At 69.8% G+C, this 99,600-nt stretch carries 76 protein-coding genes and 1 pseudogene (1 of these 77 cut by a window edge); 27 read left to right on the top strand and 50 right to left on the bottom strand.

Translation table 11 applies throughout. From position 1 onward, the window contains the following. Positions 1-10: 10 nt before the first annotated feature. From nuoL to VFK57_19395, 11 genes are all read right to left on the bottom strand, one after another. Positions 11-2,053 (bottom strand): NADH-quinone oxidoreductase subunit L, encoded by a 2,043-nt coding sequence (gene nuoL, locus VFK57_19445; protein HET7697897.1) that lies wholly within the window; start codon positions 2,051-2,053, stop codon positions 11-13. Between the two features lie 118 nt (positions 2,054-2,171). Continuing rightward, on the bottom strand, positions 2,172-2,486 hold the full coding sequence (nuoK, locus tag VFK57_19440) for an NADH-quinone oxidoreductase subunit NuoK (GenBank protein ID HET7697896.1): 315 nt from the start codon (positions 2,484-2,486) through the stop codon (positions 2,172-2,174). Next, the gene (locus tag VFK57_19435) at positions 2,476-2,988 is read right to left on the bottom strand and encodes an NADH-quinone oxidoreductase subunit J (GenBank protein ID HET7697895.1); all 513 of its coding nucleotides are present in this window, start codon (positions 2,986-2,988) and stop codon (positions 2,476-2,478) included. The genes nuoK and VFK57_19435 overlap by 11 nt, the downstream gene beginning before the upstream one ends. A gap of 4 nt (positions 2,989-2,992) precedes the next feature. Further along, a complete protein-coding gene (gene nuoH, locus VFK57_19430; GenBank protein ID HET7697894.1) occupies positions 2,993-4,027 on the bottom strand; it encodes an NADH-quinone oxidoreductase subunit NuoH in 1,035 nt (344 codons plus the stop codon). Then, complete coding sequence (nuoF, locus tag VFK57_19425; GenBank protein HET7697893.1) at positions 4,027-5,328, bottom strand: NADH-quinone oxidoreductase subunit NuoF; 1,302 nt, start codon at positions 5,326-5,328, stop codon at positions 4,027-4,029. Before nuoF ends, nuoH begins: the two co-directional genes overlap by 1 nt. Beyond that, positions 5,329-5,931 carry an NADH-quinone oxidoreductase subunit NuoE gene (nuoE, locus tag VFK57_19420; GenBank protein HET7697892.1) on the bottom strand — a complete coding sequence of 201 codons (603 nt, stop codon included), beginning with the start codon at positions 5,929-5,931 and terminating at the stop codon, positions 5,329-5,331. Next, complete coding sequence (nuoD, locus tag VFK57_19415; protein ID HET7697891.1) at positions 5,928-7,115, bottom strand: NADH dehydrogenase (quinone) subunit D; 1,188 nt, start codon at positions 7,113-7,115, stop codon at positions 5,928-5,930. The genes nuoE and nuoD overlap by 4 nt, the downstream gene beginning before the upstream one ends. A gap of 74 nt (positions 7,116-7,189) precedes the next feature. Beyond that, the gene (locus tag VFK57_19410; GenBank protein ID HET7697890.1) at positions 7,190-7,765 is read right to left on the bottom strand and encodes an SIS domain-containing protein; all 576 of its coding nucleotides are present in this window, start codon (positions 7,763-7,765) and stop codon (positions 7,190-7,192) included. Beyond that, complete coding sequence (locus VFK57_19405; protein ID HET7697889.1) at positions 7,766-8,335, bottom strand: NADH-quinone oxidoreductase subunit C; 570 nt, start codon at positions 8,333-8,335, stop codon at positions 7,766-7,768. After that, entirely contained in the window at positions 8,332-8,844 is a 513-nt protein-coding gene (locus VFK57_19400; GenBank protein ID HET7697888.1) for an NADH-quinone oxidoreductase subunit B family protein, read from the bottom strand. The genes VFK57_19405 and VFK57_19400 overlap by 4 nt, the downstream gene beginning before the upstream one ends. After that, a complete protein-coding gene (locus tag VFK57_19395; protein ID HET7697887.1) occupies positions 8,841-9,179 on the bottom strand; it encodes an NADH-quinone oxidoreductase subunit A in 339 nt (112 codons plus the stop codon). Before VFK57_19395 ends, VFK57_19400 begins: the two co-directional genes overlap by 4 nt. A 107-nt stretch (positions 9,180-9,286) precedes the next feature. Between VFK57_19395 and VFK57_19390 the strand changes: the two genes are divergently transcribed. The 8 genes from VFK57_19390 to VFK57_19355 all read left to right on the top strand — a co-directional run bounded on the left by VFK57_19390 (position 9,287) and on the right by VFK57_19355 (position 17,345). Then, a complete protein-coding gene (locus tag VFK57_19390; protein ID HET7697886.1) occupies positions 9,287-10,639 on the top strand; it encodes a glycosyltransferase family 4 protein in 1,353 nt (450 codons plus the stop codon). Then, the gene (gene thiS, locus VFK57_19385; protein HET7697885.1) at positions 10,636-10,833 is read left to right on the top strand and encodes a sulfur carrier protein ThiS; all 198 of its coding nucleotides are present in this window, start codon (positions 10,636-10,638) and stop codon (positions 10,831-10,833) included. Before VFK57_19390 ends, thiS begins: the two co-directional genes overlap by 4 nt. A gap of 78 nt (positions 10,834-10,911) precedes the next feature. Continuing rightward, a complete protein-coding gene (locus VFK57_19380) occupies positions 10,912-11,694 on the top strand; it encodes a thiazole synthase (GenBank protein HET7697884.1) in 783 nt (260 codons plus the stop codon). Further along, positions 11,691-12,515: a DUF3108 domain-containing protein gene (locus VFK57_19375; protein HET7697883.1), complete on the top strand. Its 825-nt coding sequence runs from the start codon at positions 11,691-11,693 to the stop codon at positions 12,513-12,515. The genes VFK57_19380 and VFK57_19375 overlap by 4 nt, the downstream gene beginning before the upstream one ends. Beyond that, positions 12,512-13,951 carry a methionine biosynthesis protein MetW gene (locus VFK57_19370; protein HET7697882.1) on the top strand — a complete coding sequence of 480 codons (1,440 nt, stop codon included), beginning with the start codon at positions 12,512-12,514 and terminating at the stop codon, positions 13,949-13,951. Before VFK57_19375 ends, VFK57_19370 begins: the two co-directional genes overlap by 4 nt. A 6-nt stretch (positions 13,952-13,957) precedes the next feature. Next, positions 13,958-14,629, top strand: a complete 672-nt coding sequence (locus VFK57_19365) for a class I SAM-dependent methyltransferase (GenBank protein HET7697881.1) — start codon at positions 13,958-13,960, stop codon at positions 14,627-14,629. Then, positions 14,626-16,365 (top strand): hypothetical protein, encoded by a 1,740-nt coding sequence (locus VFK57_19360; GenBank protein ID HET7697880.1) that lies wholly within the window; start codon positions 14,626-14,628, stop codon positions 16,363-16,365. Before VFK57_19365 ends, VFK57_19360 begins: the two co-directional genes overlap by 4 nt. Before the next feature lie 35 nt (positions 16,366-16,400). Then, positions 16,401-17,345, top strand: a complete 945-nt coding sequence (locus tag VFK57_19355; GenBank protein ID HET7697879.1) for a glycosyltransferase family 2 protein — start codon at positions 16,401-16,403, stop codon at positions 17,343-17,345. A 140-nt stretch (positions 17,346-17,485) separates the two neighbouring features. Here VFK57_19355 and VFK57_19350 read toward each other — a convergent pair whose 3' ends face one another. Continuing rightward, on the bottom strand, positions 17,486-18,445 hold the full coding sequence (locus VFK57_19350) for a WxcM-like domain-containing protein (GenBank protein HET7697878.1): 960 nt from the start codon (positions 18,443-18,445) through the stop codon (positions 17,486-17,488). Positions 18,446-18,561: 116 nt separating this feature from the next. On the opposite strand from VFK57_19350, the gene VFK57_19345 reads away from it, so the two are divergent. From VFK57_19345 to VFK57_19335, 3 genes are read left to right on the top strand one after another with little or no spacing between them, the layout of a single operon-like run. After that, positions 18,562-20,118 carry a hypothetical protein gene (locus tag VFK57_19345; GenBank protein HET7697877.1) on the top strand — a complete coding sequence of 519 codons (1,557 nt, stop codon included), beginning with the start codon at positions 18,562-18,564 and terminating at the stop codon, positions 20,116-20,118. A 2-nt stretch (positions 20,119-20,120) separates the two neighbouring features. Then, the gene (locus tag VFK57_19340) at positions 20,121-20,876 is read left to right on the top strand and encodes a glycosyltransferase family 2 protein (GenBank protein HET7697876.1); all 756 of its coding nucleotides are present in this window, start codon (positions 20,121-20,123) and stop codon (positions 20,874-20,876) included. Continuing rightward, positions 20,873-22,477, top strand: a complete 1,605-nt coding sequence (locus VFK57_19335) for a glycosyltransferase family 39 protein (protein HET7697875.1) — start codon at positions 20,873-20,875, stop codon at positions 22,475-22,477. The genes VFK57_19340 and VFK57_19335 overlap by 4 nt, the downstream gene beginning before the upstream one ends. Here the strand turns inward: VFK57_19335 and VFK57_19330 are convergent. From VFK57_19330 to VFK57_19290, 9 genes are read right to left on the bottom strand one after another with little or no spacing between them, the layout of a single operon-like run. Further along, a complete protein-coding gene (locus tag VFK57_19330; protein HET7697874.1) occupies positions 22,474-23,187 on the bottom strand; it encodes a transaldolase in 714 nt (237 codons plus the stop codon). The genes VFK57_19335 and VFK57_19330 overlap by 4 nt on opposite strands. After that, positions 23,187-23,744, bottom strand: a complete 558-nt coding sequence (locus tag VFK57_19325; protein HET7697873.1) for an HAD family hydrolase — start codon at positions 23,742-23,744, stop codon at positions 23,187-23,189. The genes VFK57_19330 and VFK57_19325 overlap by 1 nt, the downstream gene beginning before the upstream one ends. Next, positions 23,690-24,322, bottom strand: a complete 633-nt coding sequence (locus VFK57_19320) for an SIS domain-containing protein (GenBank protein HET7697872.1) — start codon at positions 24,320-24,322, stop codon at positions 23,690-23,692. The genes VFK57_19325 and VFK57_19320 overlap by 55 nt, the downstream gene beginning before the upstream one ends. After that, positions 24,319-25,029: a nucleotidyltransferase family protein gene (locus VFK57_19315; GenBank protein ID HET7697871.1), complete on the bottom strand. Its 711-nt coding sequence runs from the start codon at positions 25,027-25,029 to the stop codon at positions 24,319-24,321. Before VFK57_19315 ends, VFK57_19320 begins: the two co-directional genes overlap by 4 nt. After that, positions 25,026-26,006, bottom strand: coding sequence for a hypothetical protein (locus VFK57_19310; GenBank protein HET7697870.1), 981 nt, complete (start codon positions 26,004-26,006; stop codon positions 25,026-25,028). The genes VFK57_19315 and VFK57_19310 overlap by 4 nt, the downstream gene beginning before the upstream one ends. Then, positions 26,003-26,992, bottom strand: coding sequence for a Gfo/Idh/MocA family oxidoreductase (locus VFK57_19305; GenBank protein HET7697869.1), 990 nt, complete (start codon positions 26,990-26,992; stop codon positions 26,003-26,005). Before VFK57_19305 ends, VFK57_19310 begins: the two co-directional genes overlap by 4 nt. Continuing rightward, entirely contained in the window at positions 26,977-27,852 is an 876-nt protein-coding gene (locus VFK57_19300; GenBank protein HET7697868.1) for an SDR family oxidoreductase, read from the bottom strand. Before VFK57_19300 ends, VFK57_19305 begins: the two co-directional genes overlap by 16 nt. Beyond that, positions 27,849-29,144 (bottom strand): nucleotide sugar dehydrogenase, encoded by a 1,296-nt coding sequence (locus tag VFK57_19295; GenBank protein ID HET7697867.1) that lies wholly within the window; start codon positions 29,142-29,144, stop codon positions 27,849-27,851. The genes VFK57_19300 and VFK57_19295 overlap by 4 nt, the downstream gene beginning before the upstream one ends. Then, positions 29,141-30,100 (bottom strand): NAD-dependent epimerase/dehydratase family protein, encoded by a 960-nt coding sequence (locus VFK57_19290; protein ID HET7697866.1) that lies wholly within the window; start codon positions 30,098-30,100, stop codon positions 29,141-29,143. Before VFK57_19290 ends, VFK57_19295 begins: the two co-directional genes overlap by 4 nt. 41 nt (positions 30,101-30,141) lie before the next feature. Between VFK57_19290 and VFK57_19285 the strand changes: the two genes are divergently transcribed. After that, entirely contained in the window at positions 30,142-31,080 is a 939-nt protein-coding gene (locus VFK57_19285; GenBank protein ID HET7697865.1) for a hypothetical protein, read from the top strand. Here VFK57_19285 and VFK57_19280 read toward each other — a convergent pair. After that, positions 31,050-32,585 (bottom strand): hypothetical protein, encoded by a 1,536-nt coding sequence (locus VFK57_19280; GenBank protein ID HET7697864.1) that lies wholly within the window; start codon positions 32,583-32,585, stop codon positions 31,050-31,052. The genes VFK57_19285 and VFK57_19280 overlap by 31 nt on opposite strands. A gap of 55 nt (positions 32,586-32,640) precedes the next feature. Here VFK57_19280 and VFK57_19275 point away from each other — a divergent pair, with 55 nt between their 5' ends. After that, the gene (locus VFK57_19275; GenBank protein ID HET7697863.1) at positions 32,641-34,467 is read left to right on the top strand and encodes a hypothetical protein; all 1,827 of its coding nucleotides are present in this window, start codon (positions 32,641-32,643) and stop codon (positions 34,465-34,467) included. 11 nt (positions 34,468-34,478) lie between these two features. On the opposite strand, the gene VFK57_19270 is transcribed toward VFK57_19275, so the two are convergent. Then, positions 34,479-35,558, bottom strand: coding sequence for a HEAT repeat domain-containing protein (locus VFK57_19270; GenBank protein HET7697862.1), 1,080 nt, complete (start codon positions 35,556-35,558; stop codon positions 34,479-34,481). A gap of 166 nt (positions 35,559-35,724) precedes the next feature. Here VFK57_19270 and VFK57_19265 point away from each other — a divergent pair, with 166 nt between their 5' ends. After that, positions 35,725-38,217, top strand: coding sequence for a VCBS repeat-containing protein (locus VFK57_19265; protein HET7697861.1), 2,493 nt, complete (start codon positions 35,725-35,727; stop codon positions 38,215-38,217). A gap of 10 nt (positions 38,218-38,227) precedes the next feature. On the opposite strand, the gene VFK57_19260 is transcribed toward VFK57_19265, so the two are convergent. Further along, positions 38,228-40,039, bottom strand: a complete 1,812-nt coding sequence (locus tag VFK57_19260) for a hypothetical protein (protein ID HET7697860.1) — start codon at positions 40,037-40,039, stop codon at positions 38,228-38,230. Positions 40,040-40,134: 95 nt separating this feature from the next. Here VFK57_19260 and VFK57_19255 point away from each other — a divergent pair, with 95 nt between their 5' ends. The 5 genes from VFK57_19255 to VFK57_19235 all read left to right on the top strand — a co-directional run bounded on the left by VFK57_19255 (position 40,135) and on the right by VFK57_19235 (position 49,329). Then, positions 40,135-42,729: an FG-GAP-like repeat-containing protein gene (locus VFK57_19255; GenBank protein HET7697859.1), complete on the top strand. Its 2,595-nt coding sequence runs from the start codon at positions 40,135-40,137 to the stop codon at positions 42,727-42,729. A gap of 131 nt (positions 42,730-42,860) precedes the next feature. Next, positions 42,861-45,317 (top strand): FG-GAP-like repeat-containing protein, encoded by a 2,457-nt coding sequence (locus VFK57_19250; protein HET7697858.1) that lies wholly within the window; start codon positions 42,861-42,863, stop codon positions 45,315-45,317. 194 nt (positions 45,318-45,511) lie between these two features. Then, positions 45,512-46,213: a hypothetical protein gene (locus VFK57_19245; GenBank protein ID HET7697857.1), complete on the top strand. Its 702-nt coding sequence runs from the start codon at positions 45,512-45,514 to the stop codon at positions 46,211-46,213. Continuing rightward, positions 46,213-47,859 carry an FG-GAP-like repeat-containing protein gene (locus tag VFK57_19240; protein ID HET7697856.1) on the top strand — a complete coding sequence of 549 codons (1,647 nt, stop codon included), beginning with the start codon at positions 46,213-46,215 and terminating at the stop codon, positions 47,857-47,859. The genes VFK57_19245 and VFK57_19240 overlap by 1 nt, the downstream gene beginning before the upstream one ends. A 156-nt stretch (positions 47,860-48,015) precedes the next feature. After that, positions 48,016-49,329 carry an FG-GAP-like repeat-containing protein gene (locus VFK57_19235; GenBank protein ID HET7697855.1) on the top strand — a complete coding sequence of 438 codons (1,314 nt, stop codon included), beginning with the start codon at positions 48,016-48,018 and terminating at the stop codon, positions 49,327-49,329. On the opposite strand, the gene VFK57_19230 is transcribed toward VFK57_19235, so the two are convergent. From VFK57_19230 to gmd, 5 genes are all read right to left on the bottom strand, one after another. After that, positions 49,326-51,680, bottom strand: a complete 2,355-nt coding sequence (locus VFK57_19230) for a hypothetical protein (protein HET7697854.1) — start codon at positions 51,678-51,680, stop codon at positions 49,326-49,328. The genes VFK57_19235 and VFK57_19230 overlap by 4 nt on opposite strands. Next, positions 51,677-52,810, bottom strand: coding sequence for a dTDP-4-amino-4,6-dideoxygalactose transaminase (gene rffA, locus VFK57_19225; protein ID HET7697853.1), 1,134 nt, complete (start codon positions 52,808-52,810; stop codon positions 51,677-51,679). Before rffA ends, VFK57_19230 begins: the two co-directional genes overlap by 4 nt. Then, on the bottom strand, positions 52,807-53,736 hold the full coding sequence (locus VFK57_19220) for a glycosyltransferase family 2 protein (protein ID HET7697852.1): 930 nt from the start codon (positions 53,734-53,736) through the stop codon (positions 52,807-52,809). Before VFK57_19220 ends, rffA begins: the two co-directional genes overlap by 4 nt. A gap of 88 nt (positions 53,737-53,824) precedes the next feature. Then, entirely contained in the window at positions 53,825-56,818 is a 2,994-nt protein-coding gene (locus VFK57_19215; protein ID HET7697851.1) for a VCBS repeat-containing protein, read from the bottom strand. Positions 56,819-56,947: 129 nt separating this feature from the next. Then, complete coding sequence (gene gmd / locus VFK57_19210) at positions 56,948-57,949, bottom strand: GDP-mannose 4,6-dehydratase (protein ID HET7697850.1); 1,002 nt, start codon at positions 57,947-57,949, stop codon at positions 56,948-56,950. A 60-nt stretch (positions 57,950-58,009) separates the two neighbouring features. Here gmd and VFK57_19205 point away from each other — a divergent pair, with 60 nt between their 5' ends. The 3 genes from VFK57_19205 to VFK57_19195 are packed head-to-tail and all read left to right on the top strand — an operon-like array spanning position 58,010 to position 62,329. Further along, positions 58,010-59,761, top strand: a complete 1,752-nt coding sequence (locus VFK57_19205) for an O-antigen ligase family protein (protein ID HET7697849.1) — start codon at positions 58,010-58,012, stop codon at positions 59,759-59,761. A gap of 14 nt (positions 59,762-59,775) precedes the next feature. Continuing rightward, entirely contained in the window at positions 59,776-60,624 is an 849-nt protein-coding gene (locus VFK57_19200; GenBank protein ID HET7697848.1) for an ABC transporter permease, read from the top strand. Next, complete coding sequence (locus tag VFK57_19195) at positions 60,617-62,329, top strand: ABC transporter ATP-binding protein (protein ID HET7697847.1); 1,713 nt, start codon at positions 60,617-60,619, stop codon at positions 62,327-62,329. The genes VFK57_19200 and VFK57_19195 overlap by 8 nt, the downstream gene beginning before the upstream one ends. On the opposite strand, the gene VFK57_19190 is transcribed toward VFK57_19195, so the two are convergent. Genes VFK57_19190 through VFK57_19155 form a run of 8 tightly spaced genes read right to left on the bottom strand, consistent with a single transcriptional unit; the run spans position 62,292 to position 78,500 of the window. Beyond that, the gene (locus VFK57_19190) at positions 62,292-64,244 is read right to left on the bottom strand and encodes an alginate lyase family protein (protein HET7697846.1); all 1,953 of its coding nucleotides are present in this window, start codon (positions 64,242-64,244) and stop codon (positions 62,292-62,294) included. The two genes, VFK57_19195 and VFK57_19190, sit on opposite strands and share 38 nt — an antisense overlap. After that, positions 64,228-66,840, bottom strand: a complete 2,613-nt coding sequence (locus VFK57_19185; protein ID HET7697845.1) for a methyltransferase domain-containing protein — start codon at positions 66,838-66,840, stop codon at positions 64,228-64,230. The genes VFK57_19190 and VFK57_19185 overlap by 17 nt, the downstream gene beginning before the upstream one ends. Then, complete coding sequence (locus VFK57_19180) at positions 66,837-69,470, bottom strand: bi-domain-containing oxidoreductase (protein ID HET7697844.1); 2,634 nt, start codon at positions 69,468-69,470, stop codon at positions 66,837-66,839. Before VFK57_19180 ends, VFK57_19185 begins: the two co-directional genes overlap by 4 nt. Continuing rightward, positions 69,467-71,131 (bottom strand): glycosyltransferase family 4 protein, encoded by a 1,665-nt coding sequence (locus VFK57_19175; GenBank protein ID HET7697843.1) that lies wholly within the window; start codon positions 71,129-71,131, stop codon positions 69,467-69,469. The genes VFK57_19180 and VFK57_19175 overlap by 4 nt, the downstream gene beginning before the upstream one ends. After that, on the bottom strand, positions 71,124-73,262 hold the full coding sequence (locus VFK57_19170) for a bi-domain-containing oxidoreductase (protein ID HET7697842.1): 2,139 nt from the start codon (positions 73,260-73,262) through the stop codon (positions 71,124-71,126). Before VFK57_19170 ends, VFK57_19175 begins: the two co-directional genes overlap by 8 nt. Continuing rightward, entirely contained in the window at positions 73,259-75,337 is a 2,079-nt protein-coding gene (locus VFK57_19165; GenBank protein ID HET7697841.1) for an alginate lyase family protein, read from the bottom strand. The genes VFK57_19170 and VFK57_19165 overlap by 4 nt, the downstream gene beginning before the upstream one ends. Continuing rightward, the gene (gene asnB / locus VFK57_19160; GenBank protein HET7697840.1) at positions 75,337-77,280 is read right to left on the bottom strand and encodes an asparagine synthase (glutamine-hydrolyzing); all 1,944 of its coding nucleotides are present in this window, start codon (positions 77,278-77,280) and stop codon (positions 75,337-75,339) included. The genes VFK57_19165 and asnB (VFK57_19160) overlap by 1 nt, the downstream gene beginning before the upstream one ends. Next, complete coding sequence (locus VFK57_19155; protein ID HET7697839.1) at positions 77,280-78,500, bottom strand: glycosyltransferase family 4 protein; 1,221 nt, start codon at positions 78,498-78,500, stop codon at positions 77,280-77,282. The genes asnB (VFK57_19160) and VFK57_19155 overlap by 1 nt, the downstream gene beginning before the upstream one ends. A 23-nt stretch (positions 78,501-78,523) precedes the next feature. Between VFK57_19155 and VFK57_19150 the strand changes: the two genes are divergently transcribed. Next, positions 78,524-79,327: a class I SAM-dependent methyltransferase gene (locus tag VFK57_19150; protein ID HET7697838.1), complete on the top strand. Its 804-nt coding sequence runs from the start codon at positions 78,524-78,526 to the stop codon at positions 79,325-79,327. A gap of 5 nt (positions 79,328-79,332) precedes the next feature. On the opposite strand, the gene asnB (VFK57_19145) is transcribed toward VFK57_19150, so the two are convergent. Together asnB (VFK57_19145) and VFK57_19140 are read right to left on the bottom strand one after the other, a co-directional pair. Then, entirely contained in the window at positions 79,333-81,327 is a 1,995-nt protein-coding gene (asnB, locus tag VFK57_19145; protein ID HET7697837.1) for an asparagine synthase (glutamine-hydrolyzing), read from the bottom strand. Between the two features lies 1 nt (position 81,328). After that, a complete protein-coding gene (locus tag VFK57_19140; GenBank protein ID HET7697836.1) occupies positions 81,329-83,182 on the bottom strand; it encodes a class I SAM-dependent methyltransferase in 1,854 nt (617 codons plus the stop codon). Between the two features lie 99 nt (positions 83,183-83,281). On the opposite strand from VFK57_19140, the gene VFK57_19135 reads away from it, so the two are divergent. Further along, complete coding sequence (locus tag VFK57_19135; protein ID HET7697835.1) at positions 83,282-84,394, top strand: NAD(P)/FAD-dependent oxidoreductase; 1,113 nt, start codon at positions 83,282-83,284, stop codon at positions 84,392-84,394. Here the strand turns inward: VFK57_19135 and rfbD are convergent. The 9 genes and pseudogenes from rfbD to VFK57_19090 all read right to left on the bottom strand — a co-directional run bounded on the left by rfbD (position 84,391) and on the right by VFK57_19090 (position 92,996). Further along, positions 84,391-85,254 carry a dTDP-4-dehydrorhamnose reductase gene (rfbD, locus tag VFK57_19130; protein HET7697834.1) on the bottom strand — a complete coding sequence of 288 codons (864 nt, stop codon included), beginning with the start codon at positions 85,252-85,254 and terminating at the stop codon, positions 84,391-84,393. The genes VFK57_19135 and rfbD overlap by 4 nt on opposite strands. After that, a complete protein-coding gene (locus VFK57_19125; protein ID HET7697833.1) occupies positions 85,239-86,357 on the bottom strand; it encodes a DegT/DnrJ/EryC1/StrS family aminotransferase in 1,119 nt (372 codons plus the stop codon). Before VFK57_19125 ends, rfbD begins: the two co-directional genes overlap by 16 nt. 15 nt (positions 86,358-86,372) lie before the next feature. Next, on the bottom strand, positions 86,373-86,912 hold the full coding sequence (locus VFK57_19120) for a hypothetical protein (GenBank protein ID HET7697832.1): 540 nt from the start codon (positions 86,910-86,912) through the stop codon (positions 86,373-86,375). A gap of 14 nt (positions 86,913-86,926) precedes the next feature. Continuing rightward, positions 86,927-87,400, bottom strand: coding sequence for an SsrA-binding protein SmpB (gene smpB / locus VFK57_19115; protein HET7697831.1), 474 nt, complete (start codon positions 87,398-87,400; stop codon positions 86,927-86,929). 5 nt (positions 87,401-87,405) lie between these two features. Next, positions 87,406-88,284: a 4-hydroxythreonine-4-phosphate dehydrogenase PdxA gene (gene pdxA, locus VFK57_19110; protein HET7697830.1), complete on the bottom strand. Its 879-nt coding sequence runs from the start codon at positions 88,282-88,284 to the stop codon at positions 87,406-87,408. A 115-nt stretch (positions 88,285-88,399) separates the two neighbouring features. Continuing rightward, positions 88,400-89,041, bottom strand: a pseudogene (gene ricT, locus VFK57_19105) (regulatory iron-sulfur-containing complex subunit RicT). Then, the gene (holB, locus tag VFK57_19100; protein HET7697829.1) at positions 89,041-90,078 is read right to left on the bottom strand and encodes a DNA polymerase III subunit delta'; all 1,038 of its coding nucleotides are present in this window, start codon (positions 90,076-90,078) and stop codon (positions 89,041-89,043) included. The pseudogene ricT and the gene holB overlap by 1 nt, the downstream one beginning before the upstream one ends. A gap of 24 nt (positions 90,079-90,102) precedes the next feature. Then, positions 90,103-92,487: a PBP1A family penicillin-binding protein gene (locus VFK57_19095; protein ID HET7697828.1), complete on the bottom strand. Its 2,385-nt coding sequence runs from the start codon at positions 92,485-92,487 to the stop codon at positions 90,103-90,105. A 50-nt stretch (positions 92,488-92,537) separates the two neighbouring features. Next, on the bottom strand, positions 92,538-92,996 hold the full coding sequence (locus tag VFK57_19090; GenBank protein HET7697827.1) for a sigma factor: 459 nt from the start codon (positions 92,994-92,996) through the stop codon (positions 92,538-92,540). Between the two features lie 76 nt (positions 92,997-93,072). Between VFK57_19090 and ilvD the strand changes: the two genes are divergently transcribed. Together ilvD and VFK57_19080 are read left to right on the top strand one after the other, a co-directional pair. After that, complete coding sequence (gene ilvD / locus VFK57_19085; protein ID HET7697826.1) at positions 93,073-94,755, top strand: dihydroxy-acid dehydratase; 1,683 nt, start codon at positions 93,073-93,075, stop codon at positions 94,753-94,755. 129 nt (positions 94,756-94,884) lie between these two features. After that, the gene (locus VFK57_19080) at positions 94,885-95,886 is read left to right on the top strand and encodes a RodZ domain-containing protein (protein HET7697825.1); all 1,002 of its coding nucleotides are present in this window, start codon (positions 94,885-94,887) and stop codon (positions 95,884-95,886) included. On the opposite strand, the gene VFK57_19075 is transcribed toward VFK57_19080, so the two are convergent. Beyond that, positions 95,849-96,778, bottom strand: a complete 930-nt coding sequence (locus tag VFK57_19075) for a LysR family transcriptional regulator (protein HET7697824.1) — start codon at positions 96,776-96,778, stop codon at positions 95,849-95,851. The two genes, VFK57_19080 and VFK57_19075, sit on opposite strands and share 38 nt — an antisense overlap. Before the next feature lie 70 nt (positions 96,779-96,848). Between VFK57_19075 and VFK57_19070 the strand changes: the two genes are divergently transcribed. Continuing rightward, positions 96,849-97,715, top strand: coding sequence for a hypothetical protein (locus tag VFK57_19070; GenBank protein HET7697823.1), 867 nt, complete (start codon positions 96,849-96,851; stop codon positions 97,713-97,715). A 118-nt stretch (positions 97,716-97,833) separates the two neighbouring features. Here the strand turns inward: VFK57_19070 and VFK57_19065 are convergent, their stop codons facing one another. Continuing rightward, positions 97,834-99,600: the 3' portion of a hypothetical protein gene (locus VFK57_19065; GenBank protein HET7697822.1), read on the bottom strand. Its footprint extends 159 nt past the window's final position; only the last 1,767 of its 1,926 coding nucleotides appear in the window; its start codon lies beyond the right edge, outside the window — the gene reads right to left on this strand; its stop codon occupies positions 97,834-97,836.

Here is a 99,600-nt window from a genome sequence, read left to right as displayed (position 1 = left end):
CGGTCATCGATCACCGCAGCAAATACCACCCCAGAATCAGCACCACCCCGAGGAACAGCGAGCCCGCATACGCGCGGATCGAGCCTGTCTGCAGGCGGCGGAGCGTCACGCTGCCGCCGCGAATCGTGCTGCCGACGCCATTCACCGCGCCGTCGATCAGCCCGGCGTCGGCGCCGCGCCACAACACCAGCGTCGAGGCATGCTTGATCGGCTGGACGATCAGCGCGTCGTAGATTTCGTCGACGTAGTATTTGTTCAACAGCAGGGTGTAGACCGGCGTGGCGCTCCGCGCGACGCCGGCGGCAGCCCGGCGATTCCTCAGCCAGAAGTACGACGCGATGCCGATGCCGGCGAGCGCGAGCCCGAACGAGAGCCCCATCAGCATCAGCTCGGTCGTCGTATCCGCGTGCGCGTCGCCGGGAGCCGTTGCCCCGTGCCCGGCCGCCGTGTCGGGCGCCGCGGGACGACCGGGCTCGACGACCTGGAACTCGTTGATCGGCGCGACGGCGTGCGCCTCGAACGCCGGCTCGAGAAACGCCTCGATCCGGTTGTGCCCGCCGAGCGCGTGCGGCACGCCGACGAACCCCGCGACGATGGAGCCGGCGGCGAGGACGATCAGCGCCAGCGCCATCGGCGCCGGCGCATCATGCAGGTGGTGGCCAGCAGCGTGGCCCGCAGCCGGCTCTTCCTCCTCGGGGTGCGCCGGCGCCGGCGCATCATGCCGGCGCTCGCCATGGAACGTCAGGAAGACGAGACGGAACATGTAGGTGGCGGTCAGGAACGCGGTCACCATGCCGATCGCCCAGAGGATCCGGTGGCCGCCGGCGAACGTCTTCCAGAGGATCTCGTCCTTGCTGAAGAACCCGGCGAGCGGGAAGATGCCGGCGATCGCCAGCGCGCCGATCAGGAACGTCCAGTAGGTGATCGGCAGCTGCTTCCGCAGGCCGCCCATGTTGCGGATGTCCTGCTCCCCCGCCAGCGCGTGGATCACGGCGCCGGAACCGAGGAACAGCAGCGCTTTGAAGAAGGCATGGGTGTAGAGATGGAAGATCCCGGCGGCGTAGGCGCCGACGCCCATCGCCAGGAACATGTAGCCGAGCTGCGACACCGTCGAGTAGGCGAGCACGCGCTTGATGTCGTTCTGCACCAGCCCGATCGTGCCGGCCATCAGCGCCGTGGCGACGCCGATGCCGGCGACCACGGCGAGCGTGATCGGCGCGTGCTGGAACAGCACGGCGTTGCGGCCGATCATGTAGACGCCGGCCGTCACCATCGTCGCCGCGTGAATCAGCGCCGACACCGGCGTCGGCCCTTCCATCGCGTCGGGCAGCCAGGTGTAGAGCGGGATCTGCGCCGACTTGCCGGTGGCGCCGAGGAACAGCAGCAGGGTCGCCACCGTCAGCACGCCCATCGAGGTCTCGACCGGGCGCGCCGCCGCGCCGGCGGCGACGATCTGGAAATCGAGCGAGCCGAACTGCGTGAAGACGAGCAGCGTGCCGAGGAGGAAGCCGAAATCGCCGATGCGGTTGACGACGAAGGCCTTCTTGCCGGCGTCGGCGGCGGACTTCTTCTTGTACCAGAAGCCGATCAGCAGGTACGAACAGAGGCCGACCCCTTCCCAGCCGACGAACATCACCGGGAAGGTCGATCCCAGGACGAGGATCAGCATGAACGAGGCGAACAGGTTCAGGTACGAGAAGTAGCGCGCGTACTCGCTGTCCGTCTCCTCGTGCATGTAGGCGGTCGAGTAGATGTGGATCAGCGCGCCGATGCCACTGATGACGAGAATCATCAGGGCGGACAGGTGATCGAGGCGGAACTGCAGCGGGACCTGCAGATCGCCGGACGCGAGCCAGCGATAGTAGGTCTCCTCGTGCCACGGCTGGCCGGCGTCCTGGACCAGCGACCAGACGCTGGCCGCCGAGACGGCGAACGAGCCGATGATGGCGAGGCAGGCGACACCGCCCGACACGGATTTCGGCAGCCGCTTTCCGAGGAAGGCGTTGACCAGGAACCCGAGCAGCGGCAGGAGCGGGATGAGCAGGAGCGTCACGATCTACGCTCCGGGCACAAAGGCCACAAAGAACACGAAGACCTCAAAGGCTCTTGGTGAGCTTCGTGATCTTTGTGGCCTTTGTGCCGGAGCGTGTGCCGTAAGCCGTTCAGCGTGTCTACCATTTCAGTGAAGTGAAAGCCTCCGGGCTCAAGGTTTCCTTGTGCCGGAAGAGCGAGATCACCAGGGCCAGGCCGACCGCCGCTTCCGCCGCCGCGACGGTCATCACGAAGAAGGTGATGATCTGTCCGTCGACGGTCCCGAGATAGCGGCCGACCGCGACGAACGTCAGGTTCACGGCGTTCAGCATGATCTCGATCGAGAGCAGGATCGTGATCAGGTTGCGGCGCAGGAACACGCCGGCGGTGCCGATGGCGAACAGCACGCCCGACAGGACGAGATAGTGGTTCAACGAGACTGCCTCAGCGCTCATGCCGCCCCTTTCCCGCGATCACGACCGCGCCGACCATCGCCACGAGGATCAGGATCGACGTCACTTCGAAGGCGAACGCGTGCGCGGTGAAGAGCTGCGCGCCGATCTCCGCCACCGAGCTGATCGACGACACCGCGCCGGGATCGGTGCTGAACGAGGTGATGCCGAGCCGCGACAGCCCCCACGCGACCTCGATGCCGAGCAGCAGCGACAGCGCCACGCCCAGGCGCATCGCCCGCGGCCCGATCGCCGACTTCGGCAGGTCGTCCTCGGTCTTCGCGTTCAGCAGCATGACCACGAACAGGAAGAGGACCATGATGGCGCCGGCGTAGATGATGATCTGCGTCACCGCGGTGAACGGCGCGTCGAGCAGGATGTAGAGCCCCGCCAGCGCGCCGAACGACACGATCAGCAGCATCACGCTGTGCATCGGGTTGCGCTGCCCGATCACGCCCAGCGACGCCAGCACGGCGATCGCGGCAAAGATATAGAAAGCGATCACGTCCTCATCCCAACCAGATCACGAACGCTGCCGTGGCGACCAGGTTCAGCACCGCCGCGGGCAGCAGCCACTTCCATCCGAACTCCATCAGCTGGTCGTAGCGGTAGCGCGGCAGCGTCCACCGCATCCAGACGTAGAAGAACAGGATCAGGAACACCTTGACCAGGAACCACACCCAGCCCAGCCAGTCGGGCAGGAACGGCCCCAGCCAGCCGCCGAGATACAGACTGGTCGCCACCGCGGAGACGGTGACCATGTTGATGTACTCGGCGAGGAAGAACAGCGCGAAGGACATGCTGCTGTATTCGGTGTGGTAGCCGGCGACGAGTTCCTGCTCCGCTTCCGGGAAATCGAAGGGGGCGCGGTTCGTCTCGGCGACGCCGGCGGTCAGGTAGATCAGGAACCCGAGCGGCTGCAGGACGATGTACCACTTCGGGATCACGTAGTACCAGTAGCCGGACTGGTTCATCACGATCTCGCGGAGCGAGAGCGATCCCGCCAGCATCACCACGGCGGCCAGCGACAGCCCGTAGGCCAGCTCGTAGCTGATCATCTGCGCCGCCGAGCGCAGCCCGCCGAGCAGCGCGTACTTGCTGTTCGAGCTCCAGCCGGCCAGCACGATGCCGTAGATGCCCATCGACGCGATCGCGAAGACGACCAGCACCGCCACGTTCACGTCGGTGACCTGCAGCCGCAGCGGCTCGTCGAGCAGCCCGAACAGCGTCGTCTCCGTCCCGAACGGGATGACGGAGAACGCCGCGAAGGCGGTGGCGGTGGAGATCACCGGCGCGATGAGGAACACCAGCGTGTCCGCCGCCGCCGGCTTCAGGTCTTCCTTGAACAGCAGCTTGATGACGTCGGCGAAGGGCTGCAGCAGCCCCTCGGGCCCGACCCGGTTGGGCCCCGGCCGGTCCTGGATGTAGGCGCAGACCTTGCGCTCCATCCACACCATGAACGCCGCCGACAGCACCAGCAGATTGAAGATGACGAAGATCAGGACGAAGTGGGCGATCAGCGTCGGCGTGATGAACGTGGGCATCAGTGCGCCGCCGCCACCGTGCCGCGCGCGCGCCAGTCGGCGCCGACGGTGCAGCGTCCTTCGCGGATGTGCGCCTCGTACTCGGCGCGGAAGTGCTTCAGCGTCGTCAGCGGCGGCGTCGCTTCGGCGTCACCGAACGCGCACAGCGTCTTGCCGGCGATGTTGTTGGCGACGCTGGTGAGCAGATCGAGATCGCGCAGCTCGCCGTCGCCGCGCTCGATCTTCGCCAGAATCTTGTAGAGCCAGTCGCCCCCCTCGCGGCACGGCGTGCACTTGCCGCACGACTCGTGCTTGTAGAAGTGCATCAGGTTCATCGCCGCCCACACCATGCACGTGGTCTCGTCCATGACGATGATGCCGGCGGAGCCGAGCATCGATCCCGCGTTGACGACGGCATCGAAGCTGGCCGGGATGTCGAGCTGGTCGGGGAGCAGGATCGGCACCGAGGAACCGCCCGGGATCACCGCCTTGAGCTGGTGGCCGCCGCGGATGCCGCCGGCGTGCCCGTAGATCAGGTCCTTCAGCGTGACGTGCATCGACGCTTCGTAGACGCCGGGCTTCTGCACGTGGCCGCTGACGCAATAGAGCTTCGGGCCGCCGTTCTTCTCCGGGCCGAGGCCGGCGAACCACTCCGCGCCGTTCAGCACGATCGGCGGCAGGTTGCAGAGGGTCTCGACGTTGTTCACCGCGGTGGGACAGTCGTAGAGGCCCGACACCGCGGGGAACGGCGGCTTGATCCGCGGCTGGGCGCGCTTCCCTTCGAGCGATTCGATCAGCGCCGTCTCTTCCCCCGCTTCGTAGGCGCCGGCGCCGCGGTGGATCACGATGTCGCAGTCCCAGCCGCTGCCCATGATGTTCTTCCCGGCGTAGCCTTCGGCGTAGGCCTTCTTCAGCTCCGCTTCCATGATCCGCTGCACGTGGTAGAACTCGCCGCGGATGTAGATGTAGGCGACCTTGGCGCGGATCGCCCAGCAGCCGATCAGGCAGCCCTCGAACAGCAGGTGCGGGTTGCGCTCCATCAGCACGTGGTCCTTGAACGTGCCGGGCTCGCTCTCGTCCGCATTGCAGCAGATGTATTTCGGCTTGTCGGTCTTCTGATCGACGAAGCCCCACTTCATGCCGGTGGGGAATCCCGCGCCGCCGCGGCCGCGCAGCCCCGACGCCTTGACCATGTCGATCAACGCGTTCGGCTCCATCGCCAGCGCCCTGCGCAGCCCCTCGTAGCCCTGATGCTTCTTCAGATAGAAGTCGAGCGCGTACGAGTGCGGCTCACGGATGTACTTGGTAAGAACAGGCTCCATCTATCTCTCGATGTGCAGGTGACAGCCCGTCAGCGCCGCTGCACCGCGTTGACGCAGATCGTCGACCAGCCTGGCGCAGCTCTCCGGCGTCGCCCGCTCGTGCCAGTGCTCGTTGTTGACCATCACCACCGGCGCCCGATCGCAGGCGCCCAGGCACTCGAACTCGAGCAGCGTGAACATGCCCGAGGCGTCGGTCTCGCCGACTTTCAGTCCGAGCTTCTCGCCGAGCGACTCGGTCACCCGCTCCGCCCCGGCCAGCGCGCACGACAGCGTGCGGCACACCTGCAGCACGTACTTGCCCACCGGCGCCTTGAAGAACATCACGTAGTAGCTGGCGACGTCCTCCACCTCCGCCGGCGTGATCCGCAGGAACTCCGCGACGTGCCGCAGCGCGCTCGCCGTCAGGTAGCCCTGCTGCTCCTGCACGAGATACAGCGCCGCCAGCACCGCCGACTTGCGCCGTTCCGGCGGATACTTCGCGCAGATCTCCTCGAGCTGCGCCGCGCGCTCCGGAGTGTAGTTGAACGGCTCCCCTTTGTGCAGCAGTACGCGGTCGGAGCGATGGTGCCCCTCGCCGTACGGCATGATCGGATGGAAACTCATCGATCGACATCCCCCATGACGACGTCGGTGGAGCCGATCACCGCGATGACGTCGGCGATCATGCCCCCTTCGATCATCCGCGGCAGCGCCTGGCAGGCGTAGAACGTCGCCGGCCGCATCTTGATCCGGTACGGACGATTCGCCCCGTCCGACACGATGTAGACGCCGTGCTCGCCGCGCGGCCCTTCGACCGGCACGTAGGCCTCGCCCGGCGGCACGGTGAAGCCCTGCGAGTAGATGAGGAAGTGCTGAATCAGCGCCTCCATCTCCGAGTAGACGCGGTCCTTCGGCGGCGGGACGATGCGGTAGTCCTGGATGTCGTACGGCCCGCGCGGAGAGATCCGCGCCAGCGCCTGCCGGGCGATCTTCACGCTCTCGCGCATCTCCGCGACGCGGACGAGATAGCGGTCGTAGACGTCCCCCTTGGTCGCCGTCGGCACCTTGAAGTCGTAGGTCTCGTAGCCGAGGTAGGGGAACGTCTTCCGCACGTCGTAGGGGATGCCGATGGCGCGCGCCATCGGACCGACCAGGCCGTACTGGACGTGATCCTCGGCCGACAGCTGGCCGACCCCCTGCGTGCGCTTCAGCCAGATCTCGTTCTTGGTGAGCAGCCCCTCGTACTCGTCCACCCTCGCCGGGAAGCCGTCGAGGAACGAGGTCACCGCCTCGTGGAACCCGAACGGCAGGTCCTCGCGCAAGCCGCCGATGCGGATGTAGCTCGGGAACATCCGGAAGCCGGCGAGCATCTCGTTGATGTCGAGAATCTTCTCGCGATCGGTCAGGCAGTACATCAGCACCGACACCGCGCCGACCTCCAGCGCGTGGGTGCCGAGGCTCACCAGGTGGCTGGCGATCCGCTGCAGCTCGGCGATCAGGATGCGGATGTCCTTCACCCGCGCCGGCATCTGATCCTCGACGCCGAGCAGCCGCTCGACCGAGAGAGAGAACGCCAGCGAGTTGGACTGCGCGCCGAGGTAGTCCATGCGCTCGACGAGCGGAATCACCTGCTGCCACTTCTTCTGCTCGGCGGTCTTCTCGATGCCGGTATGAAGGAAGCCGATCGTCGTGTCGGCCTTGATGATCGTCTCGCCGGAGAGCTGCACCACGATGTTCAGCACGCCGTGCGTGCTGGGGTGCTGCGGCCCCATGTTGACGGTCATCGTCTCGCTGCGGAGCTCAGGCATCTTCTCGGTACTGTCCTTCGCAACTGGCTGCGGCCGCTTCGTCGTCGCGGCCGATGCGCGCGGTCCCCGTCCCGTTACAGGTCACTCTCGATGACTTCGCACATCACATGCAGGATCGTCCGGTGGACTTCCTGCACCCGGGCCGTGTTCTGGTCCGGCACGTTCACGTGAATCTCCGCCGCCGCGCCGATCGCCCCGCCGTCGCGGCCGGTCAGCGCGATGGTCTTCAGCCCGCGCGACCGCGCCGCCAGCAGCGCCATCAGCACGTTGGGCGACTCGCCGCTGGTCGAAATCCCGAGCGCGATGTCCCCCGGCTGCCCCAGCGCCTCGATCTGCCGCACGAACACCTGCTTGTACGAGTAGTCGTTGGCGACACTCGTCAGGATGCTCGCGTCCACCGTCAGGGCGATCGCCGGCAGCGCCGCCCGCTCCCGCTGGAAGCGGCCGACCAGCTCCGACGAGACGTGCTGCGCGTCGGCGGCGCTCCCGCCGTTGCCGAACACCAGCAGCTTCCGTCCGCTCTTCAGCGCGTCGGCCATCGCCTGCGCCGCGACCAGCATCGGTCCCGTGTTCTGCCGCACCCGCTCGTGCAGCGCGGCGGCCGCAGCGAACACGGCGTCGGCGAGCCGCGCGTGGTCGCGGGCCGCCACTCAGCCTCCCCGCGCCCGGTCGCGATTCGCGCGCAGGTTGGCCGCGAACTGCTCCGGCGTCAGCTGCAGCGGCTCGTAGACCTTCGGCGTCATCTTGATCTGGACGGGATAGTCCTTCCGCGCCGGATGCCCCTCCCAGTCCTCGGGCATCAGAATCCGCCGCAGGTCGGGGTGGCCATCGAAATGGATCCCGAACAGGTCGTAGACCTCGCGCTCCCCCCAGTTCATCGACTTCCACACGCCCGAGATCGTCGGCAGGCGCGGATCGCCGCCGGGCACCCGGACCTTCATCCGCAGCCGCTTCGGCGTGTCGCCGAAGCCGGGCACCCCGAGCGAGACGAGATGCACCATGACCTCGAAGCGGGGCTCGCGCGGGAACAGGTCCACGCCGGTGATGTCGGCGGCGAAGGTGAACTGCAGCGCGGGCAGATCGCGCAGCGCGAAGGCGACCTCCGTCAGGTGCTCGCGCGCGACGTAGATCGCCGGCATCCCGTCCGCGGCGGCGTAGGGTTCGACCGCTCCGTCGGGCACCGAGCCGCGAAGGGCCTCGATGATCTCAGGCGTAGTCATCCGTTGATGATGAGCGGCTTCGGCACGCGGGAGGTCTCGCTCGAGAGTTCCGTCAGCTTCTGCTGATCGATCTTGCGCTGCAGCTGGACGATGCCGTAGATGAGCGATTCGGGACGCGGCGGGCAGCCGGGCACGAAGACGTCGACCGGCACGATCTGATCGACTCCCTGCACCAGCGCGTAATTGTCGAACACGCCGCCGATCGAGGCGCACGCCCCCATCGAGATCACGTACTTCGGCTCCGGCATCTGATCGTAGATGCGGCGCAGCACCGGCGCCATCTTGCGCGACAGCCGGCCGGCCACGATCATCAGATCGGACTGGCGCGGCGAGCCGCGGAAGACCTCGGCGCCGAAGCGGGCGATGTCGTAGCGCGACGTGCTCATCGCCATCATCTCGATGGCGCAGCAGGCCAGCCCGAACGTCACCGGCCAGATCGACGAGCGCCGCGCCCACTGCACCATCTTGGTGACAGTGGTGGTGAGGACGGGAATCTCGATCTCACTCATCGGCTTTCATGTCCCCAATCGAACACGCCCTTGCGCCAGACGTAGATGTAGCCGGCCAGCAGGATCGCGAAGAACAGGATCAGCTGGAGGAACCCGGTCCAGCGCAGCTCGCGCAGCGCCATCGCCCAGGGATACAGGAAGGCGATTTCGATGTCGAACAGCAGGAAGATCATGGCCACCAGGTAGAACTTGACCGGATGGCGCTCGCGCGCGTCGCCCACCGGCGGCATGCCGCACTCGTAGGGGGCGAGCTTCTCGGGCGTGGGGCGCCTCGGGCCGACCAGCCGGCCGAGGCCGATGTTGAACACGGCGAACCCGACGCCGAGCCCGATCATAATAAGGATAGGCAGCCAGGGAGGCATCATTTAACCGAGCGGCTTCGCATGGGCGCTTGTGAAGTTTTTCTCAATCGTTCAACCTTGGATGCTATCACAATCATTTCATGCGAATCGCGTGGTTCAGTCCCTTCCCGCCGGTGCGCACCGGCATCGCCGACTGCAGCGCCGAGCTGGTCGCGGCGCTCCGCGGCCGCGGTCACGACATCCACCCGTATCCGGCCGAGTCGGCGCACGATTTTCCCTGGACCCATCGCCGGCGTCCCTACGACCTCATCGTCTATCAGTTCGGCAACTCGTCGCACCACGACTACGAGTGGGCGTACGCGCTCCGCTACCCGGGACTGGTCGTCCTTCACGACACGTGCCTGCACCACGCGCGGGCCGCGTTCCTGCTGAGGGAGCGGCGCCCCGACGACTACCGTGCCGAGTTCGCCTGGAGCCATCCCGACGCGCCGCGCGACGCCGCCGAGCTGGCCGTCGCCGGGCTCGACTCGCGTCTCTTCTACGCGTGGCCGATGATCCGGGCGCTCACCGAATCCGCGCTGCTCGTCGCCACGCACGGGGCCGCGTCCGCAGTCCCGAGTCTCGCGTCCCGCAGGCCTGTCTCGATACGACTGGGGCACGGCGCCTTCGTGGCGCCGGACGCCGCGCGCGCCGCGCGGGCACGGGTGCGGGCGCGATATGGCATCGCCGACACCGACGTCCTCTTCGGCGTCTTCGGCGGCCTCACGCCGGAGAAGCGGCTCGTCCAGGTGCTCGGCGCGCTGCGCGCCGTCGTGCCGTACGCGGCGTCGGCCCGGCTGCTCCTGTCGGGGGCCCGCGCCGCGCACTTCGACCTCGACGCCGCCATCGAGGCGCACGGGCTCGCCGATCGCGTGCTCGTCACCGGCTACCTGCCGGAGCAGGACCTGACGGATCATCTCGCCGCGTGCGACGTGAGCCTGAATCTGCGCTGGCCGTCGGCCGGCGAGACTTCGGGCGCCTGGCTCCGTGCGCTCGCCGCCGGTGTGCCGACCATCATCACGGATCTGGCGCATCTCGCGGACGTGCCGTCGCTGGATCCACGCACCTGGGCAGTCCGGCCGTCCGCCGCGCGCGCTCCGCTCTCCGCCTCCCGCACCCCGCGCTCCGCGGCCGGCTCGCAGGGTCCGGTGACGGTCGCGATCGACATCCTCGACGAGGATCACTCGCTGCGGATGGCGATGCGGCGGCTCGCGCTCGACCCGAACCTGCGCGCCGAACTGGGATCGAACGGGCAGGCGTGGTGGCAGCGCGAGCACTCGCTCGCGGCGATGGTCGAGGACTACGAGACACTGTTCGGGATGCTCGGCGCGGGCGCCGGGCGGCAGGTCTCCGAGCCACGCGCGGCGGGTGACGTGCCCGCGCATCTGCGAGCCGCCGGCGACGGGAAACTGCGCGCCCTGCTGGAACCGTTCGGAGTCGCGTCGCCGATATGACCATCACGCTCAACGGGGATCCCTTCGAGACCGACGCGCCGACCATTGCTGACCTGCTGGCGCGCCTCGACATCGACCCGCGCCGGGTCGCCGTCGAGCGCAACTTCGTGGTCGTCAAGCGCGACGCGTACAGCGCGACGCCGATCGAGACCGGCGATCAAATCGAGATCGTGAATTTCGTCGGCGGCGGATGAGGAAATCTGGAAATTTGGAAGTTTGGAAATCTGGAAATTTGGAAATCCGGGAATTTGGAAATCCGGTAATCTGGGACCATGGATCGCTTTGAAATTGCCGGGCGGGAGTTCACCTCGAGGCTGCTGATCGGCACGGGCAAGTATCCGTCGCATCAGATCATGCAGGAAGCGCATGCGGCGTCGGGGGCCGAGGTCGTGACGGTGGCGGTGCGGCGCGTGAACATCACCGACCGCAGCAAGGAGTCGATGCTCGACTACATCGATCCCAAGCGCTACTTCCTGCTGCCCAACACCGCGGCGTGCTACACCGCCGAGGACGCGATTCGCACGGCGCGGCTGGGGCGCGAGGTCGGCCTGTCGCATTGGGTGAAGCTCGAGGTGATCGGCGACGAGAAGACGCTGTTTCCCGACAACGAGGCGCTGCTCGAAGCGACGCGGGTGCTCGTGAAGGAAGGCTTCGTCGTCCTCCCCTACACGAACGACGATCCGGTCATGTGCCGGAAGCTGGAAGACGCCGGGGCCGCCGCGGTGATGCCGCTGGGGGCGCCGATCGGGTCGGGGCTCGGCATCCAGAACCCCAACAACATCCGGATCATCAAGGAGCAGGCGGGCGTGCCGGTGATCGTCGATGCCGGCGTCGGCACCGCGTCCGACGCGACGTTCGCGATGGAACTGGGCGCCGACGCGGTGCTGATGAACACGGCGATCGCGCTCGCGCGGGATCCGGTGGCAATGGCCCGGGCGATGCGGCTCGGCGTCGAGGCGGGCCGGCTGGCGTTCCGCGCCGGCCGCATTCCGCGCAAGCCGTACGCGTCGGCCAGCAGCCCGATCGAGGGGACGATCGCCGCCAGCCGCGCGTGAGCGCTAAGGTATACTCACCCGACGTGCTCAAGCAGGACACGCTCGCGCGGCTGCGCTCGCTGGGCGCCGCCTGCGCAATCCTCGCCGCGATCGTCCTCGCCGTCCCCGCGTCCGCCTCGCAGCGCCCGTCCGCCGCTCCACGGCGCGAAAAGCCGGTCCCCTTCGCCGCAGGCGAGAAACTGAGCTACGAGGTGTCGTGGTCGTCCTACCTCACCGCCGGCGGCGCGACGATTCACGTCGCGGAGAAGAAGCCGTCGTACGGCTCGACGGCGTACTACATCGTCGCCGAAGGGCGGCCGACGCCGCTGCTCTCGAAGCTCTACTCGCTGTACTACAAGGCCGACACGCTGCTGGACGTCTACTCGCTCCTGCCGCAGCGCGGCTCGGTCTACAGCGAAGAGGGAAAGCGGCGCCGCATGAAGACGACGATGTTCGAGCATCCCGCGCGGCGCGCCGAATACCAGGTCGAGACCCGCAGCGTGGTGAAGAAGAGCGTCGGCATTTCGCCGGCGGCGCAGGATCCGCTCGGCGCGCTGTTCGTGCTGCGCTCGATCCCGCTCCAGGCCGGCGAGAAGATGACGATGCCGATCTGTGACGGCGGCCTCAGCTACAAGGTGCTGATCCAGGCCGGGGGCACCGAGACCGTCAGGACCAACGAGGGGGAGGTCGCGGCGCAGCGGCTGTCGATCACGCCGCCTCCCGAATCCGGCGCCAACGCGCTGTCAGTGTGGCTCTCGACCGACACGGCGCGGGTGCCGGTCAAGATGTCCGCCCAGCTTCCCGTCGGGGCGTTCGTCCTGACGCTGTCGTCGCGCCGGTGACCGAGCCGCACGAACCGCTCGAGGCCACGCTCCGCCGGCTGGCGCGGGAGCGCGACGAGGCGGACGCCCGCTACAACACCGCGCTCACGGCGCTCGATCAGGTCCCGCTGCGGACGCCGCGGCTGCCGGCGCCGCCGCCGCACTACGACGAGCAGCAGATCACGCCGCTCAATCAGGCGTGCGACGTGCTGGTCGCGCCGCCGGTGCGCGGCGGCCTGAAGGGGCGGCTGGCAGCGTTCGTCTGGCGGCTGGTCGCGCCCACTCTCGAGAGGCAGGCGGCGTTCAACTCCATCGTCGTCGATCACATCAACCGCAACGTGCGGGCGCACCGCGCCGCGCACGACGTGGCGGCGGGCACGGCCGACGCCGTGCACGCGCACATGGACGACCTGCAGGCGTTCCGCGCGCGCTTGATGCTGTACCTGCAGCAGATCACGCCGTTCGTCGACACCAAGGATCGCGACACCGGCGCCGGGGCGCTGACGGTGAACGCCGCCGTCAACGCGCTCGCGGACGACGTCGCGAAGCGGCAGGAATCCATGGCGGCGCAGCAGGCGCGGATCGAGGCGCGGCTCGCGGATCTCGCGGCGGTGCAGGATCAGATCCAAACGCTGGCTGGTGTCGCGCACCAGGCCGCGCTCGCGGCGAAACGGGAAATCGAGCGGCTGATGGCAGCTCCGGGCGATGCCGCGCGTGCGAGCGAACCGGGACCCGCGCCCTCGACGCCGGGTGTGCCGCAGGCGAGCCGCCAGCTCGATTCGTACAAGTACGTCGGGTTCGAGAACCAGTTCAGAGGCTCGCAGGAGACGATCCGCGCGCGGCTGGAAAGCTACCTGCCGTACTTCGCGAGCGCCAGCGACGTGCTCGACGTGGGCTGCGGGCGCGGGGAGTTCCTCGACCTGCTCGCGGATCGCGGCGTCACGGCGCGCGGGCTGGATCTCAATCACGAAATGGTGGAGGTCTGCCGCGCGCGCGGACTCGACGTGGCCGAAGGAGACGCCGTGTCGTACCTCGACGCGCTGCCCGATGCGTCGCTCGGCGGCCTGTTCGCCGCGCAGGTGGTCGAACACCTCCGGCCGGAATACCTGCTCAGGTTCCTCGAGCTGGCCCACCACAAGCTGCGGCCTGGGGCGCCGATCGTGCTCGAGACGCTGAATCCGGCGTGCTGGGTGGCGTTCTTCGAGAGCTACATCCGCGACATCACGCATGCCTGGCCGCTGCATCCCGAGACGCTGCGCTACCTGGTGCTGGCGAGCGGCTTCACGGCGGCGCGCATCGAGTACCGCTCGCCGGTGCCGCCGCAGGACAGGCTGCAGCCGATTGCGGCGCCCGACGCGGCGCCCGACCTGGTCGAAGCGTTCAACGGCAACGTCGAGAAGCTCAACGCGCGGATGTTCACGTTCATGGACTACGCGATCGTGGGCACCAACGCCTGACGGCGGATGTCGCTGGTCTCCTGGACGGGCCGCCGGCTGTCAGCGAAGCTGACGCGGATCACGCTCGATCGCTTCATCGCCGACCACGCCTCGACCCGCCTGACGCTCGACATCGGGGCGCAGAACGGCCCATATGCGGCGCTGTTTCCGCGGCGCGTCGGCCTCGACATCCAGCCCGGCGCGGGCGTGCGCATCATCGGCGACGCGCAGGCGCTGGGGATCCGCGACGGCGCCGTCGCGGTGGTGCTCTGCACGGAGGTCCTCGAACACCTGCCCGAGCCGCAGCGCGCGATCGACGAGATGTTCCGCGTTCTCGAACCCGGGGGGGAACTGCTGCTCACCACGCGGTTCCTCTTCCCGCTGCACGATACGCCTCACGATTACTTCCGCTACACGAAGTACGGATTGCGGCATCTGCTGCGCCGGTTCGAGATCGTCGAGCTTCGCGAAGAGACGGACTCGATCGGCGCCGTGGCCGTGCTGCTGCAGCGCCTCGGGATGCAGGCCGAAACGCTGCGCTGGACGCCGCTCCGCGCGCTCTGGCTGATCGCCGCCCGGGTGTTCCGCCGCTTCGGTTTCCTGATCACCGCGGAGTACGGGGACAGCCGGCGCCGCCGACGCGAGCGCGGCATCATGACCAGCGGCTATCACGTCGCCTGCCGGAAACCATCCGCATGAAGCCGGCGACGGCCGCTGCGATCGTCGCCGCCGCGACGGCCGCGATCTACTGGCCGGCGCTGCACGCGGGGTTCGTGGGGGACGACTTCATGATCCTGCATCGGCTGCGGGACCTCACGGGACCCGCGGACGTCAGTCGGTTCTTCCGCGGCGAGTTCTTCGAGTACTACCGGCCGATCGGCTTCCTGGCGCACGCGGCGGACTGGGCGGTCGCCGGCGCCGATCCGCGGCAGTTCCATCTCACCAACCTGCTGCTGCACGCCGCCAGCACGCTGATCGTGCTGCTCATCGGCGTCCGGCTGGCGCCCGGGACGCCGGCGGGATTCGCCGCCGCGCTGCTGTTCGCCCTTCACGCGTCCAACCACGAAGCCGTGGTGTGGGTCTCGGCGCGGTTCGATCTGCTCGCCACGTTCTTTTCACTGGCGGCGCTCTGGTGGATGGTCCGCGAAGGGGCCGCGCAAGCGGTCGTCCCGCCGCTGCTGTTTCTACTCGCGGTGCTCTCGAAAGAGTCCGCCGTGGCCCTGCCGGTCGCGGCCGCGTCGTACCTGGTCTTCCAGCGGCGCGCGGGGACGGCCGAAACCATCCGTCGCCTTGCGCCGTGGCTCGCGGCGTTGGCGGCGTATGCCGTCCTGCGATCGCTTGGCGGCGGCGTCTCGCCAATCGGCGGCGCCTCGCGGCTGCCCAAACTCGCCGCCTTCGCCTCGGCGCTGCTGCTGTTGCTGCTGCTGGCGGACGGGCGATGGCTGCGCGTCCGCGCCTGGCTGCGCGAGCGCCGCACCATCGCGGCGTGCGCGATGCTGCTCGCGGTCGGGCTTGCCGCCGGTGCCGCCGCTGCGAACGGCGGCGCGGGGCTCGCGGCCGACAAGCTGGCGGTCGCCGGGTTCGCGCTCTTTCATCTCGCCTCGCCGGTCCTCGACGTCTTCGATCGCACGCCGTTCTATCAGGACGCAGGAACGGCGATGTACTGGCTCGGCGGCGCCATCGCGCTCGCCGCGGTCGCCGCGCTCGCCTGGCGGACGCTGCTCGACGACGGGCGCGTGTGGTTTCTCGGCGGATTTCTGCTGGCAGCCCTGATTCCAATCTCCGCCCTCACCGAAGGCGCTCGCTACCTGTACCTGCCGTCCGCTGCGGTGTCGCTGCTCTGCGGCGTGCTGCTTGCCGACACCAGCGGCGCCCTGCGCAGGGGCGCGATCGCAGCCGTCGTGATCTTCGTCGCCGTGTCGGCGGGCCAGATCGCGTTGAAGGTCCGCGACTGGAACTGGGCCGGCAGGCTGACCGCGCAAGGATCGGCGCTCGTCGACGCCTCGCTCGCGCCGGCGTGCGGCGGCGATGTGATCTTTCTCACCGCGCCGGTCGCCATCCGCGGCGTGTACACGCACTTCTATTACGAGACCTTCGAGCTGCCGCGCGGATGCATGCCGGAGACGTTCCAGATCCTTGCCCGCGTCGTCCGGCAGGACGCTGCGATCGTGGCGCGGTGGACGGATGCGTCGTCGATCGAGATCACCGCGCCCGACTATCGCGGCAACCTCGTGTTCGCCGCCGACCTGCGGCATTTCGACCGGCCGTTGCGGGAGGCCGGGCCGATCGCCCTGACGACGCCGCTGGGTGATCTGCGCGGTGAACGGTCCGGCCGGGCGCTGCGGCTGACGCTCACGCTCGCCGCCGCCGTGCTCGACCGATCGCCCCGCATCTTCTATTACAGCGAGGGCCGCATTCTGGCGCTGGCGAAGTGACTATAATCGCCGCCGAGGTCAGCTCCACGTCTCCGATGCTTTCGCTGGTCATTCCCGTCTACAGGAACCAGGAGAATCTGCCGCGCCTGTTCGGCGAGCTGGAGGCGTTCGCGGCCAGGTTCGCGGCGCCGCTGGAAGTGGTGTTCGTGGTGGACGGATCGCCCGATGCGTCGCTGCGGATTCTGCAGGAACGGCTGCCGGCGTGGGGACTCCGCACGCAGCTCCTCGAGCTCAGTCGCAACTTCGGGTCGTTCGCGGCGATCGCCGCAGGTCTGCAGGCGGGCCGGGGCGAGCACTTTGCCGTCATCTCGGCGGACCTGCAGGAGCCGCTCGAGCTCGTCGCCGAGTTTCAGCGGGTGCTGGCCGGTGGAGATGCGGACGTCGTGTTCGGCCATCGGATCAGCCGTGCGGATCCGCGGACCTCGCACGTCATGTCGGAGAGCTTCTGGCGCGTCTACCGCCGTTACGTCGTGCCCGACATGCCGAAAGGCGGCGTCGACATGTTCGGCTGCACGCGCCAGGTGCGCGACCACCTCGTCGCCATGCGCGAGGTCAACACGAACCTGGTCGCGCTGCTGTTCTGGCTCGGGTTCCGCCGTGCCTTCGTTCCGTACGAGCGGCGCGCCCGCCTCGAGGGCAGGAGCGCGTGGACGTTCGGCCGCAAGCTGCGGTACGCGCTCGACAGCGTGTTCTCGTTCACCGACCTGCCGGCACGGCTGCTGCTGCTCCTCGGCGCCGCCGGCACCGGCCTCGCCATCGTGGCCGGGCTCACGGTGTTCATCGGATGGCTGGCGGGACGCATTCCGGTGCTCGGCTACACGCCGCTGATGCTCGTGATTACCTTCTTCGGCGGGCTGACCGCGCTGGGTCTGGGGATCACCGGGCAGTACCTCTGGCTGACGCTGCAGAACGCGCGGGCGCGCCCGAACTTCATCGTCAAGTCGGCCGCCTCGTTCAATCAGCCGTCCGCGCCTCGCTGACCAGCGACGTCCCCCCGGAAATGGGGACTGTCCCCTTTTCCGGGGCGGCGACAGGGACTTACGGCCGGTGAAGATGGAAAGTGGGCGGAATTCGACGGATCTGGCGTGCGCGCGACGCGGAAACGGGGACAGTCCCCATTTCAGCGGCCGAGCATCGCGCGAAACGCGTCGTAGTCGCGGATGTAGTCGTCCGGATCGTACGGATCGGACGCGAGCACCAGCAGCAGCGCGTCTGCCGAATACTTGTACTGAATCGCCCACACCATCGGCGGCAGGTACAACCCCAGGTTCGGCTCGGCCAGCACGATCTCCTCACTGTGCACGCCATCGTCCACGACCACGTTCACCGAGCCGCGGACGCAGACGAGAAACTGCTGGCAGCGCCGGTGCGCGTGCTCGCCGCGGACGTCCTTGCCGGGTACGTCGAAGACGATGAAGTACCGCGCCGGCGGGAACGGCACGTGGGTGCCGACCTCGGCCGCCGACAGGCTGCCGCGAAGGTCGTCGACCAGCACCAGGCGGTGCAGCGTCACCCCCGCCACCGACGTCGGTGTGACCTGCGGCCCCGCCGTGGACGCCGGCGCAGGGGCCGAGGCCTGCGTGCGCCGCGGCGTGTCGACGTAGCCGACAATGCGGGCGGGATTGCCTGAGACGATCGCGCGCGCCGGCACGTCGTGCGTCACCACCGCGCCCGCCCCGACCATCGCGCCGGCGCCGATACGCAGCCCCGGCAGGACGTTGGCGCCGCTGCCGATCGAGGCGCCGCGGCCGAGGTGCGTCTGCAGCACGCGCGCCTGATACCGCTTGCTGCGCGGATACTTGTCGTTCGAGAACGTCGCGTTCGGCCCGATGAACACCTCGTCGGCGACGCGCAGGCCGTCCCAGAGCTGGACGCCGCTCTTGACCGTCACGCGATCCCCGACGACGACGTCGTTCTCGATGAACACGTGATCGCAGATGTTGCAGTCGGCGCCGATGCGGGCGCCGGGCAGCACGTGGGCGAAGGCCCACACGCGCGAGTTCGGACCGATCGCGGTGCTCTCGCAGAGCGCCTGCGGATGCACGAAGAACCCGCCCGTGGAGACCAGCTTGTCAGACATGGTGTGCGGCGATCGTAGCGCGCATCCGCGCGCCGGGGCAACGGGGCGCGCCGCGCGATCGCGTGAGATACTGAACGGCGGGAGTGCGCCGGAAACCGTCCATAGTCGTCCTGCTATTGACCGCGGCGGCAGCCTTCGCCCTGCTGCTGCGCTGCGTCTCGATCGCCGAGCCGCTCGGCATCGATCAGAGCCTCTGGGCGTCGGCGGTGCGCGGCATGTCGCGCGGCCAGCTGCTCTATCGCGACGTCTGGGAGCAGCGTCCCCCGGGGATTTACTGGATCTATCTCGCCGGATTCAACGCGTTCGGCTGGACGCCCGCCGCGGTGGCGTGGCTCGACGTGCTCGCGGCGGCGTCTACCGCCGTCCTGCTCGCCCTGGTCGGGCGCACGCTGGCCGGGCCGGCAACCGGGGCGCTGGCGGCGGCGATGTATACCGTGTTGACGATGCCGGCATGGCTCTACGGCCACGGCGGCTTCCTCGAGCGCAGCGTCTGCGAAACGTTCATCGCGGTGGCGGTGTCGCTCGGCGCATGGGCCGCGGCGGGCGTGCGCGCGACCGGTTCGATGCCGGCGGCAGCGGTCCTCGGCCTCGCGGCCGGGGCCGCCGTGGTCCTGAAGCCGAACGCCGGTCTCTACTTTCCCGCGCTGCTGTCGTGGATCGTGCTCTACCGGCCCGAGCCGATCGCGCGCTCCGCAGGGGCGATCGGGGCGGCGATTGCGGCGTCGGCCGTCGTCCCGCTGATCGCGCTGGGCTGGCTGTGGCAGCTCGGACTGCTGCATGACGCCAAGGTGGCGGTGGTGGACTTCAACCGCTACTACGTCGGCCAGGGCTTCTCGCCCGCCGCCTACGCGCTCGAGTTCTCGAAGGCGGTATGGCTGCGGATGAAGACGGATCCGCTGTGGGCGTGCGGCGCCATCGCGGCACTCGTCGCCGTCGCCGATCTCCTCCGGCGGCGCACGCTTCCGCCGCTGGCGGGGCTTGCGGTGATCTGGGGCGGCGCGGCGGTGCTGGTGATCGTCGTCAACGGCGCGCGGCTGTTCAACAGCTACTTCATCCAGGCGCTGCCGCCGCTGGCGCTGCTCGGCGCGTGGCTGCTGACGGAAGCGGCGCGCGAATCACGACCGCGCCGCGCCATCGCGGCAGCCGCGGCGATCGTGATGGCGGTTCTGCTGGTCCAGCGCGATTACCCGGCGCGCGTCTTCGGCTGGGCGGCTGCAGATTTCGCGGCGCTGCGCGGCAGCATGGATTGGACGGCGCACCTGGAGCGCTTCGGCGGCTATGCGAACGCCCGCGGCTACTCGGCGCGGGCGAATGCCGAACTCGCCGACTACATCCGCGCGCGCACGACGCCGGAAGACCGCATCTTCCTGTTCGGGATCAACGGCGCCGGCGTGTATTTCGCGTCGGACCGGCTGGTCGCACAGCGGTTCCTGCGGGTCAATTTCTTCGTCGCCACCGACTTTCCCGATCCCGCGTTCCGGCTGGACTCGGTGATCGCCGAGCTGGTCGAGCGCCGTCCCGTCTACGTCGTCTTCGAGCGGTTGAACGCGCGGTCGGAGATGGGACGGGCGGTGGATCGGATGGAAGCCGATCCGTCGGTCGCAGTACTGCTCCGCGGGTATCGAAAGGAAACACAAATCGAGGACTTCTCCATCTACCGGCGAGCCGACTGACGATGGACCAGCCTCGACGTCTGTCGGTCGTCATGCCCGTGTTCAACGAACGGGCAACCTTCCCGATCGTGATCGAGCAGCTGCTGCGGAAATCGATCCCCGGCGTGGACATCGCCGTCGTCATCGTCGAGAGCAACTCGAACGACGGCACGCGCGACGCGGTGGCGGAGGTCGCCGGGCACGAGCGCGTGACGGTGGTGTACGAGGATCGGCCGCGCGGGAAGGGGCATGCGGTGCGCACCGGGCTGGCGCATGCGACCGGCGACTACATCCTGATTCAGGACGCCGATCTCGAGTACGACCTCGACGACTACGACGCGCTCCTCGAGCCGCTGATCGCCGGCCGGGCGGCGTTCGTGCTCGGATCGCGGCACGGCAAGGAGGGCGCGAGCTGGAAGGTGCGTCACTTCGCCGATCAGCTCGCGGTCAGCTGGTACATGAACCTCGGGCACGTGCTCTTCACCGCCCTCTTCAACGTCACCTACGGCACCCGGCTGCACGACCCGTTCACGATGTTCAAGGTGTTCAGGCGCGACTGCCTGGACGGCCTCACCTTCGAGGCGAACCGCTTCGACTTCGACTGGGAGCTGGTCGGCAAGCTGGTGCGGGCCGGCTACACCCCGCTCGAGATCCCGGTGAACTATCGGTCGCGCTCGTTCAACGAAGGGAAAAAGGTGTCGCTCGTCAGGGATCCGCTGACGTGGATCCGCGCCTGCTTCAAGTACCGCTTCCAGCCGCTCGGAAAGAAGCCCCGATGAGCGCCGGCGCGGCCCTGCTGCTCGGGCTGCTCGCCATCGAACTGCCGCTCTTCGCGGCGGCGATCTCGAAGCGGCCGCGAGCCGCCCGCACCGCGCGTCTGCTGCTGTTTCTCGTGCCTCTCGCGGTGGCATTCGCGCTCCGCGCCGCTCGCGCGTTCAGCACCCACGGCGTCATCGAATGGGACGAGACCTACTATGCCAGCCTGGCGGCCGCCGGCGCGGCGGGGTACGGATTGTTTCCCTACATCTATGGCTTCGCGCCGATGCCGATCATGGGCGGCGTCGGCTACGCCGCGTATTCCTACGTGCTCGCGATCGAGGCGTTCGGGCCGACCATCTTCGCGCTCCGCGGCGTGTCGCTGGCGGTGAGCGTGGCGGGCGTCGCCGGCATCTGGCTGCTGGTGAAGATCTGGTACGGCTCGGGCGCGGCGTGGATCGGCGCAGCCGTCACCGCTTCGCTGCAGCTCTTCGTGCTGTCGAACACGGCGCGCATGGACGCGTGGACGTTCGCCAGCGTGGCATGGGCGCTCGTCGTCTGGGCGACCGCGTTGGCGCGGTGGCCGAGCCGGCGCTGGCACTTCGCGGCCGGTCTGGTATTCGGTCTCGGCCTCCAGACGCACATCGACACCATGGCGACGGCGGCGGCGTGCGGGTGCGTGTACCTGCTGCGCTACGCCGCCGACGCACGAGCGGCGCGCCGCGTCTGGATCGGCCCTCACCCGATGGTCCTGTATGCCGCGGGACTGCTTGCCGGAGGCCTGGTCTACGTCGGCGCCAACATCCTGCCGGACACCGCCGCGTACTACACGATGACGGTACGGGTCCGGGTGGATGCGACGAGCTGGTATTCGGCCGGCACGTCGAGTCTCGCCGGGTCATTCCTGAATCCCCAGATACTCCTCGCCAAGGAGGCGGCCCGGTACCGCCAGCTCATGGCGATCATGCCGCCCGCCGAGATCGCGTTGTTCGCCGCCGGCCTGATCGCGCTGGTGGCGCGGCGGAACGACGCCGATCGGACCGTGCTGACGCTCGTGCCTGCCGTGCTCGTGACGGCGGCGGTGCTGCTGAACAATGCCTCGCCGCTCTACTACATCCACGTCCTGCCGGTGCTGACCGTGCCGCTTGGCCCGCTGTTCACGCACGGTTTGCGAGCGCGATCCCGGGTGGCGCTGCAGGAGATCGGATCGGCGGCGCTCTTCTGCTCGGTGCTCGTGTGCTGCGTCCTGACCGCCAGCGCCGGCGCGCGGACGATCCGGTCGATCCGGGCAACCCCGCCGCTCGAAGGGGACCCGGCAACGATCGAGCGCGCCCGCTCGCTGATCGATCGGCGCTGCATCGTGGCGGCCGACGGCGCGCTCTACGTGCCGTACTTCTCGGCCTATCCGCGCTTCATCAGCCTGCGGTCCGTCGAAGTGACGCACGGCATGTTCTTCTACCAGATGGACGACGAGGCCGCCTACTGGCGCATCAAGCAGCCGGACGCCGTGTTCGAGACCGGCGCGCTCAGACCGGCGCTCGCCGACTACGTCGCGGCACGCGGGTTCACGAAGGCCGCGCCGGGACTGTGGATGAATCCGGCGGGCTGCGGCGGTACGCGCTAGATCGTGAAGCCGGCCTGCTCGGCGTCGCGGTGGAACATCTTCACCGTGTCGAGCGAATACTCGTGGAGATCGCGGCCGACCAGCGGCAGCTTCTGCAGGATGTCGTGCGTGACCGTGATGATGTGGCAGCCGATCTGATCGGCGTGGAAGATGTTCAGCAGCTCGCGCGGACTGGCCCAGATCAGCTCCGCGTTGGGCGCCGCGCGCAGCAGCTCGACCGCCTGCTGCATCAGCGGCACCGGATCGACCCCGGTGTCGGCAAGACGCCCGGCGAACACCGACACGCACGCCGGCGCGCCGCCGGCGACCGCCTCGGCAACCGCCCGCACCTGCTCGAGCGGAAGCAGCGCCGTCACGTTCACCTTGACGCCGCGCCGCGACAGAGAGCGCACCAGCGCGCACGTGGATTCGCCGCGCGTGTTGGTCACCGGCACCTTCACGTAGACGTTGGAGCCCCACCCGGCAATCGCGTCGGCCTGCCGCTCCATCTCCCGCAGATCGTCGGACAACACCTCGAAGGAGATCGGCCGGTCGGGAATCGCGGCCAGCACCTCGCGCGCGAAAGCGCGGTAGTCGGTGATGCCGGACTTCCGCATGAGCGTCGGATTGGTCGTGAAGCCCTTGATGTACGGCTTGCGGTAGAGATCGAGCATGCCGGCGAGATCCGCGCCGTCGGCGAAGATCTTGACGGACAACCGATCGATGGACATCAGCGCGCACTCCCCGGTTGAGACAGGATCCAGTCGGCGGCCTCCGCCAGCGACCGCACGACGGCGTCGGGATGCGCCGGTCGCGGCTCGTCATAGCCGCGGTCCACGAACACCGTCCTGCAGCCGGCACGCCGTCCCGCTTCGACGTCCCGCCAGCGATCGCCGACCATGAAGCTGTCCCCCAGCGACAGCCCGCCGGCCCGCGCCGCCGCCTCCAGCATGCCCGGCGCCGGCTTCCGGCACCGGCAGCCGTCCGCGTCGTCATGATCGCAGACCCGGAACTCGTCGATCGGCAGCAGCGAGGCGAGCCGGGCGTGCATGCCGTCGACGACCTCGCGGCGCTGCGTTCCGCGGGCGACGTCGGGCTGGTTGGTGACGACGATGAGGCGGAATCCCGCGGCGCGAAGCCGCGCCAGCGCGTCGCCGACACCCGGCAGCACGTCGAGGTCCGCCTCGGTGGCCGGAGGGAACGGCTTGCCGTCGCGGACGATGGCGCGGTTGATCACGCCGTCCCGGTCGAGGAAGACGGCCCGCCGGATGCTGCGATCGATTCCCATTTCGCCGGCGTCACCTTGACCAGCGGATGCGAGACGAGCAGATGCCAGACCACGGCCTGGAAGGCTTCGGCGTGCGGCGTGATCGTCGCCGGGTTGACGGTCGGGACGATGACGCAGGCGTCGGCGACCTGCGCGGTGTAGCCGCCGTCCCGCCCGACGATGCCGACGATGGTGGCGCCGATCTGTTTCGCGAACTCGAGCGCTCGAACAAGGTTCACGCTGATCTTATCCTGACGGCTGCCGCCGCCGACCGACATGACGAACACCATGTCGCGCGGCTGCAGGCGGCTGCCGTGCAGCCAGGCGGCGAACACCGTATCCCAGCCCTCGTCGTTGGTTCGCGCCGTCAGCTCGGACACGTTGTCCACCGGTGTGTAGGCCTCGATACCGGCGAGCTTGCGGAAGTCGTTCACGGCGTGCGAGCAGTTGGCGGCGCTGCCGCCGACGCCGAGGAGGAACAGCCGTCCGCCGCGCTCGCGCAGCGCGGCGAGCAGCCCGGCCATGCGCTCGATCGCGGCGGCATCGAGTGCCGCCAGGACGCGAGCGGCCTCGTCGAGGTGCTGGCGGGTGTAGCTCATCGGCGGTTCAGCGTGCCGGACAGGTGAATACGTGTTTCTTCGAGACCGGCCGGCGATCCGATCTCGTAGAAGCGTCCGGGGATGTCGAGACCGGCGAGATCCCCTCGCGCCAGCAGGTCCTGGTAGACGGCGGCCAGGTCGAACGCGCGATCCGCGTCGTACGCCTCGAACACCTCGCTGGTGAAAACGCCGAGGCCGTAGTCGATGTGCCGCATGCCCGGCGTCCGTCCCGACTTGTCGTAGGCGGCGATGCGCCCGGCTTCGAATCGTACGTTGCTGCGGTCCCACCGGTTGTCGTTGAGGCAGACGGTCATGAGCGCCGGACGGCCGCTCTCGGCGAACGCGCGCGCGACGGCGAGATAGTCGCACTCCAGATACGAATCGCCATACAGCACGAAGAACCGCCGGCCGAGGGCGGGCAGGGCGTTCCTGATCGCACCGCCGGTGCCGAGCGGGCGAGGCCCGTCGAACACGTAGCGCACCCGGATCCCCCAGCGCGTCCCGTCGCCAATCGCGTCGCGCACCATCTCCCCGAGGTGACCGACGAGGAACACGATCTCGTGGATGCCGTGCCGCCGCAGCAGCACGATCTGGTGCTCCGCAAACGGCCGGCCCGCGATCTCCACCAGCGCTTTCGGGCGCCGGGCGGTGACGTCGCCGAGCCGTGTCGCGAGGCCGCCGGCGAGAATGGCGACCGGCAGACTCATCCGAACAACACCTTGGTTCCTTCGAAATCGAACCGGAAGCGCAATTCCTCGAGGCCGGCGCGCGACATCGCCGCGCGCAGCCGCCGGTGGTCCTCGCTGTAGAACAGCAGAAATCCCCCGCCGCCGGCCCCCACGAGCTTGCCGCCGATGGCGCCGTTGGCGCGTCCCAGCTCGTACCACTCGTCGATCTGCGGGTTGGTCATTCCCTCGGAGCGCCGCTTCTTGTGCTCCCAGTGCTCGTGCATCAGCTCGCCGAAGAGCGGCGTGTCCCCCTCCTCGAGCGCCCGCAGGCTGCGCACGCCGAGCTCCTTGACGTAATGCAGGTTGCGCAGCATGTCGCGATCGTCGTGCTCGGTCCTGACTTTCTGGTCTTCGAGAATCGATCCGGCGCTCCGCGAGAAGCCGGTGAAGAACAGCAGCAGGTTGTCTTCCAGGTTGAACAGCGCGTCCATGCTCAGCGCGAGCGGCCGCGCGTCGACGGTTTCGTCGGGATGGAACGTGAAGCAGGTCACGCCGCCGTACGCGGCGATGTACTGATCCTGCTTCCCCACCGGCTCGGCCAGCCGCGAGATCTCGATGTCGCAGGCGAGCTGGGCGAGCTCGTCGGGATGCAGCAGACGGCGCCGGTGGGCGTACAACGCCTTCAGCAAGGCGGTCGAAAAGCTGCCCGAGGATCCGAGGCCGGTGCCGGCCGGGATGTCGGCCAGCGCGGTGATCTCGAGCTGCGGCGTGCGGAAGCCGAGCATCCGGATGGCTTCGCGGATGATCGGATGCTGGACGTCGTCCACGGCCTGCACGTGCTCCAGCTTCGAATACTTCAGGAAGATGCCTTCGACGAACGGCCGCATCACCGTCACGTAGACGTACTTGTCGATCGCGGCGGCGATGAGGAACCCGCCGTGCTGGCGGTAATACGACGGCAGGTCGGTGCCGCCGCCGCCGAGCGTGATCCGGAGCGGGCTGCGGGTGATGATCATGTCCGGCGGTAGATCTCCTCGACGATGGCGAGCGCCGCGCGCGCGTCCGCCAGCCCCGCGGCAGGCGTGCGGTCGAGGCGGATGTCGTCGAGGAACTCGGCAAATTCGAGAGCCCAGGAGACGTCGCCGCGCGGGAACTCCCACGCGGACGTCTCGGGCGGCCCCATCTCCGGCAGCATTTTATAGAACGTCAGCCGCTCGAGCCCGTAGCTGCCGCCAAGCCCGTCGATCTGCAGCTTGCCCTGCTTGCCGTAGATCTCCAGCGAGAACAGGTTCTTCCATTCGGTGCAGCTGACGTGCAGGAACGCGGCCTTGTCCTGCGCCGTGCGCAGCAGCATGAACGCGTTGTCGTCCACCGGCATGTCCCAGAAATAGGTCGGCGCGAATCCCGTGACGTGTGGAAAATCGCCGAGGAACCAGCGCGCGAGATCGATCAGGTGCACGCCCTGATCGATCAGCTCGCCGCCGCCGGCGACGGCGGGATCGGCGCGCCATTCGCGGTCGTAGCCGACCCGCCCGCCGTGGCCGTAGCGGCCGCGCACGAACATCATCTCGCCGAGCGCGTCCGCCTCGACGAGTGCCCGGGCCTTGCGCAGCGCCGGATGATAGCGATGGTTGAACCCGACGCGGACGCGGCGTCCGGCGCGAGACGCGGCCGCTGCCACGGCGTCGACCTCGGCGACCGACCGTCCCGCCGGCTTCTCGATCAGCACGTGCTTGCCCGCGCCGAGCGCGGCAATGGCGACGGGCGCCAGCGCATCGTTCACCGTGGCGGCGACGACGATGTCGACATCGGCGCGGGCGACGGCGTCCCGCCAGTCGTCCGTCGCCGACGCCCCCGGCACGGTGCGCGCGAGCGCCTCGGCGCGATCGCGGCGCACGTCGGCGCACACGGTCAACTGCGCGCCGGCCAGCGCGCGCGAGCGTTTCTCGCCGATCAGCCCGCAGCCGACGATGGCGACGCGCGGCGTCACTGCGGATCCCATTTCAGCCCCCGGTCGGCAGGCACGATCCGGCGCAGCGTGTACACATCACTCCGCGCGAGCTCCGCGCGGCGCTCAGGCAGCGTGTCCCACGGATCCCAGACGGCGCTGAGCAGCCGGCCGCTGATCCCGTCGCTCGCGGCCGACGCCAGGAACACGGCGAGCGCCGCTCCCTTCTCGAGCGGCGTGCCGCCCTCATCCGCGATCCGCTTCATCCGCGCGTGGAACGCCTCGCCGACGACGGCCGGGTCCGCCGCGAGCAGCTCGCTCATCATCCGCGTGTTCAACGCCCCCGGCGCGATCGCGTTCACGTCGATCCCGTCCTGCTGGACTTCCAGCGCGAGCGATTCCGCGAAGCGGACGATCGCCGCCTTCGACGCCGCGTACGCGGTCACCCGGGGCAGCGGCGCGGTGGCGCCGCCGCCTGACAACTGCACGATCTTGCCGTAGCGGCGCCGCTTGAAGTGCGGCAGCAGCGCCCGGCACATCAGAATCGAGCCGAACACGTTGATCTCGAACGCCCGCACCCACGCGTCCCAGTCGACGTCCTCGATCGGTCCCATCGGCCCGTAGACGCCGGCGTTGTTGACGAGAATCTGGAGATCGGGGAAGAGACGCAGGGCGGCGCCGGCGAGCGCGTCGACATCGTCGCGCCGCGACACGTCGGCCGGGTGAGCCACCACGGCCTGGCCCGGCGACGCCAGCGACGCCACTTCAGCGCGCGCCTGTTCCAGCATTCCGGCGTCGCGCGCGCACATGACGACGCCGGCGCCGGCGGAGACCATGGCCTTGGCGATCGCCAGGCCGAGCCCCTGGCTCGCGCCGGTGATCACCGCTCCACGCCCGCGCAGCTCCGTCGTCATCCGCCGACTCCCACGCTGATGTACTCGAGGCCGGGGTGCGGCGCAAACGCCGCGGCGAGGAAGCGGCCCGCATCGAGGACCAGCGGGCGTGACATCCGTCCGGCGACGGCGGCGGCATCGGCGTTGCGGTACTCCGGCCACGGCGTGGCGACGACCAGCGCCGATGCGCCGCGCACCGCGTCGAGCGGATCGTCCACGAGATCGATGATGTCCGCCAGCTCCGGCGGCAGCTGCCGCACCGCCGGATCGTGCGCCCGGACCGCGGCGCCGCGCGCCCGCAGCCAGCGGCACAGCTCGACGGCACTGGAGCGGCGCAGGGTGTCGGTGCCGGGTTTGTACGTCAATCCCCAGACCGCGATCGCGCGGCCGTTCACGTCTCCGAGGCGATCGGCAATCCGGCGCTGCGCCCACTGCCGGTGTTCGTCGTTGCTCGTCTTCACGGACCGCAAAAGGTGCGCGCCGACGCCGTGCTCGCGCCCGAGCTGCGACAGGAACATGACGTCGCGGGCGAGCGTCCCGCCGGCGAACGCGCCGCCCGGCGACAGGTACGCCTGCTCGCCGATGCGCGGGTCGCTCTTCAGCCCGCGCGCGACGTCGGCGGCGTCGGCGCCGACCTGCTCGCAGAGCGCGGCGATCTCGTTGATGAACGCGATCGAGGCGGCGAGGAACGCGTTGAGCGCGTGCTTGGTCATCTCGGCCGATTCGGCCGACATCCAGACGATGCGATCGGTGAACGGCCGCAGCAGTTCGGCGACCGTGGATCGGTCCACGTCCCCGACCGTGCCGACGATCACGCGCGACGGATGCGTGAAGGCGTCGATCGCCTTGCCCAGACGGAGATTCTCTGGCGAATACACGAACTGCACCGATCGCCCGGCGGCCACGCGCTCGAACATCTGCGAGAGCCGGCGCGAGGTCCCGACCGGCACCTGCGACGAGATCAGCACGACCGCGCCGGACCGCAGGTGCGGGAAGAGCGCGGCCGCCGATCGCACCACGGCCTCGACGTCCGCGCGATCGTCGTCGTCGACGGGCGTATCGGCGGCGATCCACACCACATCGGCTTCGGGGACCTGCGCGGCGGCATCGACGCCGAACCGCAGACGGCCGCTCGCGATCCCGCCCGCCAGCAGCTCCGCCAGGCCGGGTTCCGCGACCGGCGGAATGCCGTTCGACAGCGACTCGATCGCGGCGCCGTCGGAGTCCAGCGCGGCGACCTCATGGCCCGCCGCCGCGAGGCACGCCGCGGTCACGCTGCCGAGATGCCAGAGGCCGGAGACGCAGACCTTCACGCGCGACCGTGCAGCAGCCAGGGATTCGCCTGGAGGTACTCGAGCGTGCGGATCACGCCGTCGCGGATGGACAGCGACGGTTTCCAGCCGAGGGCGCGCACGCGCGCGGTGTCGAGGAAGATGAACGGACTGTCGCCAATCCAGCCGCGATCGCCGCCGGTGTAGCTCAATGCCGGCCGCAGCCCCAGATGGCTCGTGATCCAGCCGATCGACTCGTTGACCTCGCAGTACTCGTCGGCGCCGAGGTTGAAGATCTGCACCTTGCCGCCGCGCGCCTTCTCGAGCGCCGTGAAGATCGCGTCGATGCAGTCGTGGACGTAGAGATACGACTTCTTCTGCCGCCCGTCGCCGAGAACGCGAAGCGTGCCCGGATCGGCGAGGAGCCGCTTGTAGAAATCGAAGACATGGCCGTGCGAGTAGCGCTCGCCGAGAATCGACACGAAGCGGAAGATGTAGCCTTCGAAGCCGAACCCCTCGCAGTAGGCCTGGATCAACCCTTCACCGGCGAGCTTCGACGCGCCGTAGAGGGACGTCTGCACGGGGAACGGCGCCGTCTCCGGCGTGGGCACCTGCGCGGCGTCGCCGTAGATCGATCCGGTGGAGGCGAACACGATCCGGCGCACCCCCCTGGCGCGCATCGCTTCCAGCACGTTGAAGGTGGCGATGGTGTTCTGCTCGAGATCCTTCTTCGGATGCTCCGTGCCGAACCGGACGTCGGCGTTCGCGGCGAGGTGGAACACCGTCTCGCATCCGTCCATCGCGGCGGCGAGCGCCGGCGGGTCCAGCGTATCGGCTTCGACCAGACGCAGCCGCGGGCTGCGCTGCGCCGGCTCGAGGAACCGTCGCTGCCCGGTGGAGAAGTTGTCGTAGACGACCACCTCGTGATCGAGCGCGAGCAACCGATCGACCAGGTTGCTGCCGATGAAGCCGGCCCCGCCGGTCACGAGACAACGCATGCATCCAATCCGGTTACACTAGTGCGCAATTCGCTTCCATTATGCCCCGCAAGGACGCGCTGTGTCTGATGGTCTACGTGACGCTGGCCGTGTCGATCGGTTTCGCCGATCTGCGGATGCGCGCGTACCCGCAGCTCGCGTTCACCAAGTTCATTCCCGACGTCGTCCAGAATAGCGAGCCCGCACCCGGGCGCTATCGCGTGCTCGCCCCGTTCCTGAATCACTACCTCGCCCAGTCGACCGGCTGGTCGGCGCAGAACGTCTGGTACGCGACACGCCTGGCGTGGATCTTCCTCGCGTTCTGCATCATGCACGCCTACCTGCGGACGTGGTTCGAACCCGAGGTCGCCCTCGCGGGCGTGGCGCTGGTGGCGGCGTCGCTGCCGCTGACCTTCACCAACTCCTGGGCGCATCCCGATCACATGCCCGAGCTGGCGCTGTTCACGCTCGGCGCGCTCGCCATCGCGCGCGAGCGATGGCTGCTGTTTGCCGCGGCGCTGGCGGCGGCCGCGTTGAACCGCGAAACGTCGGTCTTTCTCGTGCTGCTCTGCGCGATCGCGCGGCCGTTCAGCAGGCGCGCCGCGGGGCTGACCCTCGCCTTCGCGGCGGAGTGGCTGGCCATCTACGCCGGCCTGCGGGTCGTTCGCGGGCTCTCGCACTACGACTACTGGCAGGCCGGACGGAACCTCGCCGATCTCGGGATCCCGCTGCCGGCGGTGTACGACCCCTACTATCGGACCTACGCCTACTTCGCGCTGATCGCCTTCGGTCCGATGCTGTTCATCGCCTTGCGCGATCGCGGCGCACCGCTCTTCGTGCGCCGGGCGCTCCTCGTCGTCCCCGTCGTCGCGCTCGTCGCCTTCCTGTTCTCGAACATCATCGAGGTGAGGATCTTCACGCCGCTCTATCCATTGCTGCTGCCGGCGTTCCTGTTCGCGTTCTTCGTGCCTCAGGGCGCGCGCGCCCAGGGCGTCCGGTAGACGACCAGCGTGTCTCCCGCCGAGATGACGTTGTCGGCCACGCGAATGCGGCGGACTTCGACGAACATCGGCGACGCGGCGATATCCGGATACCAGTGCGGGAAGATGACGAGGTAGTCGGGGCGGAAATCGGTCACCGTCTTCAACCCGCGATCGCGCAGCCGCCGGTACGGAAGCACCTCCGGCGAGACCAATCCCTCCAGGTCCAGGATGCGGCGGTTGCCGAAGTACGCGATGGCGCCGACGTCGTTCACCGCGACGATCGCTTCCGCCGGGAGCGTCGCGGCAACCCAGCGGCCGGCGAGCACCTGCAGCTGCTGGATCGTCCTCACCGACCCGGCGTAGGTGTCCACGCCGCGCACCGCGCGCTCGGCGGTGAAGATCGCCGCCATGCCGATCAGCGCCGCTGCGAATGCCGGCCGCCGGAGCAGGTGGTAGAGCCCGCCGGCAAGCAGCGGCACGGCGACGGCCACGAGCTGCGCGGCATACCGGACGTTGTCCGGCTTCAGGCGCTGGGGCGCGGTCAGCCCCATGGCGAAGGGAACGAGCAGCAGAATCGCGCACAGCACCAATCCCACGCGCCGGGCGCCGCGCGCGATGACGGCGCCGGCGGCGGCGGCGGCGAGCAGCCACGCCGACCAGCCGAACTGATCGAGGAGAATCAAGCCGAAGTTCGCGACGGCGGCGGGTCCGAACACGACGACGTCGCGCGTCAGCATCGCGCGATCGCCGGTCTGCAGCGCCTGCAGAATGCCGGGACCGCTCTTGGCGTAGAAGGTCGTGGGCAGCGGGTGGCCGATCGTGTACCAGCTGAACAGCACGAGCGGCGCGAACACGACCGCCACGATCAGCGATCCCTCGGCGAACCGCAGCGCGCGCATGCCGATGGGACCCGGGCGCAGCCACTCGGTGCCGACGACGATTGCCGCGATCGCCAGGCTCTCGGGGCGTGCGAGGGCGGCGAGGCCGAGGAGCGCCGCGCCGATCCACCGCGGGCCGCGGGCGTCGCCGGCGCGGAGGTAGTGGTAGAGCCCCGCCAGAACGAGCATCGCCGCGAGCGGCACTTCCATGCCGGACACCGCGCCCCAGACCATGACCGGCGTGACGACCGCGAGCGGCGCCGCGAGAAGCGCGACCGCGCGCGGCACGTCGAACAACTGCGTCAGGCGAACCGCGTAGTAGCCCGCCGTCAGCTGACAGGCAACGCCGGCGATCAACGCCGCCGCGATCATGTTCCGGACGATGAAGTACGCGGCGGCGAGCGCGACGGTCCACAACGGTGCTGTGGATCCGGAGACGGCGCGTCCGCCCGTGTACGAGAACCCATGGCCGGTGGCGAGGTTGCGGGCGAACTGCGCGTGGATCCACGAATCGTCGAGCGGGAATCCCATCCCGCCGGCGGCGCGCGAGGCCGACAGCGCGTACCAGACCGCGAACGCAAGGCCGGGGAGGAGCGCCAGGGCGAGGCGCCCGCGCGGCACACTCTCCGCGAAAGTCCGTGGCAAGAGGAATTTATAGCATAGCGGTCCCGGCCGTTACCGTATGATCGGAACGCTTCCGATGGTGCGTGCGCTGACGGCCGTGACCCGCCGAACCTGGATCGCGGCGGCAATCACCCTGCCTTTCGTTCTGCTTCTCTGGTATCACGCGCGCGCGTATCTTCCATTCATCTCGGACGACGCGCTGATCTCGCTGCGCTATGCGGATCGCCTGCTCGACGGGCAGGGGTTGACGTGGAACGACGGCGAGCGGGTCGAAGGGTACTCGAACCTGCTCTGGATCCTGCTGGTGGCGGCCGCGGGATTCACGGGCGCGGATCTCATCGCGGCGGCGCGAGCGCTCGGCGTCGCGTGTACGGCGGCTCTGCTGTTCGCCGTTGCGGCGGGATCGCTGCGGCGCGTCTCGTACGGCAACATGGCCGCCGGCGTCATCGCGCTGGCGTTCACCGCCACCGCCGCTCCGATTGTGGTCTGGAGCATCGGCGGACTCGAGCAGCCGCTCTACGGTGCGCTGCTCGCGATTGCGACCGGGCTGACGCTCGACGTCCTGGACCGGCAGCGATCCGATCGGAGCGGACGGCTCGGTCTGTCGTTGACGCTGGGGCTGCTGTGCCTCACCAGACCCGACGGCGCGCTTTTCACCGCCGTGACCAGCGTGTCGCTGCTCGCGGCGCGGCGCTGGTTCTGGCAGGCGGCCGTCGTCCCCGCGGGCTTCTACGTTGCGCAACTGGCGTTTCGGCGCCTGTACTACGGGGAATGGGTGCCGAACACCGCGCTCGTGAAGATCGCGCCGTCGGCCGATCACTTCCGGGCCGGATGGGAGTACCTCTCGGCCGGTTTCTCCGCACTGCTGCCGTTCTCCGCGCTCGCCGTGCTCTCGTTGGCGACGGCGCTGGCCTCGAGGGAGCGCCGCCGGCGCGGCATCCATCTGTCATTGACTGTCGCCGGGTGGTGCGCGTACGTGGTCTTCATCGGCGGCGATATCTTTCCCGCTTTCAGGCACATCGTTCCGCTGGTGGTCGTGTTCGCGTTCGCGCTGGCCGACGGAGCGGCGGCCGCCGCGCTGCGCCTGCAGCACAGGCGAGCCTACCTGGCGCTCGCGGCGGCGCTCTGCCTGTCGCTGGTCATTCCGTTTGCGGCCCGGCAGAAAACCGACAAGCAGAGCCGGCGCGCGATGACCGAGCGATGGGAATGGGACTGCCGCGAACTGGCGCTGCAGCTGAAGCGCGCCTTCGAGCGGCAGCGGCCGCTCGTCGCCGTGACGGCGGCGGGGTGCCTGCCCTACTGGTCGGAGTTGCCGTCGCTGGACATGCTCGGCCTCAACGACCACTACCTGCCTCGGCATCCGCCGGCCGGCATCGGGCGCGGGATGATCGGGCACGAGCTGGGGGACGGGCGCTATGTGTTCGATCGGCAGCCGGATCTGATCGTCTTCAACGTGGGGTCGCCCCCGTTCTATCGCAGCGGTGAGGACCTCCAGCGCATGCCGGAGTTCCACGAACGGTATGCGGCCGTGCCGCTGGAGCTTCCGCCTGCCGGCGCCCCGGCGCTGGTGTATGCGAACAAGGACAGCCGCAAGGCGGGCATCGGCATCGTCCGCGGGGAGTCCAGCGTCGCCATTCCGGCCTGGCTGTTTGCCGCGGCAGCCGCGCGCGCGACGCCGGGGCGCGACGGGAGCCTTGCGCTGCGGCTCGAGCCGCAGCAGGCGGCGCAGCTGTCGTTTCGTTCACAGGCCGCCGTCGCCGGCTGGGCTCTCGACGCGGTCGGTTCGCCGCACGGATCCATTCAAGGATCGGTCGAACAACGCGGCGAGACGGCGACGGTCACGATCCGCAACGTGGGGACTGCGCCGGCGCTCGTGTCGGAGGTGGTGCTGCGGAGGTCCTGACGAGGTCGCGGTCAGCGGGCGCGCAACGCGGCGCCGGCGCCGTACACGCGGACGATCTCGAACTGGTCGTCGAGCAGGCGGCGCGCGCGCGCGGCGTCCGACCACCCGCGCAGCTCGAGCGCGCGGGCCGCTTCCGCCCGCACGGTCGGATTCGCGCTGCGGAGCGCATCGCGGAGCATCTCCTGCGCAACGCCGGCGCGGCAGCACGCGAGCAGTTCGGCGGCGCGGACACGCGCAATCTCGTTCGGACTGGTCCGCAGATCCTGCACGTACTGGATCCAGTGAGTGCGGGTGGAGCCTTGGTACGCTTCGGCGGCGATCAGCCGGAGATCCGGCGTCTCGCTGGCGAGCGAGCTCGTCACGTACTGATCGGCGATCGACACCCCCAGCCGCGTCAGCGCCACGCCGGCGGCGAGCTTGACGACCCCCTGCCCCTGATCGAACAGCGTCTGGAGCGCGGGGATGACGTCGCGGTTCTGCAGCCCTCCGAGCGCCAGCGCGGCCGCGGCCGCACCCTGCCCGCTTCCCGACAACAGCGACGCGAGCTTCGGGATCAGCCCGCGAAGATCGGCGTCCCGTGCGGCGCGGATCAGCTGCGCCCGTGTGATCTCCGAGCCGGCGTCGATGAGCGCCCCGAGCCGATCGATGCCCTGTTTGTCGCCCAGGCGAGCCAGGGCGAGCGTGGCCGCGGCACTCTCGGGCGTGTCGGGCGTCTCCGACGCGGAAAATTCCCGCAGCGTCCGCAGCGCCGCCTGATCCCCGGCGCCTGCAAGCCGCTCCAGGGCCGGCGCCGCCACCGATCGGGCTGCGGCGCCCCGTGCCAGGGACTCGAGCGTGGCGCGGGCAATCGGGCGCAGCAGCTCGAAGTCCGGTTTCCCGGAGGCGACATACGCGTCGTAGGCCGCGAGGGCAGAGGGCACCTCGCGTTTTGCCAGAGCCGCGTCGATGCGCGCCTTCGCCTGATCGCGGGCGGGCGTCCCCTGTGCGCGGACGACCGGGGGGATGCCGAGCGCGAGGAGAATTGCGACGGAAAACCTGAGGAAAGGGCGCGGCGGGAGGGTCACCCGTCGAACGATAACAAACGTGTGCATTGACAACAAGCCTTTGATGCCGTTACCTTTGTGCGCCCCCTGTTCCTCCACGCGTCACGAACCGAAAAACGTCTAGGACGGATCGCCCCACGAGGGCGCCAACCCTGCGAAAAAGTCGTCAAGGGACGGTCGAATGAACCGAAGAACCACATGCGGCGCCACGCTGATGGCCTTGCTCGTTGCCGCACCAGTCCTCGCACAAATCTCAATCACCGGCGTGTCCACCGCGGAGATTCCCGCCGGCCGCAACAGTCTGGCGTTCGACGGCACCGTCTACCTGGAGACGCTCGCCGGGTCACCCGTTCGCGGACGTTTCATCTCGGCTTCCGGTGTCGCCCTTGGCGCTCCATTCAGCATCGCCGGCGGCAATGAAGGGTATACAGGGTGGTCGACCGTCACCGCGGGCGGCTCCGCAAACGATCCGATGTTCCTGGTGACCTACCTGTCGACGACGGGGTCCGGGCACACCGAGTTCGGCCGTATCGTGCGGTACGGTTCGGGGACGCCGACGGTCACTGACCGCGTTCCGCTGGGCTGGATCGGGATCGACTCCAACGGCGCCGAAAAGGCGTCGGCGGCGTGGACGGGAACCGACTGGATCGTGGGCATCAGGCTGACCGGTCTCGTGCCGCAGCCGCACGTGGTGCGCTTCAGCCCGAACCTGGGCGTCAGCCAGCCCACGCCGATTGGCGACGGCGTGAACTATCAGAGCTGGCCGGGGGTGGCCTGCGCGACGACCGACGCGTGTCTCGCCGCCGGCTATGGCGACATCGCGCCCATCTTCGGCGTCATCTACAGCCGCCTGTTCCGCAAGTCCGATTTCTCCGGCATCGGCGACGTGTTCTACCTCGACGACCACACGTCGAGGGCGGACGATCCGTCGGTGACGTTCAACAAACAGATCAACGCGTTCGCCGCGACGTGGTACCAGAATAACTACGCGTATCTGCGCACCATCGACACGATCGGCAACATGAGCGCGCACAAGCTATACCGCCAGGATCCCGGGTGGGGCGCGGGCGATCTCACGATCCGCTACAACGACGCCTCCAGGACTTCACTGCTCACGGTCAAGGGCTGGGGCGCGGGCCTCTACGTCGTCGAGCTCGACGATACGCTGTCGCCCAAGGCCGCCGCCTCGCTGGTCGTCGCGTGGGACGGCAAGTGGCCCAGCTACAACCCCGCGATCGCGATGGATCCCATCAGCTCGCGGTGGCTCGTCGCGACGCAGCAGACCGGCGGCATGCGTGGCGGCCTGGTGCAGGCCGGCGGCGGAACCACCGTTCCTCCGCCTCCCCCGCCTCCGCCGCCGCCGCCGGCAGGCCCGAGCATCTCGGCGCTGAACCCGAGCCACGTGCTGCCGCCGCTCGCCGGCACGTCCGTCACGTGGACGGCGACGGCCTCGGGCGGCAGCGGGACGCTGCTCTATCGCTTCGAGCGCTGGCGCGAAGGCACCGGCTGGCAGGAGATGCGCGCGTATGACGCGTCCCCGTCGGCGGTCATCCTGGCGGTCTCGGGCAACCAGGCGGTCCGGGTCAGCGTCAAGGTCTCCGGATCCAGCGCCGATGCAGACGCGCAGTCGAACGCGGTGTATTTCGTCGCCGGCGTCAGCCGCGCGCTCAGCCTCAACGCCGCGGGCGGCGGCGACGTGTTCGCGTACCACGGCACCGACGGCGGCGGGTACCTGCTGTCAGGCAACCTGGGAACCTTCACCGAGCTCAATCACGGGTACGGATGGGGAGCGGGAAGCTCGGTGGTCACCGCCGACTTCAACGGCGACGGCCTGAGCGACATCCTCACCTACAACGCGGCGACGGGCTACGCGCTGCGCGGCATCAACAACGGCGACACCACCTTCACGTTCACCGAGTATGGGTGGGCGGCTGGGCTGACCGTCGTGGCGGGAGACTTCAACGGCGACGGCCGCGACGACATCTTCACCTACAGCAAGGCGACGGGCAACTGGACGAAGCAGTTCACCGATGCCAGCTGGGTCTTCCAGCAGACGAGCGGCGTGTGGAGCCGGAACTGGGAGGTCTACACCGGCGACTTCAACGCCGACGGCATCACCGACATCTTCGTCTACAACAAGACGCCCGGTAACGCCGACACCGGCCGCTACGTCAGGGCGCTGAACGCGCCGAACGGCGCCTTCTCGGCGTATGTCGAGGGCTCGCTGCGGTGGTGGACCGGCTGGACGGTGATGCCGGGCGACTTCGACGGGGACTCGCGCACCGACCTGCTGCTCTACGGCACGGACGGCCGTTGGTACAAGGTCTTCTTCCCGACGAACACCGGGCCTGAACGCTACGTCAACGGCCAGTGGAGCCTCGGCTGGACGCCGCGCGTCGGCGACTTCACCGGCGACCGCAAAGACGACGTGTTCGTCTACAACCAGACGACCGGCGACTGGTACGTGGTGGTGTCGACCGGTGACGGCTGGCTGTACAATCACGCGCCGTTCGTGTGGGCGGGCGGCTTCGTCCCGACGGTCACGGACATCAACCGCGACGGCCTGGCCGACCTGATCGTCTACAACCCGGCGGACGGGCGATGGTTCCAGATCATCAGCTCGGCGATCCCGGCGCAGTTCGGCTACTACACCGGCGCCGCGATGGAGACGGGCCTGCAGATGATCGCGTCGCTCAGCGGACGCTGAACGCGCGTAGTCAAGGGTGTCCCGCCGCGTGCGGCGGGACACCATCCCCTTCCGTCACATCCCGCAGCGTGAACGCGAATCGCAGCAGCGGCACGCCCGCCGCGCGGCACGCGGCCTGTATCCGAAGCACGTGCTCGGCCGGAATCTTGTCCGTGCTGAGGATCACGGCGCGCGGCCGGTGCTGCTGCAACACGGCCGCGGCGCGATCCACGCCGCCGAACACCGGAATTCCCAGAATCCGCCGGTTCGCCTTGCCGGCGCTGTCGTCGAGAAAGCCGATCGGCCGGTACGGGTAGATGGGATTGTTCCGCAGCTCGCGGACGAGCATCGCGCCGCCGTCGCCGGCGCCGTAGATGATCGCGCGTCCTTCCCCCATCCCGTGGCGGCTGGCGACGTCGGTCAGCAGCCGGAAGGAGGCGCGGCTGCCGATCACCAGCAGCCCGAGGATCATCGCGTCGATGATGAACACCCCGCGCGAATACCCCTCGAAGCGATACAGGTAGACCAGCGCCAGAATGCTCAGCGTCGTCCCCATGACCACCCCTTTGACGTAGGTGCCGACGTCGGACGTGCTGAAGTACCGCCAGACGCCGCGATAGGCCCCCATGACGAAGAGGCTGATCATCTGACAGGCGATGACGATCGGCACCGAGCGGCTGAGCAGGTCGTAGTAGAGCGGGAAGTCGCGATCGAACCGGATGACGTACGCGGCGTAGTAGGCGAAGGTGACCAGCGCGAGATCGAGGAGCACTTCGAAGATGCGCCGCTTGTAGGTGACGTCGATCAGAAGCGGCGTGTAGGTGCGGTCGCGCAGCGCCGAGAAGTCCTGTCCGGCGTAGACCTTCACCCGCGCCAGTTGCAGCGCCAGGAGGATCAGCACCAGGAAGAGCACGCCGAGCAGGATCGGCCCCTCCGTCCAGGCGAAATGCGCCAGACCGGCGGCGGTTCCGCCGCTGACCGCGGCCAGCGCGTAGAACAGGATGACCGTCTGACGCTCCGAGAAGCCGAAGGCGACGAGCCGGTGCGACGTGTGGTCGCGCCCCCCTTCCGATGCAGCCCGCGCGGACAGCTTGCGGAGCACGGTCACGAACAGCGTGTCGAAGATTGGAATCAGGAGAATCAGCGCCGGAATCGCCAGCGTCGAGGTCAGGCCGGCGCGCCCGCTGCCCCCCGCAGACACGCCCAGCACGCCGAGCGTGCCGCCCAGGAACAGGCTGCCGCTGTCGCCGAGAAAGATCGAGGCGGGATTGAAGTTGTAGACGAGGAACGCCGCGCACGCGCCCGCGACCGCGGCGCCGTAGGATCCGACGCCGGCGTCCAGGCTGCCGACAGCGAACGACAGTGCGGCAATCCCGGAGACGCCGGCGCACAGGCCGTCCATGTTGTCGAGCAGGTTGACGGCGTTGGCGATGCCGACGATCCACACGATGGTGGACAGCGCGTTCACGACCGCGGAACCGGTCCACTGAAGCGTCACGCCCAGCGTGACCGCCAGGCAGGCGACGGCGATCTGCGCGGTGAGTTTGGTGCTGGGCTTGAGGCGGACGAAGTCGTCCACCAGCCCGACGAAGAACAGGCTCGCGCCGCAGGCGATGACCGCCCACTGTCGGGCCTCCGTCACCCCCGATACAACCGCCGCGGCAAGCACCCCCGCGACGACCGCGGCTCCCCCCAACAGCGCCACCGGCGTCTGCTTCCAGCGGTCGCGCCGCGGCCAGGCTACCGCTCCGGAACGGAGGGCGATCGTGCGCACGAGGGGGGTCAGGGCGAGCGTGACGCCGAACGCCACCAGGAATGGCAGGACGTTTGCGGGGGGCGGCATCAGCGGTACGACGGCGGTCGAGCGCGATTATAGGCCAGTTTGGTATGATAACTGTCTCCCCAGCCCCACGCGCAGCTCCCCCAGGAGGACCTCTCATGGGCCCACGGTCGTCGTGTGTGCGGCCACGGGTGTGTCTCGCGGCCTTCGTGTTGGTGTCCGCGTGGACGCTCGTGCCGGCGACGCAGGCCCTGAGCCCGCGACGAGTGGCGGATGTCCACGGCGCGCGATGCGTGCTGCTGGCCGATCCCCGGGTGCATCGCAGCTACGTGGCGCCGCCATGGCGGCGGGCCTCACTGGCGACGACGCCCGGATCGTCCTCCAACGCGACGATTGACGTCACGTATCACGGCTTCACCCCGGAGGCGCAGGCCGCGTTCCAGTTCGCCGTCGACATCTGGGCGGCGCAGCTCGTCTCCACACAGCCGATCACGATCGACGCCGAGTTCGCGGATCTCGGCGCGGGCGTGCTCGGCTCCGCCGGGCCCGGCTCCCTGTGGGTCGGCGTGCCGGGCGGTCAGCCGGATACGTTCTATCCCGTCGCCGTGACCAACCGGCTGATCGGCTATGACGCCGATCCTGGGGGCGCCGACATCTATGCGAGCTTCGGTTCCACGTTCAATTGGTACTACGGCACCAACGGCGCCACCCCCGCAGGCAAGTACGACTTCGTCAGCGTCGTCCTCCACGAGCTGGGGCACGGCCTCGGGTTCACCGGGTCGGGGCGCGTGCCGACCGGCGGCGACGGACGCTGGGGGTACACGCTCGGCGGCGTCACCTATCCCACCATCTACGACCGCTTCGTCGTCAACGGCTCCGGCGAATCGATTCTGAACACCGCGCTGTTCCCGAACCCGTCGGCGGCGCTGACCGCGCAGCTGACCAGCGACGCGCTGTATTTCTCGGGACCGAACGAGCGGGCGGCGAACGGGAACGCGAGCGCCAGGCTGTATGCGCCCGCCTCGTGGAATCCGGGCTCGAGCTACGCCCATCTCAACGAAGCCACCTATACGCCCGGCAACCCCAACTCGTTGATGACGCCGTTCCTGGCGTCCGCGGAAGCGATCCACGATCCCGGGCCAATCACGCGCGGCATGTTCCAGGACATGGGCTGGGCCGTCAGCACGACGCCGCCCGCCTGCACGTACAACAGCAGCGTGTCACCCTCCATGTTTCCCTCCTCCGGCGGAACCGGGTCGGTGACGGTCACGACCGCCGCGGGCTGTCCGTGGTCGGTCGGCACCAACGACGCCTGGATCGCGTTCGCGTCGCCAACCGCCGGGACCGGATCGGCGACGGTGAACTTCAGCGTGGCATCGAACCCGAACCACGCGGCGAGGCAGGGGACGATCACCGCGTCAGGGCAGGCTCTCACGATCGCTCAGGACGGCGTCCCGTGCACCTACGCGGTGGCGCCGACCCTGATCACGTTCGGCGCGAACGGCGGATCCGCGCCGCTGTCGGTGACGACGAACGCGCCTGACTGCCCGATCACCGCGGTCACGCAGATCGGCGACTGGGTCGCGGTGAGCGGCAACGCGGTCGGCACCACGACCCTGACGGTCAGCGCCGGCCCGTCCGGCGCGTCCACGCGGACGAGCAGCATCGGGATCCATGGCACGCAAGTCGCCGTCCGGCAGAACGGCCATGCGACGCCGCCGTTCGACATCGACCACGACGGCGCCGGCGATCTGCTCGCGTACGATCCATCCACGGGCTCGCACTTCTTCGCGCGAGGCAATCCAGCCGCGCCCGGCTTCTCGACCGGCGCGTCGTCCACATGGTCCACGGGCTGGACCGTCCTCCCGGGGGACTTCAACGGCGACGGCCGGGGCGATCTGTTCTTCTACAACGCATCCACCGGGCGCGCGATCAAAGCGGTCTCGATCGGCACCGAGGTCTTCGCCTACTTCGAGTTCCCCTGGAGCGCCGGGTGGGGCGTCACCGTCGCGGACCTCAATGGCGACGGCTCGGATGACGTCTTCGTTTACAACACGGCCACGGGACGGTGGTATCGCTGCATCAGCCAGCCGGACCACTCGTTCTCGTACACCCTGAGCGGCACCTGGTCGCCGAACTGGAGCATCTACAGCGGCGATTTCAACGGCGACGGACGCGCCGACCTGTTCCTCTACAACGCCAGCGGCGATGCGAATCACGGGCGCTATTACCGGGTCCTCAGCAATCCCGACGAGACCGTCACGTATCTCGACGGCGACGTCGTGTGGCGGACCGACTGGACGATCACGCCGGGCGATTACGACGGCGACGGCCGCACCGACCTGTTCCTGTATCGCCCGAGCGGCGAGTGGTACCGCGTGTTCTTCACCGCCGCAGGGCTCCGCTTCGAGAACGGCGCGTGGTCGACCGGCTGGACGCTGTCGCGCGGCGATTTCAACGCCGACGGACGCACCGACCTGTTCGTCTACAACGAGACCAGCGGCCGCTGGTACGTCGTGATCTCACAGGCGGACGGATCGCTCGCCTACTACGGCGACGTCATCTGGTCGGCCGGGTGGAAAGTTCACGTCACCGACGTCAACGTCGATGGCGCCGCGGATCTCGTGCTCTACAACCCGAACGACGGACGCTGGTTCCAGGCCGTCACGCAGGCGCCGGGTGTGTTTGCGTTTGCCAATGGAACCTGGTCGACCGGGCTGCAGATCGTCGCGACCCGGCCGCAATCGAGGTGAGCGGAATGAGCGTTCGACAGTCGAGTACGGTGCCCGTGTGTCTGACAGCGCTCCTGCTGGCGTGCGTATGGAGCGCGCGGCCGGCGCCATCTGCGGGCGGTCCGATCCGCGCGGTTCACGAGCCCGGACCGATGTGCGTGCTCCTGGCCGATTACACGGTCCATCCGAGCTATGTGCCGCCGCGTCTGCCTCCGTCCGCCCTTGCCGCAGCGCCCGGCACGCGCAACACGACGATCAGCGTCGCGTACGCCGGTTTTCCCGCGCAGGCGCGGGTCGCGTTCCAGTTCGCGGTGGATGTGTGGGCGTCTCAGCTCAATTCGCCGGTGCCGATCACGATCGACGCGCGATTCCTCGATCTCGGACCGAACACGCTGGGCAGCGCGGCCACCGGCGCGCTGTGGCGCGAAGTGCCGGGCGGGATTCCCGGGACGTACTATCCGTCGTCGCTCGCCAACCGACTCGCCGGCTTCGACATCGATCCCACCGAGGCCGACGTCATCACGCGGTTTGGCTCGAACGTGAACTGGTATTTCGGCACGGACGGCAACGCCCCGGCGGGCACTCACGACTTCGTGACGGTCGTGCTCCACGAACTCGGACACGGGCTGGGCTTCTTCGGCTCGGGCTGGCTCAACGCCAGCTCTCAGGGGACGTGGGGCTTCGGCACCCCGAACGCGCTTCCGGGCATTTACGATCGCTTCGTCGTCAATGGGTTCGGACAGGCGTTCCTCGACACGGCGTTGTTCCCCAACCCGTCGTTCGCGTTGGGCACGCAGCTCACCAGCGGCAATCTCTTTTTCTCCGGACCGCAGCAGCGCGCCGTCAACGGAAACAGCCCCGCCCGCCTCTACGCGCCGACGATCTGGGGGGCGTTCTCGAGCTATCTGCACCTGAACGAAGCGACATACACGGTCGGAAATGCGAACTCGCTGATGACGCCGTTCCTCGCCTCCGCGGAAGCGATTCACGATCCGGGCTTGATCGTGCACGGCATCTTCCGCGACATGGGCTGGAGCGTGAACGGCAGCGCGTGCACCTACAACGTCACCCGATCGCCGGGATCGTTCACCGCCAGCGGCGGCACCGGCGCGGTGACCATCACGACCGGGACCGGCTGCGGCTGGACGGCGAGCAGCAACGCGCCCTGGCTCACGTTCACGTCGCCGAATACGCTGGGGACCGGCCCCGTCTCGCTGGATTTCAGCGTCAGCGCCAACGCGAGCAGCGTCGGCCGGAGCGCGACGATCAGCGCGGGCGGCGCGACGCTGACGGTGACGCAGGCCGGCGTGCCGTGCACGTTCAGCCTCGGAGGGGACCTGGTCACCTTCGGCGTCCACGGCGGCGCCAAGACCCTGGCGGTCACGGCGAGCGCGCAGGACTGCGCGTTCTCCATCGCCGGCAGTGCGCCCTGGCTCACGGTGAGCGGCGCCCAGACCGGCAGCAGCACGCTGACCCTCCAGGCGGGCGTATCGGGCGCCGCCGCTCGCACGACGACGGTGACGGTGGCGGGCGTTCCGGTCAGCGTGCGGCAGCTCGGCGACGATTCGTCCACCTTCGACATCGATGACGACGGCGCGGCCGACGTGCTGGCCTACGACAATCTGAGCGGATCGCGGTTCTTCGCCGTCGCCGATCCGCGCAACCTCGGGTTCGTCAACGGCGCGATCTCGCAATGGGCGGCGGGATGGACCGTCCTGACCGGCGATTTCAACGGCGACCGTCGCGGCGATCTGTTCTTCTACAACCAGTCGACCGGCCGCGCGGTCGAGGGGATCTCGATCGGGACGGAGACCTTCGCCTACACCGAGTTCGCGTGGAGCCCGGGATGGCAGCTGACGGTGCTGGACCTGAATGGCGACCGCGCCGACGACCTGTTCCTCTACAACCCGGGCAGCGGACGCTGGTTCCGCGGCTTCAGCCTGTTGACCGGCGGCTTCCGATTCTCGGAGGCGGGCGTCTGGTCGCCGAACTGGAGCATCTACCCGGCCGACTTCAACGGCGACGGCCGCGGCGATCTGTTCCTCTACAACGCGACCGGCGACGCCAATCGCGGGCGCTGGTTCCGCGTCCTCAGCGGTCAGGACGAGACCTTCAGCTACGTCGAGGGGGACGTGGTGTGGAGCAACAACTGGACGATCACGCCGGGCGACTTCGACGGCGACGGGCGCACGGACCTGTTCCTGTACCGGGCGAGCGGCGACTGGTACCGCGTGTTCTTCCGCGCCGCCGGACCTCGGTATGAAAGCGGGGTGTGGTCCGCGGGCTGGACGCTGTCGCGCGGCGACTTCAACGCCGATGACCGCACCGACCTGTTCGTCTACAACCCGACGAGCGGCCGGTGGTACGTGGTGATCTCAGAGCCAGACGGGACGCTCGGCTACTACGGCGGCGCGGTGAACTGGTCGCCGGGCTGGCAGGTGAACGTGACCGATCTCGACGTCGACGGCCGCGCGGATCTCGTTCTCTACAATCCCGCCGACGGCCGATGGTTCCAGGCGGTGACGCAGTCGCCTGGCGTTTTCACATTCGCCAATGGGACGTGGCCGGCCGGATTGACGATCCTTGCCACACAGCCCCAACCAAAGTAAGGTCGGCGCGTGCGCATCCCGGGTCGTCTCGTTCGGCCGCCCATCGGTCTGGCGGCGTTCGTGGCCGCATGCGTCTGGGTCCTGCCGCCGGATCCGCTGACGGCAAGGGCGGTGTCCCCACACGGGCCGGTCTGCTTCCTGCGCGCCGGCCCACCGGGTCAATCGAGCTATATCCCGCCCCGACGCCCGGTCCGGTGACCGCCGATTTCGCCGTCACCTACACGGACTTTCCGCGGGACGCCGAAGCCGCATTTCAGTTTGCGGTGAACATCTGGGCATCGCGGGTCTCGTCGCCGTTCACGATTCGCGTTGACGCGGCGTTCAGCGCGCTCGGTCCCGGCGTGCTCGCCGAGCACGGGAGAATCAATGCCATCGCGCGGCCCGACGATCGTCATCCGCTGCGATTTCCCTACATGCTCTACCCGTCGGCGCTCGGGACTCGTCTCGACGGATATCCATCCAATTCATTCGTGGACATGGGGCCGCGGTTCAACGCCGGCGTGAACTGGTACTTCGGCACGGACGGCGTCGTGCCGCCGGGGAAGTACGACTTCGTCAGCGCGGCGCTGCACGAACTCGCACACGGGCTCGGCGTTTTCGGCACTGCCGGAGTCAACCAGTTCGGTGCTGGATTCCTCGGCTGGAACTTCGACGGCGCCGCGGCGATCTACGACGCCTTCGTCATCGACGCGGGGGGCCGATCGTTCGTCATTACCTCGGCGACGCGCTCGCCGCCGCGTTCACCAGCGGCAACCTGTTCTTCTCGGGCCCGTTCGTGCGCGCAGCGAACGGAAACTCGCCCGCGCGACTCTACGCCCCGGCCACATTCGAACGCGGCTCCAGTTATGAACATCTCGACGAGGCCGCCTTTGGCGTGGGGCATCCGAGCTCGCTGATGACACCGTTGCTCGGCTCCTCGGAGGCGATTCACGATCCCGGTCCGATCACGATCGCGATGTTGTACGACATGGGCTGGGACCCGAATATCGCACCGTGCACTCATCGCATCACCGCGACACCGGCGTCATTCCCTGCCGCCGGCGGCTCCGGAATGCTCACGATCTCGACCCGAGACGGCTGCCGCTGGCACGTAGGCTCCGACAGCAGCTGGCTGGCCGCCGGCTACTCCGGCACAGGCTCGGGATCGGTTCCTTTCGTCGTGTCCGCGACGCCGAGCAGCATCGCCAGGCAGGGGGCCCTCTTGGTCGCCGGGCAGCAGATTGCGATTGCCCAGGCGGGACTGCCGTGCACGTTCTCGGTCAGTCGTACCGTGGTCACGTTCGGCGCCGCCGGCGGCACGGCGCCGCTCATCGTCACCACGACGCCCGGCGACTGTGTGGTCTCGAGGTCCACGAGCGCGCCGTGGATCTCGGTGGCGGGAAATCAGGCAGGGAGCAGCACGTTGGCGGTGACCGCCTCCGCCTCGGCGGGCCCGACCCGGACGGCGTCGCTGTCGATTGGCGGCATCCCTGTCGCCGTGCGCCAGAACGGACACGACGCCCCGACGTTCGACGTCAACGCCGACGGCACCGGCGACGTCGTCGCCTACGACCCGGTCAGCGGCCACCGGTTCGTCGCGGTCAGCAGTCCAGTCGCGCTCGGATTCACGGCCGGCGCGACGGCGACGTGGTCGCCGGGGTGGACGGTGCTGCCCGGGGACTTCAACGGTGACGGGCGCGGCGATCTGTTCTTCTACGACAGGATCACCGGGCGGGCGCTCAAGGGACTGGCAACCGGCGCCGAGACGTCGACCTACACCGAGTTCGCGTGGAGCCCGGACTGGGAGATCACGGTTGTCGATCTCAACGGCGATCGCGCCGACGACCTGTTCGTCTACAACAGGACGACCGGCCGCTGGTTCCGCTGCCTCAGCGTGCCGGACGGATCGTTCCGCTACTCGGACGCGGGCGTCTGGTCGCCGAACTGGAGCATCTATCCGGCCGACTTCAACGGCGACGGCCGCGGCGATCTGTTCCTCTACAACGCGACCGGCGACGCCAATCGCGGGCGCTGGTTCCAAGTCCTCAGCGGTCAGGACGAGACCTTCAGCTACGTCGAGGGGGACGTGGTGTGGAGCAACGACTGGACGATCACGCCGGGCGACTTCGACGGCGACGGGCGCACGGACCTGTTCCTGTACCGGGCGAGCGGCGACTGGTATCGCGTGTTCTTCTCCGCCACCGGTGCTCGCTACGAGACCGGGCTCTGGTCCGCGGGCTGGACGCTGTCGCGCGGCGACTTCAACGCCGATAACCGGACCGACCTGTTCGTCTACAACCCGACGAGCGGCCGCTGGTACGTGGTGATCTCCGAGCCAGACGGGACGCTCGGCTACTACGGAGGCGCGGTGAACTGGTCGGCCGGCTGGCAGGTGAACGTGACCGACCTCGACGTCGACGGCCGCGCGGATCTCGTTCTCTACAATCCCGCCGACGGCCGATGGTTCCAGGCGGTGACGCAGTCGCCTGGCATTTTCACATTCGCCAACGGGACGTGGCCGGCCGCACTACGTATTTTTGCCACACGGCCACAGCCGAGGTGAGCAGCAGATGTGTAATTCTGACTCGCCAACCGTAACCAACCGAAGGGAATAACCAGGCAGAATCACGGAAAATCGGGCAAATACATATGGTCGGGGTCACGGCACATCCATTGCCTCTGCTCAGCTCGCCACGGAACCGCTATGGATATCGCGACCATGCTCTCGAAACGCACGACGCTGACGACCCTCGCCATGGTGCTGCTGTCGGCGGCGCAGGCCGCGGCCATCCCCATTACGCTCGCGTGGGATCGCAATCCCGAACCTGACGTCGTCCGCTACCTGGTGTCATACGGCACCAGCCGCGGCATTTACTCCGTGACCCGCGACGCAGGGAACAACACGACCGTCGACATCGACGGTCTGACGCGAGGGCAGACCTACTACTTCGTCGTGCGGGCGGTGAACAGCGACGGCGTGGTGAGCGACCCGTCTCAGGAGCTGGCGTACCTGGCGCCGATGTATCCGCCGCAGGAGCCGGTGTTCTACAACCCGGCGACCGGCACGTGGAGCGCGCCGATGACCGATGTCGACAACCCGGGAAGCTCTCCCGCATCGGTGCCTGGATGGAACGTATACGAGGCGGACTTCAACAACGACGGATATACCGATTTCCTGCTCTACAACCCCGTGAGCGGCGCCTGGAAGAAGCTGACCAACCAGGGGCATGGCACCTACGCGTACTTCGGCAACTACAACTGGAGCGCCGGCTGGGTGCCGCAGATCGCCGATTTCAACGGCGACGGTTCGTCCGACCTCCTGCTCTACAACCCGGCCAACGGCCGGTGGTACGTGGGGCTGGCGAACGGCTTGGGGGACTTCGCCTACGTGCAGTCCGGCATCTGGTCGGCCGGCTGGACGGTGACGGTCGCCAACCTCAATGGGGACAATCGCGCCGACCTGTTCATGTATAACGGCAACCCGGCGCCGGATCCGAACAGCGGCCGCTGGTTCCGCGTCCTGACGCGCGCCGACATCTCGTTCGACTACCGCGAGGGTCCGGTGCGCTGGAGCACGGGCTGGCAGGTGCATCCGGCCGACTTCGACGCCAACGGTCAGGGGGACCTGTTCCTCTACAACCCGGCGTCGGGCCGCTACTTCCAGGTCATGTTCTCGGGCGACACGGCAAGCTATTACGACGGCGCCTGGTCGGCCGGCTGGGAGGTGCACACCGGCGACTTCAACGGCGATCGCCGCACCGACATCTTCGTCTACAACCCGGTGACCGGACGCTGGTTCGAAGTCATCTCGGGCCTGGCGCCGCGGAACTTCAGCTACTACGAAGGGGCGTGGTCGCCGGCCTGGCGGATCAAGATGACGGACTTCAACCACGACGGCCGCACCGACCTGCACGTCTACGACTCGACGACGGGACGCTACTACGAGGTCACGACCGTCGGAATCGCGGCGTTCGACTACCTGATGGGCTACAACGCGATGAACGCCATCGTGTCGTTCGCCGGGAGCCGCTAAGGGGCGCGGGGGAGCCAGCCGGCGCGCGCGACGGTGATGCCGTGCGCCCCTCCCCCGCCGTCATCCGCCACCACCACCGTATAACTGCCCGCCGACGGCGGATGCAGCACCACCAGGAACGCCCCTTTGCGGGCGACGTTCACCAGCGGTCCCCACTGCCCGCCGGTCTGCAGCCCGACGACGAAGCCGCCTCTGTCGGCCCTGCCCTCCAGGACGAACGCGTCGCCTTCGCGAACGTCGCTGGCCGGCGCCCGGAGTAGATAGCCGTTGGGACGTTCGTCCCCGATGCGCTCGATCACGCCGCTCACCTTCGGCTGAACCACTGCCGCATCCACGGGGAACGCCACGTCGTTCAGGTACACGCGCGTGCCGTCCCGGCGCACGAGCCCGCCGTCCGTCCCGGCCTTCTGCCGAAGCGGCAGCGTCCGCCAGTCCTCCGGCAGCTGCGCGACGAACTTTGGCAGCTGCGGCGGGACCTCCGCGACCTTCCAGGCCGCGATACATGACTCGGCGCGCGCCGGCAGCTCGAGGCCATCGAACGCCACGCCGAGCCTCGGCATGGCGACGATGGGGAAATACACGCGCATGCGCGCCGCGTCGAGCAGGTTGACCCATCCATCGAACGTGACGTCATCGGCCGGCGCCGGACTGTGGTAGCGGAGCACGAAGCGGAACAGCGCGAGCCCGCAGCGCGTGCGATCGAGTTCGAGCACGTGAAACGGTGCGCTGACCGCCGACGCAGGTGCGGTGAGCGGCGTCAGCCGGCGCCCGCCGCTCGCCAGAGGCGCCGTCTGCCACTGAATCGCCGCGGCGGGCAGCCGCTCGTAGCGCTCGAACAACGACGCCAGCTGCCGCGCCTGCACGGCGGCGGCCAGGGCGTAGCCGGCGGCCACGACGGCCGCGGCGAGCGCGACCGTCGCGAAGGCAGCGGCGGTGCGCCGGGCCGGCACCACCGGGCGTTCGCGGCGCCGCGCGAGCGCCCACACTGCGGACACCGTCGAGACGAACGCGCAGAGGGGGATGACCTCGAGGTAGAAGACGTGCCGCTCGTGGAACTGAAGGGCGCTCGCGGCCGGGAACGTGAGCGCCAGCACCGCGATTGCCGCCGCCGTCCGCCAGCCGCAGCGCACGGCGGCGATCCACGCCAACAGCAGCGCGAACGGCAGGATGAGCAGCAACGCCGGCAGCGCGGCAGCGCGCAGCGCGATCGCCCGGCGGAGTCCCGGCGATCCGATCCACGGCAGTGCTGCGTCGTACGGCGGCGACAGGCTCACCGTGACGGACCGGCGCGCCGCTGCCAGCGCGCGGAGCAGGAGGTCCGCGGGCAGCCGCGCGACGACGCTCCGGAAGTATGCCGTCGTGGCGGCGTCGTGCTGCGGCGATCCGAAGGTCATCTCGCGCGCGCGCGCCTCTCCTTCCGCGCGGTTCGTCCAGTCCCACACGAGGCTGAAGACGTACGCGTCGTGGTAGACGGGACCGACGCGGTACATCGGCGTCTCGAGCCCCAGCTTTGCGTCGAACGGCGAGGTCAGTCCGAGCAGCAGCACGTGGCTGATCACGCCGCCGCCGGTGTAACCGCGCAGGATCGGGAGCGAGACGATCGCGAACAGCGCGACGGCGGCGCCGCTGAACAGCAGGCGCCTCCGCGCGGTGTCGGATCCGGCGAAGGCGACCGCGGCCACCACCGGCACCAGCACCAGGAGCACGTCGGTGCGGAATCCCGATCCGATACCGGCGGCCGCAGCCGCCGCTGCGCCGAGCCAGGCCCGTCTCGGCGACGTCGAACGCAGCATCCACGCGATCAGCGTGGCGGCGCCGAGGATGAACGGCGCCTTGACGTAATCGCGCAGATCGACGGCGATGGCGAGGTGGAGCGGTGAAACCGCCCACGCCGCCGCTGCCGCCGCCGACAGCACGCGGCCGGCAAATGCCCGGCAGAGCAGGAACAACAGCGCGAGATCGAGGCCGAACGCGGCGGCATTGAGCCGATCCACCGAGGACCACGAAATCGGCCCCGTCTTCCACAGCGCCGCGACGACGAGCTCCATGTACATCGTCACGCGATGGAACGGGCGCAGCGGCAGCGTGGGGATTGTCGCGGGAAGCTCGCCGCAGTCGAACGCGTCACGGCGCGACAGCAGGAACGCCTTGAGCGCCGGCAGCGCGTCGTCGTCTGGGTTCTGGTACCCGCGCCCGCAGGCGGTCAGCACCGCAGGGCCGAACGCGCTCTGCTGGAACGACGGGATTCCGCCGGACGCACGGTAGTCCCCGAGAATCCGCAGGCCGAGCCACGCGCCCGCGGCGGCGATCGCGAGCGCCACCAGCACGTCGCCGCGGGTCAGGCGGCTCACAGCTCCTTGACGGCAGCGATCACGGCGGCGCTCTCGTCGTCCGTGAGCGCCGCGAAGAGCGGCAGGCGCAGCAGGCGCGCGCTGGAGGCCTCGGCGACCGGGCAGTCCCCCGGCGCGCCGCCGAACGACCGCCCCATGGGCGAGAGGTGCAGCGGCAGGTAGTGGAAGACGGCCAGGATGCCGCGGGCGCGCAGCTCCCGGATGGCGGCGTCGCGGGCGGCGGCATCGGGCATCAGGATGTAGAAGAGATGCCACGCCGGATCGCAGCCGTCGGGGACGGCCGGCAGCGCCGCGCCGCGCCGCGAGGCCCAGCCGGCCAGCTCGTCGCGGTAGCGCAGCCACAGCACCCGCCGCCGCGCCTGAATCGCGTCAGCGCGCTCGAGTTGCGCGCAGAGCACCGCCGCGTTCAACTCGGACGGCAGATAGCTGGAGCCGACGTCCACCCAGGTGTACTTCTCGGTCTCGCCGCGAAAGAAGGCCGTGCGGTTGGTCCCCTTCTCGCGCAGGATTTCGGCCCGCTGCACCAGGGCCGGATCGTTCACCAGCAGCGCGCCCCCCTCGCCGCAGGTGACGTTCTTGGTCTCGTGAAAGCTCAATGTGGCGAGCGCGCCGAACGATCCCAGCGGCCGCCCGGCATACGATCCGAACAACCCGTGCGCGTTGTCCTCGACGATGGCGACGCGGCCATCGGCGGCGAGCGCCTGCAGCCCGTCCATGTCGCAGCCGATTCCGGCGTAGTGCACCGCGACGATCGCCCGGGTTCTCTCGCTCAGCAGACGGCGCGCGTGCGCCGGGTCGATGTTCAGGGTGCCCGGCATGATGTCGGCGAAGCGCGGCGTCGCGCCGCGCAGCACGAAGGCATTCGCGGTCGAGACGAACGTGAACGCCGGCAGGATCACCTCGTCCCCCGGCCGCACCTCGAGCAGGAGCGCCGCCATCTCGAGCGCGTGCGTGCACGAGGTCGTCAGCAGCACGTGATGCGCGCCGGTTGCGCGCTTGAGCCGTTCGTGGCACTGCCGGGTGAACGGGCCGTCGCCCGACCAGTGCCCTTCGGCGAGCACGCGGCGCAGGTACTCGATCTCGGCGCCGACCGCCGCGGGGCGGTTGAAGGGAATGCGGTAGCCGGTCACGCGCTGGTGCGCTCGGCGACGGCGTAGATCGGCCGTTCCAGCGTTCGGTCGTGCACGCGCGCGAGGTACTCGCCCATCATCCCCAGCGTGAACAGCTGCGTGCCCGAGAACAGGCAGATGACCGACGCGAGGAAGGTGAAGCCCGGCATGACGACACCGTGAATCAGGTAGCGGACCAGCACCATGGCCAGCAGCCCCATGCCGAGCAGCATCGCCGCGAAGCCGAGCAGGCTGGCGAACTGCAGCGGCAGCGTCGAGAAGCCGGTGAGCATGTTGAGCGCGTGGATCACGAGCTTGAAGAAGGTGTAGTTCGAGCGGCCGAACTTGCGGTACTCGTGCGGCACGCGGCAGGCGGTGAACTTCGTCGTCGACCAGGTCAGCAGCACGTCGATCGAGACGAACGCGCCGCGGAAATCGGCGAAGGCCTGGCGCAGGTGCGTGCGCAGCGCGCGGAACCCCGACACCTGCCGCGCCGTCGTCGCGCCGAGCACGCTCTGCAGCGCGAGCTTGGTGATCCGTGAGGCCAGGTCGCGCCACAGCCCGTGGCGCTCGGCCGACGGCGATCCGTAGACGACGTCGTAGCCTTCCTCGAGCTTCGCCAGCAGCACCGGTATCTGCTCGGGCGGATGCTGCAGGTCGTCGTCCATCGTGACCACGACATCGCCGCGCGCGTCGCGGATGCCGCACAACGTCGCGTTGTGCTGGCCGTAGTTGCGCATCATGCGCATACCGCGGACCCAGCCATACCGCGCGTGCAGGTCCTCGATCGCCCGCCAGCTGCCGTCGCGGCTGCCGTCGTCCACCAGAATGACTTCGAACGTCGCGGCGGCCGCGCTCAGGACCGGATGCAGCCGTTCGACGAGAGCGGCGAGAGAGTGTTCGGCGTTGTAGACCGGGACAACGATGGACAGCGACGGCAGGGCCAATCTGTATGGATCCGCCGCAAATTCTAAAGGAGAGCGGGGGGCCGGTCAACGCCACCGACGCGGGTGTCGGTGGCGTCGACCGCGGGCGCTACGGGAGGATCGTGCGCGCCGCGACCACGGCGGTCCAGCCCGCGCCGAAGTTGCCGGTGTTGAACCGGAACTCGCCGGGGGCGATGGTGATGCACTGGAACCACCGCCCGTCGGCCGGGTTGTAGAGGAGCAGATCGGCGCGTCCGTCGGCGTCGACGTCGGTGATCGTCACCTGGAACCCCGAGGCCCACGTCACGCCGCCGTATGGCGTCATCCCGCCGTTCGACTCGGTGATCATCACGAACCAGCGTCCGGTGGACGGGTTGTAGACGTAGAGGTCGGCGCGCCCGTCCGCGTTGAAGTCGCCGCGGGAGACGTTCCACCCGGGCGACCAGGCGCCGCCGTCATAGACCACGCCGTCGGGGGTGAACAGGACGCGGTACCAGTCGCCCGTCGAGCGGTAGAGGAACAGGTCCGTGATCCCGTCGCCGTTGAAGTCGCCGGGAGTGACCGTCCAGTCGTTCCGCCACACCAGATCGCCGGCGACGTACGTCACCGACTCGTCGGCATTGCTGAGAACGCGATACCAGCGGCCGCGGTTGGCATCCCCGCTCGCGTTGTAGAGGAACAGATCGGCACGGCCGTCGCCGTTGAAGTCGCCCGGATAGATGCTCCAGTTCGGAGACCACGTGCCGCCGTTCGTGTAGACGAAGCTGTTGTCGATCTGGCTGATGCAGCGGTACCAGCGGCCGCTGGCGGTGTTGTAGACGAACACGTCCGAACGCCCGTCGCCGTTCAGGTCGGCGACGTAGATCGACCAGCCGCTGCCCCAGGTGAACGGCACGAACGTGAAGCTGCCGCCCGTGTTCAACCCCTTGAACGCGCGGCCGGTCGCCGGATCGTAGAAGAAGAGATCGGACACGCCGTCGCCGTTGAAATCGCCGCTCTTGATCACCCAGCCGGCAGACCAGACCCCGCCGTCGGCTCCGGAGAAGCCGGTCGCATTGGCGATCTGCAGCGACCACGCGCCGCTGCCCGAGTTGTAGAGCAGCGCATCGCCGCCCGTGCCGCCGCCGAAGTTGGTGCCGATGCCGGTGCCGGGCGCGTCGGCGCCCGTCGTGCCGGTGGGCGCGCTCGTGAACGTGACGTCCCTGGACGTCGAGCCGCCGTTGTACGTCGAGATCACCCGCGCGAACAGCGTGCGTCCCGCCGGCAGCGAGAAGACACGATACGAGGTCGCGCTGATGGTACCGCTGTCGGCGACGTCGTTGCCGCCCGCCGTGGTACCCACCAGCAGACGATAAGTGGCGCCGCTCGTCACCGCCGACCAGGAGAAGAAGGTCGGTCTCACGCCGGAGACGTTGTTCGTCGGATAGATGAACGTGGCGCCCGGCAGGACCGTGAACGTCGTGTCGGCGTTGCGCCACGTGCCGGCGACGCGGCTGGCCAGGCGGAGGTACAGCGTCTGGTTCGTCGGGAAGCTGGCGGGCATGGCGACCGACGTCGCCGCCAGCTCGCCGGAGTCGAACAGATTCGCCGCCCCTTCCGCGGTGCCCACCGTGAGCCGGTACAGATCGGAGTTCGCTCCCGCGTTCCACTGGAAAGCCGCCGACGTGCCGCCGATGACCGCGGTATCGGACGGATAGAGGATCGTGCCGTGCGGCAGCGGCGAGAACGTGATGTAGACCTTGCCCTCGGTCGCGCCGGGGAACGCCGCCACGATGTCCTCCGCCGCTTCGCCGGTGTGGTCGTAGATGAGCACGTTCTGCATCTGCCCGGCGGCCGGATCGGCGATGACGCGCCGGTCCATACCGCTGTTCAGGTCGATCGTCGCCGGGAAGAGCGCGCGGGCGCGGCCGAGGACGACGTGCGCTTCGCCGATGCCGGATGCCCCGGAGGCGAGCATCGCCAGGTCGTACACCTCCGTACGATCGACGTCGCCCATCGCCAGCGCCGCACCGGTGTGGAACCCCGCGCCGGCGCCGAAGATCGTGACGTCGGCGGCCGAAAACGCGCGGGAGGTCAGCGACGTCCGTCCCCAGAGCACGTAGACTTCGCCGGCGCCCGCGCGGGCGTTCGACGGCCCTGCCGCGTCCGGCGCCGCGACGACGAGGTCCCACTTCGCGTCGGCGTCGAAGGGACCGATCGTCAGCTTCGCGCCGGCGCGATCGCCGCCGTCGATGCCGGTGAACGTCGCGGTCGCCTGCGTTGCCAGGTTCACCGTGGCGGGGAGACCCGCGGCGCTTCCGGCGACCATGTAAACCGCGCCCGCGGGGGCCGTGCCGGGGGCGCCGACGACGAGGTCGTACGACGTGTCGCCGGTGATGTCACCCGCGGCCAGCACCTTCCCGACGTCCACGCCGGCCGGTCCGGTGATGGTGACGAGCGGCGACTGCGAAGACAGGTTGATCGTCCCGCTGATCGACGGCCCGCCCTTGATGACGTAGACCTTGTTGTTGCCGGGAGCGCCGACGATGATCTCGCGGTAGCCGTCGCCGTCCATGTCGCCGGTCGCGAGCGCTTCACCGATGCGATCGCCCGCCTGCCCGGTGATCGTCAGGACGGCGTCCGCGGTGGTGAGTCGCGCGCCGTTGACGAACAGGCCGCGCTTGAAGACGTAGACCGCGCCGGCGTTCGAACCGGCGGTCGGCGAACCGACCACGAGGTCGCGGCTCAACTGTGGAAGATCGAACTCGCGGCTGGTGATCCAGCCGGCCGCGGTCGCCGTGCCGAACCGGTCCCCGGCGGAGGCGCCGGTCAGGATCACCGGCGCGGTCGCGGCGGCAACTTCCCCGCCGAGCACCGGACCGCTGAAGGTGACGTAGACGCGCCCCTGGTTGCCGTTCCAGGTCGGCGATCCCATGATGAGATCGCGCCGCGAGTCGCCGCTCAACTCCCCTCGGTCCAGGTAGGCGCCGAAGGTCGCCCCTGCGGACTCCCCTCGCCACACTTCCCGGTTGGTGGATGAACTGAGAAAGACCGTGGTTTGCGCAGACGCGACTGTCGACGTCAGCGCGAGTGCTCCGAAAATCAGCCCCCATCGGATACGCATGTGCTCGCTCCCTCGGGCGAGCGGTTGAGCAACCGGCGTACCCAGCAGTACCCGGGACGGCGGACCGAAAAAGGGTAATCAGCGACGCAGCGGACGCGCGTCTCGAAAGAGCAGAGGTAAAGCTCTTGCTTATTTTGGGTAAGCCGTGGGTGCTTCGATGGTGCCGCCCGACCGGCTCAACCGTTCGAGATCGGCGTCGACCATCATCCGCACGAGGCTGTGAAAGTCGACTTCGGGCTGCCAGCCGAGGACGCGGCGCGCTTTCGTGGCATCGCCAATCAGGTGATCGACTTCGGCCGGACGGAGCAGCGCCGGATCGGTGCGGACGTGCTTCTGCCACTCCAGGCCGGCGTGCTCGAAGGCGGTCTCGACCAGTTCCCTGACCGAGTGGGCGACGCCGGTCGCGATGACGTAGTCGTCTGCCTGCGGCTGCTGCAGCATCAGCCACATCGCGCGCACGTAATCCCCGGCGAACCCCCAATCGCGCTGCGCATCCAGGTTGCCGAGCGACAGGGTCGAGGCCAGGCCCAGCTTGATCCGCGCGACGCCGTCCGTGACCTTGCGGGTGACGAACTCCAGGCCGCGCCGCGGCGATTCGTGGTTGAAGAGGATGCCGGAGCAGGCGAACAGGTCGTAGCTCTCACGGTAGTTCACCGTGATGTAGTGCCCGAAGACCTTCGACACGCCGTACGGACTGCGCGGATAGAACGGCGTCAGCTCGGTCTGCGGGACTTCCCGCACTTTGCCGTACATCTCGCTCGACGACGCCTGGTAGAGCCGGATCGAGGGATCCACGTGGCGGATCGCTTCGAGGACCCGCGTGACACCTTGCGCGTTGAACTCGCCGGTGAGCATCGGCTGGTCCCATGACGCCGGCACGAACGACATCGCCGCGAGGTTGTACACCTCGGTGGGCCGCGTCGCCGCGAGCACGCGGATCACCGACAGCTGATCGAGCAGATCGCCGGGCCGGATCTCGATGCGATCCAGCAGGTGCGCGATGCGCCACAGGTTCGGCGCGCTGGTCCGGCGGACGACGCCGATCACCTCGTAGCCGCGCTCGAGCAGCAGCTCGGCGAGGTAGGAGCCATCCTGTCCCGTGATCCCGGTAATCAGCGCTCGTTTGGCCATGAGAACGCAGCATTGTACCGGCCGCTGATGGAACGCGTCAATGTTACACTTCCTCCTTTCATGCCCGGATGGCCCGCCGTACTTGCCGCCGGCGCCACCGCCGCCGCCGTACTCCTTCATCCCCGACTGGCGCTCGCCGCGTTCGCGGCGTTCTTTCCGATCGCGCCCGCGATCTGCAGCGCGCTCCTGCACGTGCCGGCGCGCGCCGCCGAGACGCTGCTCGTCGCGCTCGCGATCGGCTTTGCCGCGCGCCGCGCCGTCCGCCGCGGCGATCCCGCGCCGCCGCGCGCGTTCGCGTGGGCCGCCGCCGCGTTCGTCGTCGTCGTGGTCGTGTCGGTCGCCGTCCAGGCGGCGCTGACCAGGCTCGTGCTCTCACCCGCGGGATTCGCCGATGCGCTCGCCGTGTACGCCCGCACGTACTACGACGGTTCCCGGACGTTCAACTACGTGGTCGCCGCGCTGCCGCTCGTCTGCGGTGCCGCGGTCTCCGTGATGGTGGCGGCGTACACGCGTACGGGTGAAGCGGCCGAACCGGTCCTGCGGATGCTCGTCACCGGCGGCGCCGCGGTCGCGTGCCTCAACATCGCGCGCCTCACCAGCGTGCTGCTCCGCACCGGGGACGCGATCGCCGCGCTGCCGGACGTGCTCACGACGACGCGGATCAGCGCGCCGTACGGCGATCCGAACGCCACCGGATCGTTCTTCGCCCTGCTGCTGCCCGTCGCCATCGGCCTGACGACGCAGTCGGCAGGCCGGCGCCGCTGGTACTACGCCGCCGTCTCCGCTCTGATTGCCGCCGCGCTGTGGATCAGCGGATCGCGAGCCGCGCTCATCGCCGTGGCCGTCGTCGCCATCGGCGCGCTGGTCCTGGCGCGCCGCGGCGCAGCCATCCCGAAGCGGATCGGCATGGCCATGGCCGGGGCTGCCGTCCTGCTGCTGCTCGCCCTGGCCTTTCCGAACCCGCTGTTCGATCGCGCGAGCACCTCGGGCGCGCTCGGGATCCGCGCCGAGATGGCGCGCGTGGCCACGCGGCTGTGGCTCAGCAGCCCGGTGCTGGGGGTCGGGGTCGGACAGTTCCTCGAGAAGTCCGGCAGCTTCGTCCAGGACGAGTACGTGCGGACGCTGTACGGACGCGAGAACGCGCACAACAACTTCCTGCAGATCCTCGCCGAGCTCGGCGCCGCCGGCGCGGCGGCGTTCGCGCTGGCTGTCGTCGTCGCGCTCGCGCATCCCGCACCGTTCGGCCTCCGGGCGGGGCTCGCCGCGTTTCTCATCACCTGCCTGGGCGGACACCCGCTGCTGATTCCGGACGTGAACACCGCGTTCTGGATCGTCCTGGGCGCCGCGGCCGCGGCGCAGCCGCCGCGCGAGTCGCTCCGCCGCCTCCCGCTCGCCGCCGCCCTCGTGATGGCGATCGCCGTCGCCGGTGCCCCCTTTGCGTACCGCACGGCACGCGCGAGCCTCAGTCTCGATCACGTCGGGTTCGGCGTCGCGGGATGGGAGTTCTCGCCGGACGGGCGGCGCTATCGCCGCTCCGAGGGAGACGCCACGGTGTTCGTCCCGCGCGGCGCGCGGCAGTTGGTCGTCACGGTGCGGCCCGCCGGGCCCGCGGCGCTGCCCGCGACGTTCAGGCTGTGGCTGAACGATCGCCTGGCCGATTCGTTCGTCGTTCCGGTGGACGGCTGGCAGACCTACCGCATGACGATGCCGACGACGCGAGGTCCGCAGTTCATCCCGCTGCGGATCGCGGCGACCGACAAGGACGGCAGGCCGGCGCCGTTTCTGTTGCAGAAGGTCGAGTCGCTGCCATAGCATCGAACTGGCCGATGATTCCCACGCTGCTCTTCCGCTGGAGCGTTCGCGCGCCCGTGGCGGCGGCACGTGAGGCGATCGCGACGCTCCACCGGGCGCGGCAGGCACGCCGCGTGCTCGCCTCGGTGGTGTGGCTCGAGTTCCAGAAGAAGTACGCCGGCTCGGTGCTCGGCGTGCTGTGGCACCCGCTGTATGCCGCGCTGCTGCTCGCCACCTACAGCTTCGTCTACCTGGTCGTCTTCCGCGCGCGCTTCGCCGAGTTCGGCAGCTTCGAGTACGTGCTGTTCATCTTCTCGGGAATGGTGCCCTACCTCGGCTTCTCCGACGCGGTCGCGACCGCCACGCCGTCGGTGAAGGCCAACCTGTCGCTGCTGCGCAACTCGGTGTTCCCGCTCGAGCTCGTGCCGATCCGGCAGTTGATCGTGTCGATGGGCGGCCTGCTGATCAGCCTCGGCATCCTGCTCGTCCTGCTCATCGTCTCGGGACACGCCGGACTGCATCTGCTCTACCTGCCGGTGCCGCTGCTGCTGCTGTTCGTGTCGCTCGCCGGCCTGGTGTGGTTCACGTCCGCGGCTGCCGTGCTCATTCCCGACGTCACCTACGTCGTCAACCTGCTGCTGCTGCTGTTTCTCTTCATCTCGCCGATCGGCTATCCGCTCTCGCTCGTGCCGGGCGCCGCCCGTATCTGGGTGCTGCTCAATCCGCTCACCTACCTGGTCGAAAGCTTTCGCTTCGCGCTGATGGGGCTGCGGGAGATCCCGCTCTGGACAGATGCCGTGTTCGGCGTCTTCGCGCTCGTCCTGGCCGTCGCCGGCGCCGGCTTCTTCCGCCGCTTGATGCCGGTGTTCACCGACTATGAGTGAGCCGCGGCCGGCGGTGGTGCTCCACCGGCTCTCGAAGACGTACCGGCTCTACACCCGGCCCGGCTACCGGATCCTCGATCTGCTCGGGCTGTGCCCGCCGGGTCCGCGCTACTTCACCGAACACGTCGCGCTGCAGCCCATGGATCTGACGATCGCGCGCGGCGAGAAGGTCGCCATCATCGGGCGGAACGGCGCCGGGAAGAGCACGCTCCTGAAGCTGATTACCGGCGCCGCCCGGCCGACCAGCGGCTCGATCGCGCTGCACGGACGGGTCAGCCCGCTGCTGCAGATCGGCACCGGTTTCCACCCGGAGTTCACGGGACGGCAGAACGTCTTCGCCAGCCTCGCCCACATGGGGGTGATCGGCCGTGAAGCGGCGCAGCGCTTCGACGACATCGTCGACTTCGCGGAGCTGGATCAGTTCATCGACCAGCCGATGAAGACCTATTCCACCGGCATGGGCGCGCGCCTGATGTTCTCGACCGCGACCGCCGTGGAGCCCGAGATTCTCGTCGTCGACGAGCTGCTCGGCGTCGGGGACGCCTACTTCGCGCACAAGAGCTTCGAGCGCATGCGCGCGCTGTGCACCGATCGGGGGACGACGCTGCTGCTGGTGACGCACGATCTCTATGCCGCGATGGATCTGTGCGAGCGGTTCGTCTGGATCGATCGCGGCGCCGTGCAGCACGTCGGCGACGGCCGCAGCACCGTGTCCGCGTACGAAGCGTCGATCAAGGCGCAGGAGGAGGCGCGCCTGCGCGCGCGCAACCGCAGCCGCGCCGCGACGGCCGGCGGCGCGCTGCGCGTCGTGGTGCGGAGCCGTTCCGGTTTTGCGCTGCCTGAGCCGCTGTGGATCGAGCGGATCGAGCTGGAGTTCCAGGACGGCACGACGGCGCTGCGCGCGGCGGACGGGGCCAGCGACTGGCACCTGTCGGCCGAAAGCAACCTCGGCGCGCCGGACACGATCGAGGGACGCCGGGCGCGGCCGCTGCAGACCTTCGGCCACATCTATCACAAGGCGGAGTGGACGATCGCGCGCGCGACGAGCGAGCCGCCGGCGGCTCTGCGCATCGCCTGGCGCTACCAGGGGGACGAAACCGCGGAAGTGGCGGTGCTCGACAGCGAGAACCGCACGATCCTGCGCGGCGACCTGCCGCGCGGCGAGGGCTGGCAGGAGCAGCGCATCGCGAACGCGAGCGGAGACGCCTTCGCGGGCAGCGGCGCATACGGCACCGGCGCCATCCGCATCGAGCAGGTGGTCTTCGCCGACGACGCCGGACGCGAGTCGGTGAGCTTCCCGCACGGCGCCCGGCTCCACGCCCGCGTGACGCTGCAGCGGCAGCAGGAGGACGGGCCGCGCGACTGCACGTTCGTGCTGGCGTTCAACCGTCTCGGAGGCACCGCCGCGGTCTACGTCCATGCCGGGCGGCTCGAACTGCCGGCGGATCGCGCCGTGGTGCACGTCGAGGCCGATCCGCTCGTGCTCGGCGGCGGCGCGTGGCTCGTGACCTGCGCGGTCGGCGAGCGCGACCTCTACCAGCAGACCTTCAATCCCTACTTCACGGTCAACTCGCGCTGGTACCACATGCTGGTGCGCGCCTTCGAGATCCAGGTGCAGTCGTCGTCCGCGGTCGAGGCGGCCGCCGCCGCGATGCAGCCGGCGCGCATCACGATCGTTCCTGACGCACCGGCGCCTCGGTCGTGAACACGAACGTCCACCGGACGGACGCGCCGCGCGCGCACGATCCGCGCAGCACGATCTGCCGCGACGGCACCCGGACGCCGTACGAGGGGGAGTACCACGCGGCCTCGATGCTCATCGCCAACTCGCGCGGCCAGTCCAGGCGGACGCGGGCGGTCTCTGTCGTGAGCCGCAGCGCGCCGCCGGTCTCGTCCGCATGGACACGGGGATCGAGCTGGAAACGCCACTCCATCGGCAGCGGCGATTCCGGGGCGGTGTCCGCCGAGTCGACGATGCGCAGCACGCCTGGGTCGAGCGCGAACGTCCGGCTGACGGCCAGGCCCAGCGGCTCGAAGCCGCGATGCCGGCCGGTGTAGCGCGCGGAGCGGTCCGCCGTCGCGACCTCGACGTGCTCGGGGGACGCGCGCTCGAACATCCGGAACAGCCACTCCGGCTTGAATTCATTCGGTTCGGCTCCGGCCGGCGCGACGCTGCTGTGCGATCTCACGCTGCGCATCAGATTGCGCGAGTCGGGATCCGACGTGTACACGTGGCTGCCGGGATCGACGACCAGCGGACGGCCGTTGACGTGGTACTCGAACGACAGCAGATCGTTGTGCTTGTGGTTGCCGAAGCCCTTCGTTCCCACCTTCGCGTTGGTCACGAGCAGGTAGGTGCCGGCGGCGTCGCGGTACGACAGCAGGCCGGCCTCCGGAAAGAACGCGTGAACGGGCGGCGCCGCGAACGGCGGCGCCTCCTCCACCGTCAGGCCCCACCATGCCGCGTCCCAGGCGCCCTCGGGGCCCGCGAGGGAGAGCCAGCCGCGCTCCCCGAACGCCGCGGCGGCAGGTCCGAACAGGTGACGCGGATCCTGCGGCCGCTGTTCGTCGTGCCCGCGAAACACATGCAGGCGGCCGTCGTCCGCGTCGCCGACCTGCGGCATCAACCCGTCCGGGCGCAGCACCGCCGCGAGGAAGGCGTGCATCTGACGCAGTCGATCGGCGTAGGCGGCGGAAAGCTCCCGGCCGCCCGACAGCGCCGCCCGCCACCCGGCGAAGAACAGCTCGGTGACGAGACGGTGGTACGGCACGGACGACTCGAAATCCATGCCGTCGGGCAGCACCTGCACGGCCATCTCGGCTTCGAGCGCGCTGGAGGCGAACTCGAACCACGCGCGCCCTTCCTCCCAGTGCCGCAGCGCCAGACCTGCGAGTTGCAGCCCGACGATGTTGCTCAGGAAATGGTTGCTGGTGACCTCGTAGTGATTCTCGAGGTGCGTGCGGATGAAGCGGCCATGCGCGATCACCGCGTCGAGCGCGCGGACCCACGACGCCTCGTCGACGGGCGCGTCGCGGACCAGCTCCAGACCGATCACCCAGTTCGCGGCGCGGATGGCGACGTCCATGGTGCAGGTCCACTGGATCCCGCGTCCGACGGGATTCGCCTCCATGAAGTCGTCCGCCTGCAGAAACAGCTCGCGCGCGTGCCGCGCATCGCCGCCGAGCAGCCACGCCTGGCCGAGCGTCGCCCAGTGATAGCACCGCGCGAGCTCCCAGGGACGCTTGATATCCGAGGACGGCGGCCGGATGGCGGCAATGTCACAGCCGGCGGACGGCTGCTGGTTGGGAAAACGCGCGCCGCAGACCGGATCCAGCGCCCAGTCGATCGGGTCGTAGCCGCCGCGCGCGCCGCGGTCCGGGTCAACCGGCCGGTACGGCCCGCTGCCGAGCAGATTGAAGCGGTGATCGACGGCCGCATTTGCCGACGCCATGATCGTGGCGGTCAGCTCCGGACAGGCGCGACGCAGGCGATCGGGATCGACCGGACCGTAGATCCGCGGCGCGGAACGGAAGGCTGCGACGTCCTGTGCGCCGGCCGCCGGCGCCGCGGCGGCAGGGCCGGCTCGCGGCTTCCACAACCGTCTAAGCAGATCGCGCACGGGAAGCGTCGAGGGGCTTGGTGGCTTTCACGATCAGGTTCCACCCGACCAGCCGCCCCGCCAGGCCGAGCGGCACCCAGCGCGCGAACGGCGGGAGCTCGGGCGCCGTCAGCTGCCGCTTGACGATCTGCACGTCCGTGAACCGGCTGAACATCGCCCGCAAGCGGCGCGCGGTGTAGACCTTCACCAGCGGACGCGCGTCGTTCTTCGTCATCTCGACGCTGCGCGACATGATGTCCCCCATCGACGCGCTCTGCAGCAGACCGCCTCGCAGGCCGAGCAGGCCGACCTGCACGCCCCAGTAGTGCAGCGAGTTCTCCGCGTACACCATGATGATCGCCCTGCCGCCGGGCGCCAGCACGCGGTAGATCTCGTCCACCACCGACTGCGTATTCGGCGTGTGATGGATGACGCCGTTGCTGTAGACGACGTCGAAGCTGGCGTCGGGGAACGGCAGCGTCTCGGCGTCCTGGTGAATGAAGGTGCCCGGCAGGCCGCGCAGCCGGAAGTTCTCCTGGGCGAGCGCGAGATGTCCGGCCGACAGATCGAGGTCGGTGACGATCGCGCCGTGGCGCGCGAACTGGGCCAGGTCGGTGCCCATCCCGCCGCCGATCTCCAGCAGGCGCTTGCCCGCGTGCCGATCGAACTCCATCACCTCCGGCATCCACGGGCCGTACTCACCGTAGCGATGCGCCTCCACTTCGAGGAACCATTGCAGCGTGTGCGCCTGCGCGTGCTTCACGTACTGCGATCCGACCGGGTTGTTGTTCCACTGGTTCTGGACCTGATCCTTGTACGGATCGCCGGTTTCGATGCGTGCCGGCTGCGCCGGAGCGGCGGCCGGCACCGGCTGGATCTCGCCCGCCGCGGCGGACCACAGCCGCCGCACGTGCGCCTCCCAGGAGAAATCGACCTGCGCGGCGGCTCTCGCGTTCGCGCCAAGCGCGCGCGCGATCGCCGGGTACGCCGCCAGCGCGCACACCGCCCGCACGAAATCGTCGACGTTGCCGGGCTCGCACAGCACCGCACGCTCCCGGCCGACGGCGGGGGCGCCGCCGGCGAAGTCGCCCGGCCGCAGTGCCGGCTGCAGCACCTGGCCGATCTGCTCCAGATCGCTCGCCACGATGCCGCCGCCGCACGCCATGTACTCGAACAGCTTGGTCGGCGATCCGAAGAACCGGCTGTCGACCATGTGGCTGCTGTGCGGCGACACGAAGATGTCCGCTGCCTTCAGCAGCCGCGCCCCCTCGGGCTGCGGGACGCGCCCGGGCGCGTGGACCCGTGCCGCGAGACCGCCGTCCCGGACCGCGGTGTCGACCAGGTGCTTGTGGGTGCCGTCGCCGATCAGCAGGAACCGCACGTCGGGACTCTGGCTCGCGATGCGCGGCATCGCGGCGGCGAGCACGTCGACGCCGTGCCACCCGCCGAAGGTTCCCGTGAAGCAGACGACGCGCTCCCGATCCGACCAGCCGAGCTCCCGCCGCAGTTCCGCGCGCTGCTCCGCAGACGCCGGGGCGTACGTGTCGGGATCGACGCCGTTCGGGTTCACGACGATCTTGTCCGCCGGCACGCCGCGCTTCAGCAGATCGTCCCGCACGATCTCCGAGACCACGGAGATCAACGTCGCTTGCGCGAACGCCGCCTGCTCGATGCGCTCGAACTCCTGCTCGTAGACGAAGCGGTCCCCCTGGAAGCTGCGGCGCATCGACAGCTCCGAGCCGTTGTATTCGACGATGTACGGGATGTCCAGCGCCTGACTGAGACGCGCGCCGGCGTAGTTGCCGAGACAGAGCCGCTCGTAGAGATAGGCCGGCTTCAGCGCTTCGAGCACCGGCCGCAGCCGCGCCTCGTAATGCCCGGTGGCGCGCAGCAGGTCCAGCTCGCCGGCGCTCGCGCCCGGACGCTCGAGAACGACCTGGCGCAGGCCGAGGTCGTCCAGCAGCGGATAACGGTTCGCCATCAGCGCGACGAAGCCGCCGGTCACGCGCGCGAGCTCCTTGGCGACGAAACAGGTATGGACGTAGCTGCCGCCCGAGGTGATCGGCGCCCAGTAGTCGGTCCGCAGGTACACGCCGGTGCCCGGCAGCGGAGAGGCCGGCGACGGCACGCGCCGGCCGGCGAAGGGCACCGGCGACGCCGCGGAGACGAGCGCGTCGACGTCGCTCGAGATCTCGGCCGGCGCCGCAGGGCGCTCGGCGGCGGCGGGCGGCGTCCACGCCGGGCGTCCGGTCAGGCGCCGCGCCGCCTCCCAGCCCTTCACGGCGATCCAGTGCCGCCAGCCGCTGCGCAGCCGCTCGTCGTCGACGCGTTCCAGCGCCTGCTCGGGCGGCCAGTAGAACCACGCGGCGTACCCCGCCCGCAGCAGCCGGCCCGCCAACGCGAGGTGCTGGCGGCCCGCATAGCCGGTCGGCACCGGCAGCACCGCACCGCGCACCTCGGGATGCGTCGAGAGCCACGCCAGCACGTCGCCGATTACGGCGGCGCCGCCGCCCGTCGCCGGCAGTTCCAGACGATGCCGCTCGGTGGTGGCGTCGATGCCTGGCACGTCGGCGGCGGCGCCGCGCTCGAGTGCCGTGTCGAGGATGATGACCTTCATTCCACTCCCGCCGCGCCGCGGCCGGACAACAAGTCTTCGATGTGCAACGCGACCGCGGTCGTCTCGAACAGCTCTTCGACCGGAATCGGCGGCGGCTCCCCCTGACTCAGTGCGTCGGCCAGACGCGACATCTCGCGTTCGTGCCCCTTGTCGGGGGCGCCGGCTTCCCACAGCACGCGCTGATCGCTGGCCCGCGTCAGACGCTGGAAGTCGTCGAGCACGTACGCGTCGCCGTCACAGAACACTTCGAGCCGCTCCTTGCCGAGCCCCGTCTTCGGACCGATGGCGGTGTACATCACGCTGCCGAGGCTGCCGTCCCGGTAGCCCAGCGTGGCCGTGAAATTATCCGTGCGCAGCACGGGCCGGTCGCCGGGCTGGATGGCGGCGGCGGCGATCGACTGCACCGGCGACGCGGCAAGGAAGCGCAGCGTGTCGTACATGTGGCACGCTTCCCCGAGGTTTCTGCCGCCGCCTTCCGCCGTCTGCACCCAGTGATCGCCGGGGATGTAGCCGCCGTTGACGCGGTAGTTCATCACCAGCGGGCCGCGCTGCGGCGGCAGCGCGGACGCGAGCGCTTCGATCGCCGGGGAGAAGCGCCGGTTGAACCCGACCATCAGCACGGGCGCGCCGGCCTCGCGCCACGCCGCGACGACGTCGTCCAGCTCGTCCCACGACAGCGCCAGCGGCTTCTCGACGAACACGTGCTTCCCGGCGCGCAGCGCCGCGGCCACCTGCGCGGCGTGCCGGTTGTGACGCGTCGCGATGACAGCCAGGTCGATCTCCGGATCGCGCAGCACGTCGTCCAGCTCGGTGGAGAGGATCTCGACCTGGTTGGCGCGCGCGAAGTTGCTCGCCTGCACGGTCGTGCGGCTGACGATGGCGCGGAGGAAGAAGACGTCGCGCCGCTTCTGCATCTGCGGCACCAGCATGGACGTGCCGAAGGCGCCGGCCCCGACGAGGGCGTAGCGGATCTGACCGGATGCCGGACGACGATGGCCGCGCAGGTGCACGGCCGTGGCGTCGGGCGGCTCCGGCAGCGGACGCTCGTCGTCGGGATAGCGCAGCAGCACGGCCAGCGGCGCATCCGTCCCGGCGGCGAGCTGACGATACGCGTCCGGCGCCTGGTCGACGCCGACGACCTTGTCGATCAGCGCCTTGACGTCGATCCGGCCGTCGGCCGCGGTTTCCATGTACGCCTGCATGTTGCGATTCAGCGTCCATCGCACGTAGGCGTACGGATAGTCGGCGCCGCGCTGTTCGTATTGCGCGTCGTACCGCCCCGGTCCGTACGACGTGCTCATCAGGAGATCGATCTCCTTGCGATAGAAAGCGGCGCGCTCGACGTGCAGGCCGACGTCGCCGACGATCACGACCGTGCCTTTCGCACGCGTGACGTCCATCGCGAGATTGATCACGTGACTGGCTTTCGTCGCCGCCGTGATCAGCGTGCGATCGGCTCCCCTGCCGCCGGTCGCGTCGCGGACCAGCCGGCGGAACGCGTCAGGCTCCGTCGCTCCCGCGAACAGCCCGTGCCGGCGCGCGCGCTCGACACGGCCGGCGTCGAGGTCGAGTCCGTAGACGCGCGCCCCGGACGCGCGCAGCAGCTGGACGGTGATCTGGCCGATGAGCCCGAGACCGATGACCGCGATCCGCTCGCCGAGCTGCGGCGCGGCGCGCCGGACCCCCTGCAGCGCGATCGCGCCGACGGTCGTCGTCGCCGCCACTTCGAGCGGACATCCCGGCGGGACGCGGCACGCGAGATTGCGCGGCACCACGACATAGTCGGCGTGGTTGGCGATGCCCGCTCCGGCACAGGCAACGAGATCGCCCGGAACCAGGTCGGTGATCCCCGCACCGACCGCGAGCACCTCGCCGGCGGCGGAATAGCCGACGTTCCAGCCCTGCTGATCGAGCTCGGACTGCGGCAGGCCGTCGGAGAGCGCCGGCAGCATCGAGATGCTGATGCGATCGATCGACAGCGTCGACGGCCCGGCTCCCGCGGCGGCGATGACGAACGTGATCGACGAGGAGCCGGCGGGATCGAATATCAGCTGATCGTCGAACGCGCCGCGCTCGTAGATGCGCGATCCGAGCCACCGGTCGCCGGCGTCGTTGAGCAGTCCCATCGTGACCGCGCCGGCTGCGACGGTGCCGCTGATCGAGACGACGGGCGTCGTGCCGGGATCGACGGCGATCGGTCCGGCGGCCGCCTGATAGGCGCCGCTCGACGCGTCTGTCGTGAGCCGTACGCCCTCGCCGGACGCGTCGAGCGCGGTCGCCGCGTGGCGGGTCCAGGTGAGATCGGCCGCGGTGAACTTCGGCGCCGCCGCCGGGCTCGGACGGAGCGCCGCGATCCGGCCGCGCGCGATGGCGGCGACGCGCCGCATGGCGCGATCCGGCTCGGCGATCGCGGCCTTCAGGTAGTGGCGCGCGAGACCGGCGGACGCGCGGGCGCGCTCGGTGACGGAGCCTTTGTCCGCCGGATCCGCGGAGGCGCGGAGGCCGGACAGCTCGGTCCCGGTGCTCACCAGCGAGTATCGGACGCGGACGAGCAGCGTTCCGTCCTCGAGCGCCGGGCGGGGCATGCGGGCCACCAGCGCCCCGCGATCGTTCAGCAGAATCTGTCTCATGTGAGTCTCTGGCAGCGCGCGAGCAGTGCCTCGACGTGCGCGTCCCATGTATACCGCGCGCGCGCCGCGGCACGCGCATTTGCGCCAAGCGTCGCGCGGAGTCCGGGGCGCTCCACGGCGAAGCGGATCCCGTCGGCGAACTCGTCGACGCTCCCCGGCGTCGAGACGATCGCGACCCGGCCCGCGGCATCCGTCATGCCGTGCGGCAGCTCCGACGCGCGAAAGGCGGGCTGCAGCACTTCGCCGATCTGCTCGAGCGCGCTGGCCACGATCGCCCGTCCCATCGCCATGTATTCGAAGAGCTTCGTCGGCGATCCGAAGAAGCGGGAGCCGTCGGGGTTGGGCACGTGCGGCGACAGCAGCACGTCCGACGCCGCCAGCCACGCCGGCGTTTCCGCCTGCGGCCGCAGACCCGCGAACGCCACGAGGTCGGCGAGCGGCGCGAGCTCGCGCCGCGCGGCGGGCATCATGGCGCCGTCGCCGATCAGCAGAAACCGCACGCGGTGCCGGTCGATCCACCGTCGATCGGCGGCGAGCCGGCCAATCGCCGCGGCGAGCACGTCGACGCCGTGCCACCGCCCGAACGTCCCGACGAACGTGCACACGGTGGCGTCTTCGGGAATGCCGGCAGCGCGACGCGTCGCCGCCCGATCCGCGGCGGTGAAGCGCGCCGGGTCGAACAGATCCGTGTCGACGCCGTTGGGATGGACGACGATGCGGTCGGCGGGCACGCCGTGGGCGCGCACCTCGTCGGCGAGAGGCTGAGACACGACGACGACCAGATCCGCCGCGCGCAGCCCCACGATCTCGCCGCGCGCCGCCAGCCGCTCGAGACGCAGCGCGCGCCCCCAGTGACGTGAGACCCACACCTCGGATCCGTTGTACTCGACGATGACCGGAATGCCCAGCCGCCGGCCGAGCGCGACGCCGGCCCAGGATCCGAGACTCAGGCGGTGATAGAGCGCGTCCGGCCGCGCGGCGCCGAGACGCGCGGTCAACGCGGCGACGAACCGGCGGTGATACCGGTAGTAGTTCAGCTCGTACGGGTAGGCCGGATCGGGCGGCGCCGGGATACTGTGCATCGGCACGCCTTCATCGATCATCGGCTGCGGCTCCGGCGCGAACACGTCGGTTCGAAGCCCGCGGCGCTGCAGCGCGTTGACGACGCCGGCGAAATGACCGACGGAGCCGCCGACCTTCACGCCGTGCCAGAGATTCGTACGCAGGACCGCAATGCTGCGGAGCGGAGAGGGGAACCGCCGCGTGCCCGGCACGTCGAGCGCGCTGAGCTCGCGCCAACAGGCCCATGCCGAGAGGGCGCCGCCGATCGTCGCGCCGAGCATGCGGCCGAGCGCCGACCAGACGGTGCGCCGCGACACGCTGCGCCGCGTCCCTTCGGCGCCGATCGTCTCGAGCGTGCGGCAGCGGGTCAGCGCCAGCAGCGTCAGCAGCGCGGGCCTGAGCGGACCCGGTCCGCCGTCCTCGAGCAGGAGCCCGACGTCAGCGCGGACGCTGCGCACGCGCGACACCAGCCGCGCGGCGCCGAGCGGCCGCAGATCGCCCAGGGTGGTGACCTGGAGCGGACCGTCGAGCGTCGCGGAGACGCGCTGCAGCCATGCGGCGGACGGCGGATACGCCGCCAGACCCCAGTACTCAGCCACGGGTGACCGGCTTGCCGGTGCGCAAGCTCTCCTCCGCCGCCCGCGCGCACCACGTCGCCCACCAGCCGTCGACGGCGGTCACTCCGGGCGCGGCGCCTTTGACGATCGCATCGTGGAAGTTCTGAACGATCTCGAAGTGCCCCTTCTCGACCGTGCCGCGGCGCGTCCGCCCGGCGTGCGGCGTCCCGGCAATCTCCACCGCCGCGAAGTCGTCGAGCATCGCGGCGCGGCCGCCGCCGAACACCTCGATACGCTCCTTGCCGACGGCGCTCGCGCCCTGGCTGCAGTAGTGGATCGTGGCCAGCGATCCGCCGGCGAACTGCACGACAATCGAGACGTTGTCGGCATCGACCAGCCCGTCGCGCCGGATCGCCGCGGCATGGACCGACACCGGGTCGGCGTCCACGAACCAGCGCGCCCAGTCGAGGAAATGCACCCCCTCGCCGACCAGCCGTCCGCCGCCTTCCGCCGGATCGCGCAGCCAGTGTTCGGCGGGCAGCAGACCGGCGTTGACGCGATACAGCACCGTCTTCGGCTCCAGCACCGGCCGGAACGCCTCGCGCAGGCGCAGCGACGCCGGCGCAAAGCGGCGGTTGAAGCCCACCATCACCACGCGCCCGGACGCCGCGGCCGCTTCGACGATCGCCGAGCAATCGTCCACCGTCAACGCGAGCGGCTTCTCGACGAAGACGTGCTTGCCGGCCTGCAGCGCCGCGAGCACCAGCGAGGCGTGCAGGTCGTGCCGGGTGGCGATCAGGACGGCGTCGATGTCCGGATTCCGCAGGGCCGCATCGGGCGAGGTGTCGACCGCCGGCACGCCATGACGCCTGGCGTAGTCCGCCAGCGCCAGGCCCGAGCGGCCGATCATCATGTCGATCGAAAAGCCGCCGTGGCGGGTCAGCATCGGGTGATGCACGCCCTTGAAGAACGCGCCGGTGCCGATGACCGCGAGGCGCACGCGGCCGGCGCGCGGCTCGCGTCCCGCCGGCGCGACCGCCGGCGGCCGGACGACGGGCTCGCTCGGGAGATCGAAATCGATCAGCGCGCCGATCGCATCGCCGGATCGCAGCGAGTCGTACGCGCCCTGCGCCTGATCGGCGGGCCACGATTGCGCGATCAGCGGGCGCACCTGCAGCGCCCCCGTGCTCATCAGCCGCAGCACTTCCGCGAGGTTCCGCCCCTCGGTCCAGCGCACGTAGCCGATCGGATAGTCGAGTCCCTTCTGCTCGTAGGCCGGATCGTATCGCCCGGGCCCGTACGAGGTCGAGATCAGGAAGTCGATCTCTTTCTTGTAGATGCGCTCGCGGTGGATGCGGATGGGCACGTCGCCGACCAGCACGAGCCGTCCCTTTCGTCGGCACACGTCGAGCGCCGCGTTCAACAGCGCCGAGTCGCCGCCGCTCGCGCAGACGACGGCCGCGTCCGCACCCGTGCCGCCGGTCCAGTCGCGGACCAGCGCGGCGAGATCGACGTCGCTGGCGATCGCTCCCGCTTCCATGCCGAGCGTACGCGCGAGAGCCACCCGCGCCGGACGGACGTCGACGCCGAGCACGCGCGCGCCGTGCGCGCGCAGCAGCTGCGCCGTCATCTGGCCGATGAGGCCGAGCCCGATGACGACGATCTGTTCGCCGAGGGTGGGGGCCGCGCGCCGGACGCCCTGCAGCGCGATCGCGCCGACCGTGGCGCACGCCGCCGACTCGAAGTCGAGACCGTCGGGCATCACCGCGACCAGGTTGCCCGGGACCGCGTTCACCTCGGCGTGGTTCGCATGGCCGGCGCCGGCGCAGGCGACGCGCGCGCCGACCGCCACCCCCGTCACGCCGTCGCCGACCGCCATCACCTTGCCCGATGCGCTGTAGCCGAGCGCCATCGCCGACTGCCGCCGCGCCCGAACCAGATCGACCGTCCGCCGCAGCCCGACCGTGCTCACCTTCTCGCGCACCTTGCGGATCAGATCGGGGTTCGCGATCGCCTGCCGCAGCACGCCCTGCCCGCCGCCGGTCGTCGCCAGTTCCGTTCCCGTACTGATCAAGGAATGGCTCGTCCGCACGAGGACGTGACCGGGCGGACAGAGCGGCGCCGGCACGTCGACCACGGCGACGCGGCCGCCTTCGAGCACGACCTGCTTCATGCCGCCTCCCGGTATTGCCGCGCGCGCTCCAGGACCGCCTCGGCGGAGCCGAGGCCGAACGCCCAAGCGACCGCCAGCGCGCCGGTGGCGGTCACGTCGAGCCGTATCACCGTGATGGGTACCCGCACGCCGTACGACGGCGACGCATATCCCGGCTCCAGGACGGGCGCCGGCAAGCCGGGGCCGGCCCACCCGAGCCGCACCGGCACGTCCGCAGCGGTGTCGATGACGATCGCGCCCCCTTCGACGCGCGCGCTGACGCCGGACGCGAGATGAAACCGCCAGGTGTAGCGGTGCGTCGCGGACGCCGCCAACTCGTCGCGGACCGCGAACATGCGGCCATCCTCCGACAGCGCGCACCCTCGGGTGTGCCGCACCGGATCGGACAGCCGCTCGTATCCAGTGTGCGCCGCGACGATCTCCCCGCCGGCCCCCTTCCCCGTCCAGCACACATCGACCGGACGCGCATCGTCGCTCAGGCGCCACAGGTCCGAAGGGACGAGGAAGCGATTGATCTCTTCGCCATCCACCTGGACGCCGTTGTGCGAGGCGGTGCTGCGGAAGCGATCGCGCGCCGCCGGATCGGCGGTGTAGACGAACGATCCGCAGTCGGTGACGACCGCGCGTCCGGCCAGGCACAACTCGAAGCTGAGGATGTCGTTGTGGCCGTGCCCGCCGCGACCGTTCATGCCCACTTCGGCGCAGTCGACGATGGCGTGGGCGCCCGGGGCGCGCAGCACGTAGATGCCCCCGTCAGGAAACGCTTCCGATCCGCGGGGGCCGCCGCGCGGCAGTCCGGCGAACGTGTCGGCAGCGCCGGCGCCCAGCATCCACCAGGTTTCTTCCCAGCAGCGTCCGGCGGCCTCGGCCAGCGGCGCCTGCCCGAACAGGCAGGCGGCGGTCGACAGCAGGTAACGGTGATCGTTGATGTCGCGCGGCGCGAGCTTCTGCATCCGCCCGTCGTCGGCGTCGCCAATCAGCGGCGCCCGTCCGTCCGGTTTGGTGTAGGCGGCGATGTAATCGAACATGCGTTCGAGACGGTGCCATGCCGCCGGAGGCGCATCGCAGCCGGCCATGCGCAGCAGGAGGAACCCGGTCAGGAACGTCTCGGTCACCAGCCGGTGGTACGCGGTCGACTGCTCGAAGTCGACGCCGTCGGCGTGCACCTGGCGCGCGATCTCGTCGACGAGAATCCGGCGGCCGGTCTGGAGCCAGCGTTCACCGGCGGCGGAATGGCGCAGCCAGGCGCCCACCGAGACGAGCCCCACCGCTTCGGCGATGTAGTGGTTTCCATGCGCGTCGGACTGCTCGAGGTGCTGCTCGATGAACTCGCCGTGGAGATACAAGGCGCGCGCGAAGCGCGCGGCGAACGCCGGCGGGGCGGGCGACGCCGGGGGGAACAGGCAGCGATACGCCCATTGCCAGTTGTGGACGCGGATCGCCACGTCCATCGCGCACACCCAGTTCACGCTGTAGCCCCACGGGTTCTCGCGCTCCCAATCGTCGAACTGCGAGACGAATTCCGCGCGATAGGCGTCGCGCCCGGTGAACAGCCACGCCTGCCCCAGCAGCGCCGCGTGCTGGAACCGGCTCAGTTCCCACGGCACCTTGACGTCGCTGTCGGGCGTGAGCATCTCGTAGTCGAGATCGAACGCATACGATTTCGGCCAGGCGGCGCCGGTCTTGAAGTCGCGCAGCCAGGGCAGCGACGGCCCCAGCGCGCGGCACCCCGATCCGAGCAGATCGAACTCGTGCGCGAGAATCCGATCCGCCGCGTCCACGATGCCCTGGACGGCCCCGGGGTTCGACTGCTGAAAGCGGCCGGCGACTGCGTCCATGGATTCGCCGCTGAGCGGAAAGAACGGCGCCCGCGCCAGCGCGTCCGGCAGCGCGGCAGGGCCGGCGCAGCCGAGTGCGTCGAGCACGTCGCGGTCGGACAGGAGCGCCGGGCGCAGCCGCACCCACGGGCGGGCGATCTGCGCCCGCAGCTCGCGTCCGATCCCGCGCGCCACTTGCGCGGGCGGGCGGGTCAGCGCCTTGCGCGCCATTCTCCGGTAGCGGCCGATGCGTGACATCACGGAATCCAGCGATCGTACCAGGCGGTGAGGTTGTAGATCGTCCACAGCGGCAGGCTGCGGTCCGTGCCCGAGCGGTGGGAGGCAAACAGCCGGGCGATGCGGTCGTAGTCGAAGAAGCCGCGCTCGCGAAGCCGGCTCCGCATGATCGCCGCCTCCGCGTCGCGGCCGAAATCGCCGCGCAGCCATTCCGCCATCGGCGCGCCGAACCCGACCTTGGGGCGATCGATGACCTCGTCGGGGATCACGCCGCGCGCGACTTTCTTCAGCAGCCCCTTGACGCCGCCGGCGAGCTTGACCTCCATCGGCAGGCCCATGGTGTATTCCACGAGGCGGTAATCGAGGAACGGCACCCGCGCCTCGACGGACGTCGACATGGTGATCTTGTCGACGCGCATCAGCAGCAGCTCGGGCAGCCGCTGCTTGAACTCCAGATAGGTCATGCGGGCCAGCACGTCGGCCTCCGGCCAGGCGGCGTCGAGCCGCGCGAGATGATGCTTCACCACCTCATAGGTGTCCGCCGTCGAGAAATCGCCCGGCGCGACGGCGCTCGGCGCGCCGCTGAACGCGGTCCGGTTGACCAGCTGCGTCTTGTCGGTCTCCCAGAAGCACACCGCGCCGCCCCAGAAGTGTTCGCGATCACGCGCCGCCCGCGCGGCGATGTCCGCGTACAACGCGCCGCGATCGAGCATGCGGCCGACGGCGACCGCGGTGGAGGCCGCCGCCCGCCGCACCGACTGCGGCAGGCGCCGCCACGGCTCCCAATACTGCTCGTAGAGCTTCAGGTAACCCATGTAGCTCGCATAGCCGCAGAACTGTTCGTCGCTGCCCTCTCCCACCTGCACGACGACCGTGCCGCTCTGGCGCACGAGCCGCGACACGAAGTACAACGGAACGCAGACCCAGTCGGCAAGCGGCTCGTCCTGCGTGGTCACCAGCTCGGGCACGTAGGCGGCCATGTCGCGCTCGGCCACCATGATCTCGTGGTGATCGGTCGCGAACCGGCGGGCGACGGCGCGCGCCTCGTCGACCTCGTTCAGCCGGCGATGATCCGAGAACCCGACGGTGAACGTGCGCACCGGCTGCGACATCTCGCGCGCCATCAGCGCGGTGATCAGCGACGAGTCGATGCCGCCCGACAGCAGCACGCCGAAGGGCACGTCGGACATCAGCCGCTTGCTGACCGCCGCCTGCAGCAGCCGGGACACGTCACCGGCGGCTGCGGCGACGTCGACGCGCGGCCCGGCGGCGTCGCCGGTTCGCGGCAGCGCGTCCCAGTACGACTCGAGGCGCACGTCCGGACCGCTCACCGTGCCGCGATGCCCTGCCGGCACCTTGTGAATCCCTTTGAACATCGTCAGCGGCGCCGGCGCGGCGAGAAAGCTCAGGTAGTGATACAGCGCCCACGGGTCGACGTCGCGCGACACCGCCGGATGGCACAGCAGGGCCTTGATCTCCGACGCGAACAGGAACGCGCCGTGCGCCTGCGTGAAATAGAGCGGCTTGATGCCGACCCGATCGCGCGCGAAGAACAGCGTGCGGTCGCGCCGGTCGTAAACGGCGAACGCGAACATGCCGTCGAGGTGGTGGACCACATCCGGTCCCCATTCCTCGAAGCCGTGGACGATCGTCTCGGTATCGGAGTGATCGGTGCGGAAGCGATGCCCGCGCTGCTCGAGCTCGACGCGCAGCGCCGCGTGGTTGTAGATCTCGCCGTTGAACACGAGCTGCAGCCGGCCGTCCTCGTTGGTCATCGGCTGCGAGGCGGCCGGGGCGAGATCGATGATCGCGAGCCGGCGGAACCCGAGCCCGGCATGCCGATCCGGCGACACCCACGAAGCGGCGTCGTCGGGACCGCGGTGCGCGAGCGCGTCCCGCATGCGATCGAGCACGCCCGCATCGACGTCGTGCGCGGAGGACAGCCAGCCGGCGATCCCGCACATCAGGAGGCGCCTCCCGCCGCCGCGACGATCTCCGCGAAGCGGGCAGCCTGCCGACGGCGGTCGTAGCGCGCGGTCACGAACGCGCGTCCGGCGGCGCCCATCCGGCCGCGCGCCGCGGGATCGCGCTCGAGCGCCATCACCGCCGCGGCGAGGCCCGCCGCATCGCCGGGGGGCACGAACACGCCGGCACCCGCGCTCTCGAGAATCCCCCGCGCCTCGCCGTCGACCATCAGCACGATCGGCCGCGCCGCCGCCATCGCATCGAACAGCTTCGACGGCACGAAGGTCCTGAACACCGGGGCGGCGGACAGCGTCACCAGCAGGACGTCCGCCGCGGCCATGACGTCGGCGACGCCGGCGCTGGGCACCTCGTCGAAGAAGCGGACGTTGCGGCAGCCGCGCCGGGCGCATTCCGCCATCAACGCCGGCTTGCGCGGCCCTTCGCCGACCAGCAGGAACAGCGCCTCGGGGGCCGACGGCGCCGCGTCGAGCACGACCTCCAGCCCCTGCGCGATGCCGTGCAGTCCGATGTACGCGACGACGAAGCGGTCGCCGAGATCGTGGCGGCGGCGGAAGGCATCGCGCCCCTCGGCCCTGGACGCGAACAGATCCGGCCGCGTGCCGTTGGGCACGTGCGTCACCGCCGCGGCAGCGCCGTGCGCGGCGATCGCGGCGCAGAAACCCTCGGTCGTCGCGGTGATCGCCCGCGCGCCGCGGTAGATCGCGTGCTCCAGCCGCTCGGCGGCGCGATAGAGCACCGGGTTCGACAGCTCGCCGAGCGCGGCGGCCGCTTCCGGCCACAGGTCCCGGACGTCGACGACGAACGGGGCGCGCTTCAGGCGGCTGAGCGCCAGCCCGGCCGCCGCGACCGTCAGCGGCGGCGTCGTCGCGACCACGACGTCGTAGCGCTGACGGCCGGCAAGGCAGGCGAGGACCGCCATGAAGAAGAACGTGGAGTAGAACCCCGCCCGCGTGAGGAAGGTCTTGCGCGGCCGCGCGAACACCCAGACGCGGGTGACCCGATAGCCGCGCTCCTCGTCGCGATAGATCCAGCGCGTCCGGTACGCCGGCGCCACGATCCCGGACGGGTGGTTCGGTACCTCGGTCAGAACTTCGACGTCGTGCCCCGCCGCGGCGAGCGCGGCGGCGAATTCGGCCATCCGGTTCTGCGTCGCGCCGATCTCAGGCGGGAAGTACTGCGTCAGCAGCAACACTCTCATCGCTGGATGTACACTGCCGCTGAATGGCGACGCGCGCGGTGCACGATTTCTGGAACCACGAGTCGTGCGGCGAGGTCTACGCCCGCGGCGGCTCGGTGCGCGAGCAGCTCGCCGCGCAGGCCCGCACGCGCTACGAGCTGGAGCCGTACCTCGCGCCCTTCGCGCGGTTCACCGAGGCGCGCGGCGCCGCCGTCCTCGAGATCGGCGTCGGCATGGGCGCCGATCATCTGCAGTTCGCGGAACAGCACCCGCGCCGCCTGGTCGGCCTCGATCTGACCACCCGCGCCCTGGCGCACACGCGCAACCGGCTGGTGCTCGAGGGACACGCGCCGCGGCTCCTCCAGGCGGACGCCGAACGGCTGCCCTTTCCGGACGCGTCCTTCGATCTGGTGTTCTCGTGGGGCGTGCTGCATCACACCGCCGACGTCGCCGGCGCGATCCGCGAGGTGCATCGCGTGCTCGTTCCCGGCGGCCGCGCCCGCGTGATGCTCTATCACCGGAACTCCTGGACGGTCGACATGCTGTGGCTGCGCTACGCGGTCGCCGCCGGCCGGCCGTGGCGCTCGCGTCGGGCCGTCGTCGGCGAGCGGCTCGAGAGTCCGGGCACGCAGGCGTTCACGCGCGCCGAGGCCGAGCGCCTGTTCGCGCCGTTCGCCCACGCCGCCGTGCGCCCGCAGCTCGCCTTCACCGATCTGCTCGAGGGAGCCGCCGGCCAGCGCCATCGCGGCCCGGTGCTCGCCGCGGCGCGGCGCATCTGGCCGAGACGGTGGATCCGCCGCGGCGGCGCGCGGCGCGGCTTCAACCTGCTGATCGAGGCGCGGAAGTAGCACGTTCAGAAGCAGTCCGCCCGGCCCATCACCCAGGACTCGTGCCACAGGATGGCGTTCATCAGCGTCCACAGCTGAAAGCTGTAGCCTCCGCCCGATTCAATCTGCCGGCGCAGCATGCCGCGGACGAAGTCGTCGTCGAAATAGCCCTCGCGCCTGAGCGCCGACCGCTCGAACGCCGCCAGGCACCGCCCGCCGAACTCGGGGTCGCGGAACCACTCCTCCATCGGCGCGCCGAATCCCTGCTTGCGCCGGTGCACGAGATCGGCGTCGATGTAGGGTTCGGCGACGCGTTTCAGCAGCCACTTGCCGACGCCGTCGCGCAGCTTGTACGAGAGCGGCAGCCGGGCGGCGAACTCGACGACGTCATGATCGAGAAACGGCACGCGCGCCTCGATCGAATGCGCCATCGTCAGCTTGTCCACCCGCATGAGCAGATGCTCGGGCAGCCGCAGCTTCAGCTCCATGTAGGTGATCTTCTGCAGCACCTCGGGCTCGACCAGCCGCCCGGTGAGCGGGCCGAGGTAGTGCTCGACGACGTTGTGGCTGTCCGGCCGATCGAACCCGCGCGGGAGCAGTCCGTCGATCGGGCACGCGATCGGCACGTCGAACGGCCGGCGATCGGGCGTGAGCTTGTCGCGCAGCTCGCCCCACCAGCAGGCGGCGCCGCCCCAGAACAGCTCTTCGCCGGCTTCGGCGCGCGCCGCGATGTCGCGATCCTCGCCGGCCACCGCCGTCCGCGGGCGGCGCAGCCGCCGCACGGCGCGCTGCACCGCGCCCGCCGATCGCAGAGGATTATAGATTTCCTCGTACTTCTGCCGGTAGTGCTCGCACCACCAGTAGCCGAGGAAGTTCTCGTCCGCCCCTTCGCCCACCTGCACCACCGTGGTGCCGCTGCGCCGCACCAGCTCGGCGAGGAAATACAGCGGGATGCAGACGTTGTCGGCGATCGGTTCGTCCTGCAGACGGATGAGCAGCGGCAGGAACTCCTGCATGCGGCCGCGATCGATCCGCGTCTCGTGATGATCGGTGCCGTAGCGCTCGCTGATCCGGCGGGCGTGCTGGAACTCGTTGTAGCTCTCCTGCCCTTCGTAGCCGATCGTGAACGTGCGGATCGGCCGGTCCATCAGCTCGTGCATCAGCGCCACGTTCAACGACGAATCGACCCCGCCGGAGAGGAGCACGCCGAAGGGCACGTCCGACACCATGCGGCGGGCGATCGACTGCCGCATCAGCCGCAGCAGCTCGTCGCCGGCCTCGTCGGCGCTGAGATCGCGCTCGCTCAGCGTCCGCGATCGATCCGGCTTGCAGTCCCACCACTGCGCGGCGCGGGCGCCGCTCGCGTCGATGGTGATGGTGTGGCCGGCCGGCAGTTTGAAGATGCCCTTGAACAGCGTCAGCGGCGCCGGCGTGACGATGAACGTCAGGTAGTGCCAGAACGCGGCGGGCTCCATCGCCACGGAGATCTCGGGATGCGCGGTCAGCGCGCGGATCTCGGACGCGAACAGCCATTCGCCGCGCGGCGTCCGCGTGATGTAGAGCGGCTTGATCCCGATGCGATCCCGGATCAGGTGCAGCACCGGCCGCTCGGGACGGCGCGCATCGTAGATGCCGACGGCGAACATCCCGTAAAACCGATCGACGCACGCGAGTCCCCATTCCTCGAACGCGTGCAGCAGCACCTCGGTGTCGGAATGGTCCGTCCGCCAGCGGTACCGGCCGGTCGCCTCCAGCCGGGTCCGGATCTCGGCGTGGTTGTAGATCTCGCCGTTGAACACGACCGCCACCGTGCCGGCGTCGTTGACCATCGGCTGCAGCGCCAGGTCGGACAGGTCGATGATCGACAGCCGCCGATGGCCGAGCACGCACTGTCGGTTGGCCGACCTCCACAGCCCGGTCCCATCCGGACCGCGATGCGCCATGCGATCGCGCATCAGCGCGATCGTGTCATCGGGAGTCGCGTCCTGCGCCGGATGAAACGCGCCGAGAATGCCGCACACGTCAGTCTTTGCTCCGTCCGGCCACCAGCAGGCACACCCAGCCGTAGCACGAGGGAAACGAGCCGGCGACGCCCAGCCCGTAGAGGTTCAACGCTTCCGCGCGATCGATGCGCAGGCCCGCGGCCGACGCGGCCCGCTCGATCCCAATCATGTCAGCCTTCCACAAGTGCGCTGGAAGATCGTACTCGGAACTGAGCGCGTCGAGGGGCACCAGCGCATACAGCCGCCCTTCGGGCGACAGGACGCGCCGGACCTCGCGCAGCGCCGCCACCGGATCGGCCGCATGCTCCAGCACGTTGTTGGCGATCAGCGTGTCGAACTGCCCGTCGGCAGCCGGCAGGTTGTGCAGGTCCGACACGACGCTGACCGCCCCCCCGCCCCGCGGCATCGTCTCCGGCTGAAGATCGACGCATACGTACTGCGCGGCGCGCGGCGCCAGCTCCCGCGCCAGCCGGCCCGTTCCCGCGCCGATCTCCAGCGCCCGCCCGAGGTGCCCGGGCATCGCCCCAATCAGCGCGACGACGTCGGCTCGCAGCGGCGCGTCCGCCGGAATCGTCTCCAGGTAGGCGTGAGCCTTTCGCTGCCTGGCCAGCGCGTCCGCGCCGAACCGCTGCACCCGCGCGTCCGCTTCCGCCCGCGCCGCGGTCAGAAACGCCTCTCCGCCCGCGACGGCGAGCGTGCCGGCCGACGCCGTCTGCGCCGCGACGCATTCCTCGATCAGAAGCGCGCACTGCGCCTCCGAGACCTGCTCGTCCAGCTCGAGCAGCGTCGTGCGGACGGCCGGTCCGCCGCCGGCGTGCGCGAACACCTTGAACTCATGGTACCGCTGCGCCAGCCCGGTATCGTCGAGGCGGCGCAGGAACGACTCGAAGCGGAGATAGTCGAGCAGCCGATCGAGATCGGCTCGCGGCCCTCGCCACCGCGACCACGTCGCATCGAAGCCGCGCGCGATCGGCGTGCGCACGACGCGCAGCACACCGGCGTGCGACGCGGCGCCCGGCACGCGCGAGTCGAATTCGAGCGGCCGGTACGCGCCGGCCGTCAGCCACGCGCCCGTTCGCGCGACCGATCCCACGGGCTCCGGCGGATGCGGAACCGCTGGCCACGAGAGATCCGCCGCCACCCGGCCGTCGATCAGCGTCTCCCACTCGGGCGCCGCGAACGGATTGTCGCAGGCGATCAGCGGCAGCGCGGATCCGCCCAGCGCCGCCGTCAGCCGGGCGCTCCTCTCGAACCCGGGGCTCGCGTCAGCGGCGCGAATCCACGTGCCGAACACTGCGTCGCCGAACACGCGATGCACGGCCGATCGTCCGCGGGCCAGCAGCGGCGACCAGGCCGCGACCCGGTCCCCCGGATCGGCAATCAGCACCGCGGCAATCGGAAGCCCCGCGCGCCGGATGCGGCGGGCGTGCCCGACCATGCGCCCCATCGTCGTCCGGCCGAGATCGCGGATCGACAGCAGCAGCCCGACGACGTCGCGACGGACGATGCCGGCGATGACGGTAAAAGCGCTGTCGCCTTCACCAGCCGCCGATGCCGAATCGACGGCGAGGTGTTCCTCGGCGACCGCACGCGCCTCGTCGGGGTCGAGCCCCCACGCATGCGGATTGGGCAGCACCCAGACGACCCGCGCTCCCGGTCCGAGCCGCTGCCGGATGTCCAGGATGCGCGCGCGGGCGCGGGCGAGGCCGCGCCGGGCATCGAGCCGGGCGCGCGCGAGACCGGCGTCGGCTCCGGCCAGCCACACGCCGTCGTGTGCGTGCCTCGCGACTTCGGCGGCGAGCGCGGGGGACGCCTCGCCGAGCGCCTGCAGCCGTGCCGCGTCCAGCGTGCAAAGCTCTGGAAAATCGATCACTCGACCTGAAGGTTGGGATGCACGAGGATTCGCCGCGAGCGCCGCCTCGCGGCCTGCGTTGAGCGTACGGTAAGCTACGCGGATCGTCAATAGCGACCGATGACCACTACTCATGAGCTGATCGACGTTCTCGTGGTCGGCGGCGGCGTCACCGGCCTCGCCACCGCGGCGGCGGTCGCCGCCGACGGCCACACCGTCTGCGTGGCCGAGCGGCATCGCCGCCCCGGCATGGAAACGAGCACCCACAACAGCGGCGTGATCCACGCCGGGATCTACTACCCGGCCGGCTCGCTGAAGGGGACGCTGTGCGTCGAGGGGGCGGACCGTCTCTACGCCTACTGCGCGCGGCGCGGGGTGCCGCACGAACGCTGCGGGAAGCTGATCATCGCCCCGGCGCACGGCGACCATGCCGGCCTCGAGGCGCTGCGCGCGCGCGGCACCGCCAACGGCGTCGAAGGACTCGAGGTCGTCGACGCCGCGTTCGTCCGCGCCCGCGAACCCCACGTCGCAGCGCGGCCGGCGCTGTGGTCGCCCAACTCAGGCCGCCTCGAGCCGGAAGTGTTGATCCAGGCGCTGACCCGCGACATCGAGGCGGCCGACGGCATCCTGCTCCGCGACGCCGCGCTGATCGGCGGCGAGCCCCGGCCGCACGGCTTCGACGTGCGGCTGACCCGCGAGACCATCTCGGCGCGGGTGGTCGTCAACGCGGCGGGCCTGTACGCGGACGACGTGTCGGCGGCGCTCGGCGGCGAGCGCTTCACGATCCATCCGTGCCGCGGCGAGTACGCGCAGCTGCGCCCGTCCCGGTCGTCGTGGGTCAGCGGCCTCGTCTATCCGTTTCCCGACGCGTCGGGGCACAGCCTCGGCGTTCACCTGACGCGCACGTTCGGCGGCACGGTGCTGCTCGGCCCGACCGCGCGCTACCAGCAGTCGAAGGACGACTACGAGTCGAACCGGCTGCCGCTCGAAGCGTTCCTCGAACCGGCGCGGACGCTGCTGCCCGAGCTCGGGCTCGAGGACCTCGGCTACGGCGGCAGCGGCATCCGCCCGAAGCTGCAGCGCCCCGAGGAGCCGTTCGCCGACTTCATGATCCGCCGCGATCGCCTGCAGCCGGCGCTGGTGCAGGCCGCCGGGATCGAATCCCCGGGCCTGACCGCCTGCCTGGCGGTCGGCGCGATGGTCGCCGGCCTGGTGAGGGACGCGCTCGCCTAGGCGGGCAGATCGTTGTCGAGAAACCGCTGCAGCGCGTCCTGCCAGGAGGGCATGACGATGCCGAGCGATGTGAGCCGCGCCGGCGACAACGCGCAGTAGCGCGGCCGCCGCGCCGGCGAGGACATGCTCGCCAGCGTCAGCTCGCGAACGGTCAGCTCGAGGCCGAGGCGGCGTGCGGCCTCCTCCGCGATCTCTCGCCAGCTCGCGGCGCCCGCGTTGACGCAGTGATACGTACCCCATGGCGCGCCGCGCGCCACCAGCATCCGCGTCGCGGCGGCGACGTCAGGCGTGTAGCTCGGTGAAACGGTCCGATCCACGAATACCGGCGTCACTTCACCGGCGCGGATGCGCATGACGATCGTCCCGAGGCTCCCCCGCCGCGATCCCGCGCGCATGCCGGGACCGCCGAACAGGCTCTCGACGCGCAGGACGTAGGAGCGCGGGTTGTCCGCCGCGAACCATTCGCCGAGCAGCTTCGACGAGGCGTACACGCTCTGCGGATTGGGCGCGTCGTCTTCGGTGTACGGGCGGCCCGCGTCGCCGTCGAACACGAAGTCGCTGCTGTAGTGCACCAGGACCGCTTCCGCGCGGCGCGCCGCCGCCGCGAGCGCCCGCACGCCGAACGCGTTCACCTGAAGGGCGGCCACGGCATCGCTCTCCGCGGCGTCGACGTCGTTGTAGGCGGCGCAGTTGACGACGACATCGGGACCGACGTCGAGCACCACCCGTTCGACCGCGCCGGCGTCGACGATGTCGAGGGTTCCGTGCACGGCGGCGTGGACGTCGTCCCCCGCGGCGCGGAAGACGTCGGTCACCGCCGAGCCGAGCAGGCCGGCGGCGCCGGTTACGAGGACGCGCATGCGGCCGCGACGGCGTTCACGACTTCACGCTGCTCGGTCTCGGTCAGCTCGCCGTAGATCGGGAGGGCGAGCGTCTCCGCCGCCGCACGCTCGGCATGCGGAAAATCCCCGGCCCGGTAGCCGAGCGGCGCGAAGCACTCCTGGAGATGGAACGGGACGGGATAGTAGACTTCGGTGCCGATGCCGGCGGCATCGAGCCGGGCGCGGACCGCGTCTCGGTTCGGCACGCGGATCACGTACTGATTGAAGATGTGCGTGCGGTCCGGCGCCCGGCGAGGCACCGTGACGAGATTCGCGGCGGCGCTGCCGGCGAACAGCAGGTCGTAGCGATCGGCGTTCGCCTGGCGCATCGCCGTCCATCGCGCGAGGTGCGGGAGCTTCACCCGCAGCACTGCAGCCTGCAGCGCGTCGAGGCGGAAATTGCCGCCGATGCGCTTGTGAAAGTACTTCGGTTCCGCGCCGTGGTTCCGCAGCAGGCGGACTTCGTGCGCCAGCGCGCTGTCGGCCGTCGTCAGCAGACCGGCGTCGCCGAAGGCGCCGAGATTCTTGCTCGGAAAGAACGAGAAGCAGCCCACGTTGCCGATCGAGCCGGCCTGGCGCCCCTTGTAGCTCGCGCCGATCGCCTGCGCGGCGTCTTCGATCACGGCGATGCCCTGCGCGCGTGCCGCCGCGGTCAGCGGATCCATGTCGGCGCACTGGCCGTAGAGGTGGACCGGGATGATCGCGCGGGTGCGCGGCGTCACCGCCGCGGCCGCCGCGGCAGGATCGATGTTGAACGTGGCCGGATCGATGTCGACGAGCACCGGCGCCGCGCCCGTACGCGAGACGCAGCCGGCGGTCGCGAAGAACGAGAACGTCGGGACGATGACTTCGTCGCCGCGCCCGATCCCCAGCGCCATCAGCGCGACGAGCAGCGCATCGGTGCCGGACGACAGGCCGACCGCGTGGGGCACGCCGAGCATCGCCGCGATCTCGCCTTCCAGCGACTCGACTTCAGGGCCGCCGATGAACCGCTGGCTGTCGCAGACGCGCGCGATGGCGGCAAGGATCTCTTCCCGCAGGGGGCGGTACTGACCCTGCAGGTCGAGCAGCGGAACAGGCATCAGCGGCGGGCGGGCTCAGCGCCGGACCAGCTCCGGCTCGCCCCACACCGGCAGATCGTTGCGGTCGTCCGGCGCCACCCCCTTGCCGCTGGCGCGCGTGTTCAGCACGATGTCCATCTCTTCGCCGGCGTAGGCGGAGAGGTCGACCATGACGGGAATCCAGCGGCGCTCGGAGGCGTTCGCGAAGGGGTTGACGGTCTGCTCGAAGAGGAGCTCGAAGGCGCGGCCGTCGGAGACGCCGGCGAAGAAGTAGACGCCGTTGCCTTCCTTCTCCCATGCCTCCGGCTTCATCCCCAGCGCGACCCGCAGCCATCCATCGTCGGGCACGCGCACGTGAAAGCTGATGCGGCTGTTCGGCGGTGCGACGACGGCGCGCTTCGTTTCCCCCGCCAGCGTGACCTCGGCGATCGAGTACGGACCGCCGTCCTTCTTCGCCTGGTCGTACTGGGTCAGCAGATCGATCCGCTCCGCGCCGCCGCGGCGGAACACGAACCACCCGGCGACGGCGACAATCAGAATGACGACCGCGGTCAGGACCGCACGGCTGTTCTTCATATAAGCCCGCTAGTTTACCGTCTTTCCTTCACCGCCGCGCGCGTCTCGCGGTCGGTCTCGCGCTTCTTGATCGTCTCTCGCTTGTCGTGCGCCTTCTTGCCCTTGGCGAGGCTCACCGACACCTTGATGCGGCCGTTCTTCAGGTACATCGCCGTCGGCACCAGCGTCATGCCCCGTTCGACGGTCTTGCCGATCAACTTGCGGATCTCCTGGCGGTGGAGCAGCAGCTTGCGGCGGCGGGTCGGCTCGTGATCGCTGTAGCCGCGGCTGCTGTAGGCGCGGATGTGGACGTTGTAGAGCCACACCTCGCCGTCCTCGATCCGCGCGTAGCTGTCGCGCAGGTTGGCGCCCCCTTCGCGGATCGCCTTCACTTCCGTCCCGAGCAGCGCAACCCCCGCCTCGAACGTTTCCAGCAGGTGGTAGTCGTGGTGCGCCTTGCGGTTGTCGGCGATGATCTTCTGCGCGTCCTCGCGCGCGGTCTTGGCCATGGGGACTAGGTGCGCACAAGTCTAGCAGCGAGCCTGACCGCTTCCACCAGGCTCGATGGATCGGCGATCCCCTTGCCGGCGATGTCGAACGCGGTGCCGTGATCCACGGACGTGCGCACGATCGGCAGGCCGAGGGTGACGTTCACGGCGCGGCCGAAGGCGAGCAGCTTGACGGGAATTAGCCCCTGATCGTGGTAACACGCGATCACCGCATCGAATTCGCCGCGGGCAGCGCGTCCGAAAACCGTGTCGCCCGGCCACGGACCCGAGATCTCGATGCCGCGGTCGCGGCCGCGCGCCACCGCCGGGCGCAGCACCGCATCGTCTTCCCCGCCGATCACGCCGTGTTCCCCGGCATGCGGATTCAGCCCGGCGAGCGCCAGCCGCGGCGCCGGGTATCCGAAGCGCGGCATCTCGCGCGCGGCGACGTCGATGATCGAATCGAGGAGCTCCGGCGTGAGCAGCGCCGGCACGTCGCGGAGCGGCACGTGGACCGTCGCGAGGACGACGCGGAGCGGCTCGGAGTGGAACATCATCACCGCCGGTCCGCCCTTGGTCAGCATCGCGAGCAGGTCGGTGTGCCCCTTGAACGGAATCTCCGCCAGCGCGAACGCTTCCTTGTTGATCGGCGCGGTGGCAATCGCGTCGATGCGGCCCAGCCGCACGTCCTCGACCGCGCGCGCGATCGCCTCGCAGGCCGTCCGTCCCGCCTCGGCCGACAGCTGCCCGGGGACGAAGGCGCGCAGTTCGGTCTCGTGATGCGGGCCGTACAGACACGGTTCGCAGACGTCCAGCACCGCGGGGTCGGCGGCCGCCTTGAGCGCGATCTCGGGACCGATCCCGGCCGGATCGCCGACGGTGATGCCCACGCGGGGCTTAGTCATGATGACCGCAGGATCCGCAGCCCCCTTCGGCGCCGCAGCCGCCGCAGCCGGTGGGGTTCGAGCAGCTGCCGTGATCGGCGCACCCGGCGTGCTTCACCCCCTCGCCGTTGGGCAGTTCGTAGCGGAGGCAGCACTTCAGCCGCCCGCACTGCCCCGACAGCTTCGACGGGCTCAGACTCAACTGCTGCTGCTTCGCCATCTTGATCGAGACCGGCTCGAACGTCGCCAGCCAGGTCGTGCAGCACAGCGGGCGGCCGCAGGATCCATAGCCGCCCAGCATCTTCGCCTCGTCGCGGACGCCGATCTGCCGCATCTCGATGCGCATGCGGAAATGCGACGCCAGGTCGCGAACCAGCTCGCGGAAGTCGACGCGCGTCTCGGCGGTGTAGTAGAAGACGAGTCGGGATCCGTCGAACAGATGTTCGACCCTGGTCAGCTTCATCGGCAGCCCGCGCTCGCGGATCTTCAGCTGCGCGACCCGCATCCCGTCCTGCTCGCGCTGCTGCTGTTTGAGCCGCTGCACCACGTCGTCGCGCGTCGCCCGCCGGACGACGATGTTCGGCGAACCGGCGGCAGGCTGGCGGCGCGGCGCCATCTGCGGCGGCGTGCGCGTCACCGTGCCGAGCGCCTGCCCTTCCGCCCCATCGACCACGACTTGATCGCCCGGCGTGAGGCCGTCGATCTTCAAGTCGGGGAGCAGGAACGAGACGCTGCGTCCCGCGGGCGTGAACTTGACGCTGACGTACGGCGAAGCCATCAGAGATTCAGGGCCAGCCAGTCGGCGACGATCTTCGGACTGGCATTGCGGCCGAGCGCGTCCAGCGCGCGATCGACCGCGGAGTAGGCGCGGAGCGCCCGATCGCCGTCGTAGGCCCTGAGCAGCGACTGGAGCTGCGGCTTGAGATCGGCATTCGCCAGCGTGCGATCGTCGGCCCGCGCGCCGAGCAGCCCGAGATCCCGGATGAGCGACGACAGCGCGAGCAGGCGGCGCGACAGCTCGTCGCGATCGGATCCGCCGCCGGTCAGCAGCCGGGCGCCGTCGAGGCGCCGGCGCGGGTCGTTCGTCGCCGCGACGCCCTGCAGCAGGCGCGCCGCGATGTCGCGCGCGTTCATCGCGCCGTCTTCGGCATCCGCGATGGCGCGGCCGATGCTTCCGCCCGACGCCGCGGCCGCGGCATGCGCTTCCGCCGCGGCCATGCCGTGCTGCGCGATCAGCAAGGCGGCGACTTCAGACGGGGTCAGCGGGCCGAACCGCACGCGCTGGCAGCGCGAGCGCACCGTCGGCAGCAGCACGTCGGGACGATCGGTGATCAACACGAACACCGACGCGGGGGGCGGCTCTTCGAGCGTCTTGAGAATCGCGTCCTGCGCCGGCAGACCGAGCGCGTCCGCGCCGTCGATCACCACCACGCGGCGGCGCCCCTCGAACGGCCGGTAGCCAGCGCGGTCGACGACCTCGCGGATCTGCTCGATCTTGATCGCGCCGGTGTCGCCGGGCTCGACGACCAGCACGTCGGCGTGCACGCCGCGCGCGATGCGGAGGCAGGCGGGGCACTCGCCACAGCCGTCGTTTCCCGCCGCGCGCGCCGAGGCGCCGCGGGCGGCAGCCATGTCTTCGTCGAAGGGAACCGGGCGCTCGCAGTTCAGCGCCTGTGCGACCGCGATCGCGGTCAGGCGCTTGCCGACGCCCTGGGGACCGGCGAACAGCAGGCTGGGCGGCAGCGTGCCGCGCGAAATGGCGCGCGACAGCAGCTCCAGCAGCGGCCGGTGGCCGGCGATGGCGCGGAAGGGCATCCTGCTGATTCTATATCCGCGATCTTACCGTTCGCCGCCGCCGGGCTTTTTCGGTTTCTGCTCCTTCTGGTCTTTCTGATCCTTGTCGTCCTTCTTGTCCCCGCGTCCGAACAGACGCGACCAGAACCCGCGCTTCTTCGGCTTCTCCTCTTCGACGACCTTGCCGCCGGTGACCGGTGGCGCGCCCGCCGGCGGCGGAGCGCTCACCCCGGTCGTCCCCTGCGCCGGCGGCAGCGGCAGCGTGCCGCGATCGCCGCCCGCGGCGGGAGCGGGCAGTGCCGGCGAATCACCCGCTGCCGCCGAGGCCGTGACGGTGCCGGCATACGGACTCGCGTGCACCGGGCACAGCGAGGTGGGCTGCGTTCCCTTCACGAAATAGTCGGTGTAGACCATCGACTTCACGATGACGTTGCCGTATTCGTCGGTGCTCATCGCGGTCGTGCAGCCGGCGTTGGGCAGCTTGCCGGACGAGCGGCACACGTTGACGCCGACCACGTTGGCAGGACGCTCGAACCATTCGGACTTGTCCCCTTTGGTCGCCACCTTCATGAAGCCGGCCCAGATCGGCACCGCCAGCTCGCCGCCGTAGCCGTTCGAGACGATCGGCTTCGGCTGATCGAAGCCGACCCAGACGCCGGTCACGAGACTCGGCGTGAAGCCGACGAACCACGCGTCGACATACTCGTTGGTGGTGCCGGTCTTGCCGGCGGCGGGCAGCGTGAAGCCGGCCTGCCGCGCCCGATACGCCGTGCCGTAGTTGACGACGTCGGAGAGCATGCTCGCCATCAGGAACGCGGTGGCCTCGGAGACCGCGCGCTGCGACTTGCCGGGATCCTCGTAGAGCACCTTGCCGTCGCTGTCTTCCACGCGGCGGATGAGAACCGGCGTGCGGACGATGCCGCTGTTGGCGAAGGCGCCGTAGGCGGCGGTGAGCGACAGCAGCGTCACTTCGCTGGCGCCGAGCGCGAGCGACGGCACGCTCGGCGGCGTGCCGACGTTCAGCTTCTGCGCGTAGCTGACGGCGTTCGGGATGCCGATGGTGTTGAGCATCTGGACCGCGGCGCGGTTGCTCGACATGCGGAGCGCCGACCGCATGGTCATCGAGCTGGCGCTCGAGTGCTCGTCTTCGGGCACCCAGTCCCCCTGCGGCGTGGCGAGCGGTGAATTGAGGTTGGTGATCAACGACGCCGGCGCGTATCCGGCTTCGAGCGCCGCGGCATAGACGAACGGCTTGAACGCCGATCCGCTCTGCCGCTTCGCCTGCGTGGCGCGGTTGAAGCGGCTCTCGCCGAAATCGCGTCCGCCGACCATCGCGCGGACCGCGCCGGTGCGCGGATCGATCGCCACCAGCGCGCCCTGCAGGTACTCCTTCGCCGCCTCGTCTCCCCGGGCGTCGTGCTTGTAGCCGCGCCGCTTCTCGATCGCTTCGATCCCGTCCTCGACGAGCTTCTCGGCCGCACGCTGCAGATCGGCATCGAGCGTGGTGTAGACCTTCAGGCCGCCCTGCGCCACACGCGTCCCGCCGAAGCGATCCACCAGCTCCTTGCGGACCTGCTCCTTGAAGTAGAGGCCGAACGTTTCCTTGAACTCGATCGCGTTGCTGAGCCGCGGTTTCGCCCGGCGCGCGCGCTCGTAGTCGTCACGGCCGATCGCGCCGCTCGACAGCATCGCCTGGAGGACGACGTTGCGGCGCGCGATCGCACGTTCCATGTTCTCCGTCGGAGCGTAGCTCGACGGCGACTGGATGAGCCCGGCGAGCAGCGCCGCCTCCTCGAGGTTGACCTCGCTCGCGTGCTTGCCGAAGTAGCCGAGCGACGCCGCTTCGACGCCGTAGAGGCCGTCCCCGAAGTAGACCTTGTTCAGATAGAGCTGCAGGATCTCCTTCTTGTCGTACTCCCCCTCGATGTGCGCGGCGAGGAGGATCTCCTTGAATTTCCGGCGGAACGTCTTGTCGCGGCTGAGGAAGGTCTGGCGCGCGAGCTGCTGCGTGATGGTGCTGCCCCCTTCGGCGCGCCGCCCCTCCTGGACGTTGCGCAGCACCGCGGCGCCGATGCGGATCAGGTCGATGCCGTTGTGATCGTAGAACCGCTGGTCTTCGACGGCGATCACCGCGTCGATCAGGACCGGCGACATCCGCTCGAGCGGGATCTCGATCCGCTGTTCCTTGAAGATGGTGAAGACAGGGGCGTCCTTCGCGTCGAGAATCGTGGTCGACTGTGCCATTTCTCCCAGGTCGCGGACCTGCGCCCTGGAGGGCATCCCCGCCGTCACGTCGTAGACGAACCACAGCGAGCTGCCGGCGGTGAGCACAAGCGCCAGCGACATCAACACGATAGCGGCGGCAAACGCGCGCGGATTGGCGGCGAGCCAGATCCGGACCGAGTTCAGCCGTTGTCGGATCCACGTCATCAGGATCGATTATCGCAAGATGCGCGCCGCTGCGGTGGCGGAAGCGAAGGTCAGGGCCAGAACGCCCAGGCGGACAGAACCAGGAGGGCCCCGCCGATCGCGCCCCAGAGGATCGCGGCAGAGCGCCGGCGCCGACGCAGCAGGCCCCGCCGGCAGAGCGCCGTCACGATCCGCTCCTCTTCATGTTCTGGCGGTGCAACACCCGGCTGGCCGCCTTGCACATCCGCGTCGCCCGGCGGCGCGTCCCGCGCGTGCCGGCGGCGCCAGTCGCGATAGCAGTTCAGCGCAATCTCCGCCAGCCAGGCGTCGAACGCGGACTGGCCGCGAAAGAGCGGCAGATGACGGACGCCGCGCAGCCACGTCTCGTGCAGGAGGTCGGAGGCAAGGCTGCCCCGCCCGGCGAGCCGGCAGAGCAGTCCGTACACGGCCGCCGAATGGCGCGCATACAGCTCGCGGAACGCGGTCTCGTCCCGCGCGGCAATCCGCCGCAGCAGTTCCTCGTCGTCCATCGAGCCAGACACGCCAGCCGCCGGGACCTGAGTGTTTCGACGGGGGCGGGCCCGTTTCGGTTGGTATGATGGCGGCGTGACTGAGACCAAACGCACGGGCAAGTGGCAGAGCGGCGCGATTACCGACGGGCCGAACCGGGCCGCGGCCCGCTCCATGCTGCGCGCCGCCGGGTTCGATCGTGACGCGCTCGCCCGTCCGATCGTCGGCATCGCCAACACCTGGACGGAAATCGGCCCCTGCAACCTGCACCTGCGCGAACTCGCGGCCTCGGTCAAGGAAGGCGTCCGCGCGGCCGGCGGCACGCCCATGGAATTCAACACCGTGTCGATCTCCGATGGGATCACGATGGGATCGGCGGGGATGCGCGCGTCGCTCGTCAGCCGCGAAGTGATCGCCGACTCGATCGAACTGGTGGCGCGGGGCAACCTGTTCGACGCGCTGGTGGTGCTGGTCGGCTGCGACAAGACGATTCCCGCCGCCGCCATGGTGCTGGCGCGCCTCGACCTGCCGGGCGTGATTCTCTATGGCGGCTCGATCGCCCCCGGCAGGTTCGAGGGGCGCGACGTCACGATCATGGACGTGTTCGAGGCCATCGGCAGCCATGCCGCCGGCCGCATGACGGACGCCGCGCTGTGCGCGCTCGAGGATCGCGCCTGCCCGGCCGCCGGCGCCTGCGGCGGTCAGTTCACCGCCAACACGATGGCGACCGCGATCGAGTTCTTCGGGCTCGCCGAGATCGGCAGCGGCGACGTGCCCGCGCTCGATCCGGACAAGCACGCGGTCGCGCGCCGGGTCGGACAGCTGGCGATGGACGTGCTTCGGGCGGGCCGCCGTCCCTCCGACATTCTCACCCGCGACTCGCTCGAGAACGCCATCGCGGCGGTTGCGGCGACGGGCGGATCGACCAACGCCGTGCTGCACCTCGTGGCGATCGCCCGCGAAGCGGGTGTGCCGCTGACGCTGGATGATTTCGATCGGGTCAACGCGCGCGTGCCGGTGCTCGCGGACCTGAAGCCAGGCGGACGGTTCGTCGCGACCGACCTCCATGCCGCGGGCGGCACCCGCCTCGTCGCCCAGCGTCTGGTCGAGGCCGGCGTGCTGCACACCAACGCGATCACGGTGACGGGAAAGACCATCGGCGAGGAAGCCGCCACCGCGGTCGAGACCCCCGGACAGCAGGTGATCGCCCCGGCCAGCGCGCCGCTGAAGACCAGCGGCGGGCTCGTCATCCTGCGCGGCAATCTGGCGCCCGCGGGCTGCGTGGTGAAGTTGTCCGGTCACAATCGCCGGACGTTCAGCGGACCGGCGCGCGTCTTCGATTCGGAGGAAGCGGCGTTCGACGCGGTCCAGCACGGACGGATCGCGCCCGGCGACGCGGTCGTCATCCGTTATGAAGGGCCGCGCGGCGGTCCGGGGATGCGCGAGATGCTCGCCGTCACGGCGGCCATCGTCGGCGCCGGCCTCGGCGATTCGGTCGCGCTCATCACCGACGGGCGGTTCTCCGGCGCCACCAGAGGGCTGATGGTCGGCCACGTCGCGCCGGAAGCGGCGATGGGCGGACCGATCGCGCTGCTGCGCGACGGCGACCGCGTCACGCTGGACGCGGACGCGCGATCGATCGAGATGGACGTCCCGGCCGCCGAGCTCGAGGCGCGCCGCGCCGCGTGGGTGGCGCCGCCGCTCCGCTACCAGACGGGAGTCATGGGCAAGTACGCGCGGCTGGTGTCCTCGGCGGACGAAGGGGCGATCACGCTCTAGTCAGAGCGGCGCGCCTCAGTTCGTTCGCCGCGGATCAACCGGCGCCATCCGCATCGCGCGGGATGCCGGGAGCAGCGATGCGACCGCGGCAACGACGAGTCCGACGCCGATCCCGACCAGCCGCAGCGCGTGGCTGAGGATCAACGCCTGCCGGCGGGCTTCGTCAGCGCTCGACCGGGCGCGACGGTCCTTCTCGATCTGCTGATCGAGGTGGAACCGGATCTCTTCGTCGAGGCCGTCTTCGAACGCGCGGCGCCGGTGCGGAAGTGGTTGACGCCGGGCATCCGACGGGAGTCAACTACACACGTGGAAGGACACCAGGAGCCTGACCCGAGGCCGCGGTTCGATCCCCAGGCGGCCCTCGAGGAACTGGAGCGTTTCGGCCGGGACATTCAACGCTACCGCAAGCAGCGGGAAGCGCTCGGCGACCAGTTCGAGACGTTCGTCGGATCGTTCAAGACGCCGCCGGCAGCGGCGCCGCCCGTCACCGAGGCGGCGACAACGCCCGGCGTCCCGGCTGCGCCGGTTCCGGCTGTTCCCGACACCCGCGACAGCGCGCCTCCCTCCGCGGCGCCGCCCCAGGAAGTCGCCGACGCCGTCTCGGCTGCGCCTCCTCTGCCGAGCGCGGTCAGCGAGCCTCGCGTGCGCGCGAAGAGCCCCGCGCCGGCGATCGCCGCGGGCGCGGCCCTCCTCCTCGGCGGTGGAATCCTGGCCGCGTTCCTCTGGAGCCGCAGCCCTGAACCGGTATCCGAGCCCGCGGCGACTTCCGAGACCGCCGCGCCGCCGACATCCGCCCCGAGCGCCACCGCCACGCCCGCCGTCGCCGCCGACACACCCGCCACCGCGGAGCCGGCGCCGCCGGCGGCGCCGGGGAGCGGGTACGAAATCGTGACCGACCGTCGCGTGTGGATGCGCGTCATCGTCGACGGCGCGCGCGTCGTCGAGCGTGAAGTGCCGGCGGGAACGCGCCTCCCGCTGAAGCCGGAGAAGTCGATCGTGATCCGGACCGGTGACGCCGGCGCGGTGCGGCTGTCGCTGCGCGGCGGCACGCCGACGCCGCTCGGCCGCGAGGGAGAGGTCGTGACCCGATCCTTCACCGTGCCGCCGCCGAGCGCGTCCGGCGTCCGCTGACCCGCGGCGCCGACTGCGTCCTCCGTACCGTCTCGACGAAGTGCTGCACCAGCGGGCCCGTGCCCGCGTCGCGATGCCACGCCACGCCGATGTTCCAGGCCGCTTCCGGGAGCGTCAGCTCGCGAAACCTGATTCCCGGCAACTGCATCAGCGCCGCCGAGCGCGGCACCAGCGAGACGCCGAGGCCGGCGCCGACGAGCGACAGCACGGTGAACAGCTCGTTCGCCTCCTGGACGATGCGCGGGGTGAAGCCGGCGGCGGCGCACACGCTCAGCGCGTGATCGTAGAAGCTCGCCGAGCGCGTGCGGGTGATGATGATGAACGGCTCCGCGGCGACCGAGCGCAGTCCGGCGCGCGGCTGCCACCGCGTCCGCGGGCCGAGGGCGGCGACCAGCCGTTCGTCGAGGACCGGGCGGACGACGAGCCGTTCGGCGGTGACGGGCAGACGCACGAAGCCCACGTCGATCTCCCCCGCGGCCAGCGCCGCCACCTGCTCGGGGGTCGACATGTCGCGCAGTTCGAGCTGGACGTCGGGATGGCCGCGGCGGAACTGGAGCAGGACGTCCGGCAGCAGGCCGATGATGCTGGCGATGCCGAAGCCGATGCGCAGGCGGCCGGTTTCGCCGCGGGCGGCGCGCTGCGAGAACGCGAGGGTGGCCGCCGATTCGCGCAGCAGCTGGCGGCCGCGCTCGGCGAGCAGCCGTCCCGCTTCGGTGAGGCGGACGTCGCGATAGCGCCGCAGCAGCAGCGGACCGCCGACATGCGCCTCGACCTTGCGGATGCGCTTGCTCAGCGCCGGCTGCGAGACGTGGAGCCGCTCCGCCGCGCGCCCGAAGTGCAGCGCGTCGGCGAGCGCGACGATCGCGGCGTAGTCGTCGAGATCGACATCCATAACCGGAAGTTATCAGATCGCGCCGCACGTTTCACTGGACGCAATCGGGCGCGTGCCTCATGCTGGTGGCATGTCGCCCGGAACCATCGTCGGGATTGCCGCCGCGCTCGCCACCACGCTGGCCTTCGTTCCGCAGTTGCTGTCGATCCGCGGCCACGGGACGACCGAGCTGTCCCCCTGGATGCTCGCGCTCTACCTCGCCGGCCAGGCCTTGTGGCTGACGCACGGGTTGCTGATCGGGTCGCTGCCGCTGATCGCGGCGAACGCGGTGTCGTTCGTGCTGGTCGCCGCGGTCGCGATCAGACGCGAGGTGGCGATCCGCGGCGGGCGGCGCCGCCGCCTGCGGATTGCCATCGACATGGACGAAGTGATGGCCGACGCGCTCGACGAACTGCTGCGGCGCTACAACTCGGCGTTCGGCGGCCGCGTCACCGCCGCGGATCTGCACGGCTGGCATCTCGAGGAATGGGTGCCGGCGGCGCAGCGCGAAGCGGTGGAAGCGATGTACGACGCGTCGTTCTTCGCCGATCTCCCGGTCATGCCGGAGTGCGCCGAGGTCGTGCGCGATCTCGCGGAGCGCCACGACGTCATCGTCGTGACCGCCGCGATGGACGTGCCGTGCTCGTTCGACGCCAAGTTCCAGTGGCTGCAGCGGCACTTCCCCTTCATTCCCGCGACCCACATCGTGTTCTGCGGCGACAAGGGGATCGTCGAGGCAGACTACCTGATCGACGATCGGCCGCGGCACTTCGCGCGGTTCAAGGGGGCGCCGCTGCTCTTCTCGGCGCCGCACAACGCCGGGGAGACGCGCTACCCGCGCGTGCGCTCGTGGCGCGAGGTGCGCGACTACTTCGCGCGCCTGGACGATCCGGGCGCCGCCGCCGCGCCGCGGCGCGCGGACGCGCAGCCGCTGGGTGTGACGACGACGAACGTCTAGCTGTGGCGGCATCTGTCAGTACGGAGTTGGGCTGACCACATCCGCGTCGCGCCCGCGTCAAGGATTTCCCCGACAGGCGGGCAACCGGCAGCATACCCGTTGCCCGATCGACAGCGGGCTAGTCGATCGGCAGGATCTGATCAAAGGCGAGGCCGCTCCAGCCCTCGCCGCGGCCGGTCTGCTTGCGGACGCCGAACCAGGTGATCGCCTGCCCGCCGATCCACCGCGTACGCTGGTACGACTGCGTCACCACGGTGCCGGCGCGCGGCACCTCCTCCTCGTGAATGAAGTACGCGCGCGGCAATCCGTGACGGAGCAGCGACGTCCGCGGACGGATCTTCTGCGGCCGATCGGGATCGCCGGCGAGGATACGCGGCATGGCCGCACGCTGCAGCTGCGTCTCGCGCGCGCTGCCCTCCACGTGCACCGGGATGAACGGAATCCAGTGCTCGGGAACGCGGGTCATCGCCTGGTAGCGGATCGGCGCCGCCGGCGGCGGCGGACGCAGCTCCGCGAGGCGAAGGATGGCTGCGGCCAGCTCGGCGACCTCCGCCGGCGTGCGGTCGGCCGCCGGCACGGCCTCCAGCTCCACCCGGCGATCCTGCAGCCGGCGCAGTTCGTCGGCGAGCGGTCGCTGCAGGAACGCGAACAGTTCCTCCGCCGCCTCCGCGCCGGGCTTGGTTCCCCCCGAGGGCAGCACGATCCTCCGCTCGATCGCCCACACCATGTTCGCCACCTCGTCGCGGATGAACGCCACCTCCTCGAGCGGATCGCTTTCCTGCACTTTCGGCGCCGTCGGCACCAGCACGAGTCGCGACGGCGGCGGCGGGTTCTCGGGCGCGGCGGATCCGAGCGTGAACGCAGCCCACCGCTGCCACTCCGCCGCCGGCGCTTCGCGCACGGGCTCGATCCAGAAGCGCTCGCCGAAGGTGTTGGTGAGCGCGAGCCCCTTCACCTCGGTGACGGTGCCGATGTCGAGCGTCCACGGAAACACGAACCAGTCGTTCGCATACATCAGCGCGAACTCCATGAGCAGGAGCTTGCCCAGGTCGGTGGTATCCGGCCGGACCTCGCCGAAGTTCACGCGCTGATCCTCGAACGCCCACCAGCGCGTGTCGGGCATCCCCTCGAACCTGATTGAGGCCGGGATGAACGTCCTGATGTCGCGCACCGCACCGGCGCGAGGCTCGGCCCGGGCGCGCTCGAGCGCATACCAATCGAGCGTCCCCTGGTAATACTCCTCCGCGCGCATCGCTCCGCTCTCACCGAGCGGCGCCTCGCAGCCGAACTGGTATTCCAGGCGCGACGGAATCCAGGCGTCCGGCGCGCCCGGCGGCGGCTGCGCGATCAGCGACGTGAACCAGCGCGCCAGCTCGCCGCCCATCGCGATCAGCCGTGGCTCGTCGGCCGCGGCGGCGCCAATGTTATCGATCACGCTCTGCCCGGGCTGCGCCGCGTGCTCCAGGAGCGCGATGCCGTCGATGGCGCGCTCCGCGGCCAGGCCGGCCGTCTGCCACGCGTCGGGATGAGCGCAGACCAGCGCATCGGCCGCGGCGGACGGATCGGGCACGGCGACGGCGTACTCGGTGCGATAGGCGCCCCGGTAATCGACCGTGAGCCCACCGGCGCTGAACTCGCGCGCGAGGCGCTTGAGCCAGCGCCGGCCCACCGCGATGCGCAGATCGAGGGAGAGATACTGCGCGCCGGCATGCAGCGGGAGGGCGCGGCGTTCGACGCGGGTTTCGAGCGGCTGGGCGAGATCGAGCGGTTCCGGCGCGGCGCCGGCGGCCTGAAAGCGATCGATCGCCGCGGTGTCGAAGCACAGGCGCGCGGTCACCGGCGACCCGGCATCCTCGCCCAGGAATTCCCCCATCTGCCATTGTCT

Source organism: Vicinamibacterales bacterium, from assembly GCA_035699745.1.
Taxonomy (GTDB): domain Bacteria; phylum Acidobacteriota; class Vicinamibacteria; order Vicinamibacterales; family 2-12-FULL-66-21; genus JAICSD01.
The sequence above is the reverse complement of the archived record's forward strand: the minus strand, read 5'-3'. Positions and strand labels throughout refer to the sequence as shown.

Coding starts and splice junctions, on each gene's coding strand:
- nuoK (HET7697896.1), bottom strand. CDS start 2,486: ATGAGCGCTGAGGCAGTCTCGTTGAACCACTATCTCGTCCTGTCGGGC.
- nuoH (HET7697894.1), bottom strand. CDS start 4,027: ATGCCCACGTTCATCACGCCGACGCTGATCGCCCACTTCGTCCTGATC.
- nuoF (HET7697893.1), bottom strand. CDS start 5,328: ATGGAGCCTGTTCTTACCAAGTACATCCGTGAGCCGCACTCGTACGCG.
- nuoE (HET7697892.1), bottom strand. CDS start 5,931: ATGAGTTTCCATCCGATCATGCCGTACGGCGAGGGGCACCATCGCTCC.
- nuoD (HET7697891.1), bottom strand. CDS start 7,115: ATGCCTGAGCTCCGCAGCGAGACGATGACCGTCAACATGGGGCCGCAG.
- VFK57_19405 (HET7697889.1), bottom strand. CDS start 8,335: ATGACTACGCCTGAGATCATCGAGGCCCTTCGCGGCTCGGTGCCCGAC.
- VFK57_19400 (HET7697888.1), bottom strand. CDS start 8,844: ATGAGTGAGATCGAGATTCCCGTCCTCACCACCACTGTCACCAAGATG.
- VFK57_19395 (HET7697887.1), bottom strand. CDS start 9,179: ATGATCGGGCTCGGCGTCGGGTTCGCCGTGTTCAACATCGGCCTCGGC.
- VFK57_19390 (HET7697886.1), top strand. CDS start 9,287: ATGCGAATCGCGTGGTTCAGTCCCTTCCCGCCGGTGCGCACCGGCATC.
- thiS (HET7697885.1), top strand. CDS start 10,636: ATGACCATCACGCTCAACGGGGATCCCTTCGAGACCGACGCGCCGACC.
- VFK57_19380 (HET7697884.1), top strand. CDS start 10,912: ATGGATCGCTTTGAAATTGCCGGGCGGGAGTTCACCTCGAGGCTGCTG.
- VFK57_19365 (HET7697881.1), top strand. CDS start 13,958: ATGTCGCTGGTCTCCTGGACGGGCCGCCGGCTGTCAGCGAAGCTGACG.
- VFK57_19360 (HET7697880.1), top strand. CDS start 14,626: ATGAAGCCGGCGACGGCCGCTGCGATCGTCGCCGCCGCGACGGCCGCG.
- VFK57_19355 (HET7697879.1), top strand. CDS start 16,401: ATGCTTTCGCTGGTCATTCCCGTCTACAGGAACCAGGAGAATCTGCCG.
- VFK57_19350 (HET7697878.1), bottom strand. CDS start 18,445: ATGTCTGACAAGCTGGTCTCCACGGGCGGGTTCTTCGTGCATCCGCAG.
- VFK57_19340 (HET7697876.1), top strand. CDS start 20,121: ATGGACCAGCCTCGACGTCTGTCGGTCGTCATGCCCGTGTTCAACGAA.
- VFK57_19335 (HET7697875.1), top strand. CDS start 20,873: ATGAGCGCCGGCGCGGCCCTGCTGCTCGGGCTGCTCGCCATCGAACTG.
- VFK57_19330 (HET7697874.1), bottom strand. CDS start 23,187: ATGTCCATCGATCGGTTGTCCGTCAAGATCTTCGCCGACGGCGCGGAT.
- VFK57_19325 (HET7697873.1), bottom strand. CDS start 23,744: ATGGGAATCGATCGCAGCATCCGGCGGGCCGTCTTCCTCGACCGGGAC.
- VFK57_19320 (HET7697872.1), bottom strand. CDS start 24,322: ATGAGCTACACCCGCCAGCACCTCGACGAGGCCGCTCGCGTCCTGGCG.
- VFK57_19315 (HET7697871.1), bottom strand. CDS start 25,029: ATGAGTCTGCCGGTCGCCATTCTCGCCGGCGGCCTCGCGACACGGCTC.
- VFK57_19310 (HET7697870.1), bottom strand. CDS start 26,006: ATGATCATCACCCGCAGCCCGCTCCGGATCACGCTCGGCGGCGGCGGC.
- VFK57_19305 (HET7697869.1), bottom strand. CDS start 26,992: ATGGGATCCGCAGTGACGCCGCGCGTCGCCATCGTCGGCTGCGGGCTG.
- VFK57_19300 (HET7697868.1), bottom strand. CDS start 27,852: ATGACGACGGAGCTGCGCGGGCGTGGAGCGGTGATCACCGGCGCGAGC.
- VFK57_19290 (HET7697866.1), bottom strand. CDS start 30,100: ATGCGTTGTCTCGTGACCGGCGGGGCCGGCTTCATCGGCAGCAACCTG.
- VFK57_19285 (HET7697865.1), top strand. CDS start 30,142: ATGCCCCGCAAGGACGCGCTGTGTCTGATGGTCTACGTGACGCTGGCC.
- VFK57_19275 (HET7697863.1), top strand. CDS start 32,641: ATGGTGCGTGCGCTGACGGCCGTGACCCGCCGAACCTGGATCGCGGCG.
- VFK57_19270 (HET7697862.1), bottom strand. CDS start 35,558: ATGCACACGTTTGTTATCGTTCGACGGGTGACCCTCCCGCCGCGCCCT.
- VFK57_19265 (HET7697861.1), top strand. CDS start 35,725: ATGGCCTTGCTCGTTGCCGCACCAGTCCTCGCACAAATCTCAATCACC.
- VFK57_19260 (HET7697860.1), bottom strand. CDS start 40,039: ATGCCGCCCCCCGCAAACGTCCTGCCATTCCTGGTGGCGTTCGGCGTC.
- VFK57_19255 (HET7697859.1), top strand. CDS start 40,135: ATGGGCCCACGGTCGTCGTGTGTGCGGCCACGGGTGTGTCTCGCGGCC.
- VFK57_19250 (HET7697858.1), top strand. CDS start 42,861: ATGTGCGTGCTCCTGGCCGATTACACGGTCCATCCGAGCTATGTGCCG.
- VFK57_19240 (HET7697856.1), top strand. CDS start 46,213: ATGACACCGTTGCTCGGCTCCTCGGAGGCGATTCACGATCCCGGTCCG.
- VFK57_19235 (HET7697855.1), top strand. CDS start 48,016: ATGCTCTCGAAACGCACGACGCTGACGACCCTCGCCATGGTGCTGCTG.
- VFK57_19215 (HET7697851.1), bottom strand. CDS start 56,818: ATGCGTATCCGATGGGGGCTGATTTTCGGAGCACTCGCGCTGACGTCG.
- gmd (HET7697850.1), bottom strand. CDS start 57,949: ATGGCCAAACGAGCGCTGATTACCGGGATCACGGGACAGGATGGCTCC.
- VFK57_19205 (HET7697849.1), top strand. CDS start 58,010: ATGCCCGGATGGCCCGCCGTACTTGCCGCCGGCGCCACCGCCGCCGCC.
- VFK57_19200 (HET7697848.1), top strand. CDS start 59,776: ATGATTCCCACGCTGCTCTTCCGCTGGAGCGTTCGCGCGCCCGTGGCG.
- VFK57_19195 (HET7697847.1), top strand. CDS start 60,617: ATGAGTGAGCCGCGGCCGGCGGTGGTGCTCCACCGGCTCTCGAAGACG.
- VFK57_19185 (HET7697845.1), bottom strand. CDS start 66,840: ATGAAGGTCATCATCCTCGACACGGCACTCGAGCGCGGCGCCGCCGCC.
- VFK57_19180 (HET7697844.1), bottom strand. CDS start 69,470: ATGAGACAGATTCTGCTGAACGATCGCGGGGCGCTGGTGGCCCGCATG.
- VFK57_19170 (HET7697842.1), bottom strand. CDS start 73,262: ATGAAGCAGGTCGTGCTCGAAGGCGGCCGCGTCGCCGTGGTCGACGTG.
- VFK57_19165 (HET7697841.1), bottom strand. CDS start 75,337: ATGTCACGCATCGGCCGCTACCGGAGAATGGCGCGCAAGGCGCTGACC.
- asnB (HET7697840.1), bottom strand. CDS start 77,280: ATGTGCGGGATCGCCGGCTGGCTGTCCTCCGCGCACGACGTCGATGCG.
- VFK57_19155 (HET7697839.1), bottom strand. CDS start 78,500: ATGAGAGTGTTGCTGCTGACGCAGTACTTCCCGCCTGAGATCGGCGCG.
- VFK57_19150 (HET7697838.1), top strand. CDS start 78,524: ATGGCGACGCGCGCGGTGCACGATTTCTGGAACCACGAGTCGTGCGGC.
- VFK57_19135 (HET7697835.1), top strand. CDS start 83,282: ATGACCACTACTCATGAGCTGATCGACGTTCTCGTGGTCGGCGGCGGC.
- rfbD (HET7697834.1), bottom strand. CDS start 85,254: ATGCGCGTCCTCGTAACCGGCGCCGCCGGCCTGCTCGGCTCGGCGGTG.
- VFK57_19125 (HET7697833.1), bottom strand. CDS start 86,357: ATGCCTGTTCCGCTGCTCGACCTGCAGGGTCAGTACCGCCCCCTGCGG.
- VFK57_19120 (HET7697832.1), bottom strand. CDS start 86,912: ATGAAGAACAGCCGTGCGGTCCTGACCGCGGTCGTCATTCTGATTGTC.
- smpB (HET7697831.1), bottom strand. CDS start 87,400: ATGGCCAAGACCGCGCGCGAGGACGCGCAGAAGATCATCGCCGACAAC.
- pdxA (HET7697830.1), bottom strand. CDS start 88,284: ATGACTAAGCCCCGCGTGGGCATCACCGTCGGCGATCCGGCCGGGATC.
- holB (HET7697829.1), bottom strand. CDS start 90,078: ATGCCCTTCCGCGCCATCGCCGGCCACCGGCCGCTGCTGGAGCTGCTG.
- VFK57_19095 (HET7697828.1), bottom strand. CDS start 92,487: ATGACGTGGATCCGACAACGGCTGAACTCGGTCCGGATCTGGCTCGCC.
- VFK57_19090 (HET7697827.1), bottom strand. CDS start 92,996: ATGGACGACGAGGAACTGCTGCGGCGGATTGCCGCGCGGGACGAGACC.
- VFK57_19075 (HET7697824.1), bottom strand. CDS start 96,778: ATGGATGTCGATCTCGACGACTACGCCGCGATCGTCGCGCTCGCCGAC.
- VFK57_19070 (HET7697823.1), top strand. CDS start 96,849: ATGTCGCCCGGAACCATCGTCGGGATTGCCGCCGCGCTCGCCACCACG.